We start from the raw sequence: 115,343 nt of genomic DNA on the forward strand, positions 1-115,343 counted from the left end.
GGGGAAATCCTGGGGTGCAGAGCTTTGGGACTGGGTGAAAACGATAGTGATTGCTTTTGTAATCATGATGCTGTTGAACCTGTTTGTATTCAATCTTTCGATGGTCAAAGGTCAATCGATGCAGCCCACGCTGGTTGAGAAGGACCGTTTGTTCGTGAATAAAATTGTATATGATTTTGGGACACCGTCCCGATCAGATGTTATTGTGCTTCGTGATCCAAGCGAAGGTGTGGAGAAAAAAGATTTTCTGGTCAAACGGATTGTCGGACTTCCAGGAGACACAGTTGAAGTACGGGACCATCATTTATTCGTGAATGGGGAGCAGCAAGCGGAAACGTACACGGATACGGAGGTTCAGGACCCTGATTTTGGACCGATTACGCTGGAAGCGGATCATTACTTTGTGATGGGAGATAACCGTCATGAAGGCAAGAGCAAGGACAGCCGTGTGTTTGGCAGCATTACATCCAGTGAAATTGTAGGCAGGGCGGAGTTTATTTTTTGGCCGTTCTCGGAAATTAAAAAATTGTAAAATGTTAGCAGGACAAGGACAACAACTTCACGCTGCATTTTGCGTTAAACGATATAGACTCGGTTTCTTTGTAGCTCCGGTATGTCCGACTTGTATATCGAAATCAGCGCCTGTCCTCCCACCTGAGGCGGGCGTTCACTATTTACGGAATTAGCGTGGAAGAAGAGAGGGAATAGATATGACGAGTGTACAGACCGGAGCAGCAAAGGCAGCAGCTGTATGGGAGAAGTTAAAACAAGAGATTAAGGCAGCTGCTCCCGAGATGGGTATTGATGATATAGGATTTGCTTCAGCAGAGCCATTCGTGACCTTGAAATCCATTCTGGAGCAACATCGGGCGAAAGGATTCGAGTCCGGATTTGAGGAGCCTGATATTGAGAAAAGGGTGCGTCCTGCATTGAAAGATGGCGAGCCTGCTTCGCTCATTGCGATTGCCGTGGCCTATCCCTCGAAGATGGTCAATCCGCCGAAGTCGGAGCCTGGTGCATACCGTGGTATTCTGGCTCGTTCAGCCTGGGGGCAGGATTATCACCAAGTCCTGCGTGCAGCGATGGACAAGCTGGTTCATTTTATACGTGAGCGCGTACCTGAGGCCATGATCGAAAGTATGGTAGACACGGGGGCGTTGGTGGACCGTGCTGTTTCCCAGCGTGCGGGGATTGGATTCAGTGCCAAGAACTGTGCCATTATATCGCCCAAATTCGGTTCATGGATCTTTCTCGGCGAACTGGTCACGAATATTCCATTTCAGCCAGATAACCCGGTGACCGAGGATTGTGGTGAATGTACGAAGTGTATTGATGCCTGTCCAACTGGAGCACTGGTCGGGCCGGGACAACTGAATGCACAGCGCTGCATTTCGTTTGTGACCCAGACAAAAGGCTTCGTGGATGAAGAGTTTATGCTGAAAATTGGCAACCGTCTGTACGGTTGTGATACCTGTCAGATTGTCTGTCCGAAGAATCGGGGTAAAAACTGGGATCACCATCCCGAGTTTCATCCCGATCCGGAGATTGTAAAACCTTTGCTGATACCGCTGCTTGACATCGGTAACCGTGAATTCAAAGAGCGCTTCGGCCAAAGTTCCGCCGCTTGGCGGGGCAAGAAGCCAATCCAGCGCAACGCCGTGATTGCCCTCGGCAATTTCAAAGACAAAACCGCTGTACCGAAACTAACGGAGGTACTGAAGCGTGATCCGCGTCCCGAGCTGCGGGGAACTGCAGCTTGGGCGCTGAGCAGAATTGGAGGAGAAGACGCAATGAGAGCCATTGGGGAAGCTGCCGCTAACGAACAAGATGGGAACGTGCTAAGCATGCTGCAGAAGGCCAAGGAACGACTGAGTTCGTCCGCGACCTTACCCGATAAGCCTCAGGCAGAGCTAAAGAGCAACGATAAGCCTGAGGATCAGAAGGAACAGAATAAGACACCCGAACAGGAAAACGCGCAGACGACAGAGCCTGTCAAACCGGAAGCTGCAGCATGGAAACCATCAGCCGTAACAGGCCTGCATGGAACGCCGGTATATTACGATGAGGTACTGACACCGATCGGTACACTAACGCTCTGTGCCACGGATAAGGGCCTTTGTCACATTGATTTTGGTGCATTCCATGTGCGCGAGGCGCATCTGCAACAATGGGCCCGTACATGGATTGGCGAATATCGATATGAGAAAAATGAAGAGAAGCTGAGTGAAGCTGCACAACAGTTGAAGCAGTATTTTGCAGGAGAAAGAAAAGCGTTTGAACTGAAGCTTGATTTGTTTGGAACACCATTCCAGCTACAAGTATGGCAAGTCCTGTCCGATATATCTTATGGAGAGGCCTCAACACACCAACAGGTTGCGGAAATTATCGGCAGGCCCAAAGCTGTTCGAGCAGTTCTGGATGCTATTAGTAAAAATCCGCTTCCGATTATTATTCCCTGTCACCGCATCAGCGGTAAAGACGGAACCCTGGTGGGTTATGTAGGCGGGCTGCAAACCAAAGAGCAATTGCTCACATTGGAGCAGCAATCGTAAGAGCGGGGGACGTTCATGAAGTATGTTAACGTGGAGAGCGTGGAGGCGGGGGAGCTTCTGGGCAAAACCATATATTCCGGCAACGGCACGGTATTGCTGTCTGCCGGAGTTCAGCTCACCGTATTTATGGTCAATACGCTGAAGCGTATTGGCGTGACCATGCTGTACATCCAGGATGAAGCGTATAAAGATGTGGATACAGAAGACATTCTGGATGAAGCCACGAAAAAGGCAGTAATTAATGAAATGAGTGTTACACTCGATTCTATCCGTTCCGGGAAAGACTGGAGCCCGAAGAAGGTCGCCATCAGCATCGATAAATTGTTGAACGATGTTCTGAACGGGCGAGAACTACTTGTTCAGCTCACAGATATTCGGACCAAAGATAATGCACAGTATGTTCACGCCATGAATGTATGTTTGTTGTCTTCTGTCATTGGTCTGAATCTGGGGCTTAACTATGTTCAGCTCAAGGATCTGGCCGTCGGAGCACTATTGCATGACATCGGAAAGGTTGGGGAGCCACCTGGCAGTGGTTCAGCAGCAAACTCTTCCCTGCATCACACGTGGAAAGGGTTCGAGTTGATCAAGTCCAAACGGGAGTTTAATCTGCTTGTGGCACATACGGCTCTGCAGCATCATGAGCATGTGGATGGTACGGGACTGCCGAGGGGTATCCAGGGAAAAGACATTCATCTTTTCGCTAAAATCGTTAGTGCAGCTAACACGTATGATAATCTGATCAACGGCCTTTCGGGTAGAAGGTTGCTGCCACATGAAGCCTGTGAAGAGATGATGGCGATGTCTGGCACGAAGCTGGATCGTGACATTCTTATCGAATTCAACCGGAGTGTGTCCGTGTATCCGAACGGAACAGCAGTTCGGTTGTCTACCAAAGAGACCGGAGTCATTGTACGTCAGCACCGGGGTTTGCCCGGCAGGCCCGTCATTCGGGTGGCGCGGGGCAGTACACGTTATGATCTGGATGTGATTGAAGTGGATCTGGCTCAGCATACAACCGTTTTCATAGAGGCGGTACTGATGTAACTTATACGGATGCTCCTGGGAGATTTACTGAATGTTTTCGATCTGTTTTCTGGATGTTAAATTCAGCGTATAGCTGGAAAATCCGTTTGCTCAAGGCGTGCGGAAATGCTATGATAGCTTTCAGGAAATCCGGTGCGTGTCATGTTTGCATCGTGAACGTATAACATCATGTGCTGACACGGATCATCAGGCTTTTTAGATTGTATACAGAGGTGTCTAAGAGATGGAAATAGCAATACCGATTATTACATTGATTGTTGGTCTGGTCGGAGGATTTTTCATTGGGGTATACTACTTGCGGAAACAGCTTGAGAAAATGCAAAGCGATCCCGACATGCTCCAGAAGATGGCGAAGCAAATGGGTTATAACCTGAATGGCAAGCAAATGCAGCGCGCCCAGCAGATGATGAAGAACCAGCAGCCTGGCGCGAAGATGCCTCAGCCGCAACAACATCCTGCGCGTAAAAACTCGGGCCGCCGAAAATAATAGCTGTGAGCGAGCATTTTGCTTAATGCTGAAGTTGCTGAAGTGAATAGCTGCTTACAGCATGTGGTTCGAAAGGAGGCGTTCGGCAGTGGCTGGCGTTAAAGATTATTTGAATTCAAAAGTATCCGACAATCGGGAGAAGATCGAGTATCACATTGAGCAGATCTTGCAATTGATTGGTGAGGATAGTACGCGGGAAGGGCTGTTAGAAACGCCTGCACGCGTAACCCGGATGTATGAAGAGATTTTTGGCGGGTATGAAGTGGACCCGCGCGATGTGCTTGGTGTGACGTTTGACGAGAATCATGAAGAACTGGTCATTGTGAAGGACATTGTCTATTACAGCCAATGTGAACACCATATGGCGCCTTTCTTCGGTAAGGTGCACATTGGATATGTACCGAGTGGCAAGATTGTGGGATTGAGCAAAATGGCCCGTCTGGTGGAGGCAGTTACCCGCCGCCTGCAGGTTCAAGAGCGAATTACCTCACAGATTGCCGATATTCTGACTGAGGCAGTAGAGCCGAACGGTGTCATGGTCGTCGTGGAAGGCGAGCACTTGTGCATGTGTTCCCGCGGCGTGAAGAAGCCGGGCAGCAAGACGGTAACGTCTGCTGTGCGTGGTTCCTTCCGTGACAATCCGGCACAACGTGCCGAGTTCCTGTCGCTGGTAAAAGATTAAGCTCGGGCTCATTCCATTCGTTGGACAAGCCAGAAGCATTCAATCTTTCGTACAATCATGGTTATTTCCATTACATTCGGCAAATTGCCGGATCTGAAATGGCAGAATAGATGCTTGTGCCAATGGAAGCATTCATAAATAAGCCGTGTTCCTTGGGGAACCGGCTTATTTATATATTACTTTTGCATTCACACAAGGGGATACATAAGGATCACGCAATTACTCAATTAAAATTCATCCAGATTAGTTTATTCGGAGGCTATCTTATATGAATGTACCGTCCAATTCAGATCAACCCGGATCGCCGGGAGCAAAGCAGCAGATGCAGCCGGATCATTCCTTGCGGCTACAGATTTGGGAGACACCGCTGCTGCGGCGCGGGAGCAGTGTGCTTGAAGCATTTGCTTGGGAAGAAGTCATGTGCCGCCGGGTGGGAGAAGGTCAGCTGCCCGTTGCTCATATTTGGCGGCATCCAGATGCCTTTGTAGCGGGGCTGCGGGATCGGAGGCTGCCTCAGGCAGTTGAAGCGATGGAACGCATTAGAAGCCAGGGAACGGCGGTCTGCGTTCGTCCATCGGGTGGTGCAGCAGTTCCCCTGAATCCAGGGGTGGTTAACGTGTCTTTAATTTTGCCGAACCCGGGACGTGCCATCAATATTCATGATGATTTCAGGGAGATGGCCTCACTGATCGCTGAGTCGCTAACACCATGGTCGAATCAGGCACGCACGGGGGAGATCGAAGGCGCCTTCTGTCCTGGCGATTATGATGTCAGTGTGGGTGGACTGAAATTTTGTGGGATCGCCCAGCGCAGACAGGCCAAGGCTTATATCATTACGGCCTTTATCATCGTGGAAGGACAAGGGGACCAATTGGCAGCCGACGTGCGTAAGTTTTATCAGGATGCAGCAGATGGAGCCAGCGAAGGGTACCCGGATGTTCGGCCCGGAACGATGGCGAGTTTGCAGGAACTGGCAGGTGTCCCTTCTGCCGCGGCGTATACAGCCTCGCTGGTACGTACACTGCGTCAGCGCTTTCCCCAAGCGGAGACGAGCCGTGTGTTGACTGTGGAACGGGAAACCGTCATACGGACGGCTGAGCAGATGAAACTGCGTTACGATTAGGTTCACAAGCTTGGACTTGGAATTGGTTAATAGAGATGATATGATGTGATTTCGGAAGGAGAGTGTCTACATGGAAACTTTAAGATATACGTACTTATATGAGGTCATTTCAACAGGCGAAAAGTCTGAATTCAGCCAAATGGCTACAAGCAAGGAAGAAGCAGCTGCCCTAATCGTTGCGCGTATCGCTGATCTTGAATTTACAGGTGAAGAAGATATCAAGCTGGGCGATCTGATCGCCATTAGCAAACAGGTTGGCGACAACTATGTTGCCTGTGAGGGTTGCGCTTCCTAAGGTAAACGCTCTGCATAGTGGGCCTCAAATGATAAGCAAGTCTCTAGTATAGAGACTTGCTTTTTTGTATCTGTATTTGATTTATTCGATTCAGGTGTGCCTCGCTGAACAATAATTGCACGGGAAGAAATATGTTCATTTGAAAGTGGTTTTGCGAAAATGCGAGAAAAGGCATATTTTCACGAAAAATGCCGATAAATGTTCAGAATCGGTTCAGAGCTTATAGGTATAATCTTCCTACAACAACAGAAAGAGAAGGGAAGATTCGAACATGCGAAAAAAGGATCACCAGAAGCGCTCCAGGCTCCTGAGACGAATAGGGATTGTGATATTAACATTCTTTATGGTCTTCGGAATGCTGCCAGTTGTATTTCAACAAGGTGTCGTACAGGCCAAGAGTTGCTATGATCTGACGGAAAAAGATTCTGATGATGTTGAATGGAAGCTCATTAGTACGCCTGAAGAGCTCTATTGTGTAAGAGAAGACTTAAACGGTAATTACAAGCTGAAGAATGATATTTCTGAAGCAGCCATGAGCACGTTTTTGAATGGAGAATCTTGGACTCCAATTGCTGACATAATAGAAGATGAGCTTATGCCTTTTACAGGCAGGTTCGATGGGAATGGTTATTCAATATCCGGTTTGAAAACGACGGATGAGAATCAGAACGATGTGGGGCTGTTCTCTGTATTACAAGGTGCTGAGGTTAAAAATCTTATATTAAACGATGTTTCTATAAAAGGAAATGTGATCGTAGGCGGACTTGCCGGACGGAGCATAGAGTCGCGTATTGAAGGGATCCAAATCAGTGGAAATATACAAGGGAATATGAGAGTAGGCGGTATTTCAGGTTTATCGGACGAAAGTGAGTATATAAATAACAGCACTAATGTCGAGGTGATTGCATTAGGTGAGGATGGCGACTCACTCGGGGGACTTGTTGGAGAAAGTAATAAGAGCACAATCATTGCAAATGCTGCTGAGGGTATAGTGAGTGGTTATGAGGCTGTAGGTGGACTGATCGGAGAGTCGAATGATAATTTCATTCGTCAGAGCTACGCTTCAGGACAGGTGACGGGTAACTACCAGGTAGGCGGTTTGATTGGCCAACTTAATTATGAACTTAGCCACACTATTGCGGATAACTATGTGGTTGGTTCAGTGAGTTCACATGCTACAGGGAATAATGATTTTTCTGCTGAAGCCATTGGCGGACTGATTGGTGAAGTGAAAAAATATGATGAATCAGCCTCCGCAAAAATAGATATTCAAAATAATTATGTAGCTGCGTCTATGGATATCACTGTTCCTGATAATTCATCATCACCCATTGATAATCAGACCATAGGGTCAGTCATTGGTAATCTGAATGATCCAGAGAATCAAGTTATCTTTACTAATAACTACTATGATTTAGCCAAGAGCAGTACGAACCAGCAGAATGGTTCTAATTATGCAATGGGTCTTACTACTGAGCAGATGAAACAACAATCTAATTTCAATGGATGGGATTTCGATGGAGTTTGGACAACTCGTAACAGGATCAATGATGGGTACCCGATCTTGCGTTCATCCAAGCTTATGACTGCGCCGACTCCACCACTGCCTGATCGGACAATAGATTATTTGTATCCATATCCTACAAGCGGAACAATTACTCAGTCCACATCTAAAGTTATAGTGAAGCTTAATGAAGCTGGTAGATTTTATTTTGACAATCAAGTGTTTGATGAAGAAATTGAGGGTCAGTCGAATGAAGATACTAAATTACATGCCCTAGCTAATCTATCTTATGTTGATCTAGAAGCTAATGAAGTAAGATCGTTCTTGTTTACAGGACTGGAAGAGAACACTTTGTACCGAATGTTCCTGGCGGTAGAAGATACGAATGGTCAGCTCTGGGACATGGGAGGTCGGGGATATGAAACACTTGCAAACTTAACGCCTCTTCCACAAAACGTAGTGGCTACACCTGGTGATGGTCAGGCTGCCATTGAATGGACTACAGAGCCAGAATTAGAATATCGCGTGTATATGTACCAAGGTACGGAGGCACCAAAGGATCCGGATCTGTGGACAAATGTGACGGACAGTTACATCGATGGACATATCGGTGGGCTGACGAATGGTGAATCTTATGTGTTTGCAGTTAGATCATATGCTTCCGATGAAGAAAATTCAGATTATGTTGCATCTAACGTGGTGATCCCGCAAGAGGAGAATAATAATGGTGGTGGATCTAATCCAAATCCAGACCCAGACCCGAACTTTCCTGTACCACAGCATGTAGTGGCAACAAAAGGTGAGAAAAAGGTTGTGTTAACTTGGGATCCAATCTTGAACGGATTAGCTTCGGTCTATATGTACGAAGGTTCATCAGCACCAGTAGACCCTTCACAATGGGTACTTGTTACTTCTAATATTTTGAATAGCAGTTGGGAAATTAATGATCTTAGAGAAGGCGAAAAATATATTTTCGCTGTTAGAGCTGTATATGAAGATGGCGTATCCGAATATGGAATTTCTAATTCAGTGAAGATTAACATAACTCCATCCAATCCAGAAACGCCAGGTAATGGGGGAGGTGGGGGAGTTATTACTCCAACTCCTGTAACGCCAACAACTCCACAAGCTCCACAGAAAGAAGTAATCAAAGTGGATGTGGCGAATGGGGATCAAGCTTCAACGATCGCTTCCTTGAAGATTAATCGTACTCGAGGAACAGATGGTACGGTTAAGGATGAACTTCTTCTTGATCAGAGCAAAACGCAAACCATTATCGACCAGTTGAAACAGACAGGCTCCCATACAGCGGTTGTCTTGATTCCAGACGCAAAAGATGAAGTATCACAGTGGGATCTGAAGCTCTCTCCACAATCGTCAGTAATGCTGGCTGAGCAAGGAGTGAATCTGGTTATTTCCAATCCTAATGTAAAGATTATCATTCCGGCGAGTTCCTTGAACGGACGCACAGATGATATTTATTTCCGTCTTGTACCGGTGAAGAAGGAATCCCAACGTTTAGAGATCCAAACGAGAGCACAGGCGAATGAGTCGATCATCCAATCTGTAGGTACAACGGATATCCAGATCATTGGACGTCCAATGATGATCGAAACGAATCTTCAGAGCAGACCTGTTACGCTCATATTGCCTTTAGATGCTAATCAGGTTGCAGGTGTGAAGTCTGAGGAGCTAGGTGTATATATTGAGCATAGTGATGGAACGAAGGAGCTTGTACACGGCAAACGGGTTACCCTAAACGGTGATAATCAGCAAGGCGTCGAGATTGAAGTAAACAAATTCAGTACATTCTCCATTGTTAGGGTCAAAGACTGGACAGACAACACACTGAAAGCACAACCTTATATTCAGGGGTACACGGATGGAAGTTTCCGACCAGAGCGTAATGTAACTCGTGCGGAAATGGCAACATTAATCACGCGTATTCTGGGAACATCTACTCTTGAGGGAAGTCATGAATTTACAGATGTTACATCCAGCCACTGGGCACAGGCATCTATATCAGCAGCAGCCCAATCCGGTTCTGTTCAAGGCTATACAGATGGCAGCTTTAAGCCGGATCAAGCGATTACCCGCGCAGAAATGGCTGTCGTGTTACAGCCGTTATTAACATCTGCTCAGATGACTACTGCGCCGACAGCATTTACCGATATGAACGAGCATTGGGCGCAACAAGCAGTAGAACAATTAAGTTCGGCGGGAGTAGTTACCGGATACAAGGATGGAATGTTCCGTCCAAGTCAGCCGATAACCCGCGCTGAAGCTGTTACAATGCTGAATAAGCTGATCGGTCTTCAAGCTGAAACGAATGCGTCAGGACATTGGTCGGATGTACCTGCCACACATTGGGCTTATGAAGCGATTGAGGCAGCTTCTATCCGCAAGTAAATAGTTGTATTCAAACTCAAAGAGATATCTTTCAGTCATTCGGCTGGAGATATCTCTTTTTTTACATCAACATATAGCACCATGGATTCAATGCGCTCCAGAGTACGCCCCGATGCTATGCTTAGCCCGAGAATTCTAATAAGGCGGCCATAACAGCTTGCGCGCAGTTTCATAACGTTCCGCCACAGCTGGCCAGTACACAACCTTCCACCAGTCCTCGATATATTTTTTGCGTTCATTCTGGTGTTTCAGATAGTAGGCATGTTCCCATACATCAAGCGGCAGGAGAGGCACGATGTCGGACTGAGATAAGTTCTGATGTTTCTCCGCCTGCAAAATTTCCAATCTATGCGCCCGCGGGCTCCAGACCAGCATGGCCCAGCCGCTGCCCTCCACTTTGTTGGCGGCTTCAGTGAATTGATTCTTGAACGCTTCATAGCTGCCAAAATCCCGCTTGATTTGCTCTGCGAGCATACCGGAAGGCTTGCCTCCGCCTTTGGGGTTCATGATCGTCCAGAAGATCGTATGCAGGTAATGGCCTGCACCATTAAATGCGAGTTCGCGTTCCCAATGTTTGACGAGTTCAAAATTATTCTTTTTCCGCGATTCTGCCAGCTTTTTCTCCGCGGTGTTCAGTCCGTCTACGTAGGATTGATGGTGTTTGTCATGGTGTATGCGCATCGTCATCTCGTCAATATATGGTTCCAGCGCATTGTAGGCGTAGGGTAGGGGTGGCAGTGTGTGTCCACCAATAGGTACAGGTTTCTCTTTGACCGGCACTGCTGTAGAGTTGGTTGTGCCCTCTGTACTTGCATTGGGGGACGGTACAGCCGCCGAAGATTGTGTCTGTACCGCTGGAGTAGGGTTGTTGGCTTTTCCCGCAGCATTGGATGATTCTTCTACAGCTTCACGATAGGGCTGTTCAGACATGGGCATTGAAGTCACTACGTTGGCATCAGCCGGTTGTCCCGAGGTTTGAAGAATATCATTCAGTGAAAACGATGAATCAGACTCCAAATCCCGCAAAGCTCCAGATTGTTTCAGCGTTTCAAGTACCCCCAGGAAATACTCGGATTCGCGAATGAAATGCAGAATAACCACTTTGGCAATTGGCACTTGCTGAACAGCAGTACTTTGCTCCAGCAGGACGTACAGCTGTCTAATGAACTCACGCGATTGTGTGCAGGTCTCAGCCACGAGCTGTTCAATACAGCGGATGATGTAAGGAGCAGGTGGCTGGGTTCCCGGCAGTATTTGCTTCAACAGCTGATTCGCGACTCGTTCGCTATTCTCAAAGATCGCTTCCCATTCCGCAAGCCATTTGACATAAAAGGGTTCAAGATCAGGAACCAAGGCGCGAATGACAATCGTATGTTCCTTCTCTTGCTCTTTCCAGAAACGGACTTCTTCGAGTACCCTCAGAGGCAGCAGATGCCCATATCCATACCAATTCATATGCGGTAAACCTCCATTCAAGTGAATTGAAATTCAGATCCAGCAGCAGAAATTAAATTTGATTCTCCCGTTCGTTCAATTTGGCAATGTACAAGCTAGAGCTGTCTTTAATTACGTCCCAAAAGTATATTCTCCAGGTACCTTGTCCTATGTGTACACAAAAAAAGAGCCCCATAGGGGCTCTTGAATTACCGGGTTTTCACGATTCTCCGGTATTGGTATTGTCCACATCATCGCTGCTCGTCTTGGTCACATGACTCAGGAATGTGGAGACACGGCGCAGATATTCCTTCGGATGCTCCCGGAAGATCAGCTCATGATGCGCACCGTCCACAATCCATTCATCGGAATTCGGATTGGTCTGGTTGCCGGCAAGCAGTTCCGCAATCGGGTAAGGAGCTTTCTCATCCTCGGTACCATGGATAAAGAAAATCGGGAAAGGATAATCTTCTTTTTTCACTTCTTGATACGGAATCTGCTGCAATCCAGTCCCGTTCAGAATCGGGAACAGCAGGTTCATAATTTCCAGCGTAGGCTGACGCGGAAGATCAATCTGATTATGGATGTTGTGATACAGCGTATCCGGCTCAAGCAGGAATGTGCTGTCCAGAATCATGGCATCCACATCTTTGGTAATAAGCCCAGTCTGCAGAGCTGTACCTGCACCCATGGAGAAACCCCATACGACAAGCTCCTGAGCTCCGCGCTGCTTCGCAAACTGGATTGCACCAAGCAGCTGCTGGGACTCGGCTTTGCCGCCTGTGGCGACAGCTTTGTTGACCTGTGAAGCGAAACCGTAATCGAACATTACCACATTGAAGCCGAGTTGGTGTGCATAATGGGCCAGGTCATACATCGGTACCCAGGTCTCTTCACGATTCGCACCATATCCATGGCTGAATATGATGGTTTTGTTTGCATTATCATCAGCCGGAATATACCAACCCTGCATCGTTCGACTGCCGTCTGCCGCAGGGAATGTGATGTCTTGATACTTCATGTTCTTGGCCTGCATGGGATTGGAGAATACAGGCGCTACAGTTGGATTGGATAATACCCAAGCAATATAACCGTGCAGTGCGATGAAACAAAAGAGCAGAAAAAATACAACGGAGAGCAACAACGCCACGACAATATGTTTGAACCGGATCAGCCTCGGTGATAACGAAGAAGGCAGATCTGACACTTTCGTTTGCAGCGGGGCTTCGCTCTGGGATGTCGGATACATGATTGCCCCTCCTTTAAAAATCAAATGAAGATAACAACGAGACGAACAGAGCGGATAAATGATTTTTCTGACTACATAGGAAGCAAAATCTTAATTTAATATATCTTTATCGTATGTTCCAATATAGTCAAAGTCAATTGATTGAGGCCATTTGTTACGCAATTGTTATATAGTTCTGAAGATATCTGGTTAACATTTCCTTAGGGTGCAAATAGCAGGGGATTTTAATTTATAAAAAGAAAATATTTACAATTATTCCTATTCCAAATGGCTCTTTTTGGTTTACAGATGAGACCGTTTCTCATATAATTTATGTAACCAAGTTTCATGTGATGAAACATGAGGAGGGCAACTTGCCATGGAAGACCGAAAGTTAACCGTCCGGGCTGTAGAACGGGCGCTGGATATATTATTGTGTTTTACAACCCGCAGTGATCTGGGACTCACGGAAATTGCCAGCCAGATCGGTCTGCACAAAAGTACAGTCCATCGTCTGATGGCTACTTTGGAGGACAAAGGGTTCGTGATCCGGGATGCAGCCACCGAGAAGTATCGACTCGGCATACGCATCTGGGAACTGTCTGCCCATATGTCTCGCAGCGATGATCCGGCCATTTTGCTCCTTCCTGCGATGGAGCGGCTCAGAGATCGACTGGGCGAAACCGTGAGTTTATATCTGCGTGATGGCAGTGAGCGGATTCGAATTCAAGCTGTACAGAGTGATCAGGCGATTCGCCGTGTAGCTCCGGTGGGCGTCAGACTTCCGCTATCCGTGGGAGCCTCCAGTAAAGTGCTGATGGCTTTTGCCACCGAAGAGGACCGCGAAGATCTGATGAATGGACCGGAATGGCCCGTATTTATCGATCCCAAAGTATATTTGGCACAGATGAAAGACATTCTGGAATATGGCTATGCAACAAGTTATGAGGAGCGTGAACCGGGAGCAGCCGCTGTATCTGTACCCATCATGGATCGGAAAGGCAACATCGCTGCTGCTCTGTCGGTATCCGGGCCTGTTAGTCGCCTTTCGCAGGAGACGCTGCATGAATACGCACCTGTGCTGAAGGAAGCTGCTACACAGATGGGACTGATGTTATCCTGATTTTATGTTCTGGAATTTAAAGGTTGTTTTTATGATCCGGTTGCGCTACTCTGTAATGGACGGCCCAACAGGGTCAGCATAATTGAATATGAATCTGCGGCTGAGATGCTGCAACTTGTTAACGTTACTGGGGGAGTCCGAATTGTCCGGACTGAGACGGAATCGCATGAGATTCCGGACCCTTTGCACCTGATCTGGATCATACCAGCGTAGGGAAGTAATCGGCGATACGACCACGAACACCATATAATGTAACCTATGGATGGACTCCGTTATGGAGCCTGAATGAGTTGCGTTATTGGTGATGGACATAAGCCGGTTCCCTTGGGAACCGGCTTTTTTTATACAGTAAACAGGCGGAAGCCGTTGTCAGAGCTGCTTTTGGATAAAGAGCTGGGAGCTATTGGCGAAGCGGTGGTATGGATTTTTTTTCCTCGACTGTCTGTATTACTTGAACTGTATGTCCCTATTTTGTGTGGTATGATCGCTCTTCCTTTTTCTATGTTGTGGATGGTTTGGACTCGTGCGCAAGCATTTCAATCCAGGCAATCACCAATGAGGAGGAGACAAGAGCGATGAGTACAGAGAACAGAACGCTGGGACAAGACGAGCAGGATCAGGTGTTGGAAAAGAGTGCAGGTGCGGCCGGACGAATTAAGCCCTTCCCGGGCAGCCGCAAAGTGTACATTCAGGGCTCACGACCGGACATTGCAGTACCGGAGCGTGAAATTGCCCTTCATGACACGAATACTCCCCAAGGAGTGGAGCATAACGAACCGCTGCGTGTCTACGATACGAGCGGGCCGATGACTGATCCCGGATTTCATGCCGATATCCGGGCAGGGCTGCCAGCGCTGCGCACCCGCTGGATTACGGAGCGTGAAGATGTTGAAGCCTACCAGGGACGAACGGTAAAACCGGAGGATAACGGATTGAAACCCGGAGGGAAGCGAACTGGAGCCGAGAAGTATCCAGGCTTGCGTGGTAAACCGTTACGGGCACAGGCAGGGCGCTGCGTGACCCAGATGCATTATGCACGGCAGGGAATGATCACACCGGAGATGGAGTTCGCTGCCATCCGTGAGGGTGTGGAGCCGGAATTTGTGCGGCAGGAGCTGGCGAGTGGCAGGGCCATCCTGCCGTCGAACATCAATCACCCGGAGAGTGAGCCGATGCTGATCGGGCGTCATTTTCATGTGAAGATCAATGCTAACATCGGGAACTCTGCGGTATCCTCCTCCATCGAGGAAGAGGTAGAAAAGATGACTTGGGCCGTACGCTGGGGATCGGATACGGTGATGGATCTTTCCACAGGCAAGGACATTCATACAACCCGTGAATGGATCATCCGCAATTCACCTGTACCCATTGGAACAGTTCCGCTCTATCAGGCACTGGAGAAGGTCAATGGAGAAGCCGAAGCACTGACCTGGGAGTTGTATCGTGACACGCTCATAGAGCAGGCAGAGCAGGGTGTGGACTACTTTACGATCCATGCAGGCGTGCTGCTGAGATATATTCCGATGACCGCCAAACGCATGACGGGCATTGTGTCACGGGGCGGGTCCATCATGGCAGCATGGTGTCTTGCGCATCATGAGGAAAATTTTTTGTATACCCATTTTGAAGACATCTGCGAGATTATGAAAAGGTATGACGTGGCCTTCTCTCTCGGAGACGGACTGCGCCCAGGAAGCATCTACGATGCCAATGATGAAGCCCAGATGGCGGAACTGGCGACGCTTGGTGAACTAACACAAATCGCCTGGAAGCATGATGTGCAGGTGATGATTGAAGGTCCGGGACATGTGCCGATGCACAAGATCAAGGAGAATGTCGATCTGCAAATGGAGATTTGCAAGGAGGCGCCGTTCTATACGCTGGGACCGCTGACGACCGATATTGCACCAGGATATGACCATATTACCTCGGCCATTGGGGCAGCGATGATCGGCTGGTTCGGTACGTCGATGCTCTGTTATGTTACGCCAAAAGAACATCTGGGCCTGCCTAATAAGGATGATGTGCGGGAAGGGGTTATCGCCTACAAGATCGCTGCGCATGCCGCTGATCTGGCGAAAGGTCACCCGCGTGCCCAGCGGCGGGATGATGCGCTGTCCAAAGCACGCTTTGAGTTCCGCTGGAGGGATCAGTTCAACCTGTCGCTGGACCCTGAGCGTGCGCTGTCCTACCACGATGAGACGTTGCCGGCCGAAGGGGCAAAAGAAGCCCATTTCTGCTCCATGTGCGGGCCGAAGTTCTGCAGCATGCGCATTACGCAGGATATTCGTGCTTTTGCCGCAGACAAAGGTTTGTCCGAGAATGAGGCCGTGGCAGCGGGTATGCAGGAAAAGGCTGAGGAATACCGGACACGCTCCTAAGCGTCGTTACAGCGCAATCTGGGCGGCCTGACATGGTGAAAAGCCGTTCCTCTCCGTGATTGCGGAGAAGAGCGGCCTCTTACTTGGTATGTGGTGCGCACACTTAACTTCGAGGAACAAGGATAATGACACAACATATTTTATCAGTTATAGGTTGATTGTCTCCCAGATGTTTAATAAAATGAATGTAAGTGAAAAACAAATAAGAGTAGCCAGGCCAATGGCTACTCCTGCACAGCATTTGCGGTGGGTATTCCTCCAAGTGCAGCATAGTTCAGACGAAGTGACCCGTCAGGCCGTCAACCTGTGGCGGGTCACTTCTTTTTACGGTCGATGTATGTCAGGAGCGCAATAATTAGCATTGCGAACACGATTTTACGTCGTTGAAAGAGAAGTTCATAGGATCACCTCCCACCGGAGGCAATCTATTTCCCACCACAGATTGGCTCAAAATAATTATTCCTTTCGAAAGTCTCTCATTCGAGAGCCTTTTTATTTTGCTTCATGAGCTCAACACTTAACTTTGGCCAAGCTCAACTTCTTCTCCAAATACGACGCAAGTGATGCCAGCGGGCTATAGATCGCCATGCCTTTATCTGCTGTAACCCGTGCTGCTGCAGGAGCCATGGACAGTTGAGCGGCTACTAGCGTGCTATCCGGATACTGCTCAGCAAGATGCTGTAAACCGCCGCTAACTGCTGCAAGATAACCTTCCTTATCGCCTCGCATAATTAACTCGAATGTGCCCGGGATCAATACTGCTTCAGTCTTTACGGTCACGGCCTCGTGTCGCTGCTCATCTTCATCATCTTGCTGCAAAGCCTGATTCACCCGCGCCATCGTTCCTTCAATCGTTGCGGGGTTGGTAAACGCAAGGATGTACTCGCCAGAATTTTGCTGCATTTCCTGAAGTAATGGATCATCAATTCCTATCACGGGCACGGGAACATGTTGTGCCTCTTGCTCGAGTACGGCTGCAAACAGGGTACAAGTGACGAGGATGGCATCTGCATGGCATTGGGCGATCCATTGCAGCGTCTGTGATACTTTCTCATGCGTAACTGCCTCGGTAAAATCAGCATCATGTTTGAGGCGATCCAGACCGGGATCGACATAATGTACAAGTTCAACCTCATAAGGAGCGAGTGCTTCTTCAATCAGTGCAATATTGGAATAGTGAGCGTGAAAACAGCCAATGGTCATCATCATACTTGCCCCCTGAAATGGATTCTATCTCATATAAGTTCCGCAGATATTTAACCCATTATAGGGATGTGACAATAGACTGTACATATTTAAAATACGGAGGTAACAACATTTATCGTGAAAACGCGAATAACCGTTCATCCACAACTTCGCAGAGGAACGGTGCAAACCACGTAAGCGATTCTCAATTCGCTCGTCATTTCATTTATCGCATAGAAGGGGCAGCATTCTTTTTAGCCATTTTTTGTTGCAAAATTTCATGAAAGGATAGACCTTGAGTGTTCTCATTCTCCTTTTTGGGAGCAGTGGTCGCCGTGTTGCGCGGATATTGATGGTGGTACGGGATCATTTGCTGAATAGGCATGCGGATCATCTTGGTTCCTCCTTTAATGCATTTTCAAATATGCATATGTGATTATGAATAGGTTATGTATTCCGACGGATTATCGTCTCTAATACGCAAATAGGTATATGTGACTTGTTAGACGAAACAGGCAACTTAAGGTGTAATTCCAATTGGATTGTAGTGATTTTACCCCGTATTCAGGAGATGTAAACGTTTTTAAGTAAATTCAGGAGGAAAGGACCGCATATGTGAGGATTCGTATGGGAGGATAGAAGCGGTTGTTAAGTGAATAGACCCAGTTTTGAGAATGCCAATTGTGTCGAAATTAAGACATATTGTCTGGTTGTATAGGTACGACGCAAGCTAGCTAACTTGGTACCATGGTCGGTTGTCGGGTGCATATTAGGGCAATTTTCAACGAAAAGACAAAGCGGAAACGCCAAAAAGCCGTCAGGAAAACCTGACAGCCTAACAGCATTTTTCATAAAATCGGTGTGCGGTATTCCATTGCTTAAATATAGATCGAAACGGTGCAATTGGAATTAGGAAATGACCTTAATCACTATTTTCTTATTATCCTTGGCGAACGGCAATATACAGGTCCACTTGTACGTTCTCAGGATCGAGGCTGCGCTCATCATACAATTCGAAATCTCCGGTAAATGTGCGTTCTCCCTGATTGTTCCAGGACCACACTGCACCCCAGGCCTCGCCTACGACCTCGCCCATCGGGCCCTTTCTGGAGGTGAACACCGCATATGTTGCAGGTGGCAGCTCAACGGAATTCACTCCCTCAGGCAACGCTTCATCTGGACCCACCTCATGCCCCACCAGTATGGTGTATTCTCCATTTATGCCATCCGTATAATCAGCGTAACAGCCATAGCGGGGGGCTTCAGGGGTTGGCTGATAATCTGAGGCGAAGTAGCTGTTCCAGAGGCCCTGAATACAGCCTTTTCCGCTCATTTCAATGGCATTGGTTGTTCTGGCGGACACACCGGCAAGGCGCTTTCCTGGCAGTGTGACGTACCGAATGGGCTCTATGGAGAGCGTATTGTTGCGAGTTGTTTGATTAAGGTCAGCGGACTCTTCCGAAAGTTCTGCCCCAAATGTCACGTTCTTCCGTTCTGAGCCAGATGCATTCCATCTTTTCAAAAAAGGAAGCTGGTTGCGCAGCATCGACCTTGCTGATTCCTCGTCCATACCTTCCTGGTTCAGAATGGCGGTGCACATTTCAATCATGCCCTCCAGCGTAATATCGGGCTGTTCAAACTTCCCTTCTTTATAACAATAGATACAGTATTCGCGGGTTGTATTACCACCCGTTTCTGTGCCGAATTGGGCAGGGGTAGTAAGTGGCATTCCGCAGCTCTGGCATACTGTGACGTTCATCATCAATTCCTCCTCGGTATGTACAGCCTGAATATAATAGAAGTATAACGGGAGGAACTGGACACCTGTCTGTCAGGTTAGGGGTGGGCTTTATAATTTTGTACAATTTGTTCGGCAATTCTACGAATCTCTTCCCGGATATGCAGAGGCTCCAGCACTTCGACATCCGCGCCAAACCCAAGAATGAACCCATACAACCAGTTGTCCTCTGGAAATGCGACTTGGCTGATATAATACCCCTCACCATCCGAAACGACGTTCTCTATGCCAAACCACTCCTCTGCGATGTGACGGATACGAGCATGGAATCTCAGGGTCAGGGCCACTTGATTATCCGGAGTTGCCCACTCTTGCTGCCAGGGCCTGTCCTGGAGGTTGATCGGCTTGCGCTCGAAGTTTCCTTGAGCAAGGATGATGTCTCGCATGCGGACCAGCTTGAACATGCGGAAATCGTTGCGTTCGTGACAGAACGCATAGAGATACCAGGAATGCTTTTTGAGCACAAGGGTATGCGGATCGGTCGTTCTATGAGTTTGAGTACCTTCTGCACTACAATAGGTAAATGTAATGGGCCGCAGTTGATCCATGCCCTGTTCAATGAGCTGAAGTTTAATTTGCAGCGCTTCGGGATGCGTCCACATCGAATAATCCACAATGAAGCGGCTGGTATTAGCCTGGAAATCCTCATTTTTGGCTTCAGGCACGATGCTGCTGAGTTTCTCCATTAACAGATCCCGTGCTACATTTGTATGGGAGGTGGAGACACTGCGCAGCGCAGTGACGATGGAGGCCAGATCTTTGTCAGTCAGTACGTTTCGGTCAAGCCGATAGCCCTCTGCCAGGCCAATACCACCGCTTGCACCCTGATAGGTGACGACAGGAATACCCGCCTGACCCAGGGTGTCTATATCCCGGTAGATGGTGCGGATGGATACTTCAAACGTATCCGCCAGATCCTTGGCCTGCACCCGGCCACGATTGATCAGCAGCACAAGGATGGCTAATAAACGGTCCAGTTTCATATATTGGATTCCCTTCAATCATTTATAAGTTGGATTCAGATATGTTATATTGTTGAGCATCACATATAGGAGTGGAATAAGCAATGAAGCGTATTACGATTTTAATCGCAGATGATGAAGTTGAGATCGCTGATCTGGTTGCATTGCACTTGCAAAAAGAAGGATATCACATCATTAAGGCATTCGATGGGAAAACGGCGGTTCAAGCCGTACAGACACAAACGATAGATTTGGCCATTTTGGATATTATGATGCCTGGTATGGATGGATATGAGGTGACCCGAAAAATTCGGGAGCAGTATCATCTGCCTATTATTTTTCTGAGTGCCAAAACCTCGGATATGGATAAAATCACCGGGCTCGTGATGGGCGCAGACGATTACATGACGAAACCATTTAACCCGATGGAACTGGTTGCCCGGGTCAATTCACAGCTGCGCCGTTCCCTTCAATTTAGCCAGTCTGCACCGGTCCAGCGCTCTATTCTGGAGAAAGGCGGGCTCATTATCTCGCCAGATCAACATAGCGTCACCTTATACGGCAAGCCAGTAGAGTTAACACCGAAGGAGTTTGACATCCTTTATCTGCTCGCAAGTCATCCCAAACAAGTGTTCAGTGCGGAGAGCATCTTTGAACAAGTGTGGGGAGAGGCTTATTATGAGAGCGGCAATACCGTGATGGTTCATATTCGGACCCTGCGCAAAAAGCTGGGCGAAGATGTGGACAAGAACAAGTTTATCAAAACGATCTGGGGTGTGGGGTACACGTTCAATGAATAAACGCAGAAGTTTTCGAACGACCATGATTCTGTTGCTGGGTTTAAGCATGCTGGCATCTGGTGCGATTACCTTTGGGGTATATAAAGTGATGCAATACTATTACACTGGTGTTCGTGCGGAAGATCAGTTAGCAGAATATCGCCACTTTATGAGAAGCATAGGGGATATTTACTTTTTTCTCATCTTGTTCATACCGCTTGCGATCCTGTTTTTCTTCTGGTTTACCAAACCGTATGTTACCTATTTCAAAAATATCTCCACAGGTATCCGGCAACTCGCGAGTGGTGATTTCCAGCACCGTGTGCAAATTTCGACGAAGGACGAGCTGGGCGCGATTGCAGAGGATATCAATCTGGCGAGTCTGAAACTGAGGGAAGCGGTAGAACGGGGAGATTTTGCGGAGAGCAGCAAGGATCAGCTGGTGGTAAACCTGGCGCATGATTTGCGTACCCCTTTAACATCAGTATTGGGTTATCTGGATCTGTTGATGAAGGATGATCAGCTGACGGAGGAGCAGGTCAGGCACTTTACAGCGATTGCTTTTACCAAATCTCAGCGTCTCGAGAAACTGATCGATGATTTGTTTGAGATTACACGAATGAACTATGGCATGTTGCCGATTGAGAAAAAGAGACTTGATCTTAGTGAACTGCTAAGGCAGATGAACGAAGAGCTGTACCCTGTTTTTGAAAAGAACCGCCTGGTCACCCGACTGCACATCGATTCCGAGTTAACCATTTCCGGCGATGGTGAGGTTCTTGCACGCGTGTTTGAGAACCTGTTGATTAATGCAGCGCGTCACGGAACAGATGGTCTTTATGTGGATATCCATGGGCACCGTGATGCAGGACAGGTGATCATTCAGATCATGAACTACGGGGGACATATTCATCCGGATGATCTGCCTCATATTTTCGATATGTACTATACCGGAGATCGTGCGCGGACACCTCAGGAAGGGGGAACAGGTCTGGGCCTGTTTATCGCCAAAAATATTGTGGAGCAGCATGATGGGTCCATTTCGGCTCAAAGTGATATCGTACGGACCGTATTTGAAGTGCGGTTGCCAGCACTAGAATGAAATAAAAGGATGAATTTAAGAAAAACTTTAGAATTGCCCTGCTTTTTTTTAACTAGTTTTCTCTATCCTTGAATGACGAGGTAAAGGAGGAGCATGGAATGAAAAAGTGGGGATTTTTGATATGTATCATTGTACTGGGATATATCTTTTCCAAGTCACCCGCACTGTTTGAGCAGAAGGAAGAGGCGAATCTGGAAGTTCAGGATACGGGTGGAATTCGTGCAGGCTATACGAAAACAATTAAAGTGAATATGCAGAATCAAGTACATAAAGGGAATTTATTGCTCGTCAATTCGGAGTATCCCGTTCATGCGGAAGGGATTAGAACCGACATTGTCAATCTGGCGGAACAACATGAACTGATTCGGGGATACGGATTGCTGGATCAGAATATTATGCTGTCAAAATACGTAGCGCAAGCATTCCAGAAGATGGTTGAAGCTGCTGGGAAAGAGGACGTACGATACTTCATTATCAGCAGTGGCTATCGGGACTTTACGAAACAGGAGCAGCTATATGAGGAAAAGGGATCGGACTATGCGCTTCCCGCGGGACATAGTGAACATAACCTGGGCTTGTCGATGGATATCGGCTCTACGCTGGCTGCTATGAGTGAAGCACCAGAAGGAGCTTGGCTGGAAAAGAATGCATGGAAATTCGGATTTATCTTGCGTTATCCGAAGGATAAAGTGGACATCACCGGCATCCAATTCGAACCATGGCATTTCCGGTATGTGGGATTGCCGCACAGCGCCATCATGTATCATAATCATCTGGTGCTGGAGCAATATTTGGAGCTGCTGCGGCAGAAAAAGAGCATTTCTGCTGAAGTCGGGGGCGAGAGCTATCTTATACGTTATTACGATGCATCCAAAGATGAGACCATTAATATCCCTGAGCACGGTCAATATGAGATATCGGGAGACAACATGAAGGGAGTTGTCGTGACGGTAGAGGAATAAACAACAAGAAATACATGGAGGTTCATATATGAAACCTAAGGAGTTCAACCTGAAGATGATATGGGTCGCGGCATTGATCGTGTATCTGTATCTGCTAACCAAGCTGATATTATTCAAGGGGCATACGGTGGATTGGAACATCGTGAGGGTTCAACTTATGGCGATCGCGCAGCAGCCGGATCTGATTCATACGCGAACCGTTAACCTGACGCCATTTCAGGAAATCTCGAGAGACTGGCATAGCCTGTCGTTACATCGTCCAGGTACCGCGATTCATCTGTTAGGCAATGTCATGGCCTTTATCCCACTGGGTATTTTTATTCCAGTACTGATGGGGAACAAGCTGTTGTCAGGGGCCAAGGTATTCGTACTTTCCTTGCTTTTAAGTTTTGCTTTTGAAGCGACACAGCTATTGACCGGCATGGGCATATTCGACGTGGATGATCTGATGTTAAACACGTTTGGTGGAATGATCGGTTATGTTCTGTATACCATGCTTATCGGTCTGAAACGTATGATTGTGGGAGGAACAGCAAGCACTGCGAAAAAAGAGTATAATACCAATCAGAGTCGGGTGTAAGGAGGGAAAATATTTGATGATTTTCTTGGTTGTTTTAATGATTGGGACAGGAATGGTATTTATCGTTCGTCCGCGTTATGTTACTCAATCTTCGTCAGAGGATGGAACCAACAACAATCAAATTACCTCCAGATGGATTGGGTACTCACTGATCATAATGTCCTGTCTGTTTGTGGTTATGGCCACACTGCAATCCCTGGATCAAGCATCACATTACATTGGGCATTAAAAGGAAGTGTAGAGGCGTTACATAGCCTTCGGTATATTAATAAGAGAAGCTCCCCATCGCGGCTGAGTACGGGGTGGGGATTTTTTATATCTGCCAGATACCCACATCCTTACAAGGAGGACATATATTGTATTCATTGGCTAAACAACTCGCAGGAAGAATGAAAGCGATCATGGACATCGAAAGTGAAATGGCTGAAGCTGAGCGTAATCAGCAAGGTGAAGAATTTGTGCGTGATTTAGAACAGAAAAGATCAGACTTGATAAAAACCTTTACAAGCGATGAGTTATTGGTCATAACAACCGTGATGGAGATAGGGCAATCAGAGAGAGGATATCGACACTACTTTGACTCAGATGACGTTGAGCTTATTTACCTCCCCATTGAGTTGAATGAGCATGAACTGATGAAGAAATACTCTCACTTTCTGGTACATAAAACAAAACAAGAACTAGCAGATGGAATTGAATATCATACACTCGTCTCGTCATTTTTAAAAGAAGGTATGGAAATTTTAAAAATCTAAACTGCTATCAAATTGGATCTAGGAGGTCTGCTAGATGATAATGAAGATTTCATACTATACACCAGACGGTTTCTATTATTATGTCCCCGATCAATATGCAGAGCAGATAAATGAGTGGAGAGGGGAGTTTTCTGATTTTTTGCAGAGTATAGAAGGGAAACATCCATTCACCCAATATACCGAATATATTGATCATGAGGGTAAGAAAGAATATGGTGTTTTTGTACGTTGCTACGGTGGGGATGATTTTGCAGACTGGATCAACGTGGAGAAATTAAACTGTAGAGGTGTATATCGCATTCCTGCACCACCTGATGATTCGGAAGTTGCATTGAGGATTGATTTTTAAACGTATATCGATTATTAAAAGCAAAATCAAAAAGCTCCCCGTCACCGTGCAGAGCGCACGTGGCGGGGAGCTTTTTGTATACCTTAATTGCATAAAATATAAATGCGATTAAGATTTTTTCATCATTTGACGCAATACGGTTTGCAGGATACCGCCGTTATGGTAGTAGTCCACATCAACCATGCTGTCCAGACGAGCGATAACAGGGAAGTCGAACTTGGTACCGTCCTCACGAGTTACGGTAACCGTCAGTTCTTGTCCTGGTTTCACATCATTGCTCAGACCTGTGATGTCATATGTTTCACGACCGTTCAGACCGAGGCTGGACCAGCCATGACCTTCCTGGAATTGCAATGGCATTACGCCCATGCCCACCAGGTTACTGCGGTGAATGCGCTCGAAGCTTTCTGCGATAACGGCTTTGACACCAAGCAGGAATGTTCCTTTTGCTGCCCAGTCACGCGAGCTTCCTGTGCCATACTCTTTACCTGCGATAACGATCAGGTTCTGTCCTTCGTCCTGATACTTCATGGAAGCATCGTAGATGGACATTTCTTCGTCTGTTGGCAGGTATTTCGTAATACCACCCTCAGTACCTGGAGCCACTTGGTTACGAATACGAATGTTTGCAAATGTACCACGCATCATAACTTCATGGTTACCACGGCGTGAACCGTAGGAGTTGAAGTCTTTGCGCTCTACGCCATGTTCTTTCAGATACAATCCAGCCGGGCTGGACGGAGCAATGTTACCTGCTGGTGAGATGTGGTCCGTTGTTACGGAGTCACCCAGCAATGCCATTACACGTGCGGAACGAATATCTGCAATATCCGTCAACTTGTCGCCAAGCTCCTGGAAGAATGGTGGATTCTGAATGTACGTGGAATTTGGATCCCACTCATACAATTCGCCTTCCGGTACAGGGATCGTATTCCAACGTTCGTTAGCTGTAAATACGTTCTCGTATTTGTTGCGGAACATCTGTGCGTTCAGCGAGCTAGCGATGGTATCCTTGATTTCCTCGGAGCTAGGCCAGAGGTCTTTCAGGAATACAGGTTCGTTGTTGGTATCATAACCGATTGGATCGGTTGCAAAATCAATATTAACGGTACCCGCGAGAGCGTACGCCACAACGAGTGGCGGAGAAGCCAGATAGTTGGCTTTGACCTGCGCGTGCACACGACCTTCAAAGTTACGGTTACCGGACAATACAGCCGCTACGGTCATATCATTCTCGGCAATTGCTTCACTTACTTCGTCTGGCAGTGGGCCAGAGTTACCGATGCAAGTTGCGCAACCATAGCCGGCAACGTTAAATCCGAGTTTGTCGAGATATTCGATCAGACCTGCTTTTTCCAGATACTCGGTAACAACGAGGGAACCTGGAGTCAAGCTGCTTTTCACATAGCCAGGTTTAGTCAGGCCACGTTCAACAGCTTTTTTCGCAAGCAGACCCGCTCCGACCATAACGCTAGGGTTGGATGTGTTGGTGCAGCTAGTGATTGCCGCGATAACGACAGCACCAGCACTCAGTTCGCTAGTGGAACCGTCAGGGTGTTTCACAGGCACTTTCTCAGCGATTTTCTCGTCGCTCAGACCATAGCCGCCTTTGTCGATCGGCGTACGGATAATGCTGTTGAAGCCTTCTTTCATTTGAGTCAGCTCGATGCGATCCTGTGGACGTTTTGGTCCGGCAAGACTTGGAACAACGGATGCCAGATCCAGTTCGATCACGTCTGTAAACTCAGGATCAACTGTATCCGCAGTACGGAACATGTTTTGAGCTTTGTAATAAGCTTCAACCAGATTTACCTGTTCGTCGGTACGACCGGTATTACGCATATAGTTCAGTGTTTCGCTGTCAACAGGGAAGAAACCAATTGTTGCGCCGTACTCTGGAGCCATGTTGGCTACTGTTGCACGGTCAGCCAGGCTGATGTTGCCAAGACCCGGTCCGTAGAACTCGACAAATTTACCGACAACGCCTTTTTTACGCAGCATTTGGGTAACTGTCAGTGCCAAATCCGTTGCGGTTGCGCCTTCGCTCAGGCTGCCTGTCAATTTGAAACCGATAACGTCCGGTGTAACAAAATAAAGCGGTTGGCCCAGCATACCTGCTTCAGCCTCGATCCCGCCAACACCCCAACCAACAACGCCGAGTCCGTTGATCATGGTGGTGTGGGAGTCCGTTCCTACGAGGGAATCCGGGAATACAACAGTTTCGCCGTCAATGGTTTTGGTTGCAGCCACTGAAGCCAGGTACTCCAGGTTAACTTGGTGAACAATCCCTGTGGATGGTGGTACTGCACGGAAGTTGTTGAATGCCGTTTGCGCCCAGCGCAAGAAGCGGTAACGCTCTTCGTTACGCTCGAATTCAACCTTGATGTTGTAGTCAAGTGCATCGTTCGTTCCGAACGCATCAACCATTACGGAGTGGTCGATAACGAGATCGACAGGTACGAGTGGGTTGATCTGTTTTGGATCGCCGCCTGCTTTTTTCACGGTATCGCGCATTGCTGCAAGGTCAACGACCACGGGTACACCGGTGAAATCCTGCAGAACGATACGTGCAGGGATAAATGGAATTTCTTTGTTATTGTCACGGCCTTCTGCCCAGCCAGTCAGTTGTTTTACATGTTCTTCGGTAATAGCACGTCCGTCGAATTGACGAATAGCTGCTTCGAGCAGCACTTTAATGGAGAAAGGAAGCTTGGAAAGGTCGCCGTAGCCGCCTTCCTGAAGAGCATCTAAACTGTAGTAGCGATAAGACTTGCCTCCGACCTCAAGACTGCGGGCCGCGGAGAAATGATTCTTGGCTGACATACATGTACCTCCTTAAAATGTGTCGGTGAGATGAAGAAAACGTTCATTTAGGTGAAGAACAGGCCTTCATCGTTCCGTGTCCTTGTTCGTTAGTTTCATTAGGTGAAACGTAATTTCATAATCGTAACTTTAGTTTTAAGTATAACGTTTTCAGCTCCGTACGTAAAGGGCTTTTTGCCTGTCCAGCCAAGCTATTATTGAGATTGAATGCGTTCTCAAGTAAAGGGAATGGACGCGATCTCTTCCGTGCGTATTATCCCTGATAATAAGGTTTCAAAACAGAACCAGACACATACAACCGAAATTCTCTCATATAAATATAAAGGAGATTTTCATGCAATGGATCATTCCGGACAGAACTCATGCCAAAGGGGGACACAGGCTTGGAACGCGAATGGAAGAGTGCCTTATATACCTACGTGAACCAGTATAATCGCTGTGAGATCGATTACCGTCCACAGACAAGCGAACGGATTGTCACCGATCCGGAATTTGTGCTGGAACGGGGAGAGCGGATGGCCAGACTGGATCAATGGTACCGCAAGCGGCGGGCCGTGCCTCTTCGCAGTGAGACCAGCGCCAAGCTTGTGCGGACACTTATGGATGGGGCCGATGAATCAGTAGTGGATGTGCAATTGTACAGCAGGCTGTTCTATGAGAAGAACGGTTTGACCCATCGGGAAGACCGGATTGAGCGGGAACGCCTGACTTTTCTTAGGCAAGGTGGAGTTTGGACCATTGCGCGTGTGGAACGTGAAGTGCCGGAGCGTCGCCCGGTAGGAGAGGGCCGCCCTTTTCAACAAGCTGATTTTGTACAGGCGATAAATCGGCCGCTGCTTAATCGAGAAGTGCTGGGACAGGGCAGGAGATCGAGGCAGCAGCTGTATCGCAGGGATCTGGCTGTCGCCTATGCGGACCGGTGGTGGAATGCGGGAAACCCGGCATTTGAGGAATTCGATGTCGATTGCACCAATTATGTGTCCCAATGTCTCTTTGCAGGGGGAGCACCCATCCACTATACTGGTAAAAGAGAAGCAGGATGGTGGTACAAAGGCTATGTCAATGGCTCTGAAATGTGGAGTTACAGCTGGGCTGTGTCCAACAGTCTGGAGCGTTATTTATCCGGCAGCAGCTGGGGATTGTCAGCAACCGAAGTGGATCATCCAGAGCAGTTAATGCTCGGAGATGTAATTCTTTACGATTGGGACGGGGACGGCAGGTTTCAGCACAGCACCGTTGTGACCGCTTTTGATGCGGGAGGTATGCCGCTTGTGAACGCACATACGGTCAGCAGCCGCCACCGTTTTTGGGATTACCGGGATTCTTACGCTTGGAACGAGCGGACGGTGTACCGGCTTTTTCATATTGCAGATGAGTTTTGAGGGTCAACGATTTTACGGGAATCGGTGACGTGGACGTCTGGTTCCGTGTAAAATAAGTCTAGATAACAGAATAAAAAGTGGTGCTGAACATGCAGACATGGCAGGCAGCATCATTGCACAGATAATCGGAGGTTACGCATGAGTATGGATAAATTAACAGTAGGCGTCGTTTACGGCGGGAAGTCAGGCGAGCATGAGGTGTCGCTGCAAACGGCGTTTGCTGTAACGAACGCATTTGATTATGAGAAGTATGAACTGGTTCCTTTTTATATCTCCAAGCAGGGTACGTGGAAAAAAGGATCTGTCATGCACGCGCCATTCGCGCAGATTGAAGAATTGAAGCTGGAGCAGGCGGCGGGCGGAACCCAGGAAGCGCTGAACGCGCTGTTCGGCCGTTTATATGGCGGAGAAGAGGCGCTGGACGTCATGTTCCCGCTGCTGCACGGTACGTTCGGTGAGGATGGCACGATTCAAGGGATGTTCGAGATGGCGGATATGCCTTATGTTGGCGCAGGTGTACTGGCTTCGGCAGGCGGTATGGACAAAGTGGTCATGAAGAAGCTGTTTGCGCAGGCCGGAATCGATCAATGTGCCTTTACGTATTTTAACGCTACTCAATGGAAGCAGATTGAGTATGAAATGATCTTGCAGGTGGAGGATCAACTGGGCTATCCGTGTTTCATTAAACCAGCCAATCTCGGTTCCAGTGTAGGAATCTCGAAGGCGCGTAACCGGGATGAACTGAAGAAAGCCGTGGAGTTCGCTCTCCGTTACGATACGAAGGTTGTCATTGAGGAGTTTGTAGAGGCGCGTGAAGTTGAAGTCAGTGTGCTCGGTAATGACGAGCCGATGGCTTCCGTACCAGGAGAAATCGTATCTTCCGGTGAATATTATGACTATGCAGCCAAATACATCGATGGACAGTCTCAGATGCTGATCCCTGCTCCGCTCGACCCGGAAGCAGCAGATCGCATCCGTGAGGCCGCCTTGCAGGCATTCCGTGCGATTGAAGGCAATGGCATTTCCCGTGCAGACTTCTTCATTCGCAAATCGGATGGGGCATTACTTATTAATGAAGTAAACACCATGCCTGGTTTCACACCATACAGCATGTATCCGCTCTTGTGGCGTGAGACTGGCGTATCGTATGCCGAACTGCTGGATCGCATGATTGAGCTGGCTTTGGAGCGCTACAATCGCAAGCAGGCGTTGAACTACGAGAACGGCGTACAGGCGTAGCCTGGGGACGACATTATAAGGAGGGGTATGAATGGGATTTCAGACCGAATTCAATTCCGTGTGCAAGTTCAAGAATGAACAAGAGCTGTTTGAATTGCTTGAATACGGCCGTGGCAAAATGGTCAAACAAGGCTTTCGTGTATTTCCTACCGGACAGAAAGTCATTGCTTACACACCGGATAACGTGGCCGTAGCCATCGTAAAAATCGTAGTCTCCATTGCGGAGATTAACTTCCAGGGTCAAGAAGTGACCGAAGTGGAGATGCAATTGATCCGTAAACTGAACGAGGAAGAATCACGCATTCAGACGGCTCTCGCGGACGAGATGTTCTTTGGTGAACAGGCACAGGGCTAGTTTGTTACATGTGGATCGGGACGAATGGACGGATTTGCCCAAATCACGATTATGGTCACTCTTTTAGGGTAAAACTTGGTTATATAAAGTGAAGGGAAGACTGCCGGCTTCATATGTCGGGAAGGAATCCCGCCCTAATAGAGAGGAAGAAATTCATGCTTGTACGTTTTGGCTATGTGGCGATGTCCGTGCTTGTGGAGAATGCTTCTCCTTCCCGGACGATGACCATGTCCAGCTTTAAGAAAATTGATGATAGGGAAGCGGCAATTCGCAAACTTGAACGGATTGCGGCCGAGAATTTGCATAATACATTACGTTTGCTCAGACACAACAAAGGAAGCCATATTCATGTATATCGTTTCTCCTCCAAATTAATTCCGCTGGCAACGCATGAGGATCTCAGTGATTGGGACCCGTTTCCCGGACTTAAGCAGGATTTCGCCGCGATTGGCGATTTTGTGAAGGAGAACGAGATGCGTGTGTCTTTCCACCCGGACCATTTTACGGTACTTAGTACGCCTCGTGAGGAAGTGCTGCGCAACTCCATGCGCGACCTTCGTCATCATGTACGTATGCTGGATGCCATGGGGCTGAATGCCACTGCCAAGAACAATATACATATTGGTGGTGCATACGGGGACAAGCCTAGTGCAGCGCTGCGTTTTGAAGAAAATTTTCTGAAGCTGGATCGGGATATTCAGGAACGGATGACGCTTGAAAATGATGACAAAACGTTCAATGCACCCGAGACACTTGCAGTATGTCAACGTGTGGGGCTGCCTATGGTGCTGGATATCCACCATCAATGGGTGAACAATGAAGGCGAACAGCCGTGGGATCTTTGGCCGGATATATTGAAGACGTGGGAGTCTCCGCTGGCTCAAGCGGATTCACCGGCAGACAAGCCGTTGCCTCCCAAAATTCACGTCTCCAGTCCAAAGAGTGAGAAGGACCTGCGTGGTCATGCTGACGGTGTTGAGGTGGAGCCGATGCTCGCTTTTTTACGTCATATTGCAGCCGATACACCCGCCCTTGATGTGATGATTGAGGCCAAGCGCAAGGATGAAGCTCTGGTGCAGTTAATGCAGAAACTAGCATTCTATCACGAAGAGGGTGTGGAGTGGGTGGACGAATCGACGGTTATCATTCATCCGTAGCGCCAAAAGGGGCCTGGGCAACGAGAAACTTTACGACCCTTGGGGCGTATACTTTTAACAAGTATTTTAATTTTTCGTAGATTGATATAGAAAGTAGAGTGAACGCTTTGAATGAGAAGGAAAAAACACCTTATGTCGTGACAAGCAAAAGCTATACTGCCGTCGCCATTAATGCAGCTTCCAAAGCTGGAGAGTGGATCAAGAGCCGTCTCGGAACGGTGGGGGAGCCTGGAACCAAGTATTCGCCGCAGGATCTCGTTACTGAAGTGGATAAAGGTGCAGAGCAGATGATCCGCCGCCTGATTCTGACGCATTTTCCCCATCATGCCATTCTGGGTGAAGAAGGCGTGGAACCAGGACCGGAAGCATCAGCGAAGGCACTGAAAGAAGCTGAGGAAGAAGAGTTTCTCTGGATTGTGGACCCGGTGGACGGAACGACGAACTTTGTGCACGGTTTTCCGTTCTATTCGGTATCCATCGCTTTGGCTCATAACGGTGAGGTGATTGTTGGAGTAATCTACGATCCTTCCCGTGACGAGATGTTTGTTGCGGAAAAAGGAAAAGGCGCTTACGTGCACGGAAACCGGATGCTTGTATCGGGTGAACAGGAACTGGCTCAGAGCCTGATCGCGGTTGGCTTCCCGGCGGATACAACCTACGCGCTGCCAATCAATATGGCCGCTGTTCAGGCACTGGCACCGCAAGTACGCAGCCTGCGTGCAGGTGGTTCTGCCGCCCTGCACTTGGCATATGTTGCAGCGGGGCGCCTCAGCGCTTATACCGAAGTTGGTCTGAAGCCTTGGGATATCGCGGCAGGTGCACTGCTGGTTGAGGAATCCGGTGGCAAGGTTACCGATACCGTCGGGACGCCTTACCAACTGTCCGTAAGTCATGTGGTTGCCAGCAATGGCAAGATTCATGATGCACTTACGGATGTGCTGAAGGAATCCAACGCAACAGGTTTGGAGTGAGTGAGTTTATTCAACTCATCATTGCTTGAAAAATTGAAATTGCACATTAAACGGAGGGGACTGAACAAATCTGAAGAAGCGTAGCGCTCGCCTTTATCACCGGATTTCTCCCTTGGACAAGGAAATCATAGAAATCTGGGGATAACAGCGATCGAAAGATTGTTCTGTCAACGAAGTGAAAGTGCAATAATAAGGTAAGCGCATATGTGAGTTTAATTTAAGGAGCGAACAACAATGGATGAATCCAAAGAACTGGAACGACGTTTGAGTGATATGCTGACTGAAGGGGACATGGAGGAGTCCGGCGATGCTGACAAACGTGAACGTCAGCTGATTCCTCCCAAGTACGAGGTTCGCATTCAGACAGAACGGGACCCGATTGTCGAAGAAACGTTGAAGTACCGGGACATGGCACGTGAGGTGGATGATCGCTACGATCGCTACCTTGAGCGGCCTGCCGGGAACAAACCGGATACCGATCCGATTGATTCAGATTCTGGAGAGTCGGAGAAACCGAGGTCTTGACAGGATAGCATTTTTATTGGTGTTAATCGAAGGGGCTTCCAGTAGTCATGAATATGGCGGGAAGCTTCTTTTGTTCGTTAGCTTGGGGACCAGCGACGACGAATCAGAGGGGAGAACTTACTTACGGGGTAGCCTATTTCACACGTACAGGGTGAGCGCCTACTTTTTCGTGAAGACGACAGCGCCCCTTTAATAATGTTAGAATAGAGTTACACGAACTTCTGTCATCGGAGTGAACAGTGTAAATGTAAGTATTTTTTTATTTTATAGATACAAGAAAAAGGAGTGTTCTAAGAATGAAGCGTAAACGCATATGGAGAAGTACCGCCGCGGGATTAACGGCAAGTATGCTGGCAGGCATGCTGATTTTGGCATCATCCGCACAGTCTGCTCATGCTGCGGATAGTAGTGCGTTACCGGCAGGAAGCGTAACATCATCATTGCCTGTACAGAAAGATGCGGTAGCGGTAACCAAGGAATTCCGCCTCGTCACATTGGGGGACTCCATCACCGTAGGGTATGAGCCGAACCTCAAAGAATTGCCATATGGTTATGTAGAACGGTTGCAGGAACAAGGTCTGCTTCACGGACGTACTCAGGTGGACAACTATGGTATTGCCGGATTGAAGAGCAGTGGATTGAAAAACTTTGTAGATGCGATCAAGGAAGGGAAAGCGCTCACTTCCGAGGCCATCCAACCAAGCCTGCCTGACCCAAGAGCGGCACAAGTTGGAGCCAATATTGCGGCCATCCGGGAGAGTGTAGCTGAAGCCAATCTGGTTGCCATCACAATCGGAGGGAACGATGTATCCGAGTTGCTCGGTTCAGCAGATAAGCTGAGTGACGCGGAACTGGAAGCCAAAGTGAAGGAATTGCTATCTTCTTATACAGCTAATGTTAGCGCAGTTATCAATGATATTCATGAGATTAATCCTAATACCAAAATTGTAATTGCAGACCAGTACCAACCTATGCCTGAAGTAGCTGGCAAAGCACTCTATGCGAAACTGATGGAAGCTTCCCAAGGGTTTACTGCGACCATTGATGGAATTGCGACTGAATTTGCTGCTAAAGGAATGGATGTAAAAGTGGCTCATGTCGCCAAAGAGTTTATTGGCGGTGAAGGCACGATGACTCACATGATTAAGGATCGCGACTTCCACCCGAACCAGTTCGGATATGAAGCGATTGCGAAAGTATTCGCAGAAACAATCTGGGGCGATTACACCAAGCTGACTGCTCCTGCTGCAGGCCAGCCGATGAATATTATTGTCAGCGGTAAAACGCTGGATACGCCGTACAAACCGATCATCCGCAATGGCAAAAACTTTGTGGCGATCCAGGATATCGTGAACGCTGTTGGCGCAACCACGGTATGGGATAATAAAACATCAACTGCAACGATTACATATGGGGATCGCAAGGTTGCCGTGAAGATTGGTGCAACGGCTGTTCAGGTGAATGGTGCATCCGTAGCCGTGGATACACCTGCATTCCTGAACAAGGTGGGCACAGAATCCAAAACGTATGTACCTCTCGCCATGGTCGCCGAGGGTCTTGGCTTTGATGTGCAGTATGTAGCCAAGTTAAAAACGGTATTTGTAAATCCATAAAATGTAATAAAGTTTATTAAATAAAGTTTGTGAACTTAAAAGGATTTAAGTAAAAATGCTAAAGCCTTCCTACTAATTAGGAAGGCTTTAGCATTTTTACTTGGGAGACTGAATGAAATTATAAAGTCATATTAGTTTTCCTCTTTTTGTAAAGATGGTGAATCCAAGTGAATATCCATTCTATAATATGATATAAAACTGAAATGGATAGAGCTGACCAGAAATCTTGGATATATACCCCTTCAAAGGTAGAGCCCAAAAAATAAATAATGATACCGTCGATTAATATTGTGACAGAATTTCTGGTATAAACTGAAACATGTCTTATTACACCATAGTTCAAGGCAGCAATGATAATAGGATGAATAAGCGTTTCAAATAATATAAATCCAATTAAAATAAATACAGAAAATATAATCCCATCACCAATCTGTTCAAAATATAACGAATTACTCATACCCCCAAAAGTATAAAAAAACAAACTATATAGTACTGTGAAAAAAGCAACAGGAACAATGATCAGTAGAGATAACAAAGGAATAAGCCAAAGTCTTACGTTTACTGGTGGGGGCGATTCTTTATCTTTGCGAGCTATAAACTTAATGATTTCATTTAGTGATAGGAAAAGAAAAAGTAGCAAAATAATGAGAATAAGTATATGGGTAGAATTCATATTTCCTCCTTTGGAATTATTAATATATAAATTACTATAATTTCCATTAAAATAAAACCTACCACCCTTCGGGAATAACCTAAAATGTTGCATAAATATGACTTGTCATCTGACCATGGATGTGTAAATATGAAAATAACTTACAGCAGATCGAAAACAGTATCGAATGGCAGCACCCTTCGCGAGCCAAAGGAGCGCTTTGGATGAGAAAAATTAAGAACGCTTTCACGACATTGCCGATTCATCACAAAACCATTCTTCTCATCGGATTACTGATGCTGATCAGCTTCACGTTCTATGTGTCTGTCCTGGGATATGTGTTCGGCATTTATGACCGACAGATCTATGAGAAGTCCTCACAGGTGCTGAATATGTCTTCGGTAGGCATCGAGAACCAGCTGCGTGAAATCTCTAATCTATCCTTTAAAGTCATGTCTGACGAGCCGCTCCAGCAATACCTTCTTCAGTTGGAAAAAGCCGAAACGGGATATGAGCAAAATGGCCTGCGCAAAAAAATTACCAACCGATTGGTCGCATATGCAGGTTCGGAGAAATACGTCTATTCCATGATCTTTATCGATAATGATAATAATATTATGGCAGCTGGAAACCGGGAGGGGATCTCGGAGTCGAAGCAGAGTGAATTAGTTGCACTGGCACAACAATATTCGGGCTCCAATGCCTGGTACACGGGCGGCGACCAACAAGCCAGACTACTGTCAGTTAGACAGGTGAAGTCTTTTACCGGTGGAGCGTTCACGCTGGAGAAGCTGGGAACTCTCGTTATTCGTGTACGACTGGATCGGATTGTGCAGGACCAGATGCAGCACCCGGCAGAGGATTCACAGCTATTAATTACAGATGGCCGGGAAGTAATCTACCCAACAGAGTCGACTGTCAGTAAATCTGAAATCGAGTCTGAACTGAAGCGCACTCAACCCTATGGGATAGCCATGTTTGAGCAGGGAAGGAATTTTGTCGCCCGTGCAAATTCTCCCTATACCGATTGGGTGTATCTGTATATGACGCCCTTTGACCAGATGTTTAAGCAGATCCAGTTTGTTAAACAGCTGGTAACCGTTATTTTTATCATGATATTTCTGGCGGCGCTTATATTTGGAGCCAAGTTTTCTCGCAGCATTACACAACCCATCGCCCAGTTGATCAAGAAAATGCGAAATATCGAAAAAGGCGATCTGGATAAGCTGGAGGAAGCAGCGCTGGGCAATGTCCCGATATCTTCACAAAATGAGGTTGGATTGCTGCACCGCACGTTCAAGATGATGTTACAGCGTATACGCGAGCTCATTGACGAGAATTATGCGAAGCAACTTGTGATACGAGAGACTGAATTGAAAGCGCTTCAGGCGCAGATTAATCCACATTTTCTATATAACACACTGGAATCAATCAACTGGCTTGCCAAAGTACAGAAGCAGCACCAAATCTCCGAAATGGTTGAGGCCCTCGGATTTCTGCTGCGAAGCTCAGTGAACATGTCCGAGAAGTGGATTACTTTGGAAAGGGAACTGGACATCGTCCGCAGTTATGTGACGATTCAGCACACGCGGTTCGAGGAAAGACTTGATTTTGACATGGACATTGCGCCCGAAGTGGGAACTGCCCGCATTCCGAAGTTAACCTTGCAGCCATTGGTAGAGAACGCCATTCATTATGCATTGGAGCCAAGCATAGAACCTTGCCGAATTCGGATTAGGGCGAGAGCGGATGGAGACCATGTTGTAATTGAGGTGGAGGACGACGGCCCGGGCATGACTGCCGAATTTTTGGAGCAATTGCAGGAGGGACGCATACAGACGAGGGGACAGGGGATCGGGCTGTCAAACATCAAGGAACGGATCAGGTTGACCTTCGGCGACGAAGGCGAAATGATCATGAGCAGCAATCCCGGATCAGGGACCGTAGTATCGATCAGAATACCTTGGATCAGAGAGGACGATGACGATGTACAAAGTGATGCTCGTAGATGATGAACGTGTCATTCTGGAGGGAATTTCGCAAGTCGTGGATTGGGCTGCGGCGGGGACGGAACTGGTGGATACGGCGAGAAACGGTATTGAAGCGCTGGATAAAATCGGTCAATCCAGACCGGATATTATTATTACGGATATTTCGATGCCAGGCCTTGATGGTCTTGGACTCATTGAAAAAGCATCCGAAGCTTACCCTGGACTCCGCTTCATCATGCTGTCTGGCTACAAAGAGTTCGAATACGCTCGCCGGGCCATGCAATATGGAGTAAAGCATTATCTACTCAAACCGTGTAACGAGAACCAGATTCACGATGCCTTGTCCGAGTTGCTTCAGGAACACCAGGATGCCCAGGTGAAGGAACATGTGGCCGGAGAGATGAAACAGCGGCTGCAGCGGGTGCTGCCACATGTGAAGGAGCAGTTCCTGCTGGAGTTTATGACGAACCAAACCTATGGTCCGGTCGATTTGGAATATTATCAGGAGCTGTTTGACCTGGAGCTGGAGGATAACGAAGTTCGGCTGCTGCTGTTCCGAATCGCAGATGAACATGATTATAGTCATTTATTTGCGATCAAAAATATTGCCAGTGATCTGCTGCCCCATGTTCTGTTAAGCACTACCATTGAAGGCAAACTGTTAATTCTGCTGGGGGACTCTGCCGATTCGGTCGGTCTGAAGAAGAGCATCGAGGAAGTGCGGGCTGCTTTCACCAGACTATATAAACTGGAAGTTACGGCTGCCCTCAGTGAAGCAGATCGAATGATCCAGTCCCGACGTCTGTTCCGTGAGGCACTGCAATGTCTGAACCACCGCTTTTTTATCGGTGAAGGCAAGCTGATTACCAAAAGTGATCTGGAGCTGGCCGGCGAATGCGACGGTGTACATGTTGAACAAGATGCAGAGCAGCTCTGCCAGTTGATTAAGTCAGGCAATACCGAAGAAGCTGCAGCTGAAGTGGATCGCTTGTTCGAGCTTTTGTCCGGTCAGCAGCTGGAAATTGGGATTACTCGTTCGTATGTGGTGCAGTTGTATTCCGCAATGATTCATGTCTGTCCTCCTGAGGAGGCGACGGAATTCACCCAGCGGATGGCAGAGCTGCCCCACATCGATACCTTGTCTGGCTTAAAATCCTTTGTTGCCAGCAGTGCAGCCCGGTTAACCTCCGGTTATTACAAAAACCATATTAGCCGTCAGTCTTCTGCCGTGGAGAAGATGATGGATATTGTGGATCGACACTATGGCGAGGCTGATCTCTCTCTTAACGGGGTTGCCCATCAGATGTTATATATGAATCCGGATTATCTCGGGAAGATTTTCAAAAAAGTGACGGGAGAAAACTTCTCCAATTATGTGAATCGTTTACGCATTGAGCGTGCTTGCGACCATATTCGCAGAGGCGGGGATGTGAAGGTTTTTGAGCTTGCCGAATTGTTTGGCTTCGGAGGGAATTCACAATATTTCAGTCAGGTGTTCAAAAAGTGGACCGGCATGACACCTACCGAATTTCGTAGAACTGGCTTATAACAATTGACTGACGAACATGGAGTTGATATATGAGGGGGACAAACAGCGCTGATAGAGGTGCAGTTGTCCTCCTCTGTTTTTTGAACCAACAAGACGGTTTTGTGTATTCAACTATGGTCCGACATTTGAGAAAATGACAATATAAAGTTCGTGAAAGCGTTATCAGAAAATAAAAGGTAACTCGTTCACACAACCATTTCAACATAAAAGGGGAGATTGGCATGGTGAAAAAGGCAATATTCCTGATGATGGCGGCATTGCTGGTATTAACAACGGCATGCAGCAGCAGCGGAGGATCGGGCGAAACATCTGCGGATGGTTCGGTAACACTTCGTATCGCATGGTGGGGATCGGATGCACGTCACGAATATACACAGAAGGTCATTGACTTGTACAAAGAGAAAAACCCGAACGTCAAAATTGACGTGGAATATGCTTCGTTCGATGACTACTGGAAAAAACTCGCTCCACAAGCTGCAGCGAATCAACTGCCAGACATTGTTCAGATGGATATTTCCTACATCAGCCAATATGCACAGAATGGACAGCTCGAAGATCTGTCCCCGTACCTCGGAAACCAGATTAAAGTGGACGATGTATCCGAGAACGTAATCAGCACAGGCGTTATCAACAGCAAACAATATGGGGTACCTGCTGGTGTTAACGTACTGGGTTTCCAGTATGATCCTGCTCTGCTCAAAAAAGCGGGTGTGGATGCTATTCCCGAAAACATGACTTGGGAATCGTATGAAGAGCTTGGCAAACAAACGGCTGCCAAAGGACTCTTTTTGGATGGGGGCGTAGCGCCGGATATCTTTTTCCACTATTTCCTGCGTACCAAAGGATTGTCCCTCTACAATGCTGAAGGAACCGGTCTTGGCTATGATGACGACAAACTATTCGTTGAGTTCTTCGGACTCATGCGCCGGATGATCGAGCAGGGCGCAGCGCCTTCACCGGATGTGGCGAACCAGACAAAAGGTATTATCGAGGAATCCGATCTGGTCAAGGAAAAAGGAATTGGCGTATGGCAATGGTCCAACCAGTTTGTGGCCTTGCAGCAGGTAGCCAACCGTCCGTTAGCGTTTGCACCAATGCCTGGTCCTGACATGGAAAAAGGACTTTATATGCAGCCAAGTATGTACTGGGCTGTAACATCGAACTCAAAAGTGAAGGAAGAAGCGGCCAAATTCATCGATTTCTGGGTGAATGACGTGGAAGCGAACAAACTGATCAAAGGCGAGCGCGGTGTGCCGATCTCCGGCAAAATCAAGGAAGCAATCGCTCCTGAGTTGAGTGATGCAACGAAACAGGTATTTGATTTCGTAGCGTCCATGGAGCCTAAGGCTTCACCAATGAGTCCACCACCACCGGTAGGTTCCCCGGAAGTCATTGCTTCTCTGGCGGACGTTGTGGAGGAACTGAACTTTGGTAAGGTGACACCGGAACAAGCAGCAGCGACATTCCGCAAAAATGCCGAGGCGGTTCTTGCCAACAATAAATAACAGTTGAATGATCGCTTGCTCATCCCATTACCGGGATGGACGGGAATAGGGCTACTCGCATAACGCGAGGGCCTTTCCCCGTCAGTAACTCGCAGCAAGGCTGCGGGAAGCAAGCAGATCAATAAAGGAGGTTCGTTCCGTTGAGGCAATATTCATCGTTGCGCAGAAACCTGACCGGGTATGCTTTTATTAGTCCTTTCATCATCGGTTTTCTGGGCTTTACGCTGATTCCGATGTTTGTATCCTTATACATGTCGTTTACGAGTTATAACCTGTTCACCTCTCCACGGTGGATAGGGCTGGACAACTACACCAAAATGTTCTTTGATGATCCGAAGTACTGGAATTCGGTTAAAGTAACGTTCTTGTATGTGTTTATTGGTGTCCCTCTAAGGCTGGTCTTCGCGCTTTTCGTAGCCATGATTCTGAATACGGGATCTCGTATGGTCGGAACGTATCGTACCTTGTACTACCTGCCGTCCATTATCGGTGGTAGTGTGGCCGTATCGATAATGTGGCGTAACCTTTTCAGTAATGAGGGTGTCATCAACAGTGCATTAACGGCAATCGGAATCGGGCCTATCAGCTGGTTTGGTGACCCGAATGCGTCTCTGGTTATGCTGATCTCGTTATCTGTTTGGCAGTTTGGATCTTCCATGCTTATTTTCCTCGCTGGTCTGAAAAATATCTCTCCCGAGATGTACGAAGCAGCAGGTGTGGATGGAGCCAACCCGGTACGTAAATTTTTTGGTATCACCTTACCGCTACTCAGTCCAATCATTCTGTTCAACCTGATTATGCAAACGATCGGTGCATTTATGACCTTTGTACCTGCATATATCATCTCTAAAGGCGAGGGCGGTCCAATGGACGGTACGATGCTTTACTCGCTTTATCTGTTCCGTCAGGCATTTATGTTTAACAACATGGGTTATGCTTCGGCCATGGCCTGGATCATGCTTATTATGATCGGTATACTCACAGTCGCGGTGTTCCTGACATCCAAGTTCTGGGTGTTTTATGAATCTGAAGGAGGGAAGTAACGATGGTTTGGAGAAATGTGAAATGGCCCATCTATCACCTGTTCGTTGCAGCTTTGGCCCTCCTGATGCTTTATCCCGTTCTATGGATGCTTTTCAGCTCATTCAAAGAAAGTCGTACCATTTTCGTAACTGCCGAGTCCTTGTTCCCTACGGAATGGATCTGGAGTAACTACGCGGATGGCTGGAAAGGCGCAGGCGGAAGACCGTTTATGGATTACATCACCAACTCGCTCGTTATTGTGGTCATCTCTACGATTGGTGCCGTGTTATCCTCATCGCTGATCGCCTTTGGATTTGCCAGACTCAATTTCAAAGGACGTAACTTTTGGTTCTCCCTGATGATGTTGACTCTGATGCTGCCGCATGACGTTGTACTCGTACCTCAATATATTATCTTCACGAAGCTTGGCTGGTTGAATACCATTCTGCCGATTGTTGTACCTACGTTCTTCGGGATGCCGTTTTTTATCTTCCTGATGGTTCAGTTCATTCGTACAATTCCGAAAGAGCTGGATGAGGCGGCTACCATTGATGGATGTAACAAGTTCAGACTGTATGTACAGATTATTATGCCGCTCATCAAGTCGTCACTCGCAACGGCTGCGATCTTCTCCTTCTACTGGAGATGGGAAGATTTGCTCGGACCAGTACTGTATCTGAACTCGCCGGATAAATATACGGTCTCCATGGCGCTGAAAATGTTCCTGGACAGTGAGTCTGCCTCCAACTGGGGAGCGATGTTCGCGATGTCCATTGTGAGTCTCGTACCGGTTGTAGCCGTGTTCTTTATTTTCCAGAAACAAATTGTACAGGGCATGAGCACCAGCGGACTGAAAGGATAAACGATAACCACTGGATTCAAACCTGGATTAGCATGTTGAATAAGGAGGTTGTTCCTATTGAATAAGGCCCAGGGTAGTCAGGCTGTTGTCTCTAAGGCAACGGCAGAGGGCGATAAAGAGGCCGTTACCCATTGGAAGTTCAATTTTGGACCGGACTCTGGCAGTGCAGGTGAGATTGAGGGTTATTTGAAAGTGTCTGCCAGCACTGCATATGAAGAACAGGGGGAATACGGTTTTGAATCCGGCTCCCTTGTGTATGAGAAACAACGGATAAGTGAAGACGAAGGAACGGATTCCAATAGGGCAAATAACGGCCAACAAGGGCAGGCCAATGTGTCTGCCCGATTGCGTTCAAGCTTCTGTATTCCGCTCAAGGCATCTTTTATCGTTGATGTACCCGATGGAACCTATCAGGTCTTGTTAATTGCAGGGGATGAATTGGCGGAGACGATCACCCGTGTTAAAGCCGGAGAGGGCAGACTGATGTTACCAACCATTCATACACTCCCTGGGCAATGTGCAGAGGTTCGATTCTCGGTTGTGGTTCGTGGCGGGAAGCTCCGACTATCCTTCTCCGGTCCCGCGCCACGGATTAATGCATTGGAGATCACGCTTGCCAATCAGACGATGACAGTATTTCTCGCTGGTGATTCTACCGTGACAGATCAGCCGGAAAGTGGATATCCATACTGCGGCTGGGGCCAGCTGTTACCCGCACAGTTCAAACATGATGTTGCTGTAGATAATCATGCCCAGTCTGGCCGCAGCTCCCGGAGCTTTATCAATGAAGGCAGATTGGATGCCATTCTGGAGAGGATTAAGCCGGAAGATTTTCTGTTTATTCAATTTGGACATAACGATGAGAAGCCGGGACCTGACCGGGGAACGGAACCTTTCACATCATATAAGGAATATTTGAAAAAGTATATCAATGCTGCCCGCGAAGCTAAGGCTCGTCCGGTGCTCATGACACCGGTGCATCGGCGCTACTTCGCTGATGACGGCACATTGACCGACACGCATGGCGATTATATCGTCGCCGTGCGTGAGCTGGCGGAGGAGGAAGGGGTGCCGCTGATCGATCTGGCTGAGCGAAGCCGCATACTGTTCGAGCAAGCGGGTATTGAAGGCAGCAAGGAGGATTTTATGTGGGTGCTTCCGGGTGAGTACGTGACCTTTCCTGCAGGCATGGAGGATAACACGCATTTTCAGGAGCGCGGTGCCCGTCGCCTCGCCATGCAGGTGGCGGAAGCCATCCGCGAGCTGCGACTGCAGCCGCTGCAAATGTACTTGAGGTGAGGGGCGAAGGAGGGCGGAATCGGAGCAGAGGGAGCGAAGCGTCCGCCTTTGGAGCGGGATTTCCCCTGCTGAGGGGGAAATGAGAAGAAATCCCGAGCCAACAGCGGCCCACCGCCCGATTCTCCCGCCGAAGCGTCTGCCTCGCGAGTTAGCCTTGCTTTTATTCAGCGAGTTAACGAAGTAACGAGCAAGGTTGCTTTTTAAGTTGCCCAGCGAGCATAGCGAAGGCAATAAGCCTTTAAAAAGCCAAGGCGAGCGTTGCAGCGGAGGAGGGCGGAATCGGAGCAGAGGGAGCGAAGCGTCCGCCTTTGGAGCGGGATTTCCCCTGCTGAGGGGGAATGAAAAAGAAATCCCGAACCAACAGCGGCCCACAGCCCGATCCGCCCGCCAGAGCGCAGCCCCGCGAGTTAGCCTTGCTTTTATTCAGCGAGTTAACGAAGTAACGAGCAAGGTTGCTTTTTAAGTTGCCCAGCGAGCATAGCGAAGGCAATAAGCCTTTAAAAAGCTATGGCGAGCGTTGCAGCGAAGGAGGGCGGAATCGGAGCAGAGGGAGCGAAGCGTCCGCCTTTGGAGCGGGATTTCCCCTGCTGAGGGGGAATGAAAAAGAAATCCCGAACCAACAGCGGCCCACAGCCCGATCCGCCCGCCAGAGCGCCAGCCCCGCGAGACTCCCGTGCGTTTAACTAATTATTGCATTAGCAAAGGAGGAATTATGTTATGGCACAGGATCAGACGAACACTTCAGCGCATAAAACATCTTCCACTGCGACAGGTCACACCTACTGGGTAATCCCCGATGGTTATATTCCACCGGACAGCTCGGGCTCACTGGAGAGCCACGAGAGCATCTGTGTATTGAATACAGGCGCAGTGGATGCAGAGCTGCAAATAACGATCTACTTTGAAGACAGAGAACCGCTTGAAGATATCTTGGCCGAGGTGCCTGCACGGAGAACAAAGCATATCCGGACAGCGTCGCTGAGATCAGGTGAACAACTTATCCCTCCAGGAGTACCCTATGCCATTACTGTCTCCAGCAATATTCCTGTTATCGTCCAGTATAGCCGTCTGGATACAACGCAGCCTGAACTGGCACTCATGAGTGTTATGGCGTTTCCACTGGGATAACATATGAAACACCAAATGAAAAGACGACCCGTAACCTTGCATGGCTGCAGGCTGCTGATCGTCTTTTTGTGTTACTCATCGTATTTATACGTACTCGCATTGAGGATTTTTACATGGACCTCGACCTTACCGAGTTTAAACCGCTCAAGTGGATTTGCCCGTTTATATACCTCTTGTCTCCACAGGGGGAGGTCATGGCGATAGAGATATTCCACAAAACCGTAGGAATCAATCTTGCGTGATTTGGTTTTCTCAAACGTATTGCGAATTTCGGACTCAATCTGTTTCTCCGCCTCTTTTTCCATAACTTGAGGAGAAAGGTGAGAGTTATGATCCTCGATGATGGCGCTTTTAACTGACGTAACCAGGTCGAATGTTACACCGTTTCCTTCTTTCCTCGCCTTAATCTTGGTCTTTGGGTTATTAAGCCTAAGTGTCAGTTCCGGCGTTTTGCTCCCGCTGCTGTATACGTACAACGGATATTGAAAGACGCGGTCATAATTCACGAAGCGTGTGCCATTAGCGTCTTTGCCCGTTACCCTGCCTTGATTTTTACCGTTTGTAATGACGTAAAACCCATCCATTTTAATGAGCGGAGGTGCTTTATCCCCGTTATACCAGGTCTCGTTCTGGTTGGTAACGGACGGCAAAAGAATAACGGAAGCAGGCTCCCGGAATCCGTCAAGGAGCTGATGAAGCCGGATAGGTTCATAACCGGAATGTTGCTTATACAGCTTCATCGGTTCAAACAGCTCGATGGTCTGGGCAGATTGGTTCAGCAGGGCAGAGGGAGCGAGTACATCTGTAATGTTACGCTCTGTACCGTAGAGCCATGGGGTATATCTCAGTTGGCCTGAATGCAACAGTGTATTGAAGACATCCTCCAGCCGTCCATTCAACACATTTTTGGATAAAACAATTGCTTTTACATGGGTCCACAGCGTTTGTTGCTGAGACGTTTGATACAGGTCATCAATAGCCATACTCAGCGTAGAACCCTTACCCCGCCCGATCCAGATATCACTTGCTTGCCTTGAAGTGGGTCCTTCCTGCTTGGCAATATTGGAGAAATCAATAAGTTGAGCATAAGCAACGTAATGGTTGTCTACATAATCTATCCCTACAGCCGTGATAAAGTTAATGCTCTGAACCTCTTTGGAATCCCAGCACCCGGTCAACAGGATAAAGCAGCTTATTAACAAGCTAACTTTAGCCATCCATCTTGTCACGAGCGTTTCCTCCGGCGAGTGGAATCCTGGGTATGGAGTACAGCTGGGCGCTTGGTCCGTTTCATGGATGGGGGCATGGATACGGCTCGGGTGAAGTCGCCGGGTATATAAGGAGAGACGGGTGACAGGTATGAGACACCATAACACTCCAAGGATACGAGGTGCACCAGCAGACCAAGCAGTCCAAGGATGAAACCGAATAACCCAAGGATGGAAGAAATGAGCAGCATCCCTATCCGGACTTGAGCCGTAGCCCCACTAAGCACGGTATTCACCAAAATATAGCTGGAGATCACCGAGATCGCCACCGTGACAATGATCGTGGGGGAAGTAATTCCTGCTCGAATAGCTGCATCTCCGATAATAAGCCCACCGACCACGCTGACGGTTTGTCCCAAGGCTCGTGGGAGCCTTCGGCCTGCTTCATTAAATAGCTCGAACATAAATATCATTAGAAATGCTTCCAGCGTTACTGGCATAGGTAGACCCACCCGGGTACCTGAAATGGTTGCGAGCAGAGGCAGGGGGATCTGTTCCACATTGAAACTGGTCAGGCCGATATAAAAGGCAGGAAAGAAGCAGGCAATCAGTAATCCGGAAATGCGCAAAATTCGCTCAAAAGTAACAATGAAAAAAGGGGTGCTCTCGTCTTCTGGCGACTTTAGCTGATTAAACAGAGTGGTTGGAGCGATAATGGCTACCGGTGAGCCTTCAATTAGAACAGCAAATCGCCCATTTAAAAGGGAGTCCACGACATAATCGGGTCGCTCCGTATTATCCGTGAGCGGAAATATGCTGCGGATTCCCCCCATAATTGCACGTTCCATAATGGAGGTACCGAGAAGACCATCGATTTCAATTTGGTCGAGATTTTGGCGTGCTTCTTTCAGAATATCCGGGTTAATGATGTCTTTGACATACAATAGACCAATGGAGGTCTGGGTACGGCCACCTTTAACATATTTCTCATAACACATGGAAGAGGTTTTCATTCGTTTGCGAACGAGGCCGATATTCACGGACAGCTCTTCAGTGAACCCATCTCGAGGCCCTTTAATCGAGGACTCGATCGCCGATTCCTCAGGAGTTCTTCCTGGTATACTCGCGATATCTAGACTGCAGGACTGATCACCATTTCCGAAAATGAGCAGTAATTGTCCGCTAAAAATCAACAGATTTAAATTTTCTGTATCTTTGAGATCATCCACCGGATTCAAGGTTAATCCCAATTCTTTGGGATGTGCTTCTTCTATGAACAGAGAATGCTGTTCCAGACGTGGGATAATAAACTGGTTGATTTGTTTGCCATCCACCAAACCGTCGCAGTAGATCATAATCACCGACATATCGGTTTCATCTTTGGCAGGAAAGGTCTGAATAACAACATCTGCGCAGGGATTGAACTGCTCTTCGAAAGAGGCAAGCAGTGTTTCATGGGACGTGGTGTCAATCGTTTGGTGCTCCATGATGTTTCCTCCTCTGATGGCGTGAACTGATGTATGCAACGGCTGTTGCAACTACCGCTAGTCCGCTCAGATACATGAGATTGAACGGGAATATGTATTGGACAAGCAGCTTTTCGAATGTCATATCATCCAGAGGATACAGCATGGAAAGAATAAATAAGACGACAAGAGTGGCACAACATATGATCCTTCTGGAGGCGCTCTTAATATTCCAAATTTCTACTACAATATACATGGCCAGACTAATCCGGGTAAAAGAACCGGCCAGCCACTGGTAGATGGAAAAGAAATCGGTCTGGGCAATATATTTGCCCAAGGAGGCAATTCGCCATTCTTCAAAGGCGGGATATCGCATTTTGGCAGCTTCAAAAGGATCGAATTCCACGATCGCCCCAATGAGCGGGCCAAGGGTCAGCCCAAGAATAATGAACGCGAGCATCAGGTATTGCCATACACGTATCCGCTTGGAGAGGTGGGGCTGCAAGTACCAGATGAACAGCAGCTCAAACATGCCTGAAAGGCTGTAGACTGTACCATGAAGCACAGGGTGCCAGCCATGTTCAAGCACAGGCAGCAGACGACTGTAATCTTTGTATTGTGAATTAACGATTGCGACATAGAAGCCAAGCAGCACAACCAGTGGCAGGATCAATCCTGCTGTAAATGCCAGAGAACGTATACCTTTATAGGCTGCATAGGCACAAAGAGTCATCAGGGCAATGCTTGTAACCAATACGGGTGTCTCCGTCAGGTAATTGGTTTTGGCCCAAGTGGTGGTATCATGCAGAGTGAAGTAGATTACGGACAGAAAAAAGAGGCTGTTTCCCACCCGAAACAGCATGCCAAGAGGCTTGCCAAGATGGGAAGTCAGCCATTCATGCAGGGTTTGGTGCTGGAGAAAACGAGAGACATACGCAAGCATCAGCGTGAATATAAGATAGGGCCCTGCAGACAACAGAACGGATATCCATGCATCTCTTTTGGCCGAAGACAAAAGAGCAGGGATGATCAGGACGTGGCTGATCAGGCCGACAGATAACATTATTAACATCATGGCTTGCAAAAAAGAAGGCTGTGTTGGTTTCATGCTGAGGGTACCTCTTTTCCCAATATACTGTTCTCAGCAGTGTTAACGTGAATAAGCCTTCTCATACTGTCAGTCGAAATAACGTATCCCCATCGCTTCTCGAACCTCAAGCATTGTCTCACGTGCAGCCTGACGGGCCTGACGTGTGCCTTCCACGAGGATTTCTTTCACTTCATGCCCACGTTGTTCATAGTAATTTCGCCGTTCACGGAAAGGAGAGAGCAGTTCGTTAATTGCATTGCCCGCCATCTTCTTGCAGTCCTTGCATCCAATGGTGCCGTCACTGCAGCTCGTATGAATCTCAGCGGCTTCATCCTTTCGAAACAGCTGGTGATAGGCAAACACCGGACAAATATCCGGATGCCCCGGGTCAGAACGATGAATGCGGGCAGGATCGGTTTTCGCTCTGGACAGCTTGGCATACACATCATCAGGATGAGCATTCAACGAAATGGCGTTGCCCATGCTTTTGCTCATTTTGCCCACGCCATCCAGTCCGCCCAGCCGTTCTCCGGTCAGAATACGTGGTTCAGGCAGAACGGGCGCATATAGTTCATTGAAACGCCGAACAAGTTTCCGCGCTGTTTCGATATGTGGGATCTGGTCTTCGCCTGCCGGAACAAGGGTTGCTTTGCAGAATGCAATATCCGCAGCCTGACTGACGGGATAACCGAGAAATCCGTAATAGAGATCCTTATAGCCACGGTCACGTGCTTCGTTTTTAATCGTGGGATTATGCCGAAGACTGTTCACCGTGATAAACATGGAGAAAATGACAGTCAGCTCGGCAATTTCCGGAATCATCGACTGGATGAACAGCGTGGATTTATGGGGATCGATCCCTACGGCAAGATAATCAAGTGTCACTTGATGTACGCTGTCTGCAATCAGCCCCGGTTGATCATAGTGGGTCGTGAGCGCCTGTACATCAGCCAGTAAAATATACGTTTTGTACTCATCCTGCAATTGCACCCGACTGCGCAGGCTGCCCACGTAATGGCCGAGATGAAGCTGTCCGGTTGTCCGGTCTCCGGTTAAAATAATGTCTTTGTTCTTGTTCATGGTTCATTCTCCTTTGATGTTGTGATTTGTCGATCCTTAATTGCTGACGCCACCAGCCGTCTTCCACGACCATCACCTCCTTTCAGCCTGCAACAGTTTTGGGTACATAAATTAAATCAAAAAAAGCCTCGTCCTTCATCCTGTTTCCCAGACGGGAACAGAACAGAAGGACGAAGCTTATACTTCGCGGTGCCACCTTAATTGGCCGCTGGTTGCGGCCCACTTGAGGGATACGGATGAATATATGCGGAAAGCCCACATATGCCTTATCGATATCCTGTCCATGGATAACGGCTGAACATGCCGCCTTGCCTACTGACGATCCGCGCTCCTGAGTTAGGTGGCAGAACGGGTTCAACTCGGAACTCCGAAGTCCATTTCCACATGACCGATACACCTGCTCACACCATCCGCCGGCTCTCTGAGGTATCTAATCCTGTGTACTTCTCTTCATCATTGTTGATAACGTCCGTTTACAATTTTTCACATTGTATCACGCTTGATCTGGTTTGACCAGCCCGCGTTTTCTTCCGCTCATATTGGTGCCAAGCACACCAGCGATGATCAGCAGGGCTCCAATAAAGTGGTATCCATGAACGGGTTCATGCAATATCCAGGCTCCGCCAGCGATCGAAATGAGTGTGGACAAATTACTGAATACACTCATTTTGGAAGCTTCCAGATGAGTCAGGGCATAACTCGCCAGCAGCGTGGAGAACATGGTGGAGAGGACGGCCAGATAGGCCAGTGCTCCCAGGTAAGATGCATCTCCGAGTGGCTTCACATAATCCATCATGGTTCCGCTCGATGCGTGACGAATCAGGGAAGCTGCGTTGAAGACGATAAATCCAACCATCAGGGTCACCCAGGTCAATTCCATCGGTTTATATTTCTGCGCCAAGGGTCTTGCCAATACACCATAACCTGCAAAACACACCGTGGAGAGCAGCAGTAAAGCAATACCTTTAAAATTGCCTGCTGACATCCCGTTCCCTTTCATCATAAAAATAAAGATTACACCCGCCACAGACAACAACAGGAACAGTTTTTGCGGTATGGATGTGCGTTCCTTTAGAAAGATAGAGGCCAACACAAGTGTGAATATGGGGGCCATCGCCTGGATAATCCCTGCTTCCGATGAGTTGGATGAGACTAACCCGAATGCCTGAAAGGCAAAGAACAAAACAGGAGAGAGCAGTCCTAACGGAATGATACGCCACAGATCTCGAAGGGTTAGCTTGATCTTGATCCATCCAAAAACGACAGGGATGCTGACTACGAGCAATGACAAAGCAAAACGATGGGCAAGTACATCAATGGGATGTGCGACACTCACCGTCATTTTGACAAATAAAAAGGATAAGCCAATAATGGCTGCGTATAAAACAGCTGCTACATATGCGTAAGTTCTAGTTTGGCTATTGTTCATAAGGTTTCCTCCAATGTGTGCGATCTGACCTTATTCAATATACTGCCAGACCAATAGTGGTACAATAGACAAAAACGATTACTGTACCGGTACACTTAAGGCAATGCTGAAGTCGGAGGAGAGGCAGAATCCAATGAGAAAATACGAGATTATCGCCGAATCACTGAAGGAATGGATTCAGGACCAATTGCGGCAGCAGAACAGTGGACAATGGCAGGATAAAGGCATCAAACTGCCGGCTGTACGTGTTCTGGCTGAGCAATATCAATGTAGTGTGAGTACAGCCATACGCGCGTACGAGTGGCTGGAGGAGCGGCATCTGGTCTACGCGGTGCCCCAGTCCGGGTATTATGCGGTTCAGAATGGAGCCGAGGTGGAGGATGGAGAGTGGCAGGGGCCGCTGGATTTTGCCTCCGCAGCTCCTGATCCGCGAGTGTTCCCGTATTCCGATTTTCGCCATTGTGTGGATGAGGCAATGGCGAAGAAACAGGCCGACCTGTTCTTGTACGGAACGGAGAGAGGCTTGCCTTCCTTGATTGAATTGCTGGAGAAGCAATTCGCCGATTATCAGGTGTTTGCCCGGCAGGAACAGTTCTTTATTACGTCAGGGGTACAGCAGGCCCTTGCTGTGCTGGCGCTAATGCCTTTTCCGAATGGGAAAAAGCAGGTGATGCTGGAACTGCCGGGTTATCATAATATGCCTTCGCTTCTACAAGGACTGAATGTACCGATTGCTGGTGTGAGACGCTCGCTGGATGGCCTGGATTGGGAGGCGCTCGAACGACAGTTCCGCGAAGGAGACATCAAATTTTTTTATGTCATGCCGCGTTTTCACAACCCGATTGGGACTTCCCTGACGGCAGCTGAGAAGAAAAAATTGATCCGCCTGGCGCAGCGTTACGATGTCTATCTGGTAGAGGACGATTTCTTGGCTGATCTGGAAGAGAACACAAAGCAGGACCCGTTATGGTCGTATGATACGGAAGGGCGAGTCATTTATCTGAAAAGTTACTCCAAAATCCTGTTTCCCGGCCTGCGGATTGGCGTGGCTATTCTGCCTGCAAGTCTTACTGCATCATTTAATAAATACAAAAAAATGCTCGACATTGACACAGCGGTATTGTCTCAGGCAGCACTTGAGGTCTACATCCGTAACGGGATGTTTGCTCACCATGGCAAAGTCATCCGCAGCCGCTATGCTGCCCGGATGAACAAATTGTATGAACAGCTTAATGCCTTCCCGGACTTCAGTCCATTTGTGAAAGCACCGCGCACAGGAGGGGAGCATACGGTTCTGCCACTGCCTAAGGATATGCCGCTCAGGGTCTTGCTGTCCCGGTTGGATCAACGGGGAGTCATTGCCGATACAACAGAACGATATTATCCGGAAGGTGCACAGGAGATACATCAGGATAAAATGCTGCGGTTAAACATATCCAATGTTCCAAAGCAGCGGATCAAGGAAGGGCTGCGGATTATCCGTGAGGAAATAGCAAAATTGCAAAAGGCGTCCACACCAGCGGATTAATCGCTTGGGGGACGCCTTATTTCATCAGGTAAATTTCAATAATGCCTGCTATGATGCGATATGTGAATGGTTTAGATAACCGTTTACGCCTGAGCCATAGCTTTGAAGGAAGCTTCTGCGGCTTCGAGTGTTTCCGCAACATCCTTGTCCGTATGTGCAGTGGTCAGGAACCAGGCTTCATATTTAGAAGGAGCCAGATTAATGCCACGATTTAACATATGACGGAAGAAGGAAGCGAACTGTTCACCATCGGTGTCCTGGGCTTGATCATAGTTCGTAATCGGATGGTCACAGAAGTGAGTGGAAAAGGCACCACGAATTCGGTTAATGGTTAACGCAATGCCATGACGATCCGCAGAAGCCTGAAGGCCTGTTGTCAGATCAATGGCTAGACGTTCCATCTCCGCATATACACCTTCGCCTTGCAGAACCTCCAGACAAGCGATACCCGCAGAGATAGACGCAGGGTTACCAGCCATCGTTCCGGCTTGATAGGCAGGGCCGAGTGGAGCAACCTGCTCCATGACCTGTTTACGACCGCCGTAAGCACCGATTGGCAGACCGCCGCCAATGATTTTGCCAAGTGCAGTCAGATCCGGTTCGATCTCCGCATGATTGTCCAGTCCCGCGTACGTCTGTGTGGAACCATAGTGGAAACGGAAGGCTGTAATGACCTCATCGTAAATGACAAGCGAGCCATTGTCCCGTGTCATGGCACAGAGTCCTTCCAGGAAGCCGGGTTCTGGCATAACCATACCGAAGTTGCCGACAATCGGTTCAACCATAACTGCGGCGACATCATCGCCCCAACGCTCCAGAGCCGCTTTCAGGCTGTCCAGATCGTTGAACGGTACTGTGATGACTTCGTGGGCAATGCTTGTCGGAATGCCTGCACTATCGGGAATACCCAGCGTGGACGGCCCCGAACCTGCTGCCACAAGGACCAGATCGGAGTGACCATGGTAACATCCGGCGAATTTCACAATTTTATTACGTTTGGTGTAGGCACGGGCAACCCGGATGGTAGTCATGACTGCTTCTGTACCGGAGTTTACAAAACGAACCTTGTCCATGGAAGGAATGGCTTCTTTCAGCATTTTGGCGAGCTTGATCTCAAGCTCAGTAGGTGTACCGTACAGCACACCATTTGCTGCTGCCTCGGTAATCGCCTGGGTAATATGAGGGTGAGCATGTCCTGTAACAATCGGACCGTAGGCCGCGAGATAATCGATATAACGGTTGTCATCGACATCCCAGAAGTGTGCACCGTGTGCCTTTTTCATAAATACAGGTGCACCACCACCCACCGCTTTAAATGAACGGGAGGGGCTGTTGACACCTCCTACAATATGTTGAAGTGCTTCTTCGTATAAAAGCTCGGAACGGGAACGTGATGGATTCATAAGATAACTTCCTTTCATATTAGATCAACAAAACACAGCGAGAGGGCAGCATATGGGCTGCCCTCTGCGTGTTGCACTTCATTACTGTGCAGGTTGCTTGGAGTCTTGTTCGTCACCACTTGCCGTTTTGTCTTCGGCTCCGGTAGTACTGCCTTCTTCTTGAACAGGAGGATGAATGATATCTTGAATATATTGCTTGAGTTTTTCCTCGTTGGTTACCGACAGCACCTCAGCTCCACCAGGTGTACGTTCTTCCTTGAGCATTTTCATTGGCGGAATTTGCTCGCTGCCGTTCATGCTGCTCTGATATCCAAGTCCGCCCAGTTTCCACATATCGGAGAGGGTCAGATTGGTATCTACATAAGGATTTACTTCTTCCAGAATGGAAGGTAGTTTGGCAATCGTTGTTGTTGACTGCATTTTCGCTGCTACAGCTTTCAGGAACTCGCGCTGCCGCTCAGAGCGGGCATAATCCGACATGGCATCATGACGGAATCGAACGTACATGAGAGCTGTATTACCGTCCAAATGCTGGTAGCCTTTTTTTAGATCAATATCGTATTCATTATTGTCCGCTTTACTTGTATAGTGCATGTCCTTCTCTACGTCAAAATCCACACCGCCAACGGCATCCACCAATTTGATGAATCCTTGGAAATCGGTATACACATAATACTGGACAGGGATACCCAGCAGGTCTCCGGCAGCTTTCATTGCCACGTTGGGACCATGGGTAATGGCAGTATTGATGCGTTCCTTGCCATATCCGTCAATGTTGACGTATGTGTCACGCAGAATGGAGAATAGATTAATTTTTTTGGTGAGTGGGTCAAGCGAAACGACCATCATGCTGTCAGAACGAGGGACTTCCCCCTTCTCCAGCCCGCGGGCATCCACACCCATAACGAGAATATTTACCGTCTCGGTGCCTTCCCATTTCGGAGGATCCGGTGTACTTACTTTTTCAACATTTTCGATACCGGCAAACGGCGATTCATCGCCTTCCTTTTGCAAGCCATTCAACTGATTGAGAATAGAACCGAAATAAAATGCCGCAGCGCCTCCAACAATCAGCACGAAGGCGGCAAGAGAAATCCAAATGGTTCTCTTCGTCTTTCTGGTCATGCTAGCTCTCCTTTGTATTCAAAATAAATGAAAATGAGTCCAATTTGATCTAGCCGGGGCTTTCCGTACACGACCTATCTGTGAGATGCAACAGAGGACGCAGCCTCAGACTATTTTTAAAGCTTGCTGAATTTTGACTGATACTATTATAATTTCTTTTTGGGCTACAAGCAATTTCAACAAAATCCAAGTGAGGTATAATCATGCTGGCGATTGATGTCAAAGATTTACGCAAGTCGTTTAGCGTCCAGAAAAGTCGAGGAGGGCTTAAGGGCGCATTCCAGGATCTGTTTGCACGTCAATACCAGGAGGTCTTGGCTGTAAATGATATTTCATTTCAAATTCCGCAAGGCGAAATATGCGGATATATTGGGGAGAACGGTGCCGGTAAATCAACAACAATTAAGATGTTGACCGGCATTTTGGTGCCTACTTCAGGGCAAATATCGGTTGGTGGATATGTTCCGTATCAGGAACGTGAAAAGTTTGTGCAGAATATTGGTGTCGTATTCGGTCAACGCAGCCAGCTCTGGTGGGATATCGGAGTCATTGAATCCTTCCATCTGCTGCGCAAGGTGTATCGAGTAGGCGAGGTCGATTTCCGCAAACGTCTGGATGAATTAGTGGAGCGGTTGCAGCTTCAGGATCTGCTGAACCGTCCGGTGCGTAAGCTCAGTCTTGGACAGCGTATGCGCTGTGAGCTGGTCGCTGCGCTGCTGCACAATCCGGATATTGTGTTTCTGGATGAGCCAACCATTGGTCTGGATATTGTGGTGAAGTCGGAAATCCGCGAATTCCTGAAAGACATGAATAAGGAACATGGAACAACCATTTTGCTGACAACCCACGATCTGCAGGACATCGAAGCTTTATGTTCAAGAGTTATTATGCTCGATGCGGGCAATATCATTTATGATGGCGGGTTGGATCATCTAAAATCCCAGTGGGGCAAAGAACGGGAAATCCGGTTCAAGTTTGGTACGGCTCACCCTATGGAACAAATGCTGGAATGGACAGCTGCGCTTCCTGTTCGCTGGACGGTGGAGAACGAGCTGTCCGCCTCGGTCTGGATTCCACTTGAACTCAACGTGTCTGATGTGCTGGGACGTGTCGTTGGACAGGCAGATATTACCGATATTCAGATTATTGAGATTAACACGGATGAGATTGTGCGCAGTATTTACCAATCCGGTTCCGCCGAGCGTCCCGAGATTGTGGGCGCAAAGAACGAAGCGGTGGGTGTATCCTAACATGAATAGTGCATTTTTTGATTTTATGCGCATCCGGTTCCTGACGATGCTTGCATACCGGGTGAATTATTATTCCGGCATTTTGATATATACGCTGAATATCGGCGTGTATTACTTTACGTGGCAAGCCATTTATGGCAGTAGTGGTGAACTGGGCGGTTTTACGGCAGCTCAGATGACAACATATGTGGCGGTATCGTGGATGGCGCGTGCATTTTATTTTAACAACCTGGACCGGGAAATAGCCGCAGACATTCGGGATGGCTCCATTGCCATTCAATTTATAAGACCGATCAACTATGTCATGGTCAAAATGATGCAGGGGCTGGGCGAAGGTATTTTCCGTTTCCTGCTGCTCATGATTCCTGGAATGCTCATTGCCATTCTGTTGTTCCCGGTTGAACTGCCAACAGCGCCGTCCGCATGGATTGGCTTTCTGGTCATGCTGTTCTTCAGTTTCCTCATTAACTCCCAGATTAATGTCATTACGGGACTGGCCGCATTTTTTGTGGAAAACAATGAAGGTATGATGCGCATGAAACGCGTTGTGGTTGATCTGTTCTCCGGTCTGATCATTCCAATCAGCCTCTATCCGGGCTGGATGTCTGCAGTGATGAAAGTATTGCCTTTTCAGGCCATTACGTATCTGCCTGGCTCGGTTTTCACCGGAAGAGTGGAAGGCACAGGCATCTGGAGCGTACTCGGCATTCAGGTGTTCTGGTTTGTCATATTGCTCATTCCGATGATGCTGATCTGGCGTCAGGCGCGCAAGCGTCTGTTCGTGCAAGGAGGATAACAGAGTGTACTATATGGGTCTGATCTGGGAATATTTAAAAAATTACATGAAAACACGTCTCACGTACCGCGCTGATTTTTGGGTCGAGATCCTTTCGGATTTGCTGTTCCAGGCAACCAATCTGATCTTTATCTTTGTGGTATTCCGGCATACGGATAATTTGGGCGGCTGGAGTGAGAGTGAAGTCCTTTTTGTTTATGGATATTTTATGGTGCCTTACGGCATCTTCAGTTGTTTTATCAATCTGTGGGGGTTCAGTGAACGGTATATTGTCAAAGGCGAGATGGATCGCATATTAACACGACCTGCGCATAACCTGTTCCAGATTTTACTCGAAAATGTGGACCCGCCTGCACTTGTTGGTTCGTTTATCGGTCTGATCATTATGGTCATCAGCGGTGCGGAGATGGGGCTTGTGCTGGAGTGGTGGCATATTCCGGCCCTCATTATTCTTACTCTTAGTTCAGTGTTAATCTATGCAGGAATTTATATCACCTTGACGTCTCTGTCCTTTTATTCGGACGCGCCTACAGGTATCCTGCCATTAATGTACAACATTCAAGGATATGGACGTTATCCGGTAACCATCTATAACCGCGCAATTCAGGTCCTGTTAACGTGGGTCATTCCATTTGCCTTCGTGGGTATTTATCCGGCAGCCCTGTTTCTGGAACGATCCGAAATGCATCGTATGGCGATGCTGACACCTGTGATGGGATTGGTGTTTGGCTCCATCGGTCTTCTGCTATGGAATTATGGTGTGAAGAAGTATCGCGGAGCGGGTTCATAAGAGAAGACCTTTGTGAAAGGTAATAGACGAGATTCAGGAGGTAATGAGATGACATTAACCGAAGGCGAACTGGCACCAGACTTTGAACTTCCGTCCAGTACGGGAGAGACGGTGAAGCTCTCGAATTATCGCGGACAGCGGGTGCTCATATATTTTTACCCGAAAGATATGACTTCTTCCTGCACACAGCAGGCATGTGATTTTCGTGATCGTCATGAGGAGTTCAAGGGGTTAAATACAGTTATTCTGGGCATTAGTATTGATCCGATGAAGCAGCACGACAAATTTATTGCCAAATATGGATTGCCATTCATTCTGTTATCCGACGAAGAACATCAGGTTGCCGAGCAATACGGCGTATGGCAGCTCAAAAAGATGTATGGCAAGGAATACATGGGCATGGTACGCTCCACGTTTCTCATTGATGAAGAGGGTGTTCTGCTGAAGTCGTGGTTGAAGGTGCGAGTTAAAGGACATATTGAGGCAGCACTTGAGGCTTTACAGCAACTTTAGGAAGGTAAACTTGTCTGCTCTCTATACATCGAATAAATGTTCACTTCATAATAAAGGCTGTGTTCGCGGATTATACCGTGAAGCACAGCCTTTTTATGTGGGCAAGCGTTCTGGATGAGTCTGATTTTTTTTGTTCTTGCCAAAGCGAATACGATGAACAAGTAGCAGAAACAGAGGAATAATAAAACTGCAAGTAATGTCCCAATCCACCCATGCAGGCATGATGGTTTCGATATAAAAAATGACATTGGGGGAAATCAGGATGCTCAGTGCAAACATAAGCAAAGATGAAGGGAGAATGAGTGGCTTGTATGTTTTCAACCGAAATAGATGAGCTAGTCCGATAACAAAAGCGAACATGTACAGCAGGCTTTTGAAATAGGTCGCAATTAACCAGGCAGTAGCCATGAAGGCTTCAATACGCTCAAAGAAGTTGCCGATATTAATTTTTTGGGACAGGGTATACGAAATGAAAATGTTATGCTGGGTTAGGAAAGGTCCCACAACCATAATGGAAAACAATAGCAGTACACATAGAAGCAGACCTCCACAGAAAGTGGCAAGCAAGAGGTCTCGTTTAAGGTGTGGCCCTGACATTACATAAGGAAGAATCATGGTAAGCACAAGCAGCTCTCCGAAGGAGGTGAATGATCCTCGAATAACGGTTTCAATCAAATGCACCCAACTTATGCTCAGAAATGGTTTCAAATGCGAGGCGTCTAATTTGGGCATTAACCCCATAAACAGGAAGGCCATAAAAAAAACAACAATGGGGGTTAATAGTTCACTGGTTGCTCCCATGGTATTTAACCCTTTCATTAGGCCCCAGGTTAGGGAACACATGAGCATAATCAAAATGACACGGATGGGGGTTTGGAGATAGATCTGGGTCGTCATGAAGTCTCCAACCTCACGGATACAGATGGCAGCGCCTATTGCGAAATAGAACAGGTAACCAGCAGACAATACTGATCCCGTCCATGGACCAAGCAATTTCTTGCAAATTTCGATTAAAGATAGTTCAGGGAATGTTTGGTGCAGCTTGTACAAAATCCATATAATAAACAGACCGATGGGCTGGCTGAGGAAAGAGCATATCCATGCGTCCTGTTTGCCCAAGGTTGTGACTAACGAAGGATAGATCAGAATCATATCCCCAACCATGACAAGAAAGGTAAGCAGGGCAAATTGCCGAATGGTTACTTTTTCTTTTGGCATGGTCTCCAGCCTCCTTCCTGACATAGTAGAACTCCAGGCATTACCTTATCCCGAAGGTTTGTTTTTCCAGCGCTTTTTGAGCATGTGCACCAACAGTAACAGTCCCGGCAATATAATGCTCAATGTGGTATCCCAATCTACCCAATACGGAACGACCGTAATGACGATGAAGGTCAAATTGGGCGAGACCAGATTGGCAAGACCAAATATCAGAAATGTTGCTGGCAGAATAAGTACGCGATACTGCTTGAGCTTAAATAGTTCGGCACATCCCACAATAAATGCGTACATATACACCATTGCTTTAACATACGTGGAGATGAGCCAGGAAGAAGCCATAATGGCTTCAATACGCTCAAAGAAACCACCGATGTTAATCTTCTGAGATAAAATAAAGGAAGCATAGATGTTGTGCTGGGTAAGGAAAGCACCTAGAACAAGCAGAGAGATAGTAACCAATATTGCCAGCAACAAGTTGCCAAGTCCTGCCGCAACAAGAACATCCCGAGTTCGGTGAGCTTGTTTTATCGTATAGGGAACAATCATCATAATGGGGACCAGCTCACCTACCGGATATATGATACTGATGAGAATACCCTGCAGGATGGGAACGACGCCGGTATCTGTTGCAGGCTTCAAATTGCTGGGATCAACCTGAGGGAGCAGACAGAATGCAAGGACGAGAATAAACACGATCAGAATAGGCATCAGCAGTTCACTGCTTCTCCCCATCGTTTCCAATCCATGGTACAATCCCCAGCCAACTGTAATGACAAACATCAGAATGATGACGCGAATGGGGGTGTACTGAAAGATTTGGGAGGTGAGGAAATCTCCGACCTCTCGGGTGTGCGTGGAGGCACCTATTACAAAAAAGAAAAGATAAAATCCGGATACAAGACTGCCTGGCCAAAATCCCAGAATGCTTCGTGAAATCTGAATCAGATTTTCCTCCGGATACAGATTGCACAGCTTTAAAAACATGAGAATGAGGGCCATTCCCAGTGGAACCCCGATAAGAGCACATATCCAGGCATCTTGTTTGGCATAGGATGTGATGACCGAGGGATAGATGAGCATCATATCCCCCACCACCATCATAAAAATGAGGATGGACAATTGTCTTGTTCCGATGCGACCCTGCTCAAGCATAATGTCCCCTCCTTTTTTCCCTAAGTGCCAGTCAAGTGTGCCAGAAATTGATTTACAGGTTCATAGATCCATATGATGAGATAAAGTGGGCTGGGAATTTCCCACAAGTTTGCCGCAAAGACACTTAGAATGGTAGCTAAGAGCAGTAAGGCACTGTAAACAGCTGTTTCTTTCCATTCCTTGCGACGTATTAGACCCGGCACATCAAACCATCCAATGACCCCTGCGGTCACAATGACACTAAGTGTAAGTAACACCCTGTCTCACTCCCTAATTTGATCTTTGAACGAATCATCCAGTGTGCCTACACGTTTGATTTGTACATTGACATCGTAATGGACATCCAGATTTTCCAAATAACTATCCCATTCCTTCTCCACTTTTTTAAAGAACTTTGGATCAGCATGGTAAACCTCTTGCCCGAATCCGAAAATATCAACGTGAAACTTGCGCTGGACCGATTTAATGGATTTTTGCATCAATTCCACAAGCCGTTCCTCACTGTCCCGTTCGAGTTCCTTGAGTACTTTCATTGAACCAATTTTGATTCCGCATTCCACGGCACCTATGGAAGTTACATTTTTGATTTTAATGTTGATTAAAGGGTGATCTGCCACGACTTTTGCTTTCCGTTTGGTCGTTGTACGAAGTGTTTTGAAGGTCACATTTCCACCTTTGCGACAAGGCAGATGGCTGATGGTGGATACCACATTGTTTCTGATGTAGTTGTATCCCTTGGACTCATCCTCCGTTAGCCACCCTATCAGTTTGTCTCCTTTGAACACGGATAGTCCGGTAGAATTAAGGCTGGCAGGAGACTTAATGGTTGAGATGTTAGCTTGACTTCCACTTTTCTCCGATTGACCAACAACCTCTACACCGGTAATTACAGGCTGTATTCCAGGAGCCAAAATATATTCCATTAATTGATCTCCGGTTACGGTTGTTGTGGGTGACCACGTTTTGGTCGAGACATCCAGTGAATTAAACATCTTTTCCGCAGGGATGTTCTCAAGTGGCGTTAATACGTCAAGCACTTTGGACGCCGTTGTATTTCGTGCAACCATGACGTAATAGTCAGGACGAACCGTAGGCTCACGCATTAATGCTTCTGTGATATCATAAATGCCTACTTTGCGAGCATACTCCTCGCCAATGACCATTATGCGGATATGTGCCATGAATATACGACGGGGGCTAGACTCCGTTAGCTTTTGAATAGCTTCAAATAAGGTAGGCGCAGAAGCCTGATACTGAGTTACAGGCGTTCCTTTACCTCCCCCGGACTTGGAGGATACTTCATTGGGAACAACAACCTGGGCACTCACCTTGATCATATCGCCATCCTTGTCCACACCCAGTCCCAGCATAATGCCGAGTTCATTGAGTTCCTGTCGATCCCAGCATCCGGTAAGGAGAGGGAGCAGAACGACAAAAGATAGTATTAATTGGAACCATTTGTTCATACGCGTTCTCCTTACCGATTATCGCTTCGTTTTTTTGTTCGCTTGTCTAGTTTCGTTCGGAGTTCCGGTAGAGATCGGACGGGTTTTCATCCGGGTCCAAGGCACGCGGAAAATGGTATCTTTGAGATCTTTACCGATGTAAGGCGCGAACGGGGACATGTAAGACACCCCAAAAGATCTTAAACTGCATAGATGGGTTACCGTAATTAGCAGAACCATCAGAATGCCATAGAAACCAAAGGCAGCAGCCAGAATCATCAGGACAAAACGTAGAATCCGTACAGAAATGGAGAGGCCATTTTCCGGAATAACATAACTGGATATCGCTGTAATGGATACGATAATTACCATGGCAGCCGATACAACGCCTGCATCTACTGCGGCTTGACCAATAACAAGGGTTCCTACAATGGAAACGGCCTGACCGACGGTCTTCGGAATCCGGATACCCGCCTCCCGCAAAATTTCATAGGTCAGCTCCATTAAGATGGCTTCAATGAATGCCGGGAATGGTACACCTTCACGCTGTGCTGCCAAACTGATTAACAGGTTGGTAGGCAGCATTTCCTGGTGAAAGGTAGTGATGGCAATATAGAAGGATGGAGCGAGCAGCGCGATAAAGAAGGCCAGATAACGAATCATTCGAATCAATGAGCTAATATCGGCTCGCTGATAGTAATCCTCGGGAGACTGAAAGAAATGTACAAACAAGGCTGGGACAAGCAGTACGAAAGGCGTGCCGTCCACAATGATCGCGACCCTGCCTTCTAGCAGTGCAGCACATACGGCGTCTGGTCGCTCACTGTTATAGACCGTAGGGAAGATTGTACCTGTTTTGTCCTGCACGAGTTCCTCGATATATCCGCTTTCCAGAATAGCGTCAATGTCAATCTCATCAAGTCTGCGCCGCAGTTCTTTTACAACCTCTTGATCGACGATATGCTCCAGATATACAACGGCTATCCTGGTGTTCGTGACTCGGCCAATCTCCCTTTCCTCAATCCAGAGATGAGGGTCTCGAATTCGTTTGCGGATCAAGCCTGTATTCGTACGCAAATTTTCATTAAATCCCTCCATGGGACCGCGAACAACCGTTTGGGAAATCGGTTCACCGACGGCGCGGTCTTCCCAGCCTGCTGCTGCAATTTTTAGGCCCTGATTGGAACCTTCTAGGAGCACTACGGCAAAGCCCGCCAGAAGGGCATCAAGAATGTCTTTCATTTCGTTGATTAATATCACATTGCTGGCTGCCAGCACGTCATTCTGGAGATAAATCAGATGCTCGTTATCCTCCGAAAAGTCAGGCAGTTCACGGGTTTGTAACAAGGATTCAAGGATGGAATGATTAATAATCTGCACATCCACCATTCCATCGATGTACAACATGACAGAAGGCCATTTGTGCAGGCATTGCAGTGGACGAACCATCAAGTCTTTGCTATTCCCCATCACTTGGTTGCAGTAATCTATATTTTCCGTAAGATTCGGAGATATTTTCTGATCCTGACTGCTCTGCGATGCTGTACTCATTCCTTCACCCCTTATACACCCTATATTTGCAAATTAGTATGACCTGGATGAATCAGGATTATCACAAAAGTGTTATTGAATCGCACAAAATAAAAAAAGAACATTGTCAATCCTTATAAATTAGAATAATATCTAATTAGATTTATATCTAATATTAGAGAAGAGGATTTGTCATGTGGTATAGATCTTCCATTCTGGTTCTACTACAAAAAGAATCGGAGTACCGCAAGTTCTTTGTTGCGGGCTTAGTGAACGGCATAGGTGACCGTTTCTGTCAGGTCGCGATGCTTTCGCTAATTCTCAGCACAACAGGATCTGGACTTGCCGTAGGGCTTGCCCTTGGTCTGCGTGTGCTTCCATTTCTGCTGCTTGCCCCGGCAGGAGGTATGTTAACGATGCGCTTCTCACGGCGAAAGATTATGCTGCTTACCAATCTGATAAGGGTGCCATTTGCTCTGAGTTATTTACTCGTAAATAGTGCAAATGATCTGTGGATTCTATATACAGCGAGTACTTTATTAGCCTGTGCTGAGGCTCTCTATGCGCCGGTCCGCAAATCAGGCATACCACTGCTTGTTCAGCCGGAACATTTGCTCAAAATTAACGGACTTGAACAGGTAATGAACGGTACGGTGCTGATCGTGGGTGCCTTCCTTGGGGGGATCACCTCATCCGTGCTGGGACCGCAGGCTGCATTTATAACCAATGCGCTGTGTTTCCTGGTGGCAGCTGTTATGATCCGTAAAGTCTCGTTTCCATCCGGAATGAGTACTGAATCAAATGGGATGTCACTTGAACATGTGGAGAAAACATCCGCTGCAGCTTCTGGAAATCCTTCAGTGATTACTCGTGCCAATGGTGCAGTTCATGTTCCTTCGGTGATATGGCGGCTGGTTCGATCGTCTGTAGCATTACAGATCATCATCCTGTTTGAGTTATGGGTACCAGTCATTAACGGGATTGATAATGTGTTGATCAGCGTATATGCAATTGAAGTGTTTGCCCTTGGGGATTGGGGTGTAGGTCTGTTCTATGCGGCGCTTGGGACGGGGCTGGTATTAAGCAACTGGTGCTCTCGTTATTTTCAGCATTGGCTGCTTCCGGGAGTAGTAATATGTCTGCTTGTGGAAGGTGGATTGCTTATGCTGCTTAGTATGGCGACTCTGCCAGTGATCGCAGTTCTGATCTATATTCTGCTGGCCCTTATGTCGGGAGTAGGCAATGCTTGTCTGGATACACTGCTGATGCGTGAGACTCCAGAGAAATACCGAGGGCTTATCTATGGTTTGGTAACGGCTTGCAGTAGCAGCATGCTGGGGTTATCCATGTTTGGTGCAGGTTTGTTATTGGAAGTCGTGGAGCCACGGAATCTTGGTTTTGCAGGTGGTTTGGGTTTTGCGGGTATTGCTGTTTTGCTTACAACTTATGGATGGCTAAGGGCGCGTGAGGCTTTTAGGATTAGACGTATAACCAAAAAAACATGAAAAAAAGGAGCCGCAATATGCAGCTCCTTATTAATAATAGAGAGGTTAACCCGGAGATCCCACATCTAATAGGGCAGGAAAACCTCTGCGCTAGATGTGTCTGAAATCAACCACTAATATCATCGATCGTATGTGAGTAATTATTGTTTATTTTTGTCTTTGCCGAATGGCGGCAGGTTTGCGCAACGATCGGGCTGCCCACGCTTTTCGATAACGGTACAGTACGGCTGCAATCAGCAGCAGTCCGATTCCCGCCACGATGTAAGCTGTATATTGATGGGCAAGATGGAACACCGCGTTCCATTGGGGTCCGAATATTTTGCCAATACCCAGGAACAACAACACCCAGAACAGGGCGCCTGAATAGGCATAGAGAGCGAATTTACGAAAGGGAACAGCGGCTATACCCGCGAAATATCCGGTGAAATGTCTCACTCCCGGAATGAAATAACCGATGAAGATCAGGGCATTGCCGTACTTGGCAAACCACTTTTGCGTTTTATCCAGCTTGTCCTGTTTCATCAGAAACCATTTTCCATATCGTGTAATGAACGGCAGACCTGCTTTGGCCCCAATAAAATAAGTGATCGTCATGCCAATCGTCGTTCCCAGAAAAGCAAGGATGGCCAGAATTCCGAAGTCCAGATGTCCCTTGTAGGACAGAAACCCTGCATAGGCCATAGTTGTTTCTCCCGGGAAGGGAAGGGCGATGAATTCCAGCAATAAGCCAAAAAATAAAACGCTGTATCCGTAGGATCCAAACAGATGCTGGACCTTTTCAAGCAATTCCAATAGACTTCACTCTCCTGCAGACAGGGTGGGAGGAGATACGTACTCTCCAAGGCGTTTTGTTCACGATCCTACCTGTCCATTATGCTACCTAATCCGAAGCGAAGAATCAATCACGAGCCATCCCAAATTGTGAAAAATTATAAAACAAAATCGCGTCTTTTTTCAGCGCATCCTCCATATAATTCTAACAAATCTGCTGAAATCTATCAGCAAATTCACTAGAGACGTTGGAGGTTGATTCGTACATGGTAACGCCAATACATACATTATTATCTGGAAAATGGTCTGTGCTAATCCTTCGCATTGTGGTACTGCTGTGTGTATTCGCTGCATCTGCAGGCACAACAACTTACGCTTCCTCTGTATCGGGCTCTGATGCACCCGCCTTCAAAGAAGAGAATACTCAAGACAAGGTAGTCTATTTGAGTTTTGACGACGGACCGGGTAAGCATACCCGTGAAGTATTGGATATTTTGCGCAAGGAGCAGGTTTTAGCCACATTTTTTGTGCTTGGTGAGCAGGCAGAACGTTATCCTGAGATGATCCGTGCGGTTGTAGAAGATGGACATGCTTTGGGCAATCATACGTTTAATCATAATTATGAACAGCTATACAGTGATTTCAAAGTGTTCTGGAAGCAGATCAAACAGACAGAGGCGGTAGTGGAGCGAATTACCGGATTTCGGCCAAATATGGTCCGGGCACCGGGCGGTACCTACGGACATTTTGACCAAAGTTATTTTGATCTGCTGAAATTGGGCGGGTACACCGTTATGGACTGGAACGTAGATAGTGGTGATTCCAAACGGAAGGGTGTTCCGGCTAAAGAAATCTTACACAATGCAACCAAGGTGCCTGCCGGGGCAAGTTCGGTCATTGTACTGATGCATGATGGAGGCGCTCATGCCGAGACGGTAAAAGCACTACCTGGCATTATCAAGTATTACCGTGATCAGGGTTTTCGTTTTGACACGATGAAGGCCTCGGATGAGCCTGTTCAATTCCGTATCAATTCCAATGGTAAATACAAGTCTCGCGAAGCCCCGGGTAAGGAATGGATCGCCGAAAATGTACAGGAGAACAGCAACCTGTGGTTGGCTGGCAAGGAACTGAAGGTGGAAATTGGCTTGGCAGCAGCGACGTTGAAGCAAGGAGAGTTTCGCGTGGAAGATCAGCGGATCATGGTGCCTTTGCGGACCTTTATGAAAAAGTTCGGTGGCAGCGCTCGCTGGAATGCAGAGACCCGAACAGCTACAGCCATATGGAAAGACCGAACCATCCATGCAGACAGCATCCGCGGAGAACTGACAACGAAGCGTGCAGACCAGATGAATGACAGGACGACGGAGGGGATCGTGCAGAGCCAGGGAGGAACGATCTGGGTTCCGCTGCGGGAATTGATGGAGCATATGGGAGTAACCATAGATTCCCTAAAGGCGAATGAAAAAGAATGGATGGTTAAAGCCAGCGTTCCTCTGGCAGCAGCGAACAGCATGTATTTGGATAAATTGATCTGAATAAAGTCGTTCGTGCAGGACTATTCTCTCTACTTCCGGGCAACACTGAATCATAGATTAGTATGGTTCAGGAATGCCGATGGATGGAAGGAGATCAGGAGAAATGTCTTATATCCGAATGGAACATGAACATGCCGTAGAATTGCTGAATAGAGTTATGAAGCGAGTTGAGAGTGTAATCATTGGCAAAAAACAAGAGATTCGTTATGTGTTAACTGCCATGCTTAGTGGAGGTCATGTACTTCTGGAAGATGTTCCGGGTACTGGCAAAACGATGCTGGTTCGCGCCGTCGCTTCTGCGCTGGATTGCTCCATGGGACGAATTCAGTTCACGTCGGACGTGATGCCGGCAGATGTGACGGGCACATCGATGTATCATCCGCATACGGGAGAATTCACGTTTCGGCCAGGACCGGTCATGTCCAATATTGTTCTGGCTGATGAAATCAATCGCGCTTCCCCCCGTACCCAGTCGGCACTTCTGGAAGCGATGGAGGAACGACGCATTACGGTGGATGGCACAACCTATGCTTTGCCGCGCCCATTCTTTTTGCTGGCGACGCAGAATCCGTTGCAGTTTGAGGGCACCTATCGTCTGCCTGAAGCGCAGCTGGATCGTTTTATCATGAAGATCGGACTGGGGTACCCTGATCCGGAGCAGGAAGTCGAACTGTTAACCCGGATGCAAAGCAGAGAACTGCTTGATGAACTTCGTCCAGTCATGCTGGCTGAAGAAGTGGTAGCCATGCAGCGTGAAGTAAAACATGTACATGTGGACCCTGTCGTCAAACAGTATCTGGTTGCTGTTGCCGTTGCCTCCAGAAGTCACCCGGCGGTAAGACTGGGAATCAGTCCGCGTGGGACATTGGCCTGGATGGCTGCTGCACAATCATTTGCTTACCTCCAAGGACGCAGTTATGTCATTCCCGATGATGTGAAAGAGATGGCTGTACCTGTCCTTTCCCATCGCGTTCAATTAAAAGCCCAGAACAGAGCGGAAATCTGGGCACAGGCGCAGGTGATTCAAGAAGCTCTGTCATCGGTCCCTGTACCTGTACAGATGGCGGCACAGGGAAGGGGACGGCGTCAATGACTGTGCTCGGTCAACGGATGTTGGGTGCTGTCCTGGTTGTGGCTTTTGCCTCGTTGTATGTATGGCATGGCGGCAAAGCCGCGCTATTTCTGTCCATTATGGCGGCCTTGATGCTCGCAAGTGCGCTGATTATCCATGTGTTCGGTCCGCGCAATATTCACATTCGCCGGCAAATGTATGCGAATCGGGTTGTGGCAGGTGAAAGAACGCTCGTGGCAGTGGAGCTGAAATTCGACTGTTCGATACCACTGTTATGGATGATTTTGTGTGAGAATACGCCTGCTGGCGTACATCGTAAATTACTATTTCCGGGAACCCGTCGCCAATTTACGTATCAATATGAATTATCGGGTTTGCGCAGAGGCGTATACAGATGGGAGTCAGGCAGATTGCACTGGGGTGATGTTTTCGGGTGGAATACGGTCTCCGCAGAAACGGTGAATCATACCCCGCTCATTGTTGTTCCTCAGGCAGCGGACTGGGGCGGGAATGATCACGGAGAATACTCGGCAATGGGTGAAGATACGCTGTCTGAGCGGAGAAGCAGTCAGGGAAATCGCAGCCCTGAGTTCCGGGAATATCAGCAAGGAGACCCGCTGGGACGTGTTCATTGGAAAAGTACAGCCAAAACGGGTAAGCTTCAGACTTTTTTGCCTGAAACCTCCGATTCTGTCTCACTGGGTATACTGGTCTATGAAGGTGCATCTGGTTATGAAGTGCGGCAGTCAGAGAAGAGGGATACGCCTGCTTTTGAACGTGCGGTACGTGCAGCTGCTCGCTGGATTCATACTGCTGAACGGGATAACATTCCTTATCATCTGTGGACGGAAGGCGGTGGGTCGGGATTTGCTCATCAGGAGAAATGGAAACAGGAACTCCTGCACTCGTCTGAAAACCATGCGTTGGATAAGCTGGCGCAGGCACGAATTGCTACGGCTCAAGCTGCATCTCCGTCGCTTCGCACAGAGATGTTGGATAGAATGGCACTGGGGTCACGAATTGTGATTCTCACTGGCAAAATGGATGACGCATTGGTGGAGTGGGTAATATGTGCAATCCGTTTGGGATTCAAGGTAGAGGTTCAGTTAACAGATCAAACCATTCGTGACATGGGCAATGAAACGCTGGAACAGCTTCGTCAAAGTGGAGTACAGATCCATTGGCTTACGGACAGCGCTTTACCTCCAATGAGAAAGGTGGAGGTAACGGATGTGGGAGCATAATGGAAACGCTCAAGCGAATTCCACTGTGGCTGACAGGGGGCACACCGCCAGTTTCGGATTAGATTCTTTGCACACCATATATAAAGCGGAAACCAGAACATCTGGAGTAGATTTGAAGAGTCATGGCCACAGTTCTGAACCTATCCTTTACAGAATCGGTCTTTCTGTCATTTTGCTTATCTTGTCCCTGGAGTGGATATATCCGGTTACGTCAACGGGTCAGCAGGGCAGTGAACGATTCTTGTCCGTGATGGCAGGATTAACGGGGGCCTTGCTGCTTGCGGGTTTGCTTCGTACCGGCTGGATCACGGGAATACTGATGAGGCTCTTCATTGCTCTAGCCGCATTATGCTTCATGTATGGAAGTAATGACCCTGTCGGTTGGGCGGCTGCCTATCCGGCCACGATTTCTACGGATATGGGCAGTTTCATGAGTACATGGCGGTTTCACTCGATTAGTGTGGAGACAAGAGGTCTGCTCATGATGTGCGGTTGGAGCATGCTGATGGCTTCCGTGCAGTCCCTTGTACTGCTGCGACGAAGTGTGATGCTGTTTGGCAGTGCAACATTGGTCTATTTGCTGCTGCTTGAATCTTTTGCCGGGCTCGATGTATATGCTTCGGTGATACGTTCTGTGTTGTGGATTCTGCTCATTCAGGCCATGCTACAGTTGCTTCGCCTTAATGGCGGGGTCACCACACCGATCTTTAAGCAGAGTCCTTACGGCCGTTGGTTTGCGGTAACGCTTGCGGTGTCGGCAGGTATGGTGCTTTTCTCAGCGATCCCTGGGCAGCTTGCTTCCATTCCTCCACCGGAACGTGTATCCCTTGAGCAGATGGGTGAGCGGCTGGCCCGCTGGGCAGGCTATACACAGCACGGAAGTATTCCTGCCGCAACCGCCGTCACAGGATATAGTACAGCGGATGCACCAATGGGCGCACCTTTGGTGCAGGGAGACACGATCTTTTTTACGGCGAAAAGTCCGGAAGTTACGTATTGGCGGGGCGAGACCCGTTCATATTATAACGGAAGTACCTGGAGTGATCCTGTACAGAGCTTTGAGACGGCAAGTCCATCCGGATTGGTGCGTGCCGATGGTTGGGAGTACCCTGCCTATTGGCAACGTATTCGTCAAACGGTGACGATGAAGCGAGAGTGGAGAGGGCCCAATCCCCTCTTCACAGGTGGAATGCCACTCAATCTTTCGTTCCAGGATAAGAATAGTGATGATCAGAAGAATAAACGTTTACTGCTCTCAAATGAAGACTCCGCCACATTATGGCTCGCGGCTACTTATGACAATCAAACCGTCAAAAGTTATACGGCAGATATCATGATTCCCGTGGCAACACCTGAACAGCTACGCCTTCTGGGGAAGAAGTCCAACATGAAGGATCCGGCGGCAATTCGCAGAACGTATCTGCAGCTACCAACTATGCTTCCCGGACGCGTACAAGCTCTTGCCAAGGAAATCATGCAGGGGAGTGAGACCCGTTATGATGCCGTGCAGGCAGTAAAAACTTACCTTGCTGACCACGCCGAATATACGCTGGATACACGTATGCCCCCACGCGGAACGGATTTTGTGGACGATTTTCTATTCGTTACACGGCAGGGATATTGCAATCATTTCTCGACAGCTATGATTGTGCTGCTGCGTGCAGAGGGCATTCCGGCTCGCTGGGTTAAGGGGTTCGGGCCCGGGGAAGCCGATGCGGATGTCTCCGGGCAATACATTGTGACCCAGGGAGATGCACACTCCTGGGTCGAAGTGTATTTCCCCGGCGCGGGCTGGATGCCGTTCGAGGCTACGCCAGGCTTCACCATGACGCAGGGTGAAGGCCAAGACGCCGCTGCGCTCAGCGGGCAGCAGCCCGTTGCCGTAACCCCGCCGCAGACGGGCGGCGGGGTGGCTCACGCGGGCGCATGGCTGCTCGCCCGCGCTCGGGCCATTGCCGCGCACCCATGGCTCGCGGCAGCCCTTGCGGCAGCGGCGCTGCTATGCGCCGCTGGGGCCATCCGCCTGCGGCGGCTTCGCCCCGCGCTGCGGCTAAGGCTGCTGCTGGCGTGGCCGCGCAGCAGCTTTCCGGACCGCGAGCGGCTGCTCAGTGCCGCCGCTCCGGTCTGGGCCGCGCTCGCGCGCCGCTACGGCCCGCGGCCGCCGGGAATGACGCTGCGTGAATATGCAGCGTCACCCGCCGTGGCCGCAGGCGCGGACGGCGCGGACATCGCGCGGTTCGCAGCCGACTGGGAACGGCTGCTGTACGGGCCGGACCGTCCGCTTCGCGCGGACAGTCTGGACTTCCTGCGCCGGGCACTTCAACTGGCCCGGCGCCTGCAGGCGCTGTAACACGAAGTACAGCGCAGCAATAACATAGACGCCTTTCTCGCCCCATAAAGCGAACGAGGCGTCTTTCCGCGATCATACACCGTGAGCTTCATGCGGAAGATATCTTTTATTGATAAAATAGAACATCAACCCTTTTCTTATATTTCCGATCGGCAAATGTATAGAATGAAGGCAGGAACATTCGACCAATTACTGTAATCTCAGGCGTTGAATATGCCAAGTTTTGAGATGTCGAAAAAAGGAGTTTCGCCTTTCCTTGACGGTATGTTTTGTCGTTGCGTATAATTAGTTTCATTAATTGAGGGAGGCTCGGTAATGAATAAGCAAAATGAAATCGTGGTTGTCCTTGACTTTGGGGGCCAATACAACCAGTTAATCGCCAGAAGAATTCGGGATCTGGGCGTATACAGTGAGCTTTTGCCGTATAACACACCGGCGGAGAAAATCGCAGAATTATCACCGAAGGGAATCGTGTTCTCGGGTGGACCATCTAGCGTTTACGCAGAAAATGCACCACATGTAGATCCGGCCGTTTATGATCTGGGATTGCCAATCTTCGGAATTTGTTACGGTATGCAGCTCATGGCGCAGCAGCTTGATGGTAAAGTGGAGCGTTCTGAGAAGCGTGAGTACGGAAAAGCAGACCTTGAGTTTGCAGCAGGCGCTACACTTGCAAAAGGCATTGAAGGCGAACATACCGTATGGATGAGTCATGGTGACCACGTGGTTACTCTTCCTCCGGGCTTCAAACTGGATGCAGGCACGGAAAGTGCGCCAATCGCAGCGATGAGCGACGACGAGCGCAAATTGTATGCTGTTCAGTTCCATCCAGAAGTACGCCACTCTGTTCGCGGTAATGAAATGATCAAAAACTTCCTGTTCGAAATCTGTGGCTGCGAAGGCAACTGGACGATGGAGACATTCATCGATGACACGATCAAGGATATTCGTGAAAAAGTCGGCGACGGCAAAGTGCTGTGCGCACTCAGTGGCGGCGTGGATTCTTCCGTTGTTGCTGCGTTGCTGCACAAAGCAATTGGTGATCAACTGACTTGTATGTTTATCGACCACGGTCTACTGCGCAAAGGCGAAGCGGAAAGCGTAATGGAGACGTTCGTCGGCAAATTCGATATGAAAGTGGTTAAAATTGATGCGCAGGAGCGTTTCATGTCCAAGCTGGCTGGTGTGGATGATCCGGAACAAAAACGTAAAATCATCGGTAACGAGTTTATTTACGTATTTGATGAAGAGTCCAAGCAGTTTGATGATTTTGCATTCCTGGCGCAAGGTACACTGTACACGGATATCGTGGAAAGTGGTACAGCGACTGCACAGACGATCAAATCCCACCACAACGTAGGCGGTCTGCCTGAGGACATGAACTTCAAACTGATCGAACCACTGAACACTCTGTTCAAGGATGAGGTGCGCAAAGTGGGTACAGAGTGCGGCCTGCCGGACGAAATTGTACACCGTCAGCCTTTCCCGGGTCCAGGTCTTGCGATCCGTGTCCTTGGTGAAGTAACGGAAGAGAAGCTCAAAATCGTTCGTGATTCCGACTACATCCTGCGTGAAGAGATTATTAAAGCTGGCCTTGATCGCGAGATTTGGCAATACTTCACAGCCCTGCCTAACATGAAGAGTGTTGGGGTTATGGGTGACGCGCGTACGTATTCCTACACTGTAGGTATTCGTGCTGTAACATCCATCGACGGCATGACAGCTGACTGGGCACGTATCCCTTGGGACGTATTGGAGAAGATCTCCGTGCGGATCGTTAACGAAGTGGATAACGTAAACCGTATCGTGTATGACGTAACTTCCAAACCACCAGCAACGATTGAGTGGGAATAGGTGTGAAATATTAGTGGACTTCATTGCTTAGAAGCCCTGATATGGTTGGAACCCTTGGATTTTTAAATAAAAAGCTCATTCTTGATAAATTGTTATCAAGAATGAGCTTTTTATATTGGTTATATGAATTAATCAACCCTAGTTCCGAAGTAACTCCAGTATTCGTTGGGGGTGACTGTTTGCTTGAGCAAGTATGGCTTGAGAGGCATCGGTTAGAATACTCAGTGTAGATATCTTTATCATTTCTTTGGATATGTCAGTGTCCCTGATTCGTGACTCGGATGCTGTAAGGTTCTCAGAATAGTTGGATGTGTTGTTATAGGCGTACTCTAGTCGATTTTGATAGGCGCCTAATTTTGCACGCTCCCCTGTGACTTTATCTAAAGCCGTTTTGATATCTGTTACTGTGATATGAGGAATGACTTCATAATCATCAAAACTTGCTTCCGAAAATGCGGTGAACAATCCGGTGTAGCCTTCAAGCATGGATGTATTGGCGGAATAGCCTTCGATCTTTCCTACACCCGTAACAGAAAATGTATAATAATTGCCTACAACAGTTCCGGTAAGTTCATAGTTCTGATCCAATTGGGCAGGATCCACTACTATGGAGGTAATTAATCGATATGATCCATTTACGCGTTCTCCAATATATAATCCACCGTACTGGCTATACCAACCAAAAACTTGGTTGTTAAAGTCGTCTCCTTTAATAATTATGCCAATATTTCCATCTGGATGTGTCGTCATGAATTTTCCATTGACCGTGATGGTCATATCGTTACCTTGAATTACTTCCGAGAGAATCGTTTTGTCACCAACGCCTTCAGTGGACTGTGTCAATAATCCGTTCTGGACTGTCCAGGCACCTTGCGCAGGATGCCATTGTGAAAACCTATTTTGATCGTTAAAATTCTCCCTATAATATAGGTCCAGATGCATGTCATTAATGCTTAGCGGAATTGTGTCAGTACCTGTATGGACAGCAGCATTAGTAAGTGACCCGTTCAAAAGGTAGATTCCATTGAATTGTGTGTTGTTTGTTATATCCTCTATATTTCGGAGGTTGTGTGTAATTTCTTGATTAATTGTTTCTTTATCACTATAGGTGTATGTATCATTTTCCCTTTGAACAAGTAGTTCTCTGATTCTTTGAAGTCCGCTTGTTATGCTATTGAGAGCACCTTCCGCAGTTTGAATTAATGAAATTCCATCTTGGATATTTCTTGCTCCTTGCTCTAAAGCCCTAATCTGAGCACGCATACTTTCGCTAATAGCTAGACCGGCAGCGTCATCAGCAGCGCGACTAATGCGTAGACCGGACGAAAGTCTTTCAAAAGAAGTTTTTTTGGCGTTACTATTATTATTAATTCTATTTTTGGCGTTTAATGCTGGCAGATTATTGTTAATTCTCATATTTCTCCTCCTATCCTAATATTAGTATACACGTTTCGTGGAGAAAATTAATCTGACAAGGATGGAAACTTAAACAAGACTGACCGTGTTGATGAGCTATGAAACTTAAAATGCATTTTTTATGAAAAATTTAAAACGTCCATCGATGGTATGACAGCTGACTGGGCACGGTATCCCTTGGGATGTATTGGATAAAATCTGCAATGGATACGACGAAGAAGAACACTCTGTAAGGAGGAACTATAGCGGATGAAGGAAAGAATCGAACTCAACCCCGGGTGGACTCGGGAAGAGGTTGCTGCACTTATGGCTAATTCTGATCTAAAGATTGTCCAATACAGCCAGTACAATATCCCGGGTGTGGACTTGATGCAGATATTGAATGAGGAGCTGTTTGCAAACAGACCCGATGTTACTTTTCGTATATATGGTTTTCATTCGCAATCTGGCGACTTGTCTGTTCTAAAATATATGAACCATGTAGAAAAGCTTGTGATTGATTGTAACAGACGCGTTCATGGGATTGAGGGCATAAGTGAATTGCTAAGGTTAAAAGAGTTTGCATTTGACGTATTTGAAGCGGAATCTCTTGATGTATTAGAGCTTCTACCTGCCACTTTACAGCAGCTTCGCATCGGCAAAACCAAAACAAAGAAAACCAATTTGTCTGTACATAACCGCTTTGCTGAGCTTAAAACACTGAGTGTGAATGGTCATACAACGAACATCGAAACGATCGGCACATTGTCTTCACTCCGGTCCCTCTATATTTCGGGAATGCCACTAAAGGAATTGGGATACGTAAAGGATGTAACGGATTTGCGCGAACTTCATCTCAGCTTTGGTGGAGCAGAGAATCTGCATAGCCTTGCTGGAATGGAATCCTTGCAAATGTTGAAGCTTCTAAGAGTGAAAGGTTTATCCGATCTTACCGTATTGTCTGAACTAAAGGGGTTGCGCTTGTTAGGGATAGAGGACCAGCCACATATATCTAGTCTACCGTCTCTTGAGAATCTGACTGAACTACAGCGTGTTTTCCTGAACAATGTGAATGTGAAGAATGTCGAATGGGCAAAGACTTCCAAAAGTCTGAAAGAGCTCGCTCTTCTGCAAATGAAGCATATGAATGCCGAAGATATCGAATCCTTGATTCATCATACATCCTTGGAAAGAATGATCGTTCATTTGAAAAGTGCCAAACAGCAAAAAGTAGTGAAGCAGGCGATAATGGCAGCAGGCATGTGGGATGAGAGCGGATGGTGGTATAACGATAAATCGCTGAATATTTAATTCCTTTTTTAACTTCGTTTCATATTGTTTTCATGTCCGGCTTGTACACTGAGTACAGAATATGGCTATATGGCAATTGAAAGGAGAATTGAATGTATGCGTAAAACCGACAATATGAGCAAATGGAAGATGGGCATTGGAAGTGCGTTTCTGATGGTGATGCTGGCAGGATGCGGCTCGGGCATGCAGGACTTGGCTCTTGGTGCGGGGGAATCTTCATTTGTGAATTTAGAGGCAGCAGATTCGTCTTCCGATCAAGCCCAGAATCAGGAATTGTCTGAGGGATCGACTAGTAATACACGTCAGGAACAACAGCAGGCACAGGACGTGCTTCAGACAGAGATTTAGAATATACCGCATAGGACCTATCATGTAAAAAATGATCTATTAACCGTGGTAGCCTGCTCTCTATACCTAATCTTTTTGAATATCCAAATACATGGCCTCATCACATAACCATCTTCTCGGTAACCCATGAAGCTACCGCAATCAAAGTGTGCGATCCACCTTTGATTGCGGTAGCTTTTTTTATTTTTTGCAGAAGAGGGAAACACCCTTTGCCAGGATCGACATATACTCGAAAAGCTCACCGGAAACCTCAGTTTAATTTGGGTTGTAAACCGCTGAACTGGTTCATTTTACTAAATAATACGAACGATTTATATGATGAGTGATAATAACATTCGTTTTTCTCATTGACAAACTAGAGGTAACCCTCCTAAAATAGTGATTGGAAACACACAAATAGCGCATATTACTTCGTATAATCCCGGGGATTGGCCTGGGAGTTTCTACGAGATCACCCTAATGATCTGGCTACGAAGAGGAGAAGGCTGAGCACATGAATTCTACATGATTGCGTCGGGCAGGACATCACGCACATTAGAATTTTTTTTGTTCTCCGTAATTGGCACCGTGCCACTCCTCATCAGCTAAAACCCTGGGTGATGTATTCATCTTCAGGGGTATTTGTCGTTTTTCAAAAGGCTTCAACATCTCTAAGGGGGAATTGGTGAATTATGGATCGTTTCTTTAAATTAAAAGAAAACGGAACGAACGTTAGAACGGAGATTGTTGCGGGTCTTACTACCTTTATGACAATGGCGTACATTCTTTTCGTAAACACGTTGTTCTTGGGATCGGCCGGAGCTGGTATGTCGGACAATGCAGTATTTTTTGCAACAGCCGTAGGTGCTGGTTTGATGACCATCATTATGGGATTGTTCGTTAACATTCCGATCGCCCTTGCACCAGGTATGGGTTTGAATGCTTACTTCATGACCGTGGTTCTGAGTTCCAACGGTGCGATTTCCTGGCAGGCAGCTCTCGGAGCGGTATTTATCTCTGGTATCGTGTTTATTATTTTGACAGTGACCAAAATTCGTCAAATGCTGCTCGTTGCAGTTCCAGACTCATTAAAAATGGCAATCACAGTTGGTATTGGTCTCTTTATAACCATTGTAGGTTTCAAACTGGCTAATCTGGTCGCTGTAACAGTCAATGTTGCACCTGATGCGGATCTGAGCCAACCGATTCCGGGCAGCAGTTTTAATCTGTCTTTGGGCAACTTCATCACACATCATGATGCATTGCTCGCACTGATTGGACTGCTCATTATTGCTGTACTGATGGTTATGCGCGTCAAAGGTGCATTGCTAATTGGTATCATTGCTACAACGTTGATTGGTATCCCTATGGGCGTTACGAATCTCAGCGGTTTGTCCGGTGCAAGCTGGTTGCCTAACTTCAGTGATCTGGCAGTTGGACAATTGGATTTGAAGGGTGCAATTAGCCTTGGATTGTTTGAAATCATCTTCATCTTCACCTTTGTAGAGCTGTTTGACACATTCGGAACAATGGTGGGTACAGCAACACGAATGGGGATTATGAAGGATAAGAAAAAAGGCGAGAAAACAATTGGTAAAGCAATGCTCGTCGATGCAGTGGGTGTAAGTGCAGGGGCTGCACTGGGTACAAGTACAATTACCGCATTCGTTGAAAGTGCCTCTGGCGTCGAAGCTGGTGGACGTACAGGTCTGACCTCTGTAACCACAGGTATCCTGTTCATCCTGGCTTTGTTTATTGCTCCACTGGCATTGGTTGTTCCGTCCGCTGCAACAGCTCCGGCATTGATCATCGTGGGTGTCTTGATGATGAATCAGGTTCGCAGCATTGAGTGGGATGACTTCCTGCAAGCTTTCCCGGCATTCCTTACAATCGTATTGATGCCTTTCACTGGAGGAATTGCAAACGGGATTTCCGCAGGGATTGTATCCTATGTAATCCTGGCCGTATTCAGCAACCTGGTTACGGAGCGCAAAGTGAAGATCCACTGGCTTATGTGGATATTGGCTATCATTGTTATATGCCGGTATGTATTTATCGGTGGAGAATAAAAGTTTGACTGAATGAATTGGGTCAGAGACTTATAATGTATTTCTTATTTATACAAATGAAAGAAGCGGAAGCCTTGTACTTTAACGGGGCTTTCGCTTTTTTTTGTTTCTTATATATGTAGCGTTAGCTCTAAAAGAAGGGACAGGAGACTCTTTGAAATGTTCTACGTAGGGGATATTCTTGATCTATGGGAGATCGAAATTGACTTTCTTCTATATATAAAGGGGGAACATACATGAGTTATGATTTGATAGTTTTTGATCCAGCCAAAGCTCCAGTTGATAAAACGTCGTTTATGAGATGGTATGGTGAGCAGACAAAATGGTCAGAGGACCATTCCTATTCAGACATTAAGGTGAGCTCAGAGCAGCTTCAACGTTTTTACGAAGAACTCATTCTTATATTTCCTTCCATGAATGTAGACGACGATGTGTTTGAAGCGATGGAAGAAGCCGGAACAGATAATCGATTAACAGAATACTCGCTAGGAAAAGAAGTGATTTATGCTGCATTCGCGTGGTCTGTTGCGGAGGAAGGCTATAATATGATGCGTGAGTTGGCTATGAAGCATAACGTTGGTTTCTTTGATGTAAGCGGCTCGGATGGTGAGATCATCAGACCCTGATGATGTGTATACTTATATAGCAAACTTGGAAAACAGCACTATGAGGATTACATAGCAGCTGGATATAACCCGATTGAAAGACATTCTACTATATATAATAGAAAATAGTGTAATGTGAGAGAGTTGCTATTCTCAGAGATTAGGAAGATAGTTGGTGGCCAGATGAAGTATCGTGTAGAGTATAATAGGAGTAGGGGGAGGAAGAGAACCGCTCACAGATAAGTTGAAAATAAAGCTTGCATTCGAAATCTGTACATGGTATATTCTAATTCCGGCCAAGAATACACGAGAAACACGGTGAGGCAAGCAAAACAATTAAGTTTCGAAAGAAACTTTAAAAAAAGAGCTTGCAAAGTTGGTTCGGATGTGATAAGATATAAAAGTTGCTGACGTGAACAACACACGGCAATGAAATAAGTTTGATCTTTGAAAACTGAACAACGAGTGAGTAACGATCTTGCTTGCAAGATCGACGCTGAGAAATCGGTACAAGCCTTCGGGCTGTATGATTTCAAAGCAAAATAAATGAGATTTTTAATCTCGTCAGTTTCAAAATGAGCTTATCGCTCTTTTCAATACTTTATTGGAGAGTTTGATCCTGGCTCAGGACGAACGCTGGCGGCATGCCTAATACATGCAAGTCGAGCGGACTTGATGAGAAGCTTGCTTCTCAGATGGTTAGCGGCGGACGGGTGAGTAACACGTAGGCAACCTGCCCTCAAGCTTGGGACAACTACCGGAAACGGTAGCTAATACCGAATAATTGTTTTCTTCGCCTGAAGAGAACTGGAAAGACGGAGCAATCTGTCACTTGGGGATGGGCCTGCGGCGCATTAGCTAGTTGGTGGGGTAACGGCTCACCAAGGCGACGATGCGTAGCCGACCTGAGAGGGTGATCGGCCACACTGGGACTGAGACACGGCCCAGACTCCTACGGGAGGCAGCAGTAGGGAATCTTCCGCAATGGGCGAAAGCCTGACGGAGCAATGCCGCGTGAGTGATGAAGGTTTTCGGATCGTAAAGCTCTGTTGCCAGGGAAGAACGCTTGGGAGAGTAACTGCTCTCAAGGTGACGGTACCTGAGAAGAAAGCCCCGGCTAACTACGTGCCAGCAGCCGCGGTAATACGTAGGGGGCAAGCGTTGTCCGGAATTATTGGGCGTAAAGCGCGCGCAGGCGGTCATTTAAGTCTGGTGTTTAATCCCGGGGCTCAACCCCGGATCGCACTGGAAACTGGGTGACTTGAGTGCAGAAGAGGAGAGTGGAATTCCACGTGTAGCGGTGAAATGCGTAGATATGTGGAGGAACACCAGTGGCGAAGGCGACTCTCTGGGCTGTAACTGACGCTGAGGCGCGAAAGCGTGGGGAGCAAACAGGATTAGATACCCTGGTAGTCCACGCCGTAAACGATGAGTGCTAGGTGTTAGGGGTTTCGATACCCTTGGTGCCGAAGTTAACACATTAAGCACTCCGCCTGGGGAGTACGGTCGCAAGACTGAAACTCAAAGGAATTGACGGGGACCCGCACAAGCAGTGGAGTATGTGGTTTAATTCGAAGCAACGCGAAGAACCTTACCAGGTCTTGACATCCCTCTGACCGGTACAGAGATGTACCTTTCCTTCGGGACAGAGGAGACAGGTGGTGCATGGTTGTCGTCAGCTCGTGTCGTGAGATGTTGGGTTAAGTCCCGCAACGAGCGCAACCCTTGATCTTAGTTGCCAGCACTTCGGGTGGGCACTCTAAGGTGACTGCCGGTGACAAACCGGAGGAAGGTGGGGATGACGTCAAATCATCATGCCCCTTATGACCTGGGCTACACACGTACTACAATGGCCGGTACAACGGGCTGTGAAGCCGCGAGGTGGAACGAATCCTAAAAAGCCGGTCTCAGTTCGGATTGCAGGCTGCAACTCGCCTGCATGAAGTCGGAATTGCTAGTAATCGCGGATCAGCATGCCGCGGTGAATACGTTCCCGGGTCTTGTACACACCGCCCGTCACACCACGAGAGTTTATAACACCCGAAGTCGGTGGGGTAACCGCAAGGAGCCAGCCGCCGAAGGTGGGATAGATGATTGGGGTGAAGTCGTAACAAGGTAGCCGTATCGGAAGGTGCGGCTGGATCACCTCCTTTCTATGGAGAATCGTTTCCCGCGTGGAAACATTCAAATACGCAGCTTAGCTGCACAACTTACTCACTCGTTGCTCAGTTTTGAGAGCTCAAACTCTCAAAACAGCTTGCTTTTGCATGGAGCTTGTTCTTTGAAAACTAGATATCGAAACGAAATTGCGATTTAGAACATTCCTTTAAGCTGATCTTGTGTAAACAAGTGAAGTGTTTATAAGGTAGACTGCTATTGCGATGGTATCGAATGGGAAGCGACTTTTGGCTTTGGACGTAGTCCAAAACAAGCGGAGCGCGCCATCGAAACCGGAGCAACTGGTTAAGCTACTAAGAGCACACGGAGGATGCCTAGGCGCTAGGAGCCGATGAAGGACGTGGCGAACAACGAAACTGCCTCGGGGAGCTGTAAGCAAGCTTTGATCCGGGGGTGTCCGAATGGGGAAACCCAGCTGGGGTAATTTCCAGTTACTCATAACTGAATACATAGGTTATGTAGAGGCATACCAGGGGAACTGAAACATCTAAGTACCCTGAGGAAGAGAAAACAATAGTGATTCCGTCAGTAGCGGCGAGCGAACGCGGAGAAGCCCAAACCAGAGAGCTTGCTCTCTGGGGTTGTGGGACATCTCACATGGAGTTACAAAGGAGCCGGTTAAACGAAGAGGTCTGGAAAGGCCCGCCAAAGAAGGTAAAAGCCCTGTAGTTGAAAGTCTGCTCTCTCCGAGATGTATCCCGAGTAGTGCGGGGCACGTGAAACCCCGTATGAATCCGGCAGGACCATCTGCCAAGGCTAAATACTTCCTAGCGACCGATAGTGAAGCAGTACCGTGAGGGAAAGGTGAAAAGCACCCCGGAAGGGGAGTGAAATAGAACCTGAAACCGTGTGCTTACAAAAAGTCAGAGCCCGTTTTAGGGGTGATGGCGTGCCTTTTGTAGAATGAACCGGCGAGTTACGTTCCCGTGCAAGGTTAAGGTGAAGAGCCGGAGCCGCAGCGAAAGCGAGTCTGAATAGGGCGATGTAGTACGTGGACGTAGACCCGAAACCGGGTGATCTACCCCTGTCCAGGGTGAAGGTGCGGTAACACGCACTGGAGGCCCGAACCCACGCACGTTGAAAAGTGCGGGGATGAGGTGGGGGTAGCGGAGAAATTCCAATCGAACTCGGAGATAGCTGGTTCTCCCCGAAATAGCTTTAGGGCTAGCCTCGGAAAACAGAGTCGTGGAGGTAGAGCACTGATTGGGTGCGGGGCCCGCAAGGGTTACCAAGCTCAGTCAAACTCCGAATGCCATAGACTTACTTCCGGGAGTCAGACAGTGAGTGCTAAGATCCATTGTCAAAAGGGAAACAGCCCAGACCATCAGCTAAGGTCCCCAAGTGTGTGTTAAGTGGGAAAGGATGTGGAGTTGCACAGACAACCAGGATGTTGGCTTAGAAGCAGCCACCATTGAAAGAGTGCGTAATAGCTCACTGGTCGAGTGACTCTGCGCCGAAAATGTAACGGGGCTAAACACACCACCGAAGCTATGGCTTGATGCTTGCATCAGGGGTAGGGGAGCGTTGTATAAGGGTTGAAGGTGTACCGTAAGGAGCGCTGGACATTATACAAGTGAGAATGCCGGTATGAGTAACGAAAAGATCAGTGAGAATCTGATCCGCCGAAAGCCTAAGGGTTCCTGAGGAAGGCTCGTCCGCTCAGGGTAAGTCGGGACCTAAGGCGAGGCCGAAAGGCGTAGTCGAAGGACAACAGGTCGAAATTCCTGTACCACCGTAAGCCGTTATGAGCAATGGGGGGACGCAGCAGGGTAGTGACGCGGACTGATGGATGTCCGTCTAAGCAGTGAGGCTGATGTGTAGGCAAATCCGCACATCGTAAGGCTGGACTGTGATGGGGAGCGAAAATTATAGTAGCGAAGGTCATGATCTCACACTGCCAAGAAAAGCCTCTAGCCAGGTGATGGTGCCCGTACCGCAAACCGACACAGGTAGGCGAGAAGAGAATTCTAAGGCGCGCGGAAGAACTCTCGTTAAGGAACTCGGCAAAATGACCCCGTAACTTCGGGAGAAGGGGTGCCCCGGTAGTGTGAATAGCACGAGGGGGCCGCAGTGAAAAGGCCCAAGCGACTGTTTAGCAAAAACACAGGTCTGTGCGAAGCCGTAAGGCGAAGTATACGGGCTGACGCCTGCCCGGTGCTGGAAGGTTAAGGGGAGCGGTTAGGAGCAATCCGAAGCTGTGAACCGAAGCCCCAGTAAACGGCGGCCGTAACTATAACGGTCCTAAGGTAGCGAAATTCCTTGTCAGGTAAATTCTGACCCGCACGAATGGCGTAACGACTTGGGCGCTGTCTCAACGAGAGATCCGGTGAAATTTTAATACCTGTGAAGATGCAGGTTACCCGCGACAAGACGGAAAGACCCCATGGAGCTTTACTGCAGCTTGATATTGAATTTGGGTACGATCTGTACAGGATAGGTGGGAGCCTTTGAAGCGTGAGCGCCAGCTTGCGTGGAGGCACCGTTGGGATACCACCCTGATCGTATCTAGGTTCTAACCTGGTACCGTAATCCGGTGCGGGGACAGTGTCAGGTGGGCAGTTTGACTGGGGCGGTCGCCTCCTAAAGAGTAACGGAGGCGCCCAAAGGTTCCCTCAGAATGGTTGGAAATCATTCGAAGAGTGCAAAGGCATAAGGGAGCTTGACTGCGAGACCTACAAGTCGAGCAGGGACGAAAGTCGGGCTTAGTGATCCGGTGGTACCGCATGGAAGGGCCATCGCTCAACGGATAAAAGCTACCCTGGGGATAACAGGCTTATCTCCCCCAAGAGTCCACATCGACGGGGAGGTTTGGCACCTCGATGTCGGCTCATCGCATCCTGGGGCTGAAGTAGGTCCCAAGGGTTGGGCTGTTCGCCCATTAAAGCGGTACGCGAGCTGGGTTCAGAACGTCGTGAGACAGTTCGGTCCCTATCTGTCGTGGGCGTAGGAAATTTGAGAGGAGCTGTCCTTAGTACGAGAGGACCGGGATGGACGTACCGCTGGTGTACCAGTTGTTCCGCCAGGAGCACCGCTGGGTAGCTATGTACGGAAGGGATAAGCGCTGAAAGCATCTAAGCGTGAAGCCCCCCTCAAGATGAGATTTCCCAGTATGTAAGACCCCTTGAAGACGACGAGGTAGATAGGCTGGGGGTGGAAGTGCAGCAATGCATGGAGCTGACCAGTACTAATCGGTCGAGGGCTTATCCAATATGCAGGTTATAACTCGCAAATTTCGTTTCGGATCTAGTTTTCAGAGAATAATCTCTGAAATGAAAATCGGTACATCACAGAATGTGCGTATGATTTTCAGTTCCATATTGGATTTCAAGAAGCTATGCTTCGACAAATCGCGTTTGGTGGCGATGGCGGAGGGGTTCCACACGTACCCATCCCGAACACGACCGTTAAGCCCTCTAGCGCCGATGGTACTTGGACCGCAGGGTCCTGGGAGAGTAGGACGCCGCCAAGCAAAGAACCACTGCCGATGTTATTCGGTGGTGGTTTTTATTTGTTTAATATGAAGTATCTAATATAAACCTTAACAGCCCGGAGGAATTACTGGGCTGTTTTTTATTTCAATTTATGTGATGTCCTAAATCTTTTTAGGTTATTGATTTCTTTATAGTCAGTTTAATTTAAGCAGGTTCTGTCTGTCTATTTATTCAAGTGGTTGCATGCATCCCCTAGGTTTAGAAGCGAGTTCTCCAATGCATGCTGGGTTTCTGAATCAATGATGACTCCTTGTTTATTCATCTTCAATGTAATATGAGGAATGGTTAGAGAGGCCTCATGTAAGACTTGGGCATTAATCATGTTTAACGTCATTAATAGTGAGGCATGGGCTTTGTCACCGCCCATGGGACTTGGAGAAGCAGCGATGGCAACGGTAGGTTTATTAAGCCATTCTCCAGAAGATACAATCCAATCTAATGCGTTTTTTAAGACCCCAGGAACTCCATTTCCATACTCCGGCGTGCAGATCAGAACTCCATCCGAATGCTTCAGTTGGGCTCTCAAATTCTGCACGGATACTGGACCCTCCTCGACATCGAGGTCAGGGTTAAAATGCGGTAGATCATTTAACCCAGTATATACTTCAAACTTAAGGTTAGGAGGAGCCAGCTTAATCATGGCGTGCATTAGTAACGTATTGGAGGACTGATTGCGCAGACTTCCGGAAATCGCAAGGATATTTAATTCTTTTTTCATGGGTATACATCATCTCTATTCTTTAGTAATGTAGGACAGTATTTTTATTTTCCTCCTGACGGAATGGACTGTCTATAGAAAACGCATTTAATTAAGGTATTCTTCATGTTACTCAGATGACATCCACAATTCTTCATCAAAAATGCATGCGATAGCTTTCATAACTCTGAGTAATAGGGTGAAGAAATCACTTAAAACAAACAACTGAGGAATGAATTATAATAAATATTTTTTAAAATTAGTACCAAGTACTAATACTTAGTGCTATAATGATATAAAAAACAAACGAGGTGACTACCGGTATGAATCAATCAATGTCAACCATTACCGCAATGGGTACGTATGTACCGGATCGAATATTAAGCAATGCTGATTTGGAGAAGCTGGTCGACACGAGTGATGAATGGATTGTACAGCGTACAGGGATGAGAGAACGGCGCATCGCAGCTGAGGATCAATTTGTATCTGACCTGGCCACCAGGGCTGTAGAAGATATGATGCGTCGTTATAATGTTAGCGTAGAAGATGTGGATATGATTTTGGTTGCTACCAGCACACCTGAATATTCGTTTCCCAGCACAGCATCCCGAGTACAGGCGAATCTCAAGATTCCACATACAGGAGTGCTTGATTTGAATGCGGCATGTGCGGGATTTACGTATGGATTGCAGCTGGCGGACAGTCTGGTAACCAGTGGCATGTATCATAAAGTGTTGGTTATTGGAGCTGAGACATTGTCCAAGATTACCGATTATACAGACCGTACGACATGTGTATTGTTCGGGGACGGGGCAGGAGCCTTTTTGGTAGAAAGAGCTGCTGGAAAAGGTGACTTTATGGCAGCCATCTCAGGTACGAGTGGAGAAGGCGGTATTCATCTCTATAAGACGGGTCTATCTTCGGAGATGAATGGCGTACCTTTGCAGGGTGAGGGATGTCTTGTCCAGAATGGCAGGGAAATCTATAAGTGGGCAGTGCGCACGATTCCAGAACAATTGGGTGGACTTATAGCCAAAGCAGAGATGAAACCGGAGCAGATCGATTGGTTTGTACCCCATAGTGCGAATCTAAGAATGATTGAAGCGGTGTGTGAACGCGGCCCTATTCCGCTGGAACGTACTTTAACAAGTGTGGAGTACCGAGGAAATACCTCCGCGGCTTCCATCCCTCTGGCTCTACAGCTTGCAGTAGACGCAGGGAAATTAAAGAATGGGCATCAAATAGCCCTGTTTGGTTTTGGAGGCGGCCTGACCTACGCAGGTCTTGTGCTTAGATGGAGCGTACCGGATACCAATTAAAATCATGGATATAACTCTTGTCATAATTGAATTGAGATAGCACACAAAAAAAGTACACCCTTTTTCATGAAGTCATGAAAAGAGTGTACTTTTTTTGAGAAGCAGAATAATTAAGATAAGTTGTATAACTCAATAGCATTAGCTTTGTTTCTGATACGTCTCAATCCCTATGAAGCAGACAATTAACATAAATGTTTGCGCTATTTTAATGGTAATTTAATTAACCTTATTAACGATTTATGGCGTTAGCTTAGGTGCTTTGCGGTGATGAGTCCCTTGCTCATAGCTGTAAGCCAGCTTGATCAGGGTTCCTTCATCAAAGGCGCGGCCCAGGAATTCCATCCCTACTGGCAGACCTTCAGTTGTAAATCCAGCAGGTACGGTAATTGCCGGGAATCCGGAGAATGGACTCAATCGGTTGTTACCACCGGAGTTTTGTCCTTCGCCAATAACACCAGCGGCTTGTGTGGACGTAGGATAGATAATGGCATCCAGGTTATTGTCCGCCATAACTTTCAGCAAGGACTCACGTGTGATTTGGGTACGTTTCAGGACGATGTCCTTATATTCGGCAGTCTCCAACGTTTCCCGTGCATCACGAGTCTTCATCGACTGTTCTTGTGACTTGTCAAACTGTCCGGAAGCAATAATCTCGGCCAAGCTGTGGTAAGGGGCTTTGTCACCAAGAGACTCCAGATAGTCATTAAGTTGGAATTTGAACTCGTATCCACTCAAGCTTGGATATTTATTGATCTCCGCCAGGTTTGGAATGCTGATCGGGACTGCTGTAGCTCCGAGCGTTTTGAGTTCTTCTACAGCGTTGTTAATTACATCAGCGACGGCTTTTTCCTCAGTTTTGGTGCTTGGAATGAGTTCGGTGGCCACACCGATCCGTGCACCTTTCAGACCGTTTACATCCAGGAAGTCTGTATAGCTGGAAGGGATTTTGCCTACAGCATAAGCTGTAGCGACATCGTTTTTGTCATAGCCGGCTGTAGCATCCAGCATGATTGCGGCATCACTCACGGTACGAGCCATAGGGCCGCCGACATCCTGTGTCAATGCAAGAGGGATGATCCCTTCACGGCTGGACAATCCAATCGTTGGACGAATACCGACAAGGCTGTTGAAGCTGGAAGGGATACGGATTGATCCGCCGGTGTCAGTCCCCATGCCTGCGGCTGCGAAGTTTGAGGCAATGGCGGCACCTGTACCACCACTCGATCCGCCTGGATAGTGGTCCAGCGCATAAGGATTCAGTGTTTGTCCACCCAGCGAGCTGGACGTGGTAATACCGAATGCGAATTCATGCAGATTGGTTTTGCCCAAAATAATGGCCCCTGCTGCTTTGAGCTTCTTCACTTGTTCAGCATCGTGAGCAGGTACAGAATCTTTCAAACAGATACAGCCTGCGGTTGTAGGCATATCGTTGGTATCGAAGTTGTCTTTAACTAAAACCGGAATACCATGTAAAGGTCCGCGAGGCCCCTGAGCTGCACGTTCCTGGTCCAACGTTTCAGCGATTTTGAGAGCATCCGGGTTCAAGGTCAGAACTGCATTAATGCTCACACCCTGATCATCGTATTTTTCAATGCGATCCAGGTACTTCTGCACAAGTTCTTTGGATGTCAGCTTTCCTTGCGTCATGGCAGCCTGGAGATCCGTAATGGTGGCTTCCTCCAGAACAAATGGTTTTATGTAGTTATAAATGCGGTCTTTCAATATAGCAACATCATTTTGGGTAAGTACTGCATTGGGAAGGAAGAGGGCGTCGGTATATCCTTTCATCAACCCTGCGGTGTTCAGCGCACCAACGGCACCGGCAAAGCTTGCCTGATCCGGGACATCCTTGAACGATTCTGGAGTGGACTCCAGCTTCAGCCAGGATTGCAAAGCTAAAGCAGCATCTTTACGCTGTACTGTTGTGCCGGAAAGCTTGTCCATGGAAAAAGGAACACCTGCAAGTGTAGCCGCTTCTTCCATAGCTTGAACAAATGCTGCTGCAGTGACAGGAGCCTTACCAGCAGTTACGGCTGCAACCGTAGTTTTGCTCGAAGGCGCTGCTGTTGCAGCTGAGGCTGAGGGAACCGTTCCTCCCCATGTTGTGGCAACAACTGCTCCGGCCAGTAACAAGGCCCCACTTTTTTTCAATACAGATCCATGATAAGTCATGCATCCACGCTCCCTTCCTGTGTATCAATGATGTGTGTTAGCGAATCTGATATAGTTGCTTTTGTCACATTCTAAATAGATGTAAGGTATTCTTACAATACTCATATATATTCAAAAAAACGTATACATACTATATTATCGCTATTGGACCTACCATTTTCTCTTAATTCCATTCACAGAAGAAAATTGTCGAAGAATATTGTGTTAATTAAACTGACATGAAAGTCGTGGGATAGGCACCATGAGGAAAATCGTTCTTTATGAAGCCAAAGCAAACCGATACCATGAAATGATATAATGGAAAGATAGAAGCAGAAGAATTCTTTTAATCAAACAATAGAAGCAGTGAGGGTCATAGGTTTCATCAAAGAAAGGAAGATATGGAGTGAAAACATTAGTACTCGCAGAAAAACCATCTGTGGCACGCGAAATAGCCAGAGTGATGGGGGCGCGTGATAAACATAAAAGTTATATGGAAGGCCCGAAATATATCGTGACCTGGGCGCTTGGGCATCTTGTTGGGTTGGCTGAGCCAGAGGACTATGACAAAAAGTATGCAACCTGGAATCTGGAGGATCTGCCGATTCTGCCCGATCGGACCAAGCTGAAGGTACTCAAAGAGACAAACCATCAATACAAAGCGGTACAGCAGCTGATGAAACGTCAGGATGTTGGTGAACTAGTCATTGCAACGGATGCAGCGCGTGAGGGAGAATTACTGGCTCGTTGGATTATGCAAATGGCCCAGTGGAAAAAGCCGTTCAAGCGGCTGTGGATATCATCCCAGACGGACAAGGCAATCAAGGATGGATTTGCATCACTGAAGCCAGGCAGCCAGTTTGATCGTCTTTATGAATCGGCACGTTGCCGGGCAGAAGCAGATTGGATGATCGGTCTTAACGTGACGCGTGCATTGACGGTTCGATTTAATGCACAATTGTCAGCTGGACGGGTACAGACCCCCACACTTGGCATGATTATGGACAGGGAAAATGAGATCAACGGTTTCCGTTCGCAGGAGTATGAGACGTTAACGGCCGATCTGGGAGGTTTTCAGGCGGTATGGCGAGCTGCAGGTGGGGATTCACGCATCTTCGATTCGCAAGAGACACAAGAACTGAAGAAACGTATAGAGGGTCGTAAGGGTACAATTGCCCAAGTGAAAAAAAGCGAAAAGGTTGAGCCGCATCCGCTGGCTTATGACCTGACGGAATTACAACGGGATGCCAACCGGAAATACGGTTTTTCTGCCAAGCAAACATCGAATGTGCTTCAGCGCCTTTATGAACAGCACAAGCTGGTAACCTACCCACGTACAGACAGCCGTTACCTGACATCGGATATGACGGGAACGCTGAAAGAACGACTGGATAGTGTTGCGATTGGCCCCTATGCGTCTTTGGCTCGTCCGTTGTTGCGTAAAAATCTGAATATCACCAAACGTATCGTGGATGACAGCAAGGTAACCGATCACCACGCGATCATTCCAACAGAACAGACGGTTCTCCTCAATCAGCTGAATCCAGAGGAACGTAAGTTATACGATCTGATCGTACGCCGTTTTATCAGCTTGTTCTATCCGGCTGCGAAGTACGACTCTGTTGCGATCACTGTTCAGGTGGGCCACGATTCCTTTTATGTGAAAGGCACAACGGTGAAAGAAAGCGGCTGGCGTGAAGTGTACGGCGGAGATTATAGCAATGAGGATGATGATCGTGCTGACGATTCTTCGGAACATGAGCGTGCACTTTTGCCAGACGTGCAGCAAGGTCAGTCCGTGACGGTTCAACGTTGTCATATCAAAAGCGGACGGACGATGCCGCCCAAACGGTATACCGAGGCAGCTTTGCTTTCCCAGATGGAGAAGTATGGATTGGGTACTCCGGCTACACGCGCAGATATTATCGAGAAGCTGGTAAGTTCCGACACCATCGATCGTCAAGGGAACAGCATGCATCCAACGGGAAAAGGAAAGCAGTTAATTGAACTGGCTGCTCCTCAGCTGCGTACACCGGATTTAACAGCCCGCTGGGAAGCTGAACTGGAGCGTATTGCTCGTGGACAAGGGAAGCCAGAGCCTTTCCTGGAGAGCATTCGTTCAATGGCGAAAGAGCTTGTATCTACCGTAAAAGGAAGCAAAGCGGAGTATAAGCCGCATAATGTATCGAATAGTCACTGCCCGGATTGTAATGCACGCTTGCTTGAGAAGAAGGGTAAACGTGGCAAGTTCCTCGTATGTCCAACAGAGGATTGCGGATATCGTCGTTCGGCTGAAAAACGATTATCCAACCGTCGCTGTGCACAGTGTCACAAAAAGATGGAAATTAAAGAGGGTAAGGCAGGTTTGTACGTGCAATGTCTGCCTTGCGGCATAACGGAAACATTGGATAAAGACAAACAGCATGTGAACAAACGTGATCAGCAAAAGTTGGTCAAACAATATGCGAAACAGGAGTCGATCGGCTCCAATCTGGGAGAACTGTTGAAGGCAGCCATGGAGAAAAAGGGAGAGTAAGACTGTCGTATAAGATTCTCCTTTTTCAGGCAACGTAAGCCTAGGAGGTGATACGCAGATGCCACATAACAAACCAGAAAAGATTCATAATCAGCAGAACAAAGACAGCATTCAGGAAGAGAGTATCTCTGTACGTCCCGACAAAGCAGCAAAAAGAGCACCAAACCTGAATGGTATTCCTAAACAGGAGTCATAGGTTCGGTATTCGGGATTCATAGCTTCTAAATATCTTTGCGGTTCCCTTCTCGCGTTGATCATGTTCCTCTAGAGGACTATAATGGAGGTACAGGGAGATGTCCCGGGATAGGGGGACCGCTAAAAGTATATGCAAACCGGATTAATACTGTGGTTCTTGTTTATCAATGTTGTAGGTTACCTGGTCATGTCGGATGACAAGAAACGTGCGCAGCGCCGTCGAGACCGTACACCCGAACGAACGCTGTTTCTGCTGGCCTTTATTGGTGGTGCATTGGGAGTATGGATTGCAATGTATCGTAAACGTCACAAGACCAAACATCCCAGTTTTACGATTGGCATTCCGTTGTTGTTATTCCTAAATGCGGTAATCTATGGGTATTTCCTGCAATAAGGTAAGGATTGAATGGTTGGGATCTGCTGTACTCCAGGTGAGTGGCTAGAATGATTATGTAAAATGTTTCTTATAAATGGTTCATTTTGACCTGGGGACGTTTAAGGAGTTACATGGTTCTTGTATTTTATGTCAGACCGAAGCTGGCTTCGAATGTTCTACATATAAAGGAAGGGACGGGATTTACATGTTATTCTCCAAAATATTAGTAGCATATGATGGTTCGAAAGCTTCAAATAAAGCACTTGATCGTGCAATTGAGTTAGCCAAAGTTTCTCCGGGTGCTGTTTTGGATGTTATCCATGCCTTTGACTTTCCGCGTGTATTCATCGGGGAAGGATTGGCACCTTTGCCACCTTCATTGAATAATGACTACTATAATCTGGCTGTGCAAACGACGGATGAAGCGAAAGAGCGGATTCAGGCTGCTGGCGTTACAGCGAACGTGGATCTGATTCAAGGTGCTGCTGCCGAGGTCCTTCTCGATTACGCCAAAGAGAACGGATCGGATATTATTATTATTGGTAGCCGTGGCCTTGGTGGAATCCGGGAATTTGTTTTGGGCAGCGTCAGTCACAATGTAGTGCAGCATGCTCAGGTTCCGGTACTTATCGTGAAATAATTATAGAATGTGTGTGTACACATGAAAGAGAAAAGCCGGCTGTCTTCGATAGGTTGAAGAGGGGTCGGCTTTCTTTTTTGGAATAAAAGGGATGCAGCATCTCCGAATGATCGGTTATTTCCGAACATTACATTTGTCAATATGTTAAATGTTCGTCTTTAAGTTGACATTAGCTGTAGGGGATTGTTAGAATGTTAGATGTGTCGATCAGTTATAATTAAGGTCGAGTAGGTTCGAAAGATGTGGAATCTTCAATATTATTGAAATAATTTGTTGAAATAGATATTTGCTCGTATAACGCCGGGAATAGGGCCCGGAAGTATCTACCCGGGAACCGTAAATTTCCGGACTACGAGGAGATACGGCTGAGAGACGCATGAAATCAGATGCGGACAGCAAGCCTGCCTTTGGCATGCCCAAATGCGGGATACGTATTTCTTGGAGTCCGGTGTCCGGAGAAAATGTGATGTTTTCGCGGGTAGCGGATTTTTTCATTTCACAATTAAACGAGAAACAACAGAACAACAGCGTTAAACCAAAACGCTCAGACGGGAGTTGGATGTATTCATGTCAGTACAGGTAGCTGTAATTATGGGCAGTAAGTCGGATTGGGAAACGATGAAGTATGCTTGTGAGGTGCTGGACGAGCTGGAGATTGGTTATGAAAAAAAGGTCGTATCTGCGCATCGCACACCAGATTTGATGTTTGAATATGCGGAGCAAGCGATTGGCCGTGGATTCAAGGTTATCATTGCAGGTGCGGGCGGGGCAGCACATCTTCCCGGTATGGTCGCTTCCAAAACGATGCTTCCGGTCATTGGAGTTCCCGTGCAATCCAAGGCGCTAAATGGTCTCGATTCTTTACTGTCCATTGTCCAGATGCCTGGTGGCATTCCCGTCGCAACGGTAGCGATTGGCAAGGCTGGTGCAACGAATGCGGGATTGCTTGCGGCTCAGATCATCGGTGCTTTTGACCAGGATGTCCAACGTCGCAGCGAAGCCCGCAGAGAGCGAATCAAACAAGAAGTGCTCGAAAGCAGTGACGAAATATGACGAATACCAAAATTCAACCCGGATCAGCAGGCCAAGCAGAACGTGTCTTGCTCCCAGGAAAAACAACCATCGGTGTTCTCGGAGGCGGGCAGCTTGGACGGATGCTGACACTTGCCGGAACAGCGATGGGTTATCGGTTCGTTACACTTGATCCAACAGCAGATGCTCCTTGTGGACAAATTGCCGATCAGATTGAAGCGGGATATGACGATGAAAAAGCTGCACTCGAACTGGCTCGGCAGTGTGATGTAATCACCTATGAGTTCGAGAATGTAGATGCAGATGTTGCTTCTCTCCTAGAACGGGAATCCTATGTACCGCAAGGAAGTGCGTTATTATACACAACCCAGCATCGTTTGCGTGAAAAACGAGCCATTGAGGCGGCCGGTGTACGTGTTGCCCCTTACCGGGAAATTACAAGCTCGGACACAATGAAGGCAGCAGTGAGTGAACTGGGTGTTCCGTGTGTACTGAAGACGGTGACCGGCGGATACGACGGCAAGGGTCAACGGGTTATTCGCGAAACCAATCAGGCGGTAGCTGCTTATGAAGAACTCGCAGCTACCGGTGCGGAACTAGTGTTGGAGCAATTTATCAAGTTTGACTGCGAGATTTCAGTCGTTGTTGCACGCAGCACGAATGGAGAAATTAAGACGTTCCCACCTGCGGAGAACATTCATGTGAACAACATATTGCATGCTTCGATTGTACCCGCAAGAGTGGCGACTGAAATACAGATTGAGGCACAAAAGTTGGCGGCGGCAGTGGCTCAGTCCATACAAGCTGTTGGATTGCTCGCAGTGGAGTTGTTTGTTGCGGCAGATGGAAGACTGTATGTGAATGAGCTGGCCCCTAGGCCGCATAATTCCGGCCACTATACGATGGAGGCCTGTGCTACATCACAATTTGAACAGCATATTCGTGCGATTTGCGGATTGCCGCTTGGAGATACTTCATTATTGAGCCCGGTTGTTATGGTCAATGTGCTTGGAGAACATCTGGAAGGTATTATTGCCAGAACGGGTCAGCCTGACGCAGAAGCGTTGGAACTCGGTGTGATTCCTAAGCTTCATATATATGGTAAAACCGAAGCGAAGACAGGACGGAAAATGGGGCATATCAATCTGCTCTGTCAGGATGTCGAAGAAGGATTACAATGGATTGAACAAACTAATCTTTGGAGGAATACAAATTTATGATCGAACGTTATAGCAGACCCGAAATGAGAGCAATCTGGACGGAAGAGAACAAATTCAAGTCATGGCTGGAAGTTGAAATTTGTGCATGTGAAGCTTGGGCAGAGCTTGGCGTCATTCCTAAGGAAGAAGCAGCATTGCTTCGTCAGAACGCTTCTTTTGACATCGACCGCATTTACGAGATTGAACAGGAAACACGTCATGACGTTATTGCTTTCACACGTACGGTATCTGAAAGTCTGGGTGCTGAGCGGAAATGGGTGCACTACGGACTGACTTCCACGGATGTCGTTGATACGGCTCTGGGATATGTACTGCGTCAAGCGAATGAGATTCTGGAAAAGGATATCGTGAATTTCATTGAAATTCTTCGGGAAAAAGCACTGACGTATCAGCACACACCAATGATGGGACGTACGCACGGGGTACATGCAGAGCCAACAACATTTGGACTGAAAATGGCGCTATGGCATGAAGAAATGAAACGGAATCTGGAGCGTTTCCGCCACGCGGCAGACAACGTACAATACGGTAAAATCTCTGGAGCAGTTGGCACATACGCAAACATCGATCCATTTGTTGAAGAGTTTGTCTGCGAGAAGCTGGGCACGAAGCCTGCACCAATCTCGACCCAAACGCTGCAACGTGACCGTCATGCAGAATACATGGCTACATTGGCATTGATCGCAACATCTCTGGACAAGTTCGCTACAGAAGTACGTGCGCTGCAAAAGAGTGAGTTCCGTGAAGTGGAAGAAGCATTCGCGAAAGGTCAAAAAGGATCTTCGGCAATGCCGCACAAACGTAACCCCATCGGCAGTGAAAATATCTCCGGTCTGTCCCGCGTCATTCGCGGACATATGGTATCGGCATACGAGAATGTAACGCTCTGGCATGAACGCGACATCTCGCACTCTTCTGTAGAACGTATCATTTTGCCGGATGCAACGATGCTGCTGAATTACATGCTGAACCGTTTTGGTAACATCGTGAAGAACTTGACGGTATTCCCTGAAAATATGAAACGCAATATGGAGCGCACCTTCGGCGTTCCATTCTCCGGTCGCGTCATGACGAAGCTGATCGACAAAGGTTTCAGCCGCGAGCAGGCATACGATACCGTTCAACCACGTGCGATGCAAGCATGGGAAGAACAACGCCAGTTCCAGGATATCGTGAAATCCACACCGGAAATCACGGAAGTGCTGAGCGAAGAGGAAATCGCAGATGCATTCAACCCATCATGGCACCTGAAGCACGTAGACACCATCTTCAAAAAGCTTGGTTTGAACGACTAATATAATACTCTCATAAGGCTAGAGAACAGAATGATGGGTCAGCAGGGAACGCAGAGGACAGAAATAAGCTGAAGAAGCGAATGCGTTCGCCTTTATCCCCGGGTTTCGACCGTGAAACGGTTCGGAATAATGAAAGAAACCTGGGGATAACAGCGATCGGAAGATTGTTCTGTCATCGGAGTGGAGTGTGCACCATCACGGTTCTGTTTATAGCCTTACATCTCCTGAAAGAAGGTGAGCCTCCATGGCGCTGTCCACTGCGGCAGATCTCGTTAAAGCTCCTTTGTTATATAAGGGAAAAGTACGTGAGTTGTACGATCTGGGTGAACATTTTCTTATCGTGGTTACGGACCGGATTTCGGCATTTGACTATGTGCTGGACCCAGCCGTCCCCGAGAAAGGCAATGTGCTTAATAAACTGAGCAGCTTCTGGTTTGAACTGACGAGCGACATGATGGATAACCACGTGGTGCATACGGATATAAACCAATTGGGCGATATCATCACTGATCCTGAACTGCTCAAAGACCGCATCATGGTGACCCGCAAAGCCGAGCGCATTGATATTGAATGTGTGGTGCGTGGATACATTACTGGAGGCGGATGGAGACAATATGAGAACAGCGGAGAGGTCAACGGCATCAAGCTGCCGGATGGACTTCGCAAAAACGCCAAGATCGACGTTCCCATCTTCACCCCGGCAGCCAAAAACGATGTGGGTCACGACGAAGACATCCCGATGGATCGAATGAAAGAAATTGTCGGAGATGCGCTCGCGATTGAACTTCAGGAAAAGAGCCTGCGTCTCTACGAATTCGCTCGCGACTATTGTGATCAGCGAGGCATCATTCTCGCAGACTGCAAATTCGAGTTCGGTATGGTCGATGGCAAAGTCATTCTAATCGATGAAATCTTCACGCCAGACGCTTCTCGCTTCTGGGCCAAAGAGAATTACGCACTCGACATCGAGATCGACAGCATGGATAAAGAACCAGTGCGCACCTATCTGGCAGGCAGCGATTGGGACAAGAACAGCAAACCTGACCCGCTGCCACAAGAGGTAGTGGAGGCCACAACCGCAAGATACGTCGATATTTATCACCGTTTAACTGATAAGTAAGTTTGAGTATGGGACGTTTGAGTGTAGGCTATGGGAAAGTTTTGAGGAGGCTAAAGTTTGAGCGGGCTACGGGAAAGTTTGGCTTTCGATCGCTGTTGCCCCCGGAATGTTTGGATTGGAATCCTTTTTTCAAAAGGAAACATTCCGGTTGCAAAGGCGAACGCTCCGCTTCTCCAGCTCAAATCTTTCCCTCCGCCAGTGTCAAACTGGGATGAGGCAATTAAACCAAGACTTCTATTAAACTGGAAGTTTATCAATATAAAAGAACAGTAAGATTACTCATTAAACTCGAATACCATTTATTGTTTTAACGTAATGGTCAGGCTAGACCATTACCCACCGTGCAACGTAAAAGGTTTAGGCCTTTAAAAAAACGTCGCATGGACTAGCGGAGGGGCGGAATTGTTCTTAAAGGAGCGATAGCGTTCGCCTTTGTCCCCGGGTTTTGACCGCACAGCGGGCCAAAACAATCCAAAAAACCTGGGGACAACAAGCGACCGGAAAGAACAATCCGCCCCGGAGCAAGCTCCAAAGCCACCTTTTTAACAGCATAAAGCATTTATCCCGTTCATTACTGAGGAGGAACATAAGGATCATGATCAAAGCAACCGTATATGTCACTATTAAGCAAAGCGTACTCGACCCGCAAGGCGTAGCTGTTCAAGGAGCCCTGCATTCCATGGGATTCAACGAAGTGGAAAGTGTACGGATCGGTAAAGTCATGGAATTGAACCTGGATACAACAGATCGTGCGGAAGCGGAGAAACGATTGACAGTAATGTGTGAGAAGCTGCTGGCTAACACCGTTGTTGAAGATTACCGCTACGAATTGGAGGGTTAATCCCATGAAATTTGCAGTTCTTGTGTTTCCTGGCTCCAACTGCGACATCGACTGTTACAAAGCAGTAGAAGATGCGATTGGACAAGAGGTTGATTATGTATGGCACACGGCTACAGATCTTTCGGCGTATGATTGCATCCTTGTTCCAGGTGGTTTCTCTTATGGTGACTATCTGCGCTGCGGAGCGATCTCCCGTTTTGCACCCGTAATGAATGAGGTAGCTAAGGCTGCTGAACAAGGTAAATATATTCTCGGCATTTGCAACGGATTCCAGATCCTCACTGAGGCAGGATTGCTACCTGGTGCATTGATTCGTAATACATCTCTTAAATTCCGTTGTCACGATACGGTGCTGAAAGTAGTGAATGCAGATACACCGTTTACACGTGATTATGCAGCGGGTGAAGAGATTATTATTCCGATTGCTCACGGTGAAGGAAACTATTACTGTGACGAGGAAACGCTCGCGAGTTTGCAGGCAAACAACCAGATCGTCTTTACGTATGGTAGCAACCCGAATGGTTCCCTGGGTGATATCGCGGGAATCTGTAATGAGGGTGGAAACGTGGTTGGCATGATGCCGCATCCAGAGCGCGCGGTGGACTCACTGTTAGGTTCGGAAGACGGCAAACGTATGTTTACATCTATTTTGAAAGCATGGAGGGATCGGCATGACGCAGCAGCTATCCGCTAAGGAACCGACGGCAGAACAGGTCGCAGAACATAAACTTTACGCACAAATGGGCGTGTCTGACAGCGAGTATGAGCTGATCTGTGAGTTCATGGGGCGTAAGCCGAAATACACGGAGATTGGTGTTTTCAGTGTTATGTGGTCGGAGCACTGCGCATACAAAAACTCCAAGCCGTTACTGCGTCGATTCCCTACAAGTGGACCGCGTGTCCTGATGGGTCCAGGTGAAGGCGCCGGAATCGTGGATATCGGTGACAATCAGGCCGTTGTATTCAAAATTGAAAGCCATAACCATCCTTCCGCGGTTGAGCCTTACCAAGGTGCAGCAACAGGTGTAGGCGGCATTATCCGTGATATTTTCTCCATGGGTGCAAGACCGGTAGCATTGCTGAATTCCTTGCGTTTTGGCAAGCTGGAAAGTGACCGAGTGAAATATCTGTTCGAACATGTCGTATCGGGTATCGCTGGCTATGGTAACTGTATCGGAATTCCAACCGTGGCTGGTGAAGTCATGTTTGACGAAAGCTACGATGGTAACCCGCTCGTAAACGCGATGTGTGTAGGTCTGATCGATCATGACAAAATCCAGCGCGGTGTCGCTAAAGGTGTAGGTAACCCGGTGTATTATGTTGGACCGCCAACAGGTCGTGACGGAATTCACGGTGCAACCTTTGCTTCGGTGGAGCTGACGGAAGAATCCGAATCCAAACGGACTGCTGTTCAAGTGGGCGACCCGTTCATGGAAAAACTCGTAATGGAGTCTTGCCTCGAATTGATCGATACCGGTATTGTTCTTGGTATTCAGGATATGGGCGCAGCAGGTCTGACATGCTCCAGTGCGGAGATGGCAAGTAAGGCGGGCAATGGTCTGGAACTGTATCTGGATCAGGTGCCACAGCGTGAAGAAGGTATGACGCCTTATGAGATGATGCTGTCCGAGTCCCAGGAACGGATGCTGTTTGTCGTTGAGCCGAAGGATGAGGCACAAGCGATGGAGATCTTTGAACGTTGGGGCGTTATCTGTGCAAAAGTCGGAAAAGTAACGGACGATGGACGTCTGAAATTGATCCACCATGGCGAAGTGGTTGGAGACATGCCGGTAACGGCTTTGGTTGACGAATGTCCAGTGTATGACAAACCATCTTCTGTACCTGCTTACTACGAGCAAAGTGCTTCCATCGACACGCTTCGTTACGACGAAGTGTCGGATCTCGGCGGTGCATTGAAACAAGTGTTGGCTTCCCCAACAGTAGCGAGCAAGAAGTGGGTCTATGATCAATATGATTACATGGTGCGTACAAGCACTGCGGTTCGTCCAGGTTCGGATGCAGCGGTTGTAACGATTCGCGGGACACGTAAAGGTTTGGCGATGACAACAGACTGCAACGGACGTTATGTATATCTGGATCCAGAAGTAGGCGGACGGATCGCAGTCAGTGAAGCTGCCCGTAACATTGTATGTTCTGGTGCAGAGCCACTCGCGATTACGGACAACCTGAACTTTGGTAACCCGGAGAAGCCGGATATTTTCTGGCAAATGGAAAAAGCGGTAGACGGTATGGCGGAAGCTTGCCGCGTGCTGGATACACCAGTTATCGGTGGTAACGTGAGTCTGTACAACGAAAACGCCAAAGGCTCCATCTATCCAACACCAGTGGTTGGTATGGTTGGTCTCGTTCATGATACAGATCACATCACAACACAGGGCTTCAAAGCCGAAGGTGACGTCATTATCCTGCTCGGTGAAACGAAAGCTGAACTGGGGGGCAGTGAGCTGCAATATGCGGTTCATGGCAAAACGGAAGGCCGTCCACCACAGCTGGACCTCAACACGGAAAAAGCGTTGCTTAATACGGTACTGGAAGCAATCCAATCCGGTCTCGTTCGCTCCGCGCATGACTTGTCTGAAGGCGGTCTGGCTGTAGCATTGGCTGAGTCTTGCATCAGCGGCAATGTTGGTGCGCAGGTCAATGTTGAAACGGCATTGCGTGCAGACCATGCGCTGTTCAGTGAGAGCCAATCTCGTATTCTGTTGTCGGCTTCGCCGGAGCAAGCAGGTAAGCTGGAAGCTTTTGTACGTGAACGCGGTGTGCCTGTAGCTGTTATTGGACGTGTAGAAGGAAGTAACCTGACAATTGAATTGAACGGAACATCAGCCGTGAATGAACCTGTAGGAGGTTTAGCTCAGGTCTGGGAGGATGCGATTCCATGTCTCATGAACTGATGACAGGACCATTGTGGACAGGTGATTATTATAACGAAGGGTCCGGCAAGGAAGGACTCGACAAATTAAAGGAAGAATGCGGAGTATTCGGGGTGTTCAAACACCCTGACGCCGCATCACTATCCTATTATGGCCTGCATGCCCTTCAACACCGGGGGGAAGAAAGTGCAGGAATGTGTGTAAGTGACGGCAACGAGTTTCACTACCACCGTGGTATGGGTCTGGTGAAGGAAGTCTTCACCAAAGATCTGATGCAAACGTTGACCGGGGATATTTCCATTGGACATGTCCGTTATTCAACAAGTGGTGACAGTAAACTGACGAACGCACAGCCATTGGTATTTAAATACCGTGATGGCGATTTGGCAGTAGCAACCAACGGAAATATTGTAAATGCACCAACGATCCGGCGTGAGCTGGAGCAGAGTGGGTCCATTTTTCAAACGACCAGTGATACCGAAGTTATTGCCCATCTAATCGCGAGATCTTCCAAAGGATTGGTAGAAGCTGCGAAGGATGCGTTCCAACGGATTGTGGGTGGTTATGCATTTCTGATCATGACTAACGACAAATTGCTGGTTGCTTCTGATCCCCATGGTCTGCGTCCGCTCACAATGGGTAAATTGGGAGATGCGTATCTGTTTGCATCCGAGACATGTGCATTGGAGACGATTGGTGCAGAGTTGATTCGTGACATTGAACCCGGTGAACTGTTGGTGCTGGATGCGGATGGTCTTCACGAGGACCGCTTCGATCATCACAAACACCGCAAGGCACTGTGCGCAATGGAATATATCTACTTTGCCCGTCCGGATAGTGATATGAATGGAGCAAACCAGCACGCTGCGCGTAAACGGATGGGCAGCCGGATGGCGATTGAGTCATTTGTCGATGCCGATCTGGTGACAGGTGTACCGGACTCCAGTATTTCCGCGGCAATCGGCTACGCCGAGCAGACAGGGATTCCGTATGAGATGGGTATGATCAAAAACAAATACACCGGACGTACGTTTATCCAGCCAAGCCAGGAACTGCGGGAACAGGGCGTGAAGATGAAACTGAGCGCCGTGCGCCGTGTGGTGGAAGGCAAACGCGTGGTCATGATTGACGACTCCATTGTACGGGGAACCACTTCCCGCCGGATCGTGAACATGCTGCGTGATGCAGGAGCAACCGAAGTACATGTACGTATTACCTCACCACCGTTCAAAAACCCGTGCTTCTACGGCATCGATACGCCTGACAGTCGGGAATTGATTGCCTCACAGCTGTCGGTGGAAGAAATTTGCCGTGAAATCAACGCGGACTCTCTGTCGTTCCTCAGTCCGGACGGACTGATTGCATCGATTCAGGGAGATAATCAGGATGACTACAAAGGCGGGCTTTGCCTCGCATGCTTTGATAATGATTACCCAACCCGCCTCGACTTCGGCGGCGAAGAGAAATTCGGCTGCAGCTGCTAGCTGTTATCTGGCGGGACAAAACGTAACTCGCCGCGCCGAGCCCTTAAGCCCCGCCTTGCGGAGCAACAGGGGCACGGGCAGCAGTGCAAAGCAGCTGCCCTCCGGGCATAGCCCGAGCCCTTAGCCCCGCCTTGCGGTGCAACAGGGGCACGGGCAGCAGTGCAAAGCAGCTGCCCTCCGGGCATAGCCCGAGCCCTTAGCCCCGCCTTGCGGAGCAACAGGGGCTCAGGCAGCCAGGCGAAGCAGCTGCCCTCCGGGCATAGCCCGAGCCCTTAGCCCCGCCTTGCGGAGCAACAGGGGCTGAGGCAGCCAGGCGAAGCAGCTGCCCTCCGGGCACAGCCCGAGCCCTTAAGCCCCGCCTTGCGGAGCAACAGGGGCACGGGCAGCCAGGCGCAGCAGCTGCCCCCGCGGGCTTGCCCCGCAGCGCAGCCGAGCGGGGTTCGCCGACCGGTGGCCTTGGGCCAACGGATCGGCGAACAACCACGCGAGCACACGAACGAACCAACCATAGCAAGATCATACCAGCCACCCCTGCACCGCTTGTTTGGCGGGTGTCCAGAGGGCCTGCCAAGGTCCTATGGGGTCCTCCCGGGCGGGAGGATTTAGGAGGGGCGAAAAATAAGGAGCTGATTCCACTTGTCCGAAGCATACAAAAACGCCGGCGTCGATATCGCGGCAGGCAACGAAGCGGTTGAACGGATGAAAAAACACGTGAAGCGTACCTTCCGTCCGGAAGTGATGACAGATCTGGGAGGCTTTGGCGCCCTGTTCGGTTTGAACAAAGATAAATATGATGAGCCGGTGCTTGTATCCGGTACAGACGGTGTAGGAACCAAGCTGAAAATCGCATTTGCCATGGACCGTCATGATACCATCGGAATCGACGCAGTAGCCATGTGTGTGAACGACATTGTGGTACAAGGCGCAGAGCCGCTGTTCTTCCTCGACTATCTGGCATGTGACAAAGTCATCCCGGAGAAAATCGAAGCCATCGTTGCGGGAATCGCAGAAGGATGTCATCAGTCGGGCTGTGCGCTGATCGGTGGCGAAACGGCTGAAATGCCGGGCATGTACAGTGAGGGTGAATACGATATTGCCGGATTTACCGTAGGTATCGTGGACAAAGCGAAAATCATTAACGGTACAACGATCGCTTCTGGCGACACGGTGATCGGACTTGCATCCAGCGGAGTGCATAGTAACGGATTCTCCTTGGTACGCAAACTTTTGTTGGAACAAGCCGGATTGGGCTTGCAGGATGAAGTCGCTGAACTGGGTGGTAAGCTGGGTGACGCACTTCTGGAACCAACGAAAATCTATGTGAAACCACTTCTGTCCCTGCTTGAAAAGGTAAAAGTAAAAGGCATGGCGCACATTACAGGTGGCGGCTTCATCGAGAATATCCCACGTATGTTGCCAAACAACGTGAATGTGGATATTGATTACGGCTCTTGGCCGATTCTGCCAATCTTTAATCTGTTGCAAGAAAAGGGCTCCGTTTCGAACCGCGACATGTTCACCACATTTAATATGGGGATCGGACTTGTGCTGGTTGTGAATGAAGCAGATGCAGGTGAAGCATTGGAACAACTGAAAGCATCCGGTGAAGAAGCGTACATCATTGGACGTGTGACCGAAGGAGATGCGCGAGTAACCTTCACGGGAGCGGATGTTTAATGGTTAACTACCGTATTGCTGTATTTGCCTCTGGTGAAGGGTCGAACTTTCAGGCATTGGTGGATGCAGTGCGGAGCGGAGAAGTAGGTGCATCCATAGATCTGCTGGTATGTGACAAACCGTCTGCACGTGTGGTGCAGCGGGCGCAGGATGCAGGCGTGGAATGCCATCTGTTTACTCCTAAAAATTATGATTCCCGCGAAGCTTACGAGGCTGAGATCGTAGAAGTGCTTGAATCCAAAGACATTGACCTGGTTGTTCTTGCCGGATATATGAGATTGTTGACTTCGGTTGTTGTGGATCGCTATGCAGGACGGCTGATCAATATTCATCCGTCCTTGTTGCCAGCGTTTGCAGGCAAAGATGCCATAGGACAGGCACTGGAATACGGCGTTAAAATTACCGGGGTTACCGTCCACTTTGTGGATGGGGGCATGGATACAGGGCCGATTATTGCCCAGCATCCTGTTCCGATTTTGCCAGAGGACACGGCTGAGTCCGTCAGTCGGTCCATCCATGCTGCCGAACAGCAGCTGTACCCTCAGGTTGTATCCTGGTTTGCTCAGGGATGGGTCCAGCTCGAAGGCCGCCAAGTTACTGTAAAGAAAGCGGACTGAAGCCGATTCGGGCAGGAACTGTCGTTTGAAACAAGTATGATCGTCGAAAATTGGTACGCATTTTGTGATATTTCTCGGGAAATAAATCGGTTGTGTTTCGCCATGAAGCGCGAAGCCATGGGACATTAAAGGAGGAGCATATTGTGAGTATCAAAAGAGCGCTGGTCAGCGTATGGGATAAAACAGGCATCGTGGATTTTTGCCGCGAGCTGTCGCAAATGGGTGTGGAGATTATTTCGACAGGAGGTACAAGCAGTCTGTTGTCGAAGGAAGGCGTACCTGTCATCGGAATTTCGGATGTGACCGGATTTCCGGAAATTATGGACGGACGTGTGAAAACATTGCATCCGGGAGTTCATGGTGGTTTATTAGCTGTTCGTGACAGCGAAGAGCACAAGCGCCAGATGGAAGAGAATGGACTGGACTATATCGACCTCGTTGTTGTAAACCTGTATCCGTTCCAAGACACCATCGCCAAACCGGATGTAACGTATGAGGACGCAATCGAGAACATCGATATTGGTGGTCCAACCATGCTTCGTTCTGCTGCCAAAAACCATGCTTATGTTAGTGTTGTTGTAGACACAGCAGATTACGGCAAGGTGCTTGAAGAAGTCCGCAGCAATGGGGACACCACACTCGAGACACGCAAACGGCTTGCGGCAAAAGTGTTCCGCCATACAGCGGCATACGATGCAGTTATTTCCGATTATCTCTCCAACCTGAACGGTGATCCACTGCCAGAGCGTCTGACGGTTACTTACGAAAAACTCCAGGATTTGCGCTATGGCGAAAATCCACATCAGCAGGCGGCATTCTACCGCAAACCGCTGGCAGCCCAAGATACGTTGACAACAGCTGAGCAATTGCATGGCAAAGAGTTGTCCTACAATAATATCAACGATGCGAACGCAGCATTGCAGATTGTGAAAGAATTCGAAGAACCGGCAGTTGTGGCGGTTAAACATATGAATCCTTGCGGCGTGGGTATTGGCGAAAGCATCTACGAAGCTTATGGCAAAGCTTATGCGGCTGATCCAACTTCTATCTTTGGTGGAATCGTGGCAGCCAATCGCATAATCGATAGCGATACAGCGGCTAAACTGAGTGAGATTTTCCTGGAAATCGTACTGGCTCCTGATTTTACACAAGAGGCACTCGACATCCTGACCAAAAAGAAAAATATTCGTTTGCTCAAAACGGGTGAACTGAACGCTGCCCGCAATCGGGAGAGTAAGTTCGTAGTAACTTCAATCGACGGCGGCATGATCGTGCAGCAAAGCGATGTGCATTCCATTGAAGCGAGCGAGCTCAAGGTAGTTACTGATCGTGCACCATCCGAAGAAGAACTGAAACAGCTGTTGTTTGGCTGGAAAGTGGTTAAGCACGTGAAATCCAATGCGATCGTGCTTGCAGCAAACGACATGACTGTAGGTGTAGGCGCAGGGCAAATGAACCGTGTGGGCGCAGCCAAGATTGCTATTGAACAAGCTGGAGAACTAGCCAAAGGAGCCATTCTGGCATCCGATGCTTTCTTCCCAATGGGCGATACACTGGAACTTGCAGCGAAAGCTGGAGTTACAGCCGTTATTCAACCAGGTGGTTCGATCAAGGACGAAGAGTCCATCAAAGTTGCGAATGAATACGGTATTGCCATGGTGTTCACAGGCGTTCGTCACTTCAAACACTAAACGACAACTATAATGCTTCCAAACGATGAACAAGCGAATAGGCTTGTTCATCCTCTTTTTCAGCTTTTTTGCCAAGAGAATAGAAAAAAATCCTGAAATTTATGGAGGGGGAACAGCGCTAATGGATATTCTGGTAGTGGGCGGCGGTGGCCGGGAACACGCAATCATATGGGCACTGGCGAAAAGCCCGAAGGCAGGCAAGATTCATTGTGCTCCGGGAAATGCAGGCATTGCACAGCTTGCGGAGTGTCATCCGATCGCGGTTAATGAATTCGATAAACTGACGGCACTTGCCGTGGAGCTTAACGTGGGATTGGTTGTTATTGGGCCAGACGATCCGCTCGCAGACGGCATTGTAGACGCTTTTGATAAAACAGGCATTCCGGTATTTGGACCACGCCGCAATGCAGCAGAGATTGAAGGCAGCAAAACGTTCATGAAAGACTTGCTGCATAAATACAATATTCCGACTGCAGCCTATGAGAAATTCGACAATTACGAGCAAGCGCAGGCTTATCTGAATGAGCAGGCCATCCCTGTAGTAATCAAGGCCGATGGGCTGGCAGCTGGAAAAGGAGTTACCGTAGCCTATTCACGTGATGAGGCTGATCAAGCACTCCGCAGCATTATGGTGGACAAAGTATTTGGTGAAGCAGGAGCCAAAGTCATCATTGAAGAATTCCTCGCAGGTCAGGAAATGTCGATTTTGGCGTTTGTCGATGGGGAGACCGTTCGTCCGATGGCCGCAGCACAAGATCACAAACCGGTATTCGACAATGATCAGGGGCCAAACACGGGAGGTATGGGTACATACTCACCATTGCCACATATTCAGGCCTCGATCATTGAAGAAGCGGTAGAGACGATAATTAAACCAACAGCCAAAGCGATGGTATCCGAAGGGCGTCCGTTCCAAGGTGTATTGTTTGCCGGGCTGATGATTTCACCAGATGGTAAACCCAAAACGATTGAGTTCAACGCTCGCTTCGGTGATCCTGAGACGCAGGTTGTATTGCCGCGCTTGAAGAGTGATCTGCTCGACATTTTCTGGGCAACCGTGCACGGGAAATTGGCGGATATCGAGATTGAATGGAGTGACGAAGCCGCTGTATGTGTGGTGCTTGCTTCTGGAGGATATCCTGGTCCGTATTCAAAAGGTGTAGTTATTGAAGGACTGGATCAAGTCGATGAAGCAGTAGTATTCCACGCTGGAACGGCACGCACTGAATCTGGAGAATGGGTCACCAATGGTGGACGAATTCTAGGCGTTGTGGGTCTTGGTTCTGATATTGCCGAGGCCAGAAACAAAGCCTACGCTCAAGCAGAACGCATCCATTTTGACGGTAAACATCAAAGGTCTGATATTGCTGCTAAAGCGTTGGTATAACTAATTCTAATTCATTGTAACTTGATAAAGTGAAGCCTAAGGGCCCGTAAAGATGTACACCGAAAAAAGGTGTTTGCATCCTGCGGGCCCTTTTCAACGTATACATGATTATGGTGTCATTGCTGGACGTGTCATAGTCCGGATACGGCAAAGAAGAATGGCTATAAATAAAGGCCCCCAGCAGGTTTAATCGACCAAAGTAAAAGGGTAGCATTTCTATAAATTGGTCTATACTAATTATGTGAACCATATCACATTAAATGAACTGTAGATGCGAGAAAGACCACATACATAAAAGTTTATTTTGTGAACTCATTTTATAATCTACATTCCAAACCATAACGTGCAACTGGATGGTTTGGCGTAGAACATGTTATACTTTTCTGAAACAGGAATGAACAAGAGGGGAGGTGGATATCTATTGGGAAGGCGATATTGTAAACTGTCCAAATGGAGAATTTTGGTGGAGTAAATCGAGAAACAATGACAGCATGAGGGGGAACCCTGTTTTTAGTGAAGTAGTTTCTATAAGTGATTGACTTCATCCTGAATTCCTGTTTTGCAATTTTACAAGGTCAAAGTATAACCTATACACACTTTATCTTTTCGATTTCATATAAGGCATACGCCATATTGAACGTCAATCAGCTGTTGAATGGTTAACCAAGTTAACCGATGACGCTGTAACTATCTCTGGAGGTGAATCCCTGAGAAGCGGGGAAATCATTGGACATAATCACCATATTAAATATTGTATTACTCATTATCTTGATTGCATTAACCGCATTTTTCGTTGCATCTGAGTTCGCTGTGGTTAAGATTCGTACATCAAGAGTGGATCAACTGGTTGCCGAGGGGAATAAAAAAGCCATATTGGCCAAGAAAGTAGTCTCGGACCTCGATTATTATTTGTCAGCCTGTCAGCTTGGTATTACCGTAACTGCCCTTGGATTGGGAGCGCTCGGTAAGCCAACCGTTGAAAGGTTGTTATACCCCGTATTTAATTATCTGGACGTATCAGCTTCCATATCGGCGGTTGCTTCCTATGCGATTGCCTTTATCCTTGTCACGTTCCTGCACGTTGTGGTTGGGGAGATGGCTCCCAAAACGATGGCGATTCAATTTTCGGAAAAATTGACGCTGTTGCTCTCGCCGCCGCTATATTGGTTCGGAAAAATTATGTATCCCTTCATTTGGGCGCTGAACGGTGCGTCTCGGGTAATTCTTCGGGCATTTGGCGTAAAGCCTGCCGGACATGAACAGGCCTACTCGGAAGATGAGATCAAAATCATCATGAACCAGAGTTATGAAGGAGACGAGAACAACAAGACCAAGCTTTCGTATCTGGAAAACGTATTCGTGTTCGATGAGCGTGATGCCAAAGACATCATGGTTCCGAGGACAGAGCTTGTGACACTGAATCAGAATATGACTTACGACGATATCATTCCGATATTGGATGAGCATAATTATTCACGTTATCCCGTCATCGAGGATGGGGACAAGGACCGAATTGTCGGTGTAGTGAATGTGAAAAAGATTTTGCCCGACATGGTTGCCCTTAGGGAGCACCAACTTATCGATTTTGTTCGGGAGATTCCTTTCGTATCTGAAGTTACAAGTATCCAGGATGCCATGATCAAGATGCAGCAGGAACGCGTGCACATGGCTGTGGTCGTGGATGAATACGGAGGTACTTCGGGAATCATTACAATGGAGGATATTCTGGAGGAGCTTGTCGGCGAGATTCGGGATGAGTTTGATGCCGATGAAGTTGCTGACATTCAGGTAACCGGAGAGAACCAATATCTCATTAACGGCCGGGTGCTGCTGGATGAGTTGGAGCGACAGTTTGGGCTTGTCTTTGAAGGCAATGAAGAGATGGATACCGTGGCCGGATGGATTCAGTTCCAGAAGGGTGTCGGTGTGGAACAAGGCGATACGGTAGAACACGGTGATTACGTCTGGACCGTTGTGGACGCAGAAAATTTTCACATTAAGCAGGTTCTGCTTGAACGTGTAAACGGAGCTCAGATCGATGAATCTTCCAGTGACCTGGCGTGATAATGGTTCGATCATGACTGTAATCTAGGGTTTGACTGCCCATTTGGCTACTGCCCTCAAAATTTAAATGTTTTGGCAACGTAGCAGTGTAGGGAACGGAATCGATTCTGAAGAAGCGTAGCGTTCGCGTTTGCAAACCAAGTTTACACTGCTAAAACGTTAGATTTTCAAATATGTTTTGCGATAACGGAGAGGACAGAAAAGACTGAAAAAGCGAAGCGTCCGCCTTTATCACCGGATTTTCTCCTCTTAAATATACAATTAAAAATCTGGGGATAACAGCGGTTGGAAGGGTATTCTGTCATCGGAGTGTCTAAGCAATTTTATTTGAAAACTTAAATTAAAATGATCAACTTGGAGGTGAATCCCTCATTTTGAGGGAAATCATTGGACGGAATAATAGCCTTAAACTTATTTTTAGTAGCCGTATTTATAGGTCTGACCGCCTTTTTCGTTGGAGCGGAATTTGCAATTCTGAAAGTACGGATGTCCCGAATAGATCAGTTGATCTTGGAAGGGAACAAAAAAGCGGTATTGGCCAAAAAAGTGGCTCACAATCTGGATTATTATCTATCTGCGTGTCAATTGGGTATCACGATCACAGCGCTGGTATTGGGCGCATTGGGTGAACCCACTGTTGAGAAAATGCTGCATCCGTTGTTTGAGCGACTGGAAGTCCCAGCGGCGTTGTCTACGGTACTTTCGTACGGGATTGCCTTGGCAATCATTACGTTTCTGCATGTGGTTATCGGTGAATTGGCACCGAAAACACTGGCGATCCAGTTTGCAGAGAAGATGACACTATTGCTTGCACCACCGCTGTACTGGTTCGGTAAGATCATGAATCCGTTCATCTATGCCCTGAATGGGGCTGCTCGTCTATTGCTTGGAATTTTCGGTATAAAACCTGCCGGTCACGATACAGTTCACTCCGAGGAGGAACTGAAGCTGATTATGGCACAGAGTTATGAGAGTGGAGAAATTAATCAGACAGAGCTGGACTACCTCAAAAACATTTTTGCTTTTGATGAGCGTTTGCTTCAGGAGATTATGATCCGCAAAGAAAAAATCGTTACGCTGGACAAAGAAATGCCGCTGGATCGTATGATCGAGGTTCTAAAGCAGCATGAATATACACGTTTCCCGGTGATCGAAAAAGGAAATCAGGATCAATTCATTGGATTTATCCATACAAAGGAAATGCTTACGAGTGTTGCAGCAGGCCGGGAATTCAATATGGATACGTTTGTACACTACATGTTAAAATTTTCGGAGTTATCGCCGATTAAGGATGTCTTGGTCCAGATGCAGCAAAGTCGTTCCCATATCGCTACAGTTCATAATGCAGAAGGGGAAACAGTTGGTCTGGTTACGATGGAGGATATTCTTGAAGAAATTGTCGGGGATATCAAGGACGAGTATGATGGCAAAGATCTGGTTCAACCGACTAAGCGATTAAAATTAACCTAAAAGTAATGCGAGATTATAAGGATCGATGTTGTGCGGCGGCAATTGAATAAGTTTCAAGGAAGACAGGTTTCCGAGTGATCGGGGCCTGTTTTTTTGCCCATCCGAGTATACTCAAGCGGCATTCAGCAGGTTAAAGTCCAGCAATATCTTAACTTTAAAACAAAAGCTTGCAAATCGTGGCTTAATGGATTAATATAAATTTAAAGAATCTTAATTTAAAGATAAAAAACAAAAAGCAAAGCAATGTATAACGAACTGCTAAATATAACAATGATACAAATAAAACCAAGGGAGTGGAGATTATGTTCAGAACTTCAGGAATCCATCACGTAACGGCTTTTGTAGATGATGCACAGAAAAACGTTGATTTTTACGCAGGTGTATTGGCACTGAGAATGGTGAAAAAAACAATTAACTTTGATGCACCGGATGTGTACCATCTGTATTATGGCAATGAGGATGGCGCTCCTGGCACTATTATCACCTTCTTCCCGCAGCAGAATGCTAGAAGAGGTGTCATCGGCGCAGGACAGACTGGAGTAACCGTATATGCGATTCCGGTGGGCAGTCTACCATTCTGGAAAGAACGTCTGGCATCCTTCGATATTCCATTTGAAAATAAAACAAGATTTGGCGAGCAATACATTCGTTTCTTCGATAAAGGCGGTCTGTTGCTCGAGTTGGTCGAGCGTGAAGGAGGTCAGCCAAGTCAGTGGTCATTCAACGGCGTACCCTCTGAACATGCCATCAAAGGTTTTGGTGGAGCTGTTTTATTCAGCCATGTACCTGACAAAACAACGGATGTACTGACAACGATGCTCGGTCTCGAGCAGGTAGGAGAAGAGGATGGAATCATTCGTCTGCAGGCGAGTGGTGACATCGGTCAACTGATCGACATTCAATCGACTGGAATCCAACGGGGAATTGGCGGAGCAGGGACGGTTCACCATATTGCATGGCGCGCAAAAGATTATGTCGAGCACGAACAAATGCAGCAGGAGCTTCAAAAAGCCGGATATCATCCAACTCCGGTCATTGACCGCCAGTACTTTAACGCCGTGTATTTCCGGGAACCGGGAGGTATACTGTTTGAACTGGCTACTGATCCTCCAGGATTTGCACGGGATGAACCACAGGAGAGCATGGGTGAAAAACTGATGCTGCCTGAATGGTACGAACCACAGCGTGAGCAGATTGAACAGCTGCTGCCACCTATTCAAGTACGTGAATGGAAAGGAGAGTCCAAATCATGAGTACTACTAATACAATGAAACATATCTATAAAGCAGGTTCTCAGCCAACTGCTCCCACCCTTTTGTTACTGCACGGGACAGGTGGAACGGAGAACGATCTGGTAGGTCTGGCCGAGATGATTGCCCCAGGAGCAGGTATTCTGGGGGTGCGTGGTAACGTATCCGAAAATGGAATGCCTCGTTTCTTCCGCCGTTTGGCGGAAGGGGTGTTCGATGAAGAGGATCTCATTGCACGGACAGCGGAACTGGGTTCTTTTGTGGATGCAGCCGCTGTGGAGTATGGCTTTGATCGTGCCAATGTCTTCGCACTGGGCTATTCCAACGGAGCAAACATCGCAGCAAGTCTGATTTTCCATCAGGCTGATGTTTTTAAAGGAGCGATTCTGCACCATCCAATGGTACCGCTTCGCGGTCTGCAATTGCCAGAACTGAAGGGGCTGCCTGTATTCATCGGAGCAGGAGAGAACGATCCAATTGTGCCGAAACGAGAAACGGATGAACTCGCTTCACTGCTTAGTGGAGCAGGTGCAGCCGTGCACATGCACTGGGAGCGTCAGGGACATCAGTTGACTCGTACCGAGGCGGAAGCTGCTGAGGCGTGGTTTAAGACTCAGGCTTAAAAATTTGACTAGTTGCTTTAAATACTTCTTTTAAAAGGGATGTCCCATAGGTCATGAAAATGACGGGGATACCCCTTTTTTGCCGTTTATACGGTTTAAGGAACCGAGCAGCATGCTACTCGTGCAATTTCAATGATCCACTTTTTAATGAATCAGAGCGACACTATGCCTTGTCCTAAAGTATGGAATAATCTATAATCAAGTAATTGATAATGATTTTCAATTAGATACGGTTTGTTTGCGAATGGTAAATGATGCGAGCTCAGGCGCAAGAACAGTGCAAAAGTGATACAATAAAAAGAAAAAGCAATGCTTGCATTGCCAACAAAGATAAGCGGAGTGTGGATAAGAGATGAAACCAGTGGAACAAGAACCAACGGGAACTGCCAATCCCGGCCGTACCGGTGTTGGCATGGAAGATATCGTGCGCGCACATCATGTGCTGCGTGAAGTCATTGTAAGAACGCCATTGCAGCGGGATGCTGTATTGTCGGCCAAATATAACTGTAATGTGTATCTTAAACGGGAAGACCTGCAGGTGGTACGTTCGTTTAAAATTCGTGGAGCATACAACATGATTCGTAGTCTGACTCCTGCTGAACTGGAGAAAGGCATTGTCTGCGCGAGCGCGGGTAACCATGCGCAGGGAGTTGCCTTTTCCTGTAACGCGCTTAGCATCCACGGCAAAATTTTTATGCCGAGCACAACTCCTAACCAGAAGGTGAAACAGGTACGTCGATTTGGTGGAGATAATGTTGAAGTGGTGCTGACAGGTGATACGTATGACGATGCTTATGAAGAAGCTATGCGTGCGTGTAATGAACAGGGCATGACGTTCATCCATCCGTTCGATCAGCCGAAGATCATTGCGGGTAATGGTACGGTAGCGATGGAAATCATGGAGAGTCTGGATGAAAAAGCGGATTATGTATTCGTCACAATCGGTGGTGGCGGTCTGGCTGCTGGTGTTGGAACCTACATGAAGACGGTTAGCCCGGAAACCCGCATCATTGGCGTAGAACCACTTGGCGCGGCTTCCATGAGTGAGGCCATGTTCCGCAAGCAGGTTGTCACGTTGGATAATATTGATAAATTCGTGGATGGTGCTGCGGTGAAACGCGTTGGTGACCTAACCTTCGACATCTGTAGCAGCACGTTGGATGATATTGTGAAGGTGCCTGAAGGCAAAGCCTGTACAACCATTTTGGAGCTATATAATG

At 47.8% G+C, this 115,343-nt stretch carries 93 protein-coding genes, 3 rRNA genes, 3 riboswitches and 1 other annotated feature (2 of these 100 cut by a window edge); of the genes, 72 read left to right on the forward strand and 24 right to left on the reverse strand.

Features of this window, described 5'->3' with window-relative positions; translation table 11 throughout:
- From lepB to MKY42_RS03555, 8 genes are all read left to right on the forward strand, one after another.
- Positions 1–532, forward strand: the 3' portion of a protein-coding gene (gene lepB, locus MKY42_RS03520) for a signal peptidase I (RefSeq protein WP_256222425.1). The gene continues 74 nt to the left of window position 1, outside the view; 532 of the gene's 606 nt are visible here — the last part of the coding sequence; the start codon falls outside the window, past its left edge; the stop codon is at positions 530–532.
- Positions 533–710: 178 nt separating this feature from the next.
- Positions 711–2,552 (forward strand): tRNA epoxyqueuosine(34) reductase QueG, encoded by a 1,842-nt coding sequence (gene queG / locus MKY42_RS03525; protein ID WP_339848580.1) that lies wholly within the window; start codon positions 711–713, stop codon positions 2,550–2,552.
- A 15-nt stretch (positions 2,553–2,567) separates the two neighbouring features.
- Positions 2,568–3,599, forward strand: coding sequence for an HD domain-containing phosphohydrolase (locus MKY42_RS03530; RefSeq protein ID WP_090904286.1), 1,032 nt, complete (start codon positions 2,568–2,570; stop codon positions 3,597–3,599).
- Between the two features lie 223 nt (positions 3,600–3,822).
- The gene (locus MKY42_RS03535; RefSeq protein ID WP_076290490.1) at positions 3,823–4,086 is read left to right on the forward strand and encodes a YneF family protein; all 264 of its coding nucleotides are present in this window, start codon (positions 3,823–3,825) and stop codon (positions 4,084–4,086) included.
- Positions 4,087–4,174: 88 nt separating this feature from the next.
- Complete coding sequence (folE, locus tag MKY42_RS03540; RefSeq protein WP_076290489.1) at positions 4,175–4,768, forward strand: GTP cyclohydrolase I FolE; 594 nt, start codon at positions 4,175–4,177, stop codon at positions 4,766–4,768.
- Between the two features lie 268 nt (positions 4,769–5,036).
- Positions 5,037–5,891 (forward strand): lipoate--protein ligase, encoded by an 855-nt coding sequence (locus MKY42_RS03545; protein WP_090904287.1) that lies wholly within the window; start codon positions 5,037–5,039, stop codon positions 5,889–5,891.
- A 70-nt stretch (positions 5,892–5,961) separates the two neighbouring features.
- Positions 5,962–6,186, forward strand: a complete 225-nt coding sequence (locus MKY42_RS03550) for a hypothetical protein (protein WP_053779639.1) — start codon at positions 5,962–5,964, stop codon at positions 6,184–6,186.
- Between the two features lie 271 nt (positions 6,187–6,457).
- On the forward strand, positions 6,458–10,099 hold the full coding sequence (locus MKY42_RS03555; RefSeq protein WP_339848589.1) for an S-layer homology domain-containing protein: 3,642 nt from the start codon (positions 6,458–6,460) through the stop codon (positions 10,097–10,099).
- Between the two features lie 135 nt (positions 10,100–10,234).
- Here MKY42_RS03555 and MKY42_RS03560 read toward each other — a convergent pair whose 3' ends face one another.
- Positions 10,235–11,554: a Fe-Mn family superoxide dismutase gene (locus tag MKY42_RS03560; protein WP_179261787.1), complete on the reverse strand. Its 1,320-nt coding sequence runs from the start codon at positions 11,552–11,554 to the stop codon at positions 10,235–10,237.
- Positions 11,555–11,753: 199 nt separating this feature from the next.
- Positions 11,754–12,782, reverse strand: a complete 1,029-nt coding sequence (locus tag MKY42_RS03565; RefSeq protein WP_090904290.1) for an alpha/beta hydrolase — start codon at positions 12,780–12,782, stop codon at positions 11,754–11,756.
- A 358-nt stretch (positions 12,783–13,140) separates the two neighbouring features.
- On the opposite strand from MKY42_RS03565, the gene MKY42_RS03570 reads away from it, so the two are divergent.
- The 3 genes from MKY42_RS03570 to thiC all read left to right on the forward strand — a co-directional run bounded on the left by MKY42_RS03570 (position 13,141) and on the right by thiC (position 16,265).
- A complete protein-coding gene (locus tag MKY42_RS03570) occupies positions 13,141–13,884 on the forward strand; it encodes an IclR family transcriptional regulator (RefSeq protein ID WP_063568040.1) in 744 nt (247 codons plus the stop codon).
- A 119-nt stretch (positions 13,885–14,003) separates the two neighbouring features.
- A riboswitch (TPP riboswitch) is annotated at positions 14,004–14,117 on the forward strand.
- 52 nt (positions 14,118–14,169) lie between these two features.
- Positions 14,170–14,463, forward strand: a complete 294-nt coding sequence (locus tag MKY42_RS03575; protein ID WP_339848596.1) for a hypothetical protein — start codon at positions 14,170–14,172, stop codon at positions 14,461–14,463.
- On the forward strand, positions 14,460–16,265 hold the full coding sequence (gene thiC, locus MKY42_RS03580; protein WP_257031610.1) for a phosphomethylpyrimidine synthase ThiC: 1,806 nt from the start codon (positions 14,460–14,462) through the stop codon (positions 16,263–16,265). Before MKY42_RS03575 ends, thiC begins: the two co-directional genes overlap by 4 nt.
- A gap of 510 nt (positions 16,266–16,775) precedes the next feature.
- Here the strand turns inward: thiC and MKY42_RS03585 are convergent.
- From MKY42_RS03585 to MKY42_RS03600, 4 genes are all read right to left on the reverse strand, one after another.
- Entirely contained in the window at positions 16,776–17,474 is a 699-nt protein-coding gene (locus tag MKY42_RS03585; protein WP_339848601.1) for a hypothetical protein, read from the reverse strand.
- Positions 17,475–17,676: 202 nt separating this feature from the next.
- Positions 17,677–17,844, reverse strand: coding sequence for a hypothetical protein (locus MKY42_RS03590; protein ID WP_161490662.1), 168 nt, complete (start codon positions 17,842–17,844; stop codon positions 17,677–17,679).
- A gap of 546 nt (positions 17,845–18,390) precedes the next feature.
- Positions 18,391–19,212 carry a zinc ribbon domain-containing protein gene (locus tag MKY42_RS03595; RefSeq protein WP_339848605.1) on the reverse strand — a complete coding sequence of 274 codons (822 nt, stop codon included), beginning with the start codon at positions 19,210–19,212 and terminating at the stop codon, positions 18,391–18,393.
- A gap of 74 nt (positions 19,213–19,286) precedes the next feature.
- A complete protein-coding gene (locus MKY42_RS03600) occupies positions 19,287–20,231 on the reverse strand; it encodes a YafY family protein (RefSeq protein ID WP_179261781.1) in 945 nt (314 codons plus the stop codon).
- Between the two features lie 83 nt (positions 20,232–20,314).
- On the opposite strand from MKY42_RS03600, the gene MKY42_RS03605 reads away from it, so the two are divergent.
- From MKY42_RS03605 to MKY42_RS03635, 7 genes are all read left to right on the forward strand, one after another.
- Complete coding sequence (locus MKY42_RS03605; protein ID WP_090904295.1) at positions 20,315–21,010, forward strand: response regulator transcription factor; 696 nt, start codon at positions 20,315–20,317, stop codon at positions 21,008–21,010.
- Positions 21,003–22,091, forward strand: a complete 1,089-nt coding sequence (locus tag MKY42_RS03610) for a HAMP domain-containing sensor histidine kinase (protein WP_090904296.1) — start codon at positions 21,003–21,005, stop codon at positions 22,089–22,091. The genes MKY42_RS03605 and MKY42_RS03610 overlap by 8 nt, the downstream gene beginning before the upstream one ends.
- Before the next feature lie 98 nt (positions 22,092–22,189).
- Positions 22,190–23,053 (forward strand): M15 family metallopeptidase, encoded by an 864-nt coding sequence (locus MKY42_RS03615; protein ID WP_179261779.1) that lies wholly within the window; start codon positions 22,190–22,192, stop codon positions 23,051–23,053.
- Between the two features lie 28 nt (positions 23,054–23,081).
- Positions 23,082–23,633: a VanZ family protein gene (locus MKY42_RS03620; RefSeq protein ID WP_179261777.1), complete on the forward strand. Its 552-nt coding sequence runs from the start codon at positions 23,082–23,084 to the stop codon at positions 23,631–23,633.
- Between the two features lie 13 nt (positions 23,634–23,646).
- Entirely contained in the window at positions 23,647–23,862 is a 216-nt protein-coding gene (locus MKY42_RS03625; RefSeq protein ID WP_143067087.1) for a hypothetical protein, read from the forward strand.
- Between the two features lie 127 nt (positions 23,863–23,989).
- On the forward strand, positions 23,990–24,388 hold the full coding sequence (locus MKY42_RS03630; protein ID WP_339848611.1) for a hypothetical protein: 399 nt from the start codon (positions 23,990–23,992) through the stop codon (positions 24,386–24,388).
- Positions 24,389–24,422: 34 nt separating this feature from the next.
- Positions 24,423–24,737 carry a hypothetical protein gene (locus MKY42_RS03635; protein ID WP_090904301.1) on the forward strand — a complete coding sequence of 105 codons (315 nt, stop codon included), beginning with the start codon at positions 24,423–24,425 and terminating at the stop codon, positions 24,735–24,737.
- A gap of 108 nt (positions 24,738–24,845) precedes the next feature.
- Here MKY42_RS03635 and acnA read toward each other — a convergent pair whose 3' ends face one another.
- Positions 24,846–27,560, reverse strand: a complete 2,715-nt coding sequence (gene acnA / locus MKY42_RS03640) for an aconitate hydratase AcnA (RefSeq protein WP_090904302.1) — start codon at positions 27,558–27,560, stop codon at positions 24,846–24,848.
- 362 nt (positions 27,561–27,922) lie between these two features.
- Between acnA and MKY42_RS03645 the strand changes: the two genes are divergently transcribed.
- The 7 genes from MKY42_RS03645 to MKY42_RS03675 all read left to right on the forward strand — a co-directional run bounded on the left by MKY42_RS03645 (position 27,923) and on the right by MKY42_RS03675 (position 34,802).
- Positions 27,923–28,942: an amidase domain-containing protein gene (locus MKY42_RS03645; RefSeq protein ID WP_339848615.1), complete on the forward strand. Its 1,020-nt coding sequence runs from the start codon at positions 27,923–27,925 to the stop codon at positions 28,940–28,942.
- Between the two features lie 138 nt (positions 28,943–29,080).
- On the forward strand, positions 29,081–30,181 hold the full coding sequence (locus MKY42_RS03650; protein ID WP_339848618.1) for a D-alanine--D-alanine ligase: 1,101 nt from the start codon (positions 29,081–29,083) through the stop codon (positions 30,179–30,181).
- A 31-nt stretch (positions 30,182–30,212) separates the two neighbouring features.
- Complete coding sequence (locus tag MKY42_RS03655; protein WP_053779624.1) at positions 30,213–30,536, forward strand: hypothetical protein; 324 nt, start codon at positions 30,213–30,215, stop codon at positions 30,534–30,536.
- A gap of 155 nt (positions 30,537–30,691) precedes the next feature.
- A complete protein-coding gene (gene uvsE / locus MKY42_RS03660; RefSeq protein WP_339848620.1) occupies positions 30,692–31,693 on the forward strand; it encodes a UV DNA damage repair endonuclease UvsE in 1,002 nt (333 codons plus the stop codon).
- Positions 31,694–31,791: 98 nt separating this feature from the next.
- Complete coding sequence (locus MKY42_RS03665) at positions 31,792–32,664, forward strand: inositol monophosphatase family protein (protein ID WP_339848624.1); 873 nt, start codon at positions 31,792–31,794, stop codon at positions 32,662–32,664.
- Positions 32,665–32,898: 234 nt separating this feature from the next.
- Positions 32,899–33,189, forward strand: a complete 291-nt coding sequence (locus MKY42_RS03670) for a hypothetical protein (RefSeq protein ID WP_339848627.1) — start codon at positions 32,899–32,901, stop codon at positions 33,187–33,189.
- A 296-nt stretch (positions 33,190–33,485) separates the two neighbouring features.
- Positions 33,486–34,802, forward strand: coding sequence for a stalk domain-containing protein (locus MKY42_RS03675; protein WP_339848629.1), 1,317 nt, complete (start codon positions 33,486–33,488; stop codon positions 34,800–34,802).
- A 118-nt stretch (positions 34,803–34,920) separates the two neighbouring features.
- On the opposite strand, the gene MKY42_RS03680 is transcribed toward MKY42_RS03675, so the two are convergent.
- Positions 34,921–35,475 carry a hypothetical protein gene (locus MKY42_RS03680; protein ID WP_339848632.1) on the reverse strand — a complete coding sequence of 185 codons (555 nt, stop codon included), beginning with the start codon at positions 35,473–35,475 and terminating at the stop codon, positions 34,921–34,923.
- Between the two features lie 203 nt (positions 35,476–35,678).
- Between MKY42_RS03680 and MKY42_RS03685 the strand changes: the two genes are divergently transcribed.
- From MKY42_RS03685 to MKY42_RS03715, 7 genes are all read left to right on the forward strand, one after another.
- Positions 35,679–37,466, forward strand: a complete 1,788-nt coding sequence (locus MKY42_RS03685; RefSeq protein ID WP_090904310.1) for a histidine kinase — start codon at positions 35,679–35,681, stop codon at positions 37,464–37,466.
- Positions 37,441–38,994 (forward strand): response regulator, encoded by a 1,554-nt coding sequence (locus MKY42_RS03690; protein WP_090904311.1) that lies wholly within the window; start codon positions 37,441–37,443, stop codon positions 38,992–38,994. Before MKY42_RS03685 ends, MKY42_RS03690 begins: the two co-directional genes overlap by 26 nt.
- 221 nt (positions 38,995–39,215) lie before the next feature.
- Positions 39,216–40,499 carry a sugar ABC transporter substrate-binding protein gene (locus MKY42_RS03695; RefSeq protein WP_090904312.1) on the forward strand — a complete coding sequence of 428 codons (1,284 nt, stop codon included), beginning with the start codon at positions 39,216–39,218 and terminating at the stop codon, positions 40,497–40,499.
- A 140-nt stretch (positions 40,500–40,639) separates the two neighbouring features.
- Positions 40,640–41,542, forward strand: a complete 903-nt coding sequence (locus MKY42_RS03700; RefSeq protein ID WP_076292266.1) for a sugar ABC transporter permease — start codon at positions 40,640–40,642, stop codon at positions 41,540–41,542.
- A gap of 2 nt (positions 41,543–41,544) precedes the next feature.
- A complete protein-coding gene (locus MKY42_RS03705; protein ID WP_024633028.1) occupies positions 41,545–42,384 on the forward strand; it encodes a carbohydrate ABC transporter permease in 840 nt (279 codons plus the stop codon).
- 174 nt (positions 42,385–42,558) lie between these two features.
- Positions 42,559–43,683: a rhamnogalacturonan acetylesterase gene (locus MKY42_RS03710; protein ID WP_339852691.1), complete on the forward strand. Its 1,125-nt coding sequence runs from the start codon at positions 42,559–42,561 to the stop codon at positions 43,681–43,683.
- A gap of 717 nt (positions 43,684–44,400) precedes the next feature.
- Positions 44,401–44,811 (forward strand): sensory rhodopsin transducer, encoded by a 411-nt coding sequence (locus tag MKY42_RS03715; protein WP_339848640.1) that lies wholly within the window; start codon positions 44,401–44,403, stop codon positions 44,809–44,811.
- A 71-nt stretch (positions 44,812–44,882) separates the two neighbouring features.
- Here the strand turns inward: MKY42_RS03715 and MKY42_RS03720 are convergent, their stop codons facing one another.
- The 5 genes from MKY42_RS03720 to MKY42_RS03740 form a co-directional block, all read right to left on the reverse strand.
- On the reverse strand, positions 44,883–46,028 hold the full coding sequence (locus MKY42_RS03720) for a Ger(x)C family spore germination protein (RefSeq protein WP_339848644.1): 1,146 nt from the start codon (positions 46,026–46,028) through the stop codon (positions 44,883–44,885).
- A gap of 8 nt (positions 46,029–46,036) precedes the next feature.
- Positions 46,037–47,506, reverse strand: a complete 1,470-nt coding sequence (locus tag MKY42_RS03725; protein WP_179261764.1) for a spore germination protein — start codon at positions 47,504–47,506, stop codon at positions 46,037–46,039.
- Complete coding sequence (locus tag MKY42_RS03730) at positions 47,487–48,593, reverse strand: endospore germination permease (protein ID WP_339848649.1); 1,107 nt, start codon at positions 48,591–48,593, stop codon at positions 47,487–47,489. The genes MKY42_RS03725 and MKY42_RS03730 overlap by 20 nt, the downstream gene beginning before the upstream one ends.
- A 69-nt stretch (positions 48,594–48,662) precedes the next feature.
- A complete protein-coding gene (gene trpS / locus MKY42_RS03735) occupies positions 48,663–49,655 on the reverse strand; it encodes a tryptophan--tRNA ligase (protein WP_339848652.1) in 993 nt (330 codons plus the stop codon).
- A gap of 163 nt (positions 49,656–49,818) precedes the next feature.
- Positions 49,819–50,121, reverse strand: a binding site (T-box leader).
- A gap of 27 nt (positions 50,122–50,148) precedes the next feature.
- Positions 50,149–51,084, reverse strand: a complete 936-nt coding sequence (locus tag MKY42_RS03740) for a DMT family transporter (protein ID WP_339848654.1) — start codon at positions 51,082–51,084, stop codon at positions 50,149–50,151.
- A gap of 133 nt (positions 51,085–51,217) precedes the next feature.
- Between MKY42_RS03740 and MKY42_RS03745 the strand changes: the two genes are divergently transcribed.
- Positions 51,218–52,612, forward strand: coding sequence for a PLP-dependent aminotransferase family protein (locus tag MKY42_RS03745; RefSeq protein WP_339848657.1), 1,395 nt, complete (start codon positions 51,218–51,220; stop codon positions 52,610–52,612).
- 83 nt (positions 52,613–52,695) lie between these two features.
- Here MKY42_RS03745 and MKY42_RS03750 read toward each other — a convergent pair whose 3' ends face one another.
- The gene (locus MKY42_RS03750; RefSeq protein ID WP_339848660.1) at positions 52,696–54,015 is read right to left on the reverse strand and encodes a glutamate-1-semialdehyde 2,1-aminomutase; all 1,320 of its coding nucleotides are present in this window, start codon (positions 54,013–54,015) and stop codon (positions 52,696–52,698) included.
- 81 nt (positions 54,016–54,096) lie between these two features.
- Positions 54,097–55,140, reverse strand: coding sequence for an LCP family protein (locus tag MKY42_RS03755; protein WP_179261756.1), 1,044 nt, complete (start codon positions 55,138–55,140; stop codon positions 54,097–54,099).
- Between the two features lie 203 nt (positions 55,141–55,343).
- On the opposite strand from MKY42_RS03755, the gene MKY42_RS03760 reads away from it, so the two are divergent.
- Genes MKY42_RS03760 through bcp form a run of 4 tightly spaced genes read left to right on the forward strand, consistent with a single transcriptional unit; the run spans position 55,344 to position 58,489 of the window.
- Positions 55,344–56,390 carry an ABC transporter ATP-binding protein gene (locus MKY42_RS03760; protein ID WP_063568167.1) on the forward strand — a complete coding sequence of 349 codons (1,047 nt, stop codon included), beginning with the start codon at positions 55,344–55,346 and terminating at the stop codon, positions 56,388–56,390.
- A gap of 1 nt (position 56,391) precedes the next feature.
- Positions 56,392–57,186, forward strand: a complete 795-nt coding sequence (locus MKY42_RS03765) for an ABC-2 family transporter protein (protein WP_053779604.1) — start codon at positions 56,392–56,394, stop codon at positions 57,184–57,186.
- A 13-nt stretch (positions 57,187–57,199) separates the two neighbouring features.
- On the forward strand, positions 57,200–57,976 hold the full coding sequence (locus tag MKY42_RS03770) for an ABC-2 family transporter protein (RefSeq protein ID WP_175382219.1): 777 nt from the start codon (positions 57,200–57,202) through the stop codon (positions 57,974–57,976).
- Positions 57,977–58,024: 48 nt separating this feature from the next.
- Positions 58,025–58,489, forward strand: coding sequence for a thioredoxin-dependent thiol peroxidase (gene bcp, locus MKY42_RS03775; protein ID WP_339848669.1), 465 nt, complete (start codon positions 58,025–58,027; stop codon positions 58,487–58,489).
- Between the two features lie 93 nt (positions 58,490–58,582).
- Here bcp and MKY42_RS03780 read toward each other — a convergent pair whose 3' ends face one another.
- From MKY42_RS03780 to MKY42_RS03800, 5 genes are read right to left on the reverse strand one after another with little or no spacing between them, the layout of a single operon-like run.
- A complete protein-coding gene (locus tag MKY42_RS03780) occupies positions 58,583–59,707 on the reverse strand; it encodes an endospore germination permease (protein ID WP_339848672.1) in 1,125 nt (374 codons plus the stop codon).
- A gap of 45 nt (positions 59,708–59,752) precedes the next feature.
- Entirely contained in the window at positions 59,753–60,859 is a 1,107-nt protein-coding gene (locus MKY42_RS03785) for an endospore germination permease (RefSeq protein ID WP_090904324.1), read from the reverse strand.
- A gap of 20 nt (positions 60,860–60,879) precedes the next feature.
- Positions 60,880–61,116, reverse strand: coding sequence for a hypothetical protein (locus MKY42_RS03790; protein ID WP_090904325.1), 237 nt, complete (start codon positions 61,114–61,116; stop codon positions 60,880–60,882).
- A gap of 6 nt (positions 61,117–61,122) precedes the next feature.
- The gene (locus tag MKY42_RS03795) at positions 61,123–62,325 is read right to left on the reverse strand and encodes a Ger(x)C family spore germination protein (RefSeq protein ID WP_090904326.1); all 1,203 of its coding nucleotides are present in this window, start codon (positions 62,323–62,325) and stop codon (positions 61,123–61,125) included.
- Between the two features lie 18 nt (positions 62,326–62,343).
- Positions 62,344–63,855 (reverse strand): spore germination protein, encoded by a 1,512-nt coding sequence (locus tag MKY42_RS03800; RefSeq protein ID WP_339848678.1) that lies wholly within the window; start codon positions 63,853–63,855, stop codon positions 62,344–62,346.
- A gap of 173 nt (positions 63,856–64,028) precedes the next feature.
- Between MKY42_RS03800 and MKY42_RS03805 the strand changes: the two genes are divergently transcribed.
- Positions 64,029–65,339: an MFS transporter gene (locus tag MKY42_RS03805; RefSeq protein ID WP_090904328.1), complete on the forward strand. Its 1,311-nt coding sequence runs from the start codon at positions 64,029–64,031 to the stop codon at positions 65,337–65,339.
- A gap of 147 nt (positions 65,340–65,486) precedes the next feature.
- Here MKY42_RS03805 and MKY42_RS03810 read toward each other — a convergent pair whose 3' ends face one another.
- Positions 65,487–66,131, reverse strand: a complete 645-nt coding sequence (locus MKY42_RS03810; RefSeq protein ID WP_090904329.1) for a DedA family protein — start codon at positions 66,129–66,131, stop codon at positions 65,487–65,489.
- Between the two features lie 245 nt (positions 66,132–66,376).
- Between MKY42_RS03810 and MKY42_RS03815 the strand changes: the two genes are divergently transcribed.
- From MKY42_RS03815 to guaA, 5 genes are all read left to right on the forward strand, one after another.
- On the forward strand, positions 66,377–67,648 hold the full coding sequence (locus MKY42_RS03815; protein WP_090904330.1) for a polysaccharide deacetylase: 1,272 nt from the start codon (positions 66,377–66,379) through the stop codon (positions 67,646–67,648).
- Between the two features lie 103 nt (positions 67,649–67,751).
- The gene (locus MKY42_RS03820; RefSeq protein WP_090904331.1) at positions 67,752–68,741 is read left to right on the forward strand and encodes a MoxR family ATPase; all 990 of its coding nucleotides are present in this window, start codon (positions 67,752–67,754) and stop codon (positions 68,739–68,741) included.
- On the forward strand, positions 68,738–69,964 hold the full coding sequence (locus MKY42_RS03825) for a DUF58 domain-containing protein (protein WP_339848683.1): 1,227 nt from the start codon (positions 68,738–68,740) through the stop codon (positions 69,962–69,964). The genes MKY42_RS03820 and MKY42_RS03825 overlap by 4 nt, the downstream gene beginning before the upstream one ends.
- Entirely contained in the window at positions 69,951–72,314 is a 2,364-nt protein-coding gene (locus tag MKY42_RS03830; RefSeq protein ID WP_339848686.1) for a transglutaminase domain-containing protein, read from the forward strand. Before MKY42_RS03825 ends, MKY42_RS03830 begins: the two co-directional genes overlap by 14 nt.
- 315 nt (positions 72,315–72,629) lie before the next feature.
- A complete protein-coding gene (gene guaA / locus MKY42_RS03835; RefSeq protein WP_179261736.1) occupies positions 72,630–74,168 on the forward strand; it encodes a glutamine-hydrolyzing GMP synthase in 1,539 nt (512 codons plus the stop codon).
- A gap of 138 nt (positions 74,169–74,306) precedes the next feature.
- On the opposite strand, the gene MKY42_RS03840 is transcribed toward guaA, so the two are convergent.
- Positions 74,307–75,584: a flagellin gene (locus MKY42_RS03840; protein WP_090904335.1), complete on the reverse strand. Its 1,278-nt coding sequence runs from the start codon at positions 75,582–75,584 to the stop codon at positions 74,307–74,309.
- Between the two features lie 249 nt (positions 75,585–75,833).
- Here MKY42_RS03840 and MKY42_RS03845 point away from each other — a divergent pair, with 249 nt between their 5' ends.
- The 7 genes from MKY42_RS03845 (at position 75,834) to rrf (ending at position 85,522) form a co-directional block, all read left to right on the forward strand.
- Complete coding sequence (locus tag MKY42_RS03845; protein ID WP_339848692.1) at positions 75,834–76,874, forward strand: hypothetical protein; 1,041 nt, start codon at positions 75,834–75,836, stop codon at positions 76,872–76,874.
- Positions 76,875–76,970: 96 nt separating this feature from the next.
- On the forward strand, positions 76,971–77,222 hold the full coding sequence (locus MKY42_RS03850) for a hypothetical protein (protein ID WP_090904337.1): 252 nt from the start codon (positions 76,971–76,973) through the stop codon (positions 77,220–77,222).
- A gap of 391 nt (positions 77,223–77,613) precedes the next feature.
- A riboswitch (purine riboswitch) is annotated at positions 77,614–77,713 on the forward strand.
- A 180-nt stretch (positions 77,714–77,893) separates the two neighbouring features.
- A complete protein-coding gene (locus MKY42_RS03855; RefSeq protein ID WP_090904338.1) occupies positions 77,894–79,270 on the forward strand; it encodes an NCS2 family permease in 1,377 nt (458 codons plus the stop codon).
- 236 nt (positions 79,271–79,506) lie between these two features.
- Positions 79,507–79,896 carry a hypothetical protein gene (locus tag MKY42_RS03860; protein ID WP_339848697.1) on the forward strand — a complete coding sequence of 130 codons (390 nt, stop codon included), beginning with the start codon at positions 79,507–79,509 and terminating at the stop codon, positions 79,894–79,896.
- A gap of 580 nt (positions 79,897–80,476) precedes the next feature.
- A 16S ribosomal RNA gene (locus MKY42_RS03865) occupies positions 80,477–82,028 on the forward strand.
- A gap of 308 nt (positions 82,029–82,336) precedes the next feature.
- A 23S ribosomal RNA gene (locus MKY42_RS03870) occupies positions 82,337–85,261 on the forward strand.
- A gap of 144 nt (positions 85,262–85,405) precedes the next feature.
- Positions 85,406–85,522: ribosomal RNA gene (gene rrf / locus MKY42_RS03875) — 5S ribosomal RNA — on the forward strand.
- Together the 16S, 23S and 5S rRNA genes form the textbook arrangement of a ribosomal RNA operon.
- Before the next feature lie 185 nt (positions 85,523–85,707).
- On the opposite strand, the gene MKY42_RS03880 is transcribed toward rrf, so the two are convergent.
- The gene (locus MKY42_RS03880; protein WP_090904921.1) at positions 85,708–86,262 is read right to left on the reverse strand and encodes an NADPH-dependent FMN reductase; all 555 of its coding nucleotides are present in this window, start codon (positions 86,260–86,262) and stop codon (positions 85,708–85,710) included.
- 302 nt (positions 86,263–86,564) lie between these two features.
- Between MKY42_RS03880 and MKY42_RS03885 the strand changes: the two genes are divergently transcribed.
- Positions 86,565–87,560 carry a ketoacyl-ACP synthase III gene (locus MKY42_RS03885; protein ID WP_090904920.1) on the forward strand — a complete coding sequence of 332 codons (996 nt, stop codon included), beginning with the start codon at positions 86,565–86,567 and terminating at the stop codon, positions 87,558–87,560.
- A 237-nt stretch (positions 87,561–87,797) separates the two neighbouring features.
- Here MKY42_RS03885 and MKY42_RS03890 read toward each other — a convergent pair whose 3' ends face one another.
- Positions 87,798–89,732, reverse strand: a complete 1,935-nt coding sequence (locus MKY42_RS03890) for an amidase family protein (RefSeq protein ID WP_179261729.1) — start codon at positions 89,730–89,732, stop codon at positions 87,798–87,800.
- Between the two features lie 385 nt (positions 89,733–90,117).
- Between MKY42_RS03890 and MKY42_RS03895 the strand changes: the two genes are divergently transcribed.
- The 21 genes from MKY42_RS03895 to ilvA all read left to right on the forward strand — a co-directional run.
- A complete protein-coding gene (locus MKY42_RS03895) occupies positions 90,118–92,247 on the forward strand; it encodes a DNA topoisomerase III (protein WP_111621070.1) in 2,130 nt (709 codons plus the stop codon).
- A 58-nt stretch (positions 92,248–92,305) separates the two neighbouring features.
- Positions 92,306–92,443 (forward strand): hypothetical protein, encoded by a 138-nt coding sequence (locus MKY42_RS03900; protein WP_175480788.1) that lies wholly within the window; start codon positions 92,306–92,308, stop codon positions 92,441–92,443.
- Between the two features lie 129 nt (positions 92,444–92,572).
- Positions 92,573–92,836 (forward strand): DUF1294 domain-containing protein, encoded by a 264-nt coding sequence (locus tag MKY42_RS03905; protein WP_063568208.1) that lies wholly within the window; start codon positions 92,573–92,575, stop codon positions 92,834–92,836.
- Between the two features lie 187 nt (positions 92,837–93,023).
- Positions 93,024–93,458: a universal stress protein gene (locus MKY42_RS03910; protein ID WP_024633549.1), complete on the forward strand. Its 435-nt coding sequence runs from the start codon at positions 93,024–93,026 to the stop codon at positions 93,456–93,458.
- 270 nt (positions 93,459–93,728) lie between these two features.
- A riboswitch (purine riboswitch) is annotated at positions 93,729–93,830 on the forward strand.
- Positions 93,831–94,025: 195 nt separating this feature from the next.
- Positions 94,026–94,511 (forward strand): 5-(carboxyamino)imidazole ribonucleotide mutase, encoded by a 486-nt coding sequence (gene purE / locus MKY42_RS03915; RefSeq protein WP_090904914.1) that lies wholly within the window; start codon positions 94,026–94,028, stop codon positions 94,509–94,511.
- Positions 94,508–95,710 carry a 5-(carboxyamino)imidazole ribonucleotide synthase gene (purK, locus tag MKY42_RS03920; RefSeq protein WP_179261726.1) on the forward strand — a complete coding sequence of 401 codons (1,203 nt, stop codon included), beginning with the start codon at positions 94,508–94,510 and terminating at the stop codon, positions 95,708–95,710. The genes purE and purK overlap by 4 nt, the downstream gene beginning before the upstream one ends.
- Positions 95,707–97,005 carry an adenylosuccinate lyase gene (gene purB, locus MKY42_RS03925; RefSeq protein WP_179261724.1) on the forward strand — a complete coding sequence of 433 codons (1,299 nt, stop codon included), beginning with the start codon at positions 95,707–95,709 and terminating at the stop codon, positions 97,003–97,005. Before purK ends, purB begins: the two co-directional genes overlap by 4 nt.
- A gap of 244 nt (positions 97,006–97,249) precedes the next feature.
- Positions 97,250–98,125: a phosphoribosylaminoimidazolesuccinocarboxamide synthase gene (locus MKY42_RS03930; protein WP_339848720.1), complete on the forward strand. Its 876-nt coding sequence runs from the start codon at positions 97,250–97,252 to the stop codon at positions 98,123–98,125.
- Between the two features lie 595 nt (positions 98,126–98,720).
- Complete coding sequence (gene purS, locus MKY42_RS03935) at positions 98,721–98,966, forward strand: phosphoribosylformylglycinamidine synthase subunit PurS (protein ID WP_090904903.1); 246 nt, start codon at positions 98,721–98,723, stop codon at positions 98,964–98,966.
- A gap of 4 nt (positions 98,967–98,970) precedes the next feature.
- The gene (gene purQ / locus MKY42_RS03940; RefSeq protein ID WP_090904901.1) at positions 98,971–99,660 is read left to right on the forward strand and encodes a phosphoribosylformylglycinamidine synthase subunit PurQ; all 690 of its coding nucleotides are present in this window, start codon (positions 98,971–98,973) and stop codon (positions 99,658–99,660) included.
- On the forward strand, positions 99,638–101,881 hold the full coding sequence (purL, locus tag MKY42_RS03945; RefSeq protein ID WP_339848728.1) for a phosphoribosylformylglycinamidine synthase subunit PurL: 2,244 nt from the start codon (positions 99,638–99,640) through the stop codon (positions 101,879–101,881). The genes purQ and purL overlap by 23 nt, the downstream gene beginning before the upstream one ends.
- Positions 101,866–103,344 (forward strand): amidophosphoribosyltransferase, encoded by a 1,479-nt coding sequence (gene purF / locus MKY42_RS03950; RefSeq protein ID WP_090904897.1) that lies wholly within the window; start codon positions 101,866–101,868, stop codon positions 103,342–103,344. The genes purL and purF overlap by 16 nt, the downstream gene beginning before the upstream one ends.
- Before the next feature lie 636 nt (positions 103,345–103,980).
- Positions 103,981–105,021 (forward strand): phosphoribosylformylglycinamidine cyclo-ligase, encoded by a 1,041-nt coding sequence (purM, locus tag MKY42_RS03955; RefSeq protein ID WP_090904895.1) that lies wholly within the window; start codon positions 103,981–103,983, stop codon positions 105,019–105,021.
- On the forward strand, positions 105,021–105,638 hold the full coding sequence (gene purN, locus MKY42_RS03960) for a phosphoribosylglycinamide formyltransferase (protein WP_090904893.1): 618 nt from the start codon (positions 105,021–105,023) through the stop codon (positions 105,636–105,638). Before purM ends, purN begins: the two co-directional genes overlap by 1 nt.
- A 143-nt stretch (positions 105,639–105,781) precedes the next feature.
- Positions 105,782–107,329: a bifunctional phosphoribosylaminoimidazolecarboxamide formyltransferase/IMP cyclohydrolase gene (purH, locus tag MKY42_RS03965; protein ID WP_090904892.1), complete on the forward strand. Its 1,548-nt coding sequence runs from the start codon at positions 105,782–105,784 to the stop codon at positions 107,327–107,329.
- Positions 107,330–107,450: 121 nt separating this feature from the next.
- Positions 107,451–108,716, forward strand: a complete 1,266-nt coding sequence (gene purD / locus MKY42_RS03970; RefSeq protein WP_339848739.1) for a phosphoribosylamine--glycine ligase — start codon at positions 107,451–107,453, stop codon at positions 108,714–108,716.
- 726 nt (positions 108,717–109,442) lie between these two features.
- Positions 109,443–110,780 carry a hemolysin family protein gene (locus MKY42_RS03975; protein ID WP_090904888.1) on the forward strand — a complete coding sequence of 446 codons (1,338 nt, stop codon included), beginning with the start codon at positions 109,443–109,445 and terminating at the stop codon, positions 110,778–110,780.
- Positions 110,781–111,167: 387 nt separating this feature from the next.
- Entirely contained in the window at positions 111,168–112,250 is a 1,083-nt protein-coding gene (locus MKY42_RS03980) for a hemolysin family protein (protein WP_339848744.1), read from the forward strand.
- 299 nt (positions 112,251–112,549) lie between these two features.
- Positions 112,550–113,503, forward strand: coding sequence for a ring-cleaving dioxygenase (locus MKY42_RS03985; RefSeq protein WP_179265720.1), 954 nt, complete (start codon positions 112,550–112,552; stop codon positions 113,501–113,503).
- A 14-nt stretch (positions 113,504–113,517) separates the two neighbouring features.
- On the forward strand, positions 113,518–114,123 hold the full coding sequence (locus tag MKY42_RS03990) for an alpha/beta hydrolase (protein ID WP_090904938.1): 606 nt from the start codon (positions 113,518–113,520) through the stop codon (positions 114,121–114,123).
- 352 nt (positions 114,124–114,475) lie between these two features.
- Positions 114,476–115,343 carry the 5' portion of a threonine ammonia-lyase IlvA gene (gene ilvA / locus MKY42_RS03995; protein ID WP_090904885.1) on the forward strand. Its footprint extends 425 nt past the window's final position, so only the first 868 of its 1,293 coding nucleotides appear in the window; the start codon lies at positions 114,476–114,478; the stop codon falls past the right edge of the window.

This window comes from Paenibacillus sp. FSL W7-1088 (assembly GCF_037969855.1).
In the GTDB taxonomy this organism is placed as follows: domain Bacteria; phylum Bacillota; class Bacilli; order Paenibacillales; family Paenibacillaceae; genus Paenibacillus.

Coding starts and splice junctions, on each gene's coding strand:
- MKY42_RS03905 (WP_063568208.1), top strand. CDS start 92,573: ATGCAAACCGGATTAATACTGTGGTTCTTGTTTATCAATGTTGTAGGT.
- purD (WP_339848739.1), top strand. CDS start 107,451: ATGGATATTCTGGTAGTGGGCGGCGGTGGCCGGGAACACGCAATCATA.
- MKY42_RS03675 (WP_339848629.1), top strand. CDS start 33,486: ATGAAGCGTAAACGCATATGGAGAAGTACCGCCGCGGGATTAACGGCA.
- MKY42_RS03585 (WP_339848601.1), bottom strand. CDS start 17,474: ATGATGATGACCATTGGCTGTTTTCACGCTCACTATTCCAATATTGCA.
- queG (WP_339848580.1), top strand. CDS start 711: ATGACGAGTGTACAGACCGGAGCAGCAAAGGCAGCAGCTGTATGGGAG.
- MKY42_RS03845 (WP_339848692.1), top strand. CDS start 75,834: ATGAAGGAAAGAATCGAACTCAACCCCGGGTGGACTCGGGAAGAGGTT.
- MKY42_RS03730 (WP_339848649.1), bottom strand. CDS start 48,593: ATGAAACCAACACAGCCTTCTTTTTTGCAAGCCATGATGTTAATAATG.
- purL (WP_339848728.1), top strand. CDS start 99,638: ATGACGCAGCAGCTATCCGCTAAGGAACCGACGGCAGAACAGGTCGCA.
- MKY42_RS03795 (WP_090904326.1), bottom strand. CDS start 62,325: ATGAACAAATGGTTCCAATTAATACTATCTTTTGTCGTTCTGCTCCCT.
- MKY42_RS03635 (WP_090904301.1), top strand. CDS start 24,423: ATGATAATGAAGATTTCATACTATACACCAGACGGTTTCTATTATTAT.
- MKY42_RS03785 (WP_090904324.1), bottom strand. CDS start 60,859: ATGCTTGAGCAGGGTCGCATCGGAACAAGACAATTGTCCATCCTCATT.
- MKY42_RS03705 (WP_024633028.1), top strand. CDS start 41,545: ATGGTTTGGAGAAATGTGAAATGGCCCATCTATCACCTGTTCGTTGCA.
- purE (WP_090904914.1), top strand. CDS start 94,026: ATGTCAGTACAGGTAGCTGTAATTATGGGCAGTAAGTCGGATTGGGAA.
- MKY42_RS03530 (WP_090904286.1), top strand. CDS start 2,568: ATGAAGTATGTTAACGTGGAGAGCGTGGAGGCGGGGGAGCTTCTGGGC.
- MKY42_RS03690 (WP_090904311.1), top strand. CDS start 37,441: ATGTACAAAGTGATGCTCGTAGATGATGAACGTGTCATTCTGGAGGGA.
- MKY42_RS03545 (WP_090904287.1), top strand. CDS start 5,037: ATGAATGTACCGTCCAATTCAGATCAACCCGGATCGCCGGGAGCAAAG.
- MKY42_RS03535 (WP_076290490.1), top strand. CDS start 3,823: ATGGAAATAGCAATACCGATTATTACATTGATTGTTGGTCTGGTCGGA.
- MKY42_RS03725 (WP_179261764.1), bottom strand. CDS start 47,506: ATGGAGCACCAAACGATTGACACCACGTCCCATGAAACACTGCTTGCC.
- MKY42_RS03745 (WP_339848657.1), top strand. CDS start 51,218: ATGAGAAAATACGAGATTATCGCCGAATCACTGAAGGAATGGATTCAG.
- MKY42_RS03605 (WP_090904295.1), top strand. CDS start 20,315: ATGAAGCGTATTACGATTTTAATCGCAGATGATGAAGTTGAGATCGCT.
- MKY42_RS03575 (WP_339848596.1), top strand. CDS start 14,170: ATGAGTTGCGTTATTGGTGATGGACATAAGCCGGTTCCCTTGGGAACC.
- MKY42_RS03765 (WP_053779604.1), top strand. CDS start 56,392: ATGAATAGTGCATTTTTTGATTTTATGCGCATCCGGTTCCTGACGATG.
- MKY42_RS03650 (WP_339848618.1), top strand. CDS start 29,081: ATGAGTATGGATAAATTAACAGTAGGCGTCGTTTACGGCGGGAAGTCA.
- MKY42_RS03565 (WP_090904290.1), bottom strand. CDS start 12,782: ATGTATCCGACATCCCAGAGCGAAGCCCCGCTGCAAACGAAAGTGTCA.
- MKY42_RS03860 (WP_339848697.1), top strand. CDS start 79,507: ATGAGTTATGATTTGATAGTTTTTGATCCAGCCAAAGCTCCAGTTGAT.
- MKY42_RS03885 (WP_090904920.1), top strand. CDS start 86,565: ATGAATCAATCAATGTCAACCATTACCGCAATGGGTACGTATGTACCG.
- MKY42_RS03715 (WP_339848640.1), top strand. CDS start 44,401: ATGGCACAGGATCAGACGAACACTTCAGCGCATAAAACATCTTCCACT.
- MKY42_RS03620 (WP_179261777.1), top strand. CDS start 23,082: ATGAAACCTAAGGAGTTCAACCTGAAGATGATATGGGTCGCGGCATTG.
- MKY42_RS03850 (WP_090904337.1), top strand. CDS start 76,971: ATGCGTAAAACCGACAATATGAGCAAATGGAAGATGGGCATTGGAAGT.
- MKY42_RS03855 (WP_090904338.1), top strand. CDS start 77,894: ATGGATCGTTTCTTTAAATTAAAAGAAAACGGAACGAACGTTAGAACG.
- MKY42_RS03590 (WP_161490662.1), bottom strand. CDS start 17,844: ATGATCCGCATGCCTATTCAGCAAATGATCCCGTACCACCATCAATAT.
- purN (WP_090904893.1), top strand. CDS start 105,021: ATGGTTAACTACCGTATTGCTGTATTTGCCTCTGGTGAAGGGTCGAAC.
- MKY42_RS03720 (WP_339848644.1), bottom strand. CDS start 46,028: ATGGCTAAAGTTAGCTTGTTAATAAGCTGCTTTATCCTGTTGACCGGG.
- MKY42_RS03555 (WP_339848589.1), top strand. CDS start 6,458: ATGCGAAAAAAGGATCACCAGAAGCGCTCCAGGCTCCTGAGACGAATA.
- MKY42_RS03800 (WP_339848678.1), bottom strand. CDS start 63,855: ATGAGTACAGCATCGCAGAGCAGTCAGGATCAGAAAATATCTCCGAAT.
- MKY42_RS03600 (WP_179261781.1), bottom strand. CDS start 20,231: ATGAAACTGGACCGTTTATTAGCCATCCTTGTGCTGCTGATCAATCGT.
- MKY42_RS03990 (WP_090904938.1), top strand. CDS start 113,518: ATGAAACATATCTATAAAGCAGGTTCTCAGCCAACTGCTCCCACCCTT.
- MKY42_RS03825 (WP_339848683.1), top strand. CDS start 68,738: ATGACTGTGCTCGGTCAACGGATGTTGGGTGCTGTCCTGGTTGTGGCT.
- MKY42_RS03685 (WP_090904310.1), top strand. CDS start 35,679: ATGAGAAAAATTAAGAACGCTTTCACGACATTGCCGATTCATCACAAA.
- purS (WP_090904903.1), top strand. CDS start 98,721: ATGATCAAAGCAACCGTATATGTCACTATTAAGCAAAGCGTACTCGAC.
- MKY42_RS03760 (WP_063568167.1), top strand. CDS start 55,344: ATGCTGGCGATTGATGTCAAAGATTTACGCAAGTCGTTTAGCGTCCAG.
- MKY42_RS03815 (WP_090904330.1), top strand. CDS start 66,377: ATGGTAACGCCAATACATACATTATTATCTGGAAAATGGTCTGTGCTA.
- MKY42_RS03680 (WP_339848632.1), bottom strand. CDS start 35,475: ATGAATTCTACCCATATACTTATTCTCATTATTTTGCTACTTTTTCTT.
- bcp (WP_339848669.1), top strand. CDS start 58,025: ATGACATTAACCGAAGGCGAACTGGCACCAGACTTTGAACTTCCGTCC.
- trpS (WP_339848652.1), bottom strand. CDS start 49,655: ATGAACAAGAACAAAGACATTATTTTAACCGGAGACCGGACAACCGGA.
- MKY42_RS03595 (WP_339848605.1), bottom strand. CDS start 19,212: ATGATGAACGTCACAGTATGCCAGAGCTGCGGAATGCCACTTACTACC.
- guaA (WP_179261736.1), top strand. CDS start 72,630: ATGAATAAGCAAAATGAAATCGTGGTTGTCCTTGACTTTGGGGGCCAA.
- MKY42_RS03740 (WP_339848654.1), bottom strand. CDS start 51,084: ATGAACAATAGCCAAACTAGAACTTACGCATATGTAGCAGCTGTTTTA.
- MKY42_RS03805 (WP_090904328.1), top strand. CDS start 64,029: ATGTGGTATAGATCTTCCATTCTGGTTCTACTACAAAAAGAATCGGAG.
- MKY42_RS03840 (WP_090904335.1), bottom strand. CDS start 75,584: ATGAGAATTAACAATAATCTGCCAGCATTAAACGCCAAAAATAGAATT.
- MKY42_RS03890 (WP_179261729.1), bottom strand. CDS start 89,732: ATGACTTATCATGGATCTGTATTGAAAAAAAGTGGGGCCTTGTTACTG.
- MKY42_RS03610 (WP_090904296.1), top strand. CDS start 21,003: ATGAATAAACGCAGAAGTTTTCGAACGACCATGATTCTGTTGCTGGGT.
- purQ (WP_090904901.1), top strand. CDS start 98,971: ATGAAATTTGCAGTTCTTGTGTTTCCTGGCTCCAACTGCGACATCGAC.
- thiC (WP_257031610.1), top strand. CDS start 14,460: ATGAGTACAGAGAACAGAACGCTGGGACAAGACGAGCAGGATCAGGTG.
- MKY42_RS03655 (WP_053779624.1), top strand. CDS start 30,213: ATGGGATTTCAGACCGAATTCAATTCCGTGTGCAAGTTCAAGAATGAA.
- MKY42_RS03645 (WP_339848615.1), top strand. CDS start 27,923: ATGCCAAAGGGGGACACAGGCTTGGAACGCGAATGGAAGAGTGCCTTA.
- MKY42_RS03780 (WP_339848672.1), bottom strand. CDS start 59,707: ATGCCAAAAGAAAAAGTAACCATTCGGCAATTTGCCCTGCTTACCTTT.
- acnA (WP_090904302.1), bottom strand. CDS start 27,560: ATGTCAGCCAAGAATCATTTCTCCGCGGCCCGCAGTCTTGAGGTCGGA.
- MKY42_RS03550 (WP_053779639.1), top strand. CDS start 5,962: ATGGAAACTTTAAGATATACGTACTTATATGAGGTCATTTCAACAGGC.
- MKY42_RS03820 (WP_090904331.1), top strand. CDS start 67,752: ATGTCTTATATCCGAATGGAACATGAACATGCCGTAGAATTGCTGAAT.
- MKY42_RS03570 (WP_063568040.1), top strand. CDS start 13,141: ATGGAAGACCGAAAGTTAACCGTCCGGGCTGTAGAACGGGCGCTGGAT.
- MKY42_RS03900 (WP_175480788.1), top strand. CDS start 92,306: ATGCCACATAACAAACCAGAAAAGATTCATAATCAGCAGAACAAAGAC.
- MKY42_RS03560 (WP_179261787.1), bottom strand. CDS start 11,554: ATGAATTGGTATGGATATGGGCATCTGCTGCCTCTGAGGGTACTCGAA.
- MKY42_RS03880 (WP_090904921.1), bottom strand. CDS start 86,262: ATGAAAAAAGAATTAAATATCCTTGCGATTTCCGGAAGTCTGCGCAAT.
- MKY42_RS03930 (WP_339848720.1), top strand. CDS start 97,250: ATGGCGCTGTCCACTGCGGCAGATCTCGTTAAAGCTCCTTTGTTATAT.
- MKY42_RS03615 (WP_179261779.1), top strand. CDS start 22,190: ATGAAAAAGTGGGGATTTTTGATATGTATCATTGTACTGGGATATATC.
- purK (WP_179261726.1), top strand. CDS start 94,508: ATGACGAATACCAAAATTCAACCCGGATCAGCAGGCCAAGCAGAACGT.
- purF (WP_090904897.1), top strand. CDS start 101,866: ATGTCTCATGAACTGATGACAGGACCATTGTGGACAGGTGATTATTAT.
- MKY42_RS03755 (WP_179261756.1), bottom strand. CDS start 55,140: ATGACCAGAAAGACGAAGAGAACCATTTGGATTTCTCTTGCCGCCTTC.
- MKY42_RS03770 (WP_175382219.1), top strand. CDS start 57,200: ATGGGTCTGATCTGGGAATATTTAAAAAATTACATGAAAACACGTCTC.
- MKY42_RS03670 (WP_339848627.1), top strand. CDS start 32,899: ATGGATGAATCCAAAGAACTGGAACGACGTTTGAGTGATATGCTGACT.
- MKY42_RS03695 (WP_090904312.1), top strand. CDS start 39,216: ATGGTGAAAAAGGCAATATTCCTGATGATGGCGGCATTGCTGGTATTA.
- MKY42_RS03910 (WP_024633549.1), top strand. CDS start 93,024: ATGTTATTCTCCAAAATATTAGTAGCATATGATGGTTCGAAAGCTTCA.
- purB (WP_179261724.1), top strand. CDS start 95,707: ATGATCGAACGTTATAGCAGACCCGAAATGAGAGCAATCTGGACGGAA.
- MKY42_RS03830 (WP_339848686.1), top strand. CDS start 69,951: ATGTGGGAGCATAATGGAAACGCTCAAGCGAATTCCACTGTGGCTGAC.
- MKY42_RS03750 (WP_339848660.1), bottom strand. CDS start 54,015: ATGAATCCATCACGTTCCCGTTCCGAGCTTTTATACGAAGAAGCACTT.
- uvsE (WP_339848620.1), top strand. CDS start 30,692: ATGCTTGTACGTTTTGGCTATGTGGCGATGTCCGTGCTTGTGGAGAAT.